Annotated in this window: 90 protein-coding genes and 2 tRNA genes (1 of these 92 running past the window's edge); 56 read left to right on the forward strand and 36 right to left on the reverse strand. The window is 39.0% G+C overall.

The genetic code is table 11. The features are described 5' to 3' along the window. Positions 1-204: hypothetical protein (locus tag NMU02_RS09075; RefSeq protein ID WP_255027520.1), on the forward strand; the 204-nt coding region annotated here is incomplete at its 5' end. 46 nt (positions 205-250) lie between these two features. Here NMU02_RS09075 and NMU02_RS09080 read toward each other — a convergent pair. Next, positions 251-805: a DJ-1/PfpI family protein gene (locus NMU02_RS09080; RefSeq protein WP_255027522.1), complete on the reverse strand. Its 555-nt coding sequence runs from the start codon at positions 803-805 to the stop codon at positions 251-253. Between the two features lie 238 nt (positions 806-1,043). Here NMU02_RS09080 and sppA point away from each other — a divergent pair, with 238 nt between their 5' ends. The 14 genes from sppA (at position 1,044) to NMU02_RS09150 (ending at position 14,633) form a co-directional block, all read left to right on the forward strand. Beyond that, positions 1,044-2,798 (forward strand): signal peptide peptidase SppA, encoded by a 1,755-nt coding sequence (sppA, locus tag NMU02_RS09085; RefSeq protein WP_255027523.1) that lies wholly within the window; start codon positions 1,044-1,046, stop codon positions 2,796-2,798. Positions 2,799-2,816: 18 nt separating this feature from the next. After that, positions 2,817-3,920 (forward strand): tetraacyldisaccharide 4'-kinase, encoded by a 1,104-nt coding sequence (lpxK, locus tag NMU02_RS09090; RefSeq protein ID WP_255027524.1) that lies wholly within the window; start codon positions 2,817-2,819, stop codon positions 3,918-3,920. A gap of 75 nt (positions 3,921-3,995) precedes the next feature. Further along, positions 3,996-4,808: a purine-nucleoside phosphorylase gene (locus NMU02_RS09095; RefSeq protein ID WP_255027525.1), complete on the forward strand. Its 813-nt coding sequence runs from the start codon at positions 3,996-3,998 to the stop codon at positions 4,806-4,808. 99 nt (positions 4,809-4,907) lie between these two features. Beyond that, the gene (gene thiL / locus NMU02_RS09100; RefSeq protein WP_255027526.1) at positions 4,908-5,945 is read left to right on the forward strand and encodes a thiamine-phosphate kinase; all 1,038 of its coding nucleotides are present in this window, start codon (positions 4,908-4,910) and stop codon (positions 5,943-5,945) included. A 73-nt stretch (positions 5,946-6,018) separates the two neighbouring features. Next, positions 6,019-6,091, forward strand: a tRNA-Phe gene (locus NMU02_RS09105). Positions 6,092-7,245: 1,154 nt separating this feature from the next. Further along, the gene (locus NMU02_RS09110) at positions 7,246-7,935 is read left to right on the forward strand and encodes a hypothetical protein (protein WP_255027527.1); all 690 of its coding nucleotides are present in this window, start codon (positions 7,246-7,248) and stop codon (positions 7,933-7,935) included. 15 nt (positions 7,936-7,950) lie between these two features. Beyond that, complete coding sequence (locus tag NMU02_RS09115) at positions 7,951-8,436, forward strand: hypothetical protein (protein ID WP_255027528.1); 486 nt, start codon at positions 7,951-7,953, stop codon at positions 8,434-8,436. Then, positions 8,423-10,012 carry an ankyrin repeat domain-containing protein gene (locus NMU02_RS09120; protein ID WP_255027529.1) on the forward strand — a complete coding sequence of 530 codons (1,590 nt, stop codon included), beginning with the start codon at positions 8,423-8,425 and terminating at the stop codon, positions 10,010-10,012. Before NMU02_RS09115 ends, NMU02_RS09120 begins: the two co-directional genes overlap by 14 nt. A 7-nt stretch (positions 10,013-10,019) precedes the next feature. Continuing rightward, positions 10,020-10,994 (forward strand): ankyrin repeat domain-containing protein, encoded by a 975-nt coding sequence (locus NMU02_RS09125; RefSeq protein ID WP_255027530.1) that lies wholly within the window; start codon positions 10,020-10,022, stop codon positions 10,992-10,994. Positions 10,995-11,030: 36 nt separating this feature from the next. Continuing rightward, complete coding sequence (locus tag NMU02_RS09130) at positions 11,031-12,014, forward strand: DUF1266 domain-containing protein (protein ID WP_255027531.1); 984 nt, start codon at positions 11,031-11,033, stop codon at positions 12,012-12,014. 24 nt (positions 12,015-12,038) lie between these two features. Further along, positions 12,039-12,773 carry a hypothetical protein gene (locus NMU02_RS09135; protein ID WP_255027532.1) on the forward strand — a complete coding sequence of 245 codons (735 nt, stop codon included), beginning with the start codon at positions 12,039-12,041 and terminating at the stop codon, positions 12,771-12,773. Positions 12,774-13,120: 347 nt separating this feature from the next. Then, entirely contained in the window at positions 13,121-13,675 is a 555-nt protein-coding gene (locus NMU02_RS09140; RefSeq protein WP_255027533.1) for a hypothetical protein, read from the forward strand. A 32-nt stretch (positions 13,676-13,707) separates the two neighbouring features. Next, positions 13,708-13,968, forward strand: coding sequence for an Imm17 family immunity protein (locus NMU02_RS09145; protein WP_255027534.1), 261 nt, complete (start codon positions 13,708-13,710; stop codon positions 13,966-13,968). Positions 13,969-13,994: 26 nt separating this feature from the next. Beyond that, positions 13,995-14,633, forward strand: coding sequence for a hypothetical protein (locus NMU02_RS09150; protein ID WP_255027535.1), 639 nt, complete (start codon positions 13,995-13,997; stop codon positions 14,631-14,633). Positions 14,634-15,047: 414 nt separating this feature from the next. Here the strand turns inward: NMU02_RS09150 and NMU02_RS09155 are convergent, their stop codons facing one another. Further along, complete coding sequence (locus NMU02_RS09155) at positions 15,048-15,965, reverse strand: AraC family transcriptional regulator (protein WP_255027536.1); 918 nt, start codon at positions 15,963-15,965, stop codon at positions 15,048-15,050. Positions 15,966-16,392: 427 nt separating this feature from the next. On the opposite strand from NMU02_RS09155, the gene NMU02_RS09160 reads away from it, so the two are divergent. The 4 genes from NMU02_RS09160 (at position 16,393) to rbp (ending at position 19,518) form a co-directional block, all read left to right on the forward strand. Further along, a complete protein-coding gene (locus NMU02_RS09160; protein WP_255027537.1) occupies positions 16,393-17,472 on the forward strand; it encodes an NAD(P)H-dependent flavin oxidoreductase in 1,080 nt (359 codons plus the stop codon). Positions 17,473-17,591: 119 nt separating this feature from the next. Continuing rightward, the gene (locus NMU02_RS09165; RefSeq protein WP_255027539.1) at positions 17,592-18,707 is read left to right on the forward strand and encodes a DEAD/DEAH box helicase; all 1,116 of its coding nucleotides are present in this window, start codon (positions 17,592-17,594) and stop codon (positions 18,705-18,707) included. A gap of 30 nt (positions 18,708-18,737) precedes the next feature. After that, the gene (locus NMU02_RS09170) at positions 18,738-19,175 is read left to right on the forward strand and encodes a cold-shock protein (RefSeq protein WP_255027542.1); all 438 of its coding nucleotides are present in this window, start codon (positions 18,738-18,740) and stop codon (positions 19,173-19,175) included. A 34-nt stretch (positions 19,176-19,209) separates the two neighbouring features. Beyond that, a complete protein-coding gene (rbp, locus tag NMU02_RS09175) occupies positions 19,210-19,518 on the forward strand; it encodes an RNA-binding regulator (protein WP_255027544.1) in 309 nt (102 codons plus the stop codon). Between the two features lie 324 nt (positions 19,519-19,842). Here the strand turns inward: rbp and NMU02_RS09180 are convergent, their stop codons facing one another. Then, positions 19,843-21,432, reverse strand: coding sequence for a C2 family cysteine protease (locus NMU02_RS09180; RefSeq protein WP_255027546.1), 1,590 nt, complete (start codon positions 21,430-21,432; stop codon positions 19,843-19,845). A 735-nt stretch (positions 21,433-22,167) separates the two neighbouring features. On the opposite strand from NMU02_RS09180, the gene NMU02_RS09185 reads away from it, so the two are divergent. From NMU02_RS09185 to NMU02_RS09195, 3 genes are all read left to right on the forward strand, one after another. Beyond that, positions 22,168-22,731, forward strand: coding sequence for a DUF3575 domain-containing protein (locus tag NMU02_RS09185; RefSeq protein ID WP_255027547.1), 564 nt, complete (start codon positions 22,168-22,170; stop codon positions 22,729-22,731). 12 nt (positions 22,732-22,743) lie between these two features. Further along, the gene (locus NMU02_RS09190; RefSeq protein ID WP_255027548.1) at positions 22,744-24,186 is read left to right on the forward strand and encodes a DUF3868 domain-containing protein; all 1,443 of its coding nucleotides are present in this window, start codon (positions 22,744-22,746) and stop codon (positions 24,184-24,186) included. Between the two features lie 126 nt (positions 24,187-24,312). Further along, complete coding sequence (locus NMU02_RS09195) at positions 24,313-25,725, forward strand: BatD family protein (protein ID WP_255027549.1); 1,413 nt, start codon at positions 24,313-24,315, stop codon at positions 25,723-25,725. 46 nt (positions 25,726-25,771) lie between these two features. Here NMU02_RS09195 and NMU02_RS09200 read toward each other — a convergent pair whose 3' ends face one another. The 3 genes from NMU02_RS09200 to NMU02_RS09210 all read right to left on the reverse strand — a co-directional run bounded on the left by NMU02_RS09200 (position 25,772) and on the right by NMU02_RS09210 (position 29,197). Further along, positions 25,772-26,968 carry a putative sugar nucleotidyl transferase gene (locus tag NMU02_RS09200; RefSeq protein ID WP_255027550.1) on the reverse strand — a complete coding sequence of 399 codons (1,197 nt, stop codon included), beginning with the start codon at positions 26,966-26,968 and terminating at the stop codon, positions 25,772-25,774. A 21-nt stretch (positions 26,969-26,989) separates the two neighbouring features. Next, a complete protein-coding gene (locus NMU02_RS09205) occupies positions 26,990-27,490 on the reverse strand; it encodes an FHA domain-containing protein (protein WP_255027551.1) in 501 nt (166 codons plus the stop codon). 87 nt (positions 27,491-27,577) lie between these two features. Beyond that, positions 27,578-29,197, reverse strand: coding sequence for a S8 family serine peptidase (locus NMU02_RS09210; RefSeq protein WP_255027552.1), 1,620 nt, complete (start codon positions 29,195-29,197; stop codon positions 27,578-27,580). Positions 29,198-29,407: 210 nt separating this feature from the next. Here NMU02_RS09210 and NMU02_RS09215 point away from each other — a divergent pair, with 210 nt between their 5' ends. From NMU02_RS09215 to NMU02_RS09235, 5 genes are all read left to right on the forward strand, one after another. Continuing rightward, positions 29,408-30,151, forward strand: a complete 744-nt coding sequence (locus NMU02_RS09215) for an inorganic diphosphatase (RefSeq protein WP_255027553.1) — start codon at positions 29,408-29,410, stop codon at positions 30,149-30,151. 18 nt (positions 30,152-30,169) lie between these two features. Further along, the gene (gene aroB / locus NMU02_RS09220; RefSeq protein ID WP_255027554.1) at positions 30,170-31,228 is read left to right on the forward strand and encodes a 3-dehydroquinate synthase; all 1,059 of its coding nucleotides are present in this window, start codon (positions 30,170-30,172) and stop codon (positions 31,226-31,228) included. Between the two features lie 110 nt (positions 31,229-31,338). After that, a tRNA-Pro gene (locus tag NMU02_RS09225) sits at positions 31,339-31,413 on the forward strand. Positions 31,414-31,628: 215 nt separating this feature from the next. Beyond that, complete coding sequence (locus NMU02_RS09230; protein ID WP_255027555.1) at positions 31,629-32,237, forward strand: master DNA invertase Mpi family serine-type recombinase; 609 nt, start codon at positions 31,629-31,631, stop codon at positions 32,235-32,237. After that, complete coding sequence (locus NMU02_RS09235; protein WP_290427133.1) at positions 32,237-33,130, forward strand: TaqI-like C-terminal specificity domain-containing protein; 894 nt, start codon at positions 32,237-32,239, stop codon at positions 33,128-33,130. Before NMU02_RS09230 ends, NMU02_RS09235 begins: the two co-directional genes overlap by 1 nt. Positions 33,131-33,179: 49 nt before the next feature. On the opposite strand, the gene NMU02_RS09240 is transcribed toward NMU02_RS09235, so the two are convergent. Beyond that, on the reverse strand, positions 33,180-36,923 hold the full coding sequence (locus NMU02_RS09240; protein WP_255027557.1) for a type IIG restriction enzyme/methyltransferase: 3,744 nt from the start codon (positions 36,921-36,923) through the stop codon (positions 33,180-33,182). A gap of 200 nt (positions 36,924-37,123) precedes the next feature. Continuing rightward, positions 37,124-39,781, reverse strand: coding sequence for an alpha-L-rhamnosidase (locus tag NMU02_RS09245; RefSeq protein WP_255027558.1), 2,658 nt, complete (start codon positions 39,779-39,781; stop codon positions 37,124-37,126). Positions 39,782-40,486: 705 nt separating this feature from the next. Between NMU02_RS09245 and NMU02_RS09250 the strand changes: the two genes are divergently transcribed. Further along, a complete protein-coding gene (locus NMU02_RS09250) occupies positions 40,487-41,122 on the forward strand; it encodes a flavodoxin (RefSeq protein WP_255027559.1) in 636 nt (211 codons plus the stop codon). A 542-nt stretch (positions 41,123-41,664) separates the two neighbouring features. Here NMU02_RS09250 and NMU02_RS09255 read toward each other — a convergent pair. The 4 genes from NMU02_RS09255 to NMU02_RS09270 all read right to left on the reverse strand — a co-directional run bounded on the left by NMU02_RS09255 (position 41,665) and on the right by NMU02_RS09270 (position 48,560). Then, the gene (locus tag NMU02_RS09255) at positions 41,665-42,987 is read right to left on the reverse strand and encodes an efflux transporter outer membrane subunit (RefSeq protein WP_435522033.1); all 1,323 of its coding nucleotides are present in this window, start codon (positions 42,985-42,987) and stop codon (positions 41,665-41,667) included. 32 nt (positions 42,988-43,019) lie between these two features. Further along, entirely contained in the window at positions 43,020-46,148 is a 3,129-nt protein-coding gene (locus tag NMU02_RS09260; protein WP_255027561.1) for an efflux RND transporter permease subunit, read from the reverse strand. Between the two features lie 22 nt (positions 46,149-46,170). Further along, the gene (locus NMU02_RS09265) at positions 46,171-47,340 is read right to left on the reverse strand and encodes an efflux RND transporter periplasmic adaptor subunit (protein ID WP_255027562.1); all 1,170 of its coding nucleotides are present in this window, start codon (positions 47,338-47,340) and stop codon (positions 46,171-46,173) included. Between the two features lie 341 nt (positions 47,341-47,681). Beyond that, positions 47,682-48,560 (reverse strand): DUF3078 domain-containing protein, encoded by an 879-nt coding sequence (locus NMU02_RS09270; RefSeq protein ID WP_255027563.1) that lies wholly within the window; start codon positions 48,558-48,560, stop codon positions 47,682-47,684. 226 nt (positions 48,561-48,786) lie between these two features. Between NMU02_RS09270 and NMU02_RS09275 the strand changes: the two genes are divergently transcribed. Both NMU02_RS09275 and trhA read left to right on the forward strand, forming a co-directional pair. Continuing rightward, positions 48,787-49,797, forward strand: coding sequence for an AI-2E family transporter (locus NMU02_RS09275; protein WP_255027564.1), 1,011 nt, complete (start codon positions 48,787-48,789; stop codon positions 49,795-49,797). Positions 49,798-49,886: 89 nt separating this feature from the next. Beyond that, on the forward strand, positions 49,887-50,531 hold the full coding sequence (gene trhA / locus NMU02_RS09280; protein WP_255027565.1) for a PAQR family membrane homeostasis protein TrhA: 645 nt from the start codon (positions 49,887-49,889) through the stop codon (positions 50,529-50,531). A gap of 12 nt (positions 50,532-50,543) precedes the next feature. On the opposite strand, the gene NMU02_RS09285 is transcribed toward trhA, so the two are convergent. Genes NMU02_RS09285 through NMU02_RS09300 form a run of 4 tightly spaced genes read right to left on the reverse strand, consistent with a single transcriptional unit; the run spans position 50,544 to position 53,976 of the window. Further along, a complete protein-coding gene (locus NMU02_RS09285; RefSeq protein WP_255027567.1) occupies positions 50,544-51,296 on the reverse strand; it encodes an ABC transporter ATP-binding protein in 753 nt (250 codons plus the stop codon). After that, on the reverse strand, positions 51,293-52,180 hold the full coding sequence (locus tag NMU02_RS09290; protein WP_255027568.1) for a glycine betaine ABC transporter substrate-binding protein: 888 nt from the start codon (positions 52,178-52,180) through the stop codon (positions 51,293-51,295). The genes NMU02_RS09285 and NMU02_RS09290 overlap by 4 nt, the downstream gene beginning before the upstream one ends. Before the next feature lie 11 nt (positions 52,181-52,191). Then, positions 52,192-52,833, reverse strand: a complete 642-nt coding sequence (locus tag NMU02_RS09295; RefSeq protein ID WP_255027569.1) for an ABC transporter permease — start codon at positions 52,831-52,833, stop codon at positions 52,192-52,194. A gap of 12 nt (positions 52,834-52,845) precedes the next feature. Beyond that, positions 52,846-53,976, reverse strand: coding sequence for a hypothetical protein (locus NMU02_RS09300; protein WP_255027570.1), 1,131 nt, complete (start codon positions 53,974-53,976; stop codon positions 52,846-52,848). A gap of 440 nt (positions 53,977-54,416) precedes the next feature. Between NMU02_RS09300 and NMU02_RS09305 the strand changes: the two genes are divergently transcribed. The 3 genes from NMU02_RS09305 (at position 54,417) to NMU02_RS09315 (ending at position 59,381) form a co-directional block, all read left to right on the forward strand. Next, entirely contained in the window at positions 54,417-55,475 is a 1,059-nt protein-coding gene (locus NMU02_RS09305) for an endonuclease/exonuclease/phosphatase family protein (RefSeq protein ID WP_255027571.1), read from the forward strand. Between the two features lie 195 nt (positions 55,476-55,670). Continuing rightward, a complete protein-coding gene (locus NMU02_RS09310; protein ID WP_255027572.1) occupies positions 55,671-57,620 on the forward strand; it encodes a DUF3857 domain-containing protein in 1,950 nt (649 codons plus the stop codon). Positions 57,621-57,641: 21 nt separating this feature from the next. Next, positions 57,642-59,381, forward strand: a complete 1,740-nt coding sequence (locus NMU02_RS09315; protein ID WP_255027573.1) for a DUF3857 domain-containing protein — start codon at positions 57,642-57,644, stop codon at positions 59,379-59,381. Positions 59,382-59,528: 147 nt separating this feature from the next. On the opposite strand, the gene NMU02_RS09320 is transcribed toward NMU02_RS09315, so the two are convergent. Then, positions 59,529-59,948, reverse strand: a complete 420-nt coding sequence (locus tag NMU02_RS09320) for a DUF6249 domain-containing protein (RefSeq protein WP_255027574.1) — start codon at positions 59,946-59,948, stop codon at positions 59,529-59,531. A gap of 143 nt (positions 59,949-60,091) precedes the next feature. Here NMU02_RS09320 and NMU02_RS09325 point away from each other — a divergent pair, with 143 nt between their 5' ends. The 5 genes from NMU02_RS09325 to NMU02_RS09345 all read left to right on the forward strand — a co-directional run bounded on the left by NMU02_RS09325 (position 60,092) and on the right by NMU02_RS09345 (position 63,959). Then, positions 60,092-60,643, forward strand: coding sequence for an RNA polymerase sigma factor (locus NMU02_RS09325; RefSeq protein ID WP_255027575.1), 552 nt, complete (start codon positions 60,092-60,094; stop codon positions 60,641-60,643). 12 nt (positions 60,644-60,655) lie between these two features. Further along, the gene (locus NMU02_RS09330) at positions 60,656-61,066 is read left to right on the forward strand and encodes a hypothetical protein (RefSeq protein ID WP_255027576.1); all 411 of its coding nucleotides are present in this window, start codon (positions 60,656-60,658) and stop codon (positions 61,064-61,066) included. A 156-nt stretch (positions 61,067-61,222) separates the two neighbouring features. Continuing rightward, positions 61,223-61,972 carry a (Fe-S)-binding protein gene (locus NMU02_RS09335; RefSeq protein ID WP_255027577.1) on the forward strand — a complete coding sequence of 250 codons (750 nt, stop codon included), beginning with the start codon at positions 61,223-61,225 and terminating at the stop codon, positions 61,970-61,972. A 5-nt stretch (positions 61,973-61,977) separates the two neighbouring features. Further along, positions 61,978-63,372, forward strand: coding sequence for a lactate utilization protein B (locus NMU02_RS09340; protein ID WP_255027578.1), 1,395 nt, complete (start codon positions 61,978-61,980; stop codon positions 63,370-63,372). Further along, positions 63,369-63,959: a LutC/YkgG family protein gene (locus tag NMU02_RS09345; RefSeq protein ID WP_255027580.1), complete on the forward strand. Its 591-nt coding sequence runs from the start codon at positions 63,369-63,371 to the stop codon at positions 63,957-63,959. Before NMU02_RS09340 ends, NMU02_RS09345 begins: the two co-directional genes overlap by 4 nt. 17 nt (positions 63,960-63,976) lie before the next feature. Here NMU02_RS09345 and NMU02_RS09350 read toward each other — a convergent pair whose 3' ends face one another. Together NMU02_RS09350 and NMU02_RS09355 are read right to left on the reverse strand one after the other, a co-directional pair. Further along, positions 63,977-65,686 carry a phosphoethanolamine transferase family protein gene (locus tag NMU02_RS09350; protein ID WP_255027582.1) on the reverse strand — a complete coding sequence of 570 codons (1,710 nt, stop codon included), beginning with the start codon at positions 65,684-65,686 and terminating at the stop codon, positions 63,977-63,979. Positions 65,687-65,880: 194 nt separating this feature from the next. Continuing rightward, positions 65,881-68,382, reverse strand: coding sequence for a calycin-like domain-containing protein (locus tag NMU02_RS09355; protein WP_255027583.1), 2,502 nt, complete (start codon positions 68,380-68,382; stop codon positions 65,881-65,883). A gap of 450 nt (positions 68,383-68,832) precedes the next feature. Between NMU02_RS09355 and NMU02_RS09360 the strand changes: the two genes are divergently transcribed. Further along, complete coding sequence (locus NMU02_RS09360) at positions 68,833-68,988, forward strand: hypothetical protein (RefSeq protein WP_255027584.1); 156 nt, start codon at positions 68,833-68,835, stop codon at positions 68,986-68,988. 49 nt (positions 68,989-69,037) lie between these two features. Here NMU02_RS09360 and lpdA read toward each other — a convergent pair whose 3' ends face one another. The 6 genes from lpdA to lplA form a co-directional block, all read right to left on the reverse strand. After that, positions 69,038-70,387, reverse strand: coding sequence for a dihydrolipoyl dehydrogenase (gene lpdA / locus NMU02_RS09365; protein WP_290427134.1), 1,350 nt, complete (start codon positions 70,385-70,387; stop codon positions 69,038-69,040). Positions 70,388-70,477: 90 nt separating this feature from the next. Next, entirely contained in the window at positions 70,478-71,935 is a 1,458-nt protein-coding gene (gene gcvPB, locus NMU02_RS09370) for an aminomethyl-transferring glycine dehydrogenase subunit GcvPB (protein ID WP_290427135.1), read from the reverse strand. Further along, on the reverse strand, positions 71,932-73,272 hold the full coding sequence (gene gcvPA, locus NMU02_RS09375; RefSeq protein ID WP_255027588.1) for an aminomethyl-transferring glycine dehydrogenase subunit GcvPA: 1,341 nt from the start codon (positions 73,270-73,272) through the stop codon (positions 71,932-71,934). Before gcvPA ends, gcvPB begins: the two co-directional genes overlap by 4 nt. A 22-nt stretch (positions 73,273-73,294) precedes the next feature. After that, the gene (gcvH, locus tag NMU02_RS09380; RefSeq protein WP_255027589.1) at positions 73,295-73,672 is read right to left on the reverse strand and encodes a glycine cleavage system protein GcvH; all 378 of its coding nucleotides are present in this window, start codon (positions 73,670-73,672) and stop codon (positions 73,295-73,297) included. A gap of 39 nt (positions 73,673-73,711) precedes the next feature. Next, positions 73,712-74,806 carry a glycine cleavage system aminomethyltransferase GcvT gene (gene gcvT, locus NMU02_RS09385; RefSeq protein ID WP_255027590.1) on the reverse strand — a complete coding sequence of 365 codons (1,095 nt, stop codon included), beginning with the start codon at positions 74,804-74,806 and terminating at the stop codon, positions 73,712-73,714. A 58-nt stretch (positions 74,807-74,864) separates the two neighbouring features. Further along, positions 74,865-75,836, reverse strand: coding sequence for a lipoate--protein ligase (gene lplA, locus NMU02_RS09390; protein ID WP_255027591.1), 972 nt, complete (start codon positions 75,834-75,836; stop codon positions 74,865-74,867). A gap of 365 nt (positions 75,837-76,201) precedes the next feature. Here lplA and NMU02_RS09395 point away from each other — a divergent pair, with 365 nt between their 5' ends. The 5 genes from NMU02_RS09395 to NMU02_RS09415 all read left to right on the forward strand — a co-directional run bounded on the left by NMU02_RS09395 (position 76,202) and on the right by NMU02_RS09415 (position 85,940). Next, positions 76,202-77,380, forward strand: a complete 1,179-nt coding sequence (locus NMU02_RS09395) for a glycosyltransferase WbsX family protein (RefSeq protein WP_255027592.1) — start codon at positions 76,202-76,204, stop codon at positions 77,378-77,380. A 365-nt stretch (positions 77,381-77,745) separates the two neighbouring features. Beyond that, positions 77,746-80,490 (forward strand): calcium-translocating P-type ATPase, PMCA-type, encoded by a 2,745-nt coding sequence (locus NMU02_RS09400; protein WP_255027593.1) that lies wholly within the window; start codon positions 77,746-77,748, stop codon positions 80,488-80,490. 223 nt (positions 80,491-80,713) lie between these two features. Then, complete coding sequence (locus tag NMU02_RS09405; protein ID WP_255027594.1) at positions 80,714-81,229, forward strand: flavodoxin domain-containing protein; 516 nt, start codon at positions 80,714-80,716, stop codon at positions 81,227-81,229. Between the two features lie 345 nt (positions 81,230-81,574). Further along, on the forward strand, positions 81,575-84,736 hold the full coding sequence (locus tag NMU02_RS09410; protein WP_255027595.1) for an alpha-mannosidase: 3,162 nt from the start codon (positions 81,575-81,577) through the stop codon (positions 84,734-84,736). A 202-nt stretch (positions 84,737-84,938) separates the two neighbouring features. After that, positions 84,939-85,940, forward strand: a complete 1,002-nt coding sequence (locus tag NMU02_RS09415; protein ID WP_255027596.1) for a malate dehydrogenase — start codon at positions 84,939-84,941, stop codon at positions 85,938-85,940. 109 nt (positions 85,941-86,049) lie between these two features. Here the strand turns inward: NMU02_RS09415 and NMU02_RS09420 are convergent, their stop codons facing one another. Beyond that, positions 86,050-87,150, reverse strand: coding sequence for a Gfo/Idh/MocA family protein (locus tag NMU02_RS09420; RefSeq protein ID WP_435522032.1), 1,101 nt, complete (start codon positions 87,148-87,150; stop codon positions 86,050-86,052). Between the two features lie 102 nt (positions 87,151-87,252). Then, positions 87,253-88,242 (reverse strand): glycoside hydrolase family 43 protein, encoded by a 990-nt coding sequence (locus NMU02_RS09425; RefSeq protein WP_255027598.1) that lies wholly within the window; start codon positions 88,240-88,242, stop codon positions 87,253-87,255. Positions 88,243-88,364: 122 nt separating this feature from the next. Here NMU02_RS09425 and NMU02_RS09430 point away from each other — a divergent pair, with 122 nt between their 5' ends. After that, positions 88,365-89,048 carry a hypothetical protein gene (locus NMU02_RS09430; RefSeq protein ID WP_255027599.1) on the forward strand — a complete coding sequence of 228 codons (684 nt, stop codon included), beginning with the start codon at positions 88,365-88,367 and terminating at the stop codon, positions 89,046-89,048. Between the two features lie 15 nt (positions 89,049-89,063). Here the strand turns inward: NMU02_RS09430 and NMU02_RS09435 are convergent, their stop codons facing one another. Next, entirely contained in the window at positions 89,064-91,325 is a 2,262-nt protein-coding gene (locus NMU02_RS09435; RefSeq protein ID WP_255027600.1) for a GH92 family glycosyl hydrolase, read from the reverse strand. A 650-nt stretch (positions 91,326-91,975) separates the two neighbouring features. On the opposite strand from NMU02_RS09435, the gene NMU02_RS09440 reads away from it, so the two are divergent. From NMU02_RS09440 to NMU02_RS09460, 5 genes are all read left to right on the forward strand, one after another. After that, positions 91,976-93,937, forward strand: a complete 1,962-nt coding sequence (locus tag NMU02_RS09440; RefSeq protein WP_255027601.1) for an LptF/LptG family permease — start codon at positions 91,976-91,978, stop codon at positions 93,935-93,937. Between the two features lie 41 nt (positions 93,938-93,978). After that, positions 93,979-95,196, forward strand: a complete 1,218-nt coding sequence (locus NMU02_RS09445) for a bifunctional 3,4-dihydroxy-2-butanone-4-phosphate synthase/GTP cyclohydrolase II (protein WP_255027602.1) — start codon at positions 93,979-93,981, stop codon at positions 95,194-95,196. 175 nt (positions 95,197-95,371) lie between these two features. Beyond that, positions 95,372-96,685 carry a histidine kinase gene (locus NMU02_RS09450; protein WP_255027603.1) on the forward strand — a complete coding sequence of 438 codons (1,314 nt, stop codon included), beginning with the start codon at positions 95,372-95,374 and terminating at the stop codon, positions 96,683-96,685. After that, positions 96,580-98,019: a sensor histidine kinase gene (locus NMU02_RS09455; protein WP_255027604.1), complete on the forward strand. Its 1,440-nt coding sequence runs from the start codon at positions 96,580-96,582 to the stop codon at positions 98,017-98,019. The genes NMU02_RS09450 and NMU02_RS09455 overlap by 106 nt, the downstream gene beginning before the upstream one ends. Continuing rightward, positions 98,016-98,705 (forward strand): response regulator, encoded by a 690-nt coding sequence (locus NMU02_RS09460; RefSeq protein ID WP_255027605.1) that lies wholly within the window; start codon positions 98,016-98,018, stop codon positions 98,703-98,705. The genes NMU02_RS09455 and NMU02_RS09460 overlap by 4 nt, the downstream gene beginning before the upstream one ends. 130 nt (positions 98,706-98,835) lie before the next feature. On the opposite strand, the gene NMU02_RS09465 is transcribed toward NMU02_RS09460, so the two are convergent. Beyond that, complete coding sequence (locus NMU02_RS09465) at positions 98,836-99,345, reverse strand: RNA polymerase sigma factor (RefSeq protein ID WP_255027606.1); 510 nt, start codon at positions 99,343-99,345, stop codon at positions 98,836-98,838. A 213-nt stretch (positions 99,346-99,558) separates the two neighbouring features. On the opposite strand from NMU02_RS09465, the gene NMU02_RS09470 reads away from it, so the two are divergent. Next, a complete protein-coding gene (locus NMU02_RS09470) occupies positions 99,559-99,942 on the forward strand; it encodes a diacylglycerol kinase (protein WP_255027608.1) in 384 nt (127 codons plus the stop codon). A 10-nt stretch (positions 99,943-99,952) separates the two neighbouring features. After that, positions 99,953-100,597 carry a pentapeptide repeat-containing protein gene (locus NMU02_RS09475; RefSeq protein ID WP_255027610.1) on the forward strand — a complete coding sequence of 215 codons (645 nt, stop codon included), beginning with the start codon at positions 99,953-99,955 and terminating at the stop codon, positions 100,595-100,597. A gap of 65 nt (positions 100,598-100,662) precedes the next feature. Here the strand turns inward: NMU02_RS09475 and NMU02_RS09480 are convergent, their stop codons facing one another. The 3 genes from NMU02_RS09480 to NMU02_RS09490 all read right to left on the reverse strand — a co-directional run bounded on the left by NMU02_RS09480 (position 100,663) and on the right by NMU02_RS09490 (position 105,297). Further along, positions 100,663-101,856 carry a pyridoxal phosphate-dependent aminotransferase gene (locus tag NMU02_RS09480; protein ID WP_255027611.1) on the reverse strand — a complete coding sequence of 398 codons (1,194 nt, stop codon included), beginning with the start codon at positions 101,854-101,856 and terminating at the stop codon, positions 100,663-100,665. A gap of 174 nt (positions 101,857-102,030) precedes the next feature. After that, on the reverse strand, positions 102,031-103,995 hold the full coding sequence (porE, locus tag NMU02_RS09485) for a PorE family type IX secretion system protein (RefSeq protein WP_255027612.1): 1,965 nt from the start codon (positions 103,993-103,995) through the stop codon (positions 102,031-102,033). Between the two features lie 84 nt (positions 103,996-104,079). Beyond that, positions 104,080-105,297: an S-adenosylmethionine:tRNA ribosyltransferase-isomerase gene (locus NMU02_RS09490; RefSeq protein ID WP_255027613.1), complete on the reverse strand. Its 1,218-nt coding sequence runs from the start codon at positions 105,295-105,297 to the stop codon at positions 104,080-104,082. A gap of 57 nt (positions 105,298-105,354) precedes the next feature. Here NMU02_RS09490 and NMU02_RS09495 point away from each other — a divergent pair, with 57 nt between their 5' ends. Further along, positions 105,355-106,431: a DUF2027 domain-containing protein gene (locus NMU02_RS09495; RefSeq protein ID WP_255027614.1), complete on the forward strand. Its 1,077-nt coding sequence runs from the start codon at positions 105,355-105,357 to the stop codon at positions 106,429-106,431. A 65-nt stretch (positions 106,432-106,496) separates the two neighbouring features. Here NMU02_RS09495 and NMU02_RS09500 read toward each other — a convergent pair whose 3' ends face one another. The 4 genes from NMU02_RS09500 to NMU02_RS09515 all read right to left on the reverse strand — a co-directional run bounded on the left by NMU02_RS09500 (position 106,497) and on the right by NMU02_RS09515 (position 112,342). Further along, a complete protein-coding gene (locus NMU02_RS09500; protein ID WP_255027615.1) occupies positions 106,497-107,447 on the reverse strand; it encodes an FAD:protein FMN transferase in 951 nt (316 codons plus the stop codon). A gap of 120 nt (positions 107,448-107,567) precedes the next feature. Further along, positions 107,568-108,134, reverse strand: coding sequence for a manganese efflux pump MntP (locus NMU02_RS09505; protein ID WP_255027616.1), 567 nt, complete (start codon positions 108,132-108,134; stop codon positions 107,568-107,570). A gap of 59 nt (positions 108,135-108,193) precedes the next feature. Continuing rightward, complete coding sequence (locus NMU02_RS09510) at positions 108,194-109,438, reverse strand: anaerobic sulfatase-maturation protein (protein WP_255027617.1); 1,245 nt, start codon at positions 109,436-109,438, stop codon at positions 108,194-108,196. 72 nt (positions 109,439-109,510) lie between these two features. Beyond that, positions 109,511-112,342: a TonB-dependent receptor gene (locus NMU02_RS09515; protein WP_255027618.1), complete on the reverse strand. Its 2,832-nt coding sequence runs from the start codon at positions 112,340-112,342 to the stop codon at positions 109,511-109,513. Positions 112,343-112,585: 243 nt separating this feature from the next. Between NMU02_RS09515 and NMU02_RS09520 the strand changes: the two genes are divergently transcribed. From NMU02_RS09520 to NMU02_RS09530, 3 genes are all read left to right on the forward strand, one after another. Next, on the forward strand, positions 112,586-114,412 hold the full coding sequence (locus NMU02_RS09520) for an ABC transporter ATP-binding protein (RefSeq protein WP_255027619.1): 1,827 nt from the start codon (positions 112,586-112,588) through the stop codon (positions 114,410-114,412). A 127-nt stretch (positions 114,413-114,539) separates the two neighbouring features. Beyond that, positions 114,540-114,947, forward strand: coding sequence for a hypothetical protein (locus tag NMU02_RS09525; protein WP_255027620.1), 408 nt, complete (start codon positions 114,540-114,542; stop codon positions 114,945-114,947). A gap of 175 nt (positions 114,948-115,122) precedes the next feature. After that, positions 115,123-115,343 carry the beginning of a hypothetical protein gene (locus tag NMU02_RS09530; RefSeq protein WP_255027621.1) on the forward strand. Its footprint extends 271 nt past the window's final position, so 221 of the gene's 492 nt are visible here — the first part of the coding sequence; the start codon lies at positions 115,123-115,125; its stop codon lies beyond the right edge, outside the window.

The following is a 115,343-nucleotide window of genomic DNA, read 5'->3' on the forward strand; positions in this document are numbered from 1 at the left end:
AATACTTTTTTAATTCCACCTCCAAATTTTTTCAGACTTTTTTTCAAACTTTTTTTCAATCTGTACCTGTTCTCAATTATTGAGCCTGATATCGCTTTGGATGTGCAAAAATATAACTTTTCTCTGATTAGTCATATTGATTTTGAAGTATTTTTTACAAATAAATTTCATTTACCTAATAATCAAAGCAATAAAAAACGGTGATAAATTATATTATCACCGTTTAAATAAAATAAAACTATTTATCAAATCAGCCCATAATTAAAAGTAGTTCTTTCGATACTTTATCGGCTGTATTCTTATCCGTCAACATAGAAACGATTCCTATTCCGAATTTAAACGAATCTCCAGCTCCGCGTCCTGTAATTACATTATCTTGTATCTCGATAGGTAATCCGGTATAAGTAGCACCTTGTAAAAAATGCATATAGGCCGGTAATGCCGTAGCATTTTTTTCATTTAAAATATCCAATTCTCCCAAAATGGAAGGAGCCTCCCCTATCGCTCCCACATAATGTCCCTGATTATAATGGTTGAGCAGATTCATTTTAAAATCGTCATTCATGAAAAGATTTTTAGTACCTTCCACTCCTCCCGGGATAATATAAAAATCAACATCATCGAACTTAGCTTTTTCATACAACTCATCAGCTATTACCGTTATACCATGTTCTCCGGTCACCTCTTTTTCTCCGCTCATCGAAATTAGTTTAAACGGAATTCCGGCACGACGTAATATATCAGCAACCGAAATAGCCTCTATCTCCTCGAACCCTTTAGCTAAAAATAAAAATGAAGTTTTCATAATCGGACCATATTAATGTTTTAATTACATCTACAACACTACGGCCTAAAAGATTGTTTTTATAGAACATCTTCTTTAAACTCAGAAAAAAGGAAGTTTAACATCGCCAACCATCGTATTTTGCATGTATAAAACGGATAATTAAGTAAAAAGGACAATCATGTCGAAAATAAAATATATATTTGCTATAGTTTGTACAATATTTTGTTTATATTAAATTATCGCAATATTTTCTGTTATGAAAGATTTTTTTAAAAGCATGTTTGCCTGTATACTCGGAGTATTCGTCTCGGGATTTTTAATCATTTTCATAGGAATCAGTTTACTTATCGGGGCTATTTCGTTTACCTCTACACCTACCTATACCGATCGGCCTAATACTGTACTTTATCTGAAACTCGAAGGCACATTGCAAGAACGTACCAAAGAAGATCCTTTAGCTTTCTTCGATGAAAACACTTATATAACTCCCGGGCTCGACGATATATTAAAAGCTATAAAAATCGCACAAGTAAATCCCAATATATCAGGAATATACATCGAAGCAAACGGATTCTCGGGAGGATATGCCTCGATCGACGAAATAAGACAAGCATTAAAACGATTTAAAACAAGCGGAAAATTTATCATTGCTTACGGGGATAATTACACTCAACCCGAATATTACCTGGCAGCTGCAGCCGACAGCATATTTCTGAATCCTGTTGGTATGCTCGACTTCAAAGGGTTAGCTTCTGAACGCATATTTTTTAAAAATACATTAGATAAAGTCGGTGTAAAAATACAAGTTTTTAAAGTCGGAACTTTTAAGTCGGCGGTAGAACCCTATATCTCTACCCAAATGAGCGATGCCAATAAACAACAAACGAATATTTATTTAAGATCGATTTGGTCACATGTAGTAAAGGGAATATCAGCCGACAGAAAATTGGCAGTATATACATTGAACAATTACGCCGATTCGCTAATCCTAATGCAAGACGGAAAACAGCTATTACAAGAAGGTCTGATCGACGGCCTATCTTACAGAACCGATATAGAGCAGAAACTTGCCGACTTAGCCGGTGTAAATTCGATAGATGACCTAAATATAGCAACTGTACCCGATATCGTTACTCTAAAAAAATACGAAAACAACAGCAAAAATAAAATTGCCGTTCTATATGCGACAGGTGAAATCGACGGTATAAATTCGACTGAAGAAGGGATCGACTCACAAAAACTGGTGTCGGAAATGAAAAAAATACAAGACGACGCTTCGATAGTGGGAGTTGTCTTACGAGTAAATTCCCCGGGAGGTAGCGCTTTCGGATCAGAGCAACTTTGGGCCGCAGTAAACCGATTAAGAAAAGTAAAACCAGTAGCTGTTTCTATGGGTGATTATGCAGCTTCAGGCGGATATTATATATCATGCGATGCCGATCGTATCTTTGCCGACCCCGCTACACTTACAGGATCGATCGGCATTTTCGGATTGGTTCCCGATGCATCTGAGTTACTTACCGACAAATTAGGTTTGACATTCGACGGAGTACAAACCAATCGATACGGAAATTTTCCGGTAATAAACCGTCCTATGAATAATATAGAAAAAAAACGTATGCAAGAGTACGTAGAGCGTGGGTACAACCTTTTTATAAAACGCTGTGCCGAGGGGCGTAAAAAACAAGAAACCGCAATACGAAATATCGCAGAAGGACGAGTATGGGCCGGAGCCGATGCATTACATATTGGTCTGGTAGATCAGTTAGGCAGTCTATCAGACGCTGTTAAATGGATTGCTAAAAAAGCCTCGGTCACCGATTATAAACGAGTTGATTTTCCGGCAAAAAAGAATATCTATGAAGAATTCATCAAACAACTTACAACAACAGTTTCGACCAGAGTGACTCGGTCTGTTCTCGGCGAAAACTACCGTTATTACATGGCATTAAAAAAAATACAGCATATCGACCCGATACAAACAAGATGTGAAGATATTACAATAGAATAACAATAATCACAAACCGCTATGAATGAGGAAAATACGGTAAAAATACACAAATGGCTCTTACCCTTTGCCGCTCTTTACGGAACCGGAGTTAGATTAAGAAATCGGCTTTTCGACTGGGAAATACTTTCCAGCGAGAATTTTCCGGTACCGGTTATTTCTGTCGGTAATATCACCGTAGGAGGTACCGGCAAAACCCCACATACCGAATATCTCATTCATTTACTCTCACCTAAATATAAAATTGCAATACTCAGTAGAGGATATAAACGCAAAACAAAAGGATTCAGAATTGCCGATGACCGATCCACGTCTATAGAGATAGGTGACGAACCCTTTCAAATGAAACGAAAATTCCCAAATGTAGTCGTTGCAGTCGACGCTAATCGCAGAAGAGGTATAAACAAACTGCTCGAGTTATATCCCGATATAGAAGTAATATTACTCGACGATGCTTTCCAACACCGGTATGTAACCCCATCGACATCGATATTACTCACCGACTTCAATCGGCTGATATACGAAGATAAACTATTACCAGCCGGCCGTTTGCGTGAACCCATATCCGGAAAAAACCGGGCAAGTATCGTTATCGTTACCAAATGTCCCAAAGGAATAAAACCGATAGATTTCAGAATTATTACCAAGCACTTGCAACTTTTTCCTTATCAGCGATTATATTTTTCCACCTTTGCTTATGGAGAAATCATACCCTTGTTCAACGGGCCCGAACGTACATTAGACTCCCTGTCTTGTCATCATAATGTACTTATTGTTTCGGGAATAGCCTCACCCGAAACTTTCGAACAAAAAATAAAAGCTACCTGTACGCATGCCCGATCGATTGCATTTGGCGACCACCATAATTTTACGGCAAAAGACATCGCATATATCAAGACGATTTCTGAAAAAGAAAATGAAGCCCCCGTCATCATCGTGACCGAAAAAGATGCAGCAAGGCTTATACATCAAAAAGATATAGACGAACGACTCCGTAAATCGATATATTATCTTCCCTTAAAAGTACAATTTCTGCAAGGACAGGGAATAGAGTTCGACCATCATATATTCGATACCGTTATGAAAAATAGCCGTAATTACATTCCCCGCACCACCGAAAAATAGAACTGTACCATTATTAGTTTTTCCTATAAATTTTTTTTATATTTGTAGTAAAAGGAATTCCTAAAAAACTCGATTATGTTAGAAAAAATCAGACAAACAGCTGCCTTTCTGAAAGATCAGCTTCCCAAAATGCCCGAAACCGCAATCATTCTCGGTACAGGATTGGGAGAATTGGTAAACCACATTGCCATAGAAAAAGAAATACCCTACAAAGACATTCCCAATTTTCCCGTTTCGACTGTAGAAGGACACAGCGGTAAATTGATATTCGGGAAACTGGGATCGAAAGACATCATGGCTATGCAGGGAAGATTCCATTTTTATGAAGGTTATGACATGAAACAAGTGACCTTCCCGGTACGAGTAATGAAAGAAATAGGCATAAAAACGTTGTTCCTTTCGAATGCAGCCGGTGGAATGAATCCCGATTTCGCGATCGGTGATCTGATGATCATACGTGATCATATAAATCTGTTCCCGGAACATCCTTTACGAGGAAAAAATTTCGAAGAACTAGGAGTACGTTTTCCCGATATGAGCGAAGCATACTCTAAAGAATTGATAAAAAAAGCCTTGAAAATCGCAGATGAAAACAACATTAAGGTACAACAAGGTGTTTATGTAGGTACACAAGGCCCTACATTCGAGACTCCGGCAGAATACCGGTATTTTCATATAATAGGCGGTGATGCGGTAGGGATGTCGACCGTACCCGAAGTTATCGTAGCTCGCCATAGTGGAATAAATGTTTTCGCTATTTCTGTAATTACCGATTTGGGAGTAGAAGGTATAGTCGAAAAAGTATCTCATGAAGAAGTACAAAAAGCTGCCGCCTCCGCACAACCCAAAATGACACTAATTATGAAGAAACTGGTAGAAACATTCTGATAAATGCATTGTTTCACCACCCGATAAAATAAAAAGTAACGCATATTTTCTCTAAAACAAGACTATGCGTTACTTTTGTTGTAAAATAATAAGCATATTATGGAAGAGAAGAAGAGAACAGAAATAGCAACTTTAGGAGAATTCGGATTGATAAAGCACCTTACCGAAAACTTAGAATCGAAGAACGAATCTACCTTGAAAGGAGTGGGTGATGACGCCGCCGTACTTGAGTACAAAGACAAAAAAACACTCGTCACTACTGACCTTCTGCTTGAAGGCGTACATTTCGATCTTACTTACGTACCTCTGAAACACCTCGGATATAAATCGGCCGTCGTAAATTTTTCTGACATATATGCTATGAACGGACAACCGAAACAAATCACCGTATCTTTGGGTATTTCAAAACGATTTTCGATAGAAGACCTTGAAGAATTCTATGCCGGTCTGCGACTTGCCTGTGAAGTTTACGGAGTAGATATTGTAGGAGGCGACACCTCGGCATCTATGACAGGACTTACCATAAGCATAACTTGCATTGGCGAAGCCGATACCGATAAAATCGTTTACCGGAACGGTGCACGTGAAAATGACTTGATCTGTGTCAGCGGCGATTTCGGAGCAGCATATATGGGACTTCAATTACTCGAGCGAGAGAAAAAAGTTTTCGCGGGAGAGTCAGACTTCCAACCGGCATTCGAAGGAAAAGAATACCTGCTCGAACGCCAACTTAAACCAGAAGCAAGGAAAGATATTATTAAAGAACTCTCAGATAGAAATATCGTACCTACTGCCATGATGGACGTCTCTGACGGGCTTTCTTCGGAATTATTGCATATTTGCAATCAAAGCCATACCGGCTGCCGCATATACGAAGAAAGAATACCTATCGATTACCAAACAGCCTCAATGGCCGAAGAATTCAATATAAATCTCGTTACAGTAGCACTGAATGGCGGAGAAGATTACGAACTTCTTTTTACCGTCCCCCTCACCTTACACGACGAAGTAATTACAATTCCGGGAGTACGTGTGATCGGACATATAACCAACCCCTCTTTGGGAGCCGGTATGATCACCCGAGACGGTACTGAAATTGCTCTGAAAGCGCAAGGATGGAACTCCCTGAATGACTAAAAGGATTATTTTATAAGCAAAAATTTTGCAAATTAAAAAATATAACTACCTTTGCAGTCGCAAAACGCACGATGGTGCCATAGCTCAGTTGGTAGAGCAAAGGACTGAAAATCCTTGTGTCCCCGGTTCGATTCCTGGTGGCACCACATCAAAAGAAAGAAAATCAATGTAAATCCCTGATAATCAATGATTGTCAGGGATTTCTTTTTTTATCTTACCTGCCATTTTAAAGCGTTTCAAAGCATCTTTCACGTGCTTATTCGTGGGAGTAAAACGAGAAGCGAAAAAGCCCCACGAATAAGACATTATATCACTATTATTCAACATTTTGCATCTTTGCTTTCTGTGTCTGATTTTGTATGTTTAACGCCTTTTTAAATCGGACAGTATGAAAAGAAAAACATTCAACATTTTATTTTTTATTAAAAGAACTCGTTTGCTGAAAAACGGAGAAGTATCTATATTGTATGAGGATTACAATCGACGGACAGATTATAGAATTGCAGATTAAATGAAGTGTGAAGCCTAATTTGTGGTCGCAGGCTGGTGGTGGTTGTATCGGAAAAGATAGAATATCATTAGAAATAAACCGTTATTTGGAGGAGTGTGTTATTATAGATGATTAATTCCAAAACTCGTAATAAACGATATACGACTATCATTATACACAACAAATCTGCTCTTAAAAAATCCATCAATTAATTTAGCCAATCTCTTATTATCTTTTTCCTCAATTTTACATATTATAATCTATCAATTATTTAAGCTGCCTGTTTTTTGCGATAAAACAGATTTAGAGCTTGCGAAGAAAAAAAAGTTCCATTTAGTTGCCTAAATAGTGAGAAAAGACTATTTTTATACCGAATTATATAGTTTATAATATCATATTTATATATAATTATTTGATTATTAGCATTATATATTCATATATATAATATATTTATATTCTATAAAATAGAATAAAGAGAGGATAATACTTGCTTTTTCAATACAACGGAGGAAAAAGTACGTAGGGGTAATATTCTACTACTAAAGGTATGAGCCAAAACGCAGCTACTATAAAGCGCACCGGATTAAAAGAGAAGCAAGAAAGATAAATACACACTGCTATAGAAACCGCAAACTGGCAATTTGTTAAAGACAATTACCATAAGACTATAGAAGTTACTCTATATTCAACACGACAACTCTGATAAATAGATCATTTTTGAAATTAATTATTTTGACTCATAAAACCAGGTTTGACGGATTTAGGACTTTATTTAACTAAAAACAATTTATAAATTAACAATCTTATCGTATGAAAATGAATTTATTAAAAAATCTATTTGTAATTACTTTTACGACAGTTACAATCACCTCTTGTTCATTGGGTGGAAAGGACCTTGCAATGGCTTCTGACGAAGGAATGGAAAAAATTAAGGAACTTGTAAAAACCAATATAAATACTGAAGAATGCAAAATCTACAGCCTTGAATGGTCTGAAGATTCCAAAGATCACAAACTAGAGAATATCTTAAGCGAAATCAATGTGAGATACATAGACAAAGATAATAATGATTATGACTTGACTATTAATTACACGGATGGTAAATTTATGCCAGAAGAGCCCCAAAAGAGAAAATCAATCAATTATTCTTACCAATACACAACACCTCTCGACCTAAACTTATTGAATGCCGAAGAAATCATCAAAAAAACCTCAGCAGGTGTAGAACTGGTAGCAGCCCAGGAAGATGGAGGGCAATATGAGTTTAAATCGATAGAAAAATATAGATTTTATATCACTCCTGTACTCAAAAAATACGAACAACATTGGAAAAACTGGAGTGATGAAAGAAAGAGAGATTACCATATAGTGCAACAGTCATTCGAATTAAACTTTGTCAGAAAAGACGAACACCCTGAAGTCAAAGGCCGAAAGGTATGGACTAATTACTATACAGTTCCGTTTGCCATGAACGAAAAAGGAAATGTAGAAATAAAATAATAATAAGACTCTCTGATGGGACTGTTAGACGACAAAAAAGAGATGACAAACGAGGACATGGGGCACCTGTTTAATGCCGGGATGACTTATCTGACTCATAAAGCATTTTCCCTTGCCTATTTATGTTTTGACAAAATAGTAAGAAAAGACTCCGCACTATTGTTTAACAAAGCACTCTGTTGGTTTGAAATCGGACAATACGAGAAATGCTATGAACAGTTGAGAGAAGCTGAACTGTCGTTACCCAAAGAACCGATAGACAAGACAGAAAAACTTCCGCCACCTTTTGAGCAATGGGAATATAAAGAAAGTTCTCCATTTTGTCCGATGCCACAAGAAGCTCTGCCCACTCAAGCGATCACACAACTCATGCGGCTAAAGGCAGAGAGTGCATTTCGGCTGCGCCTGTATAGTGAGGTGAGAAGAATATCATCTATTCTCGGCGGTAAATACAATCATCTTAATGAACTCGTAAAACAGATAGATAATGGTAACTTGTGATAGAATATTGGAACTGTATCGGTATCGCGAACCGGAAAGCAAAATAATTGACGCTTTCAGAGAGATTGCAGTTGATAACAGAGATAAAACTTATGGAAATCGCACTCCACTTCATCTCGCCTGTGAATTTGCTGATGATAGAGCTGTCCGCATACTCCTCGAACGTGGCGCAGATTTCAATGCCAAGAACAATGAAGGAAACACTCCGCTGTGCATTCTCGGAATGTGCCGGTATGAATTTGCTGATGAGGAAAAGATAGGCGAGGCTGCCAAACTACTGCTTGCAGCCGGAGCCAGTGTTCCCCGTTCGGCAGAAAAAACAACGGCTCTGATAGAGGCTGTCAGAAACAGACACTTCAGCATGGCTGAAGTGATCGTGGATTCCGGTTCGAAGATTGACTCTACAGATATGAATGGAGAAAATGTTCTGCATTTGACCGGAAGGATAGCGGGAGACATATCCTCTGAAATATGCAGAACCGAAGAATATATAGCCTACGTGACAGATGGTAAGTATCCTCAAAAAAAGATAGATGAGACTCAAAAAAAACTCATCATATTACAAAAACAGGAAGAATCTATTTTTAAACTGGCAAAGAAACTGCTGGAAAGCGCATCAATAGATCCGGAGGATAAATCCGATACCGGAAAAACCGCTCTTGATCTTGCCATAGAAGGAGGCTATGCAACGAAAGTCGGCTCCCTACTTTCCGGAAATGATCCTGAAAAAAATGAACTGTACGCCCAAGCAGGTGGTATGGATATCTTTCAGGCACTGTTCTATAAAAACAGAACAGCACTGGACGCACTACTACGTTTGGGAGTAGAATTACAGACCTCCTGCGAACATGAGAATATGTCCCACTTATTCGGAAGAATATCTCCGTTATCCTGCGCCCTTGCAAGCTCCAATTTCGAAGCAGCAGAGATGATTCTCAATGCCGGAGCTGATCCTGACTATCGTATGCCCGATGAGCGAACAGCTTTTGCTGTATGGGTAGGAAATAATAAGTCGTCAGGAAATGAAGAGCAGTATCTACGTATCCTGGAACTAATGACGCAATGTGGCTGGAATCATGAACTTTCCGTTGATAAGGCAGGAAATACCGCACTTTCATTTGCGTGCAGTTACGTCAGTGGCGGACCGGGAAAAGCTGCCATTCAATATCTTCTAAAAAACGGAGCGGAAACAAATATTGTTAATTTATGCGGACAGACACCTCTGATGATTTTGTACGGTGGACGCTATTGGGATGGCTATATTCCGATCCTGCCGACCCTGCCACGCTCTTATCCATACGGGCTGAAACATTGCGGTAGTGACGAGGCAGAGATCCTTGAAATACTGCTTGAAGCTGGAGCTGATTCGTCCGGGAAAGACAACTGGGGCAACACCCTGCTGCATTACATAGCGGCAGGATGTAATGAAACAGAATCAAAAAAAGCAACAGAGATTCTGCTTGACTTCGTTCTTCCTGATGTCGATGCCGTGAACAATGAAGGCCTTACAGCCATAGATATAGCGACGGCTAAAAACAATGAAGCATTAGTGAAATTCCTATTGAAAAACTTATAAAAAGCATATGGACAACAATCTGACATTTCTCAATGCCTGCCGTAACGGACAGAAAAGCATTATCGGAATATTTCTGAAAAAAGGAGGGATTGACGTGAACAAGCGTGATGCAGAAGGTAATACTCCGTTGCATTATGCCTGCCTCAAAGGTTTTAGAGATATCGTTAATCTCCTCCTTGACAGCAATGCCGACATTTCGGTTATAAACAACGTTTCAGAAACCCCGTTACATGCAGCCGCCAAGAATGGCAACAAGGAGATTATCGGAAAACTCGTTCAATATGGAGCAGACCCGAATGCTACAGATAATGAAGGGCGTTCACCGCTAATCCGCCTCCTCGACAACAGGCGAACCGATGCGGCTTTATTTCTGATAGACCAAGGCGCAGACACGGAACTTACAGACAGTTCTGGGCACAAAGCGATAGACTACGCCACCGCACATGGATTGAGAGAGGTTGTCACTCGTCTTTCTGTGGAAGGCATTAGTGACTCACAGGGCAATACGCCTCTCCACCAGGCTGTATATAACGGACAGGGTGAAATTATCCGCACCTTGCTTGCCACTACAGCCGGCATGCTGGATACAACGAATGATGACGGAGAAACCCCTCTGATTATAGCCTGTATGAAAGGAAATCTCATGGTTGCTAAACTACTGATAGATGCAGGTGCAGATGTGGATAAAGCCCTTTTAAACGGAACCAGACCACTACACTTTGCCGCATGGTCGGGCAATAAGTTCATCGGTCAGGCTCTGATGAAAGCCGGAGCACAAATCGATGCTCAAAATGAAAAAGGAGAGACTCCTCTCATTCTTGCTGCAAAAGAAGGTAATAATGAATTTGTCGGGGTACTTGTAGAACATCTTACTAACGTGAATCTGGCGGATAACTTCCAGCATACGGCTTTATATTATGCCAGTGAACGCGGCTATAACGAAATTGTAGAAATCCTGTTAATGGCAGGAGCCGAAGGATAGCTTATAAACATTTAATATTATTAATACTTCAATTATATGTCAAAACAAAAAGAAACACCTCAAAATCTCGAGGAAATGGTAAAAACCGCACAAGAAGCTGCAGTAAAAGAAGCAATAGAACAAGCACAGGCAATATACGGAAGCATTCCGGGACTACAAATGCCGGATATGGGAAATATGCAGGAACAAATTATGGCTCAAATGAAAACCGATGTTTCCAATATCGATGAAATACAGGCACAACAAGCGGCAATTATGAAAGCCGCAGGAATTGACATAGAGACTATAGCAAGCCAGTCAATGGAATATGCCCATCAGGTGGCACAGGATCTTAATAATATGAATGAATTTGATGAAGAGTGGACAATCAACAGATCCAACGAGGGAAAACTGAACAAAGAACAACTCCGTTTGCTGGCTTTTGGAGCACCTCTGTTAGTATATAATGATGAAAAAATAGACACCATCGACTGCGAAAGCGACAGTGACACTATTAAATACATACTCAAAGAATGGTGGGATGTGACAGACCATAAAAGTACGGCGGAAATTGTAAAATGGTTGCTCGAGGAAGGAGTTCATGCCGAAGCAGACAACGTATTAGCGGACATTCATAAACGGGGAGTGGAAAATATACCTGCAGAGGAACGCTATGATGAAGAAAACAAAATGGGAGATGCGTGCCTGATCGTAGAAAGCATATTAAAGAACGGCTGGTGTCCTGTCGGGAAATTACCTCAGAGCACCGTTGCATGGGATCTGGTACGTGCCGTGAATTTAGGCCGTTGGGCATACCTTTGTGATTATATCAATGAAGATGAAATGTGGCAGGTGATGCAGATAACAGCAGATACCGCTCAAAAATATTTTTCGTCATGGGAAGAATACGGTCGGAGTTTCGTGATAGGACGAGGCATATGGCACGGTGAACCACAAGACTGTGAATCAGCTCATGAAATAGTTACACTATTGCTGGAGAATGAAGAATCACCCTGGAAACTGGTGAATTGGGAAAAATAATATCAACATTAAAAAATTGAAAGTATGAAGCTATTTACAAATCCAGTATCTGACTGGGAAAACCAAATGACAGAAGAAGAGATCAAGCAACTGGAAACACAAGGTTGCGATGTAACTGAACTGCGGGCTAAGCGGGCTGAACAACAAAAGATAGAAGAAAAAGCCAAACAAGAATGGGAAGAAACACGGGCTGCGTTCCAGAATCCCATAGCTCTCGATAAACTGGATTCTTACACCCGGATCCCCAGAAGTATGGATACTCCGTTTTTCAAAGCGACAGCCGGCAGTCCCCCTTGGTTATTCAAAGATCGTTGGCAAAAGAAATATACGGAAGCACCACTCATATATGCTGCCGTGGTACAAGCTAACACAGCCTTATGGCTCCCCGGCAACAACGAGCATTATCCGGCGGTATTTGTTTTCGCTCTTGATGAAAAGCATATACGTAACAGCGAATGGCTGAAAAAAACCGCAGAAACAATCTATGAACTGCAAGACGCAGACCGTTTACCCGATGATTGTCGTAAGCTGATAGAAACATTGCGTGATGAATCCAGTGCTTTCTGTTTTCGTATCGGAAGTAGCGTTTGTGGTGATGCCGATGCATGGTGTGCCACTTATGAATTCGATAAACAAAGCGATCTACCCCGCAAGGCGTTGCCTTCCGACAGGATAGTGCCTTTCTTGCTTAAATCGGCTCCAGTAGAAAACCAGTTTGTAGACTTCAAACTGATTCCTTCTGAATTTTATATCGGATAATCCAAGACGTGTCACATAATGTAAGAAAAAGGCGAAAGAATCGTTTATGAGCGCAACATCCAAATAGTCCTCAAATAGATATTTATAAACAGAGAAAGATTTTTATCAACTCTCCTCTTTTGCCTTATGTACATAAGATAGGTTGTGACAAATATCGCCTACGTTAAGGAGCCCCACACTGAATTTGGCCCCCATAGCCACCGCCTTGCCGTTGTGTTCTACCGGCGAGGCGGTGCAAAAATTTAAAACAACCAGCTTCCTCAAAAAGCGGCCGGTAATGAAAGTTATAAATAATAATTAATCACCTTCACATAAATATAATTTCGTGAGGATAAATATTAAAAAAAATGGAAACTAACAAAAATCAATTTCCATCTTATCTGGGAGAATTTTATGCAGCAAACCCTGCTAAGTTTAAACATGTAGACGAGAAACTAAAGTCGAAATTGTTCTATGCGATAGCCATCACTTCAATAGCCGTCATAGTGTTTCCCGATTTAATTCCTATATCTGATTTTTGGGTACGTACAGGGGGGATTATAGTAATGATAGTCTTTGCTTTCAAAGGATATATGTGTAGTTCTGACATGGTAAATATTAACAGTGGCGGCAAAATAGAAAAACTGGGATTGAAAAAATTTATGTGCAGTAAAGACGAAGCAGAACCTATTGTCGATGCTTTTATCAATAAGGACTTCGCATATTTGGCAGATCTGCAGAGTGCAGACAGTGCTCCTATACAAATACATTTTGAGGAAGATGTAAAAGGGCAAGAGATTTATTGCCTGCTTACCACATTCGACTCCAATTCCCAATTTGTGGGTCTGGCAGATGTGATTACCCTATCGGGAAGCGAATTTAATAAATTTGAGAACATAATCAGAACGATGTGCAAAAAGTAATATAAAACAGCTATTAAAATATATTTAGTATAATGGAAAAAGAACCGGATTTTTTCACTGATATTACCTCCACAAATGGAGGTTTAATAATTATCGCACTGGGCGTTTTACTTCTTATCGGGGCCATTCGCCGATGGGAGTGGGTTTTCGATATGACAGGACAACGCAACAAGGGATTTAATTTTCTACTTTTTCTATACGACCTGTTTGGCGATAAAGGATTGAGAATAGGAATGATAATTACATCGATCATTTTTATTCTTGGCGGGATTGGAATGATGGTATTTATGTAAGCAATAGTAATCAAATTTAAGAAAAGATGAAACGAATAAAACAAAAGAAAAATATGAATATTCTCCCTCTACCACTACTCACTCTGTTATTATTCTTACTGGCCGGTTGCGGAAGCACATCCGGAACAATGGATACAGAAGAGTCACTGAACATTATTTCCAACTATATCGCTCGTATAGACACCTCGCAATACAAACCCTATGAGTTGCATTGGTATGATGACGATGGTAGTAATCATCTTTCTATGGTCAGTCTAAGTTTAATAGGGAGAAACGATACATGCTATGAATATACGGTACACCGCAGTTACGGTTCGCCCGAACCACAAATCAAGCCGAATTCGCCTCGTACCATTCACAAATTTACATTCGACAATGCCCGGCGAATCAATTTCAACACCGAGCGACCCTTTATACTCTCTAACATCGAGAAAATGAAGAAACAGATCCCCGAAGGAAACGAGTTCCAATCCGTCAGTTATTATGCCATCATCTGTCGTCCTGGTGCCAAGCTTTATCACTCTATTATTCTTAATCTCGACGGCAAAGGTGTCCGTACCCGCCGCATTTCCCGCCGTTCACCTTTGAAAGTGGACTACCGGAAAATGCACGGCATCATGAAAGAGGGAAAAGAACTGGATATAAAGATTGATAAAGTTAAATAAGATAACCATAATTGAAAATAAGAAAAATATAGAAAACAACAAAAGAAGCAGAATCAGCCAGATAAATGATCTAAAAAAAACGATATAGACAATATAATCAGCGAAGAATGCGATACCCATGCAAACTTGCTATTTAGCATTCGAACTAGTGTAAAGAAGGTAAAATCGAGTGTGCAATTGCAGCAATACACCACATCAAAAGACTGAAAATAAAATAATCCCGATAATCACTAATTATCGGGATTATTTTTATTTCACCTATCTTTTAAAACGTTTCAGAACATCTCTTCCAAACTTATTCATGGGAATAAAACGAATGGCGAAAAAGTCTCACCAATATCGCAAATAATAAATAAGCCTAAACAAAGAATACAACCATTATTTATGGGAATATCCTCTGTTTATTCTTATTTTTCACTTAGCAACAACAGGGATACATATATCTATTATCCATTTCTTTTCGGGATGTTCTTCGCTATTGTTCTGATACACCTCAAAAGGCAATCCACAACATTGGCAACCATGTTTTTCAACCAACATATACATACATTGCCAAGCCGTCTGAAATTCATCCCAAGATATTTCAAACCGTCCTACCGCATACTTCCCGCTTTGCAAGGTATAAGCACTAATTTCACCATTTGTTTTTATAGGTTCTTTTACAATCAGGCAAGCATCAGAAATCAGTTTTTCTTCTTCGGTTACATGAGGATTATCATGATAAATGGCTGCCATTTTAAAATCCGGAGAAGCAACCAAACCTCTGGGATATGCCCATTTCATTAGTTTTTCAAATGCCTGTTGCATATTGGTATAGGCTCCATAATGGCGGCAATACACTACATGTGTAGCTTCTAAATGTTTAATTTCGAAATTACAATTCATACTTTTATCTCCTATTTTTAGTATTTTACGCTGACAAAAATAGTGAGAGTATGTACGCTGAGAAGGATTGATTTTGTGTTCTAATTGACGATTCTTGCTGTATTCCTGTCTTATTTTGCGTCGATAATCTTCGGCTGTCACTCCAAAATGTCTCCTAAAATTGCGACAAAATACATTCACCGAATTAAATCCGACTTCAAAAGCTATATTCATAATGGGTTTCAACGGATCACATCCCAAATCGATCGCAGCAAGCTCAAGTCTTCTTCGCATCACGTATTTGGCTAACGATTCGCCCATCATCGAAGAAAATATTCTATGAAAATGATACGAAGATAAACTGGTTAACCGTGCCAATGTCTGTACATCTAATTTTTTGTCTATATTGGCATCAATATAGTCGATAACAATATTAACTTGTTTGGTATATCTATCAAAATCTTGCATCACGCATCAATAATTTTTTCAAAGTTAATTATTCTTCAGAATCTACCATTATCTTACATATACTCATACAAAATACTTATACAAATAATAAAAAATCATACATTAATTTTAAGTATATCTTTTTCTCGACACAACGCAAATAACTATATATCAGCATACTAAATATTAATCTGGCACCTTTTTATTCAAAATCTAAAAGTTTTTAACCGGATAAAATGGGCCGATTATGAAAAACTTCCGAATTAATTGCTTACCTTTGTCACCTGAACAATTAAATTTGTATTGAATCCTTCTTAGCAATGTTTTGCTCCGCTTTTGTTTTGCGGACCTTCCCATCGTCAAAATCGACATCAAAATCAATTTCTTTGTTTGCTAAACCCGTCGCGAAATGTGTATCACAATTTTCGTGACACATTTTAAAATTATAATGAAATCATTTTTTATCGGAAACAAAGAAATCAAATTACCTATTATCCAAGGAGGTATGGGTGTAGGTATTTCTCTTTCGGGATTAGCTTCGGCTGTCGCCAACGAAGGAGGTATAGGTGTAATATCGTGTGCCGGACTGGGATTGCTCTATAAACAATCTTCCGGAAATTATCTCCAAAACTGCATCTGGGGATTAAAAGAAGAAATGCGCAAGGCAAGAGAAAAAAGCAAAGGAGTAATCGGGGTTAATATTATGGTAGCCTTATCGAACTTCGCAGACATGGTTAAAACCGCAATTGCCGAAAAAACCGATATAATTTTTGCCGGAGCCGGACTCCCTCTCGACCTTCCGTCTTACCTTACTCCCAATAGCAAAACCCTATTGGCCCCCATTGTTTCCTCTGCACGAGCAGCCAAAGTTATTTGCGAAAAATGGAAATCCACTTATAATTATCTGCCGGATATGATCGTCGTAGAAGGACCTAAAGCAGGAGGCCATTTGGGATTTAAAAAAGACCAGATTGAAGACGATAGTCACTCACTCGAGCATCTGATTCCTGAAATAGTCGCCATTGTATCAGAATACAGTGATAAAAAAGAAATTCCAGTAGTTGCCGCCGGAGGTATTGCCACCGGAAAAGACATGCTTCGATTTATGGAACTGGGCGCCACAGCCGTTCAGATGGGAAGTATTTTTGTACCGACTTATGAATGCGATGCCGCACAAGCCTTCAAGCAAGTGTATATCGATTCAAACAAAAATGATACAATGATTATAGAAAGCCCTGTGGGTATGCCTGGCCGAGCATTTAACGGTGAGTTTATACTTCGAGTAAACGAAGGGAATGAAATACCGAGAAACTGTTCGTTTCATTGCATTAAAACCTGTGATTACACTAAAAGCCCTTATTGTATTATAAAAGCCTTGTACAATGCCGCCCGAGGAAACATGAAAAAGGGATACGCTTTTGCCGGAGCCAACGCTTATCTGGCTCAGAAAATAAGCAGCGTAAAAGAGGTAATGGAGACTTTAATGAATGAATTTATAATTGCAAAGTCAAAACTAAACAGATTATAATAAATACTACCATTCTATTTTATATCGCAGATCATACCTTCCAACCTCTCACAAGGTATTTCTTTATACCTATTATTAATTATCAAATACAAAACTGCCTTTAAGGCAGGAACCATTTTATGACATTTAAAGAATTAAACATATCAGAGCCGATATTAAAAGCTCTAACCAGTAAAAATTACGAAAGGCCTACTCCCATTCAGGAAAAGGCAATTCCTATCGCTCTTAAAGGACATGACTTGCTGGGCATCGCACAAACAGGAACAGGCAAAACAGCCGCTTTCGCCATACCGATTATACAACAACTCGAACAACAGTCTCCCAGTAAAAGAAGGGAAATAAAAGCATTGATTATCACTCCTACTCGGGAACTGGCGATACAAATCGACGAGTGTTTCAAAGATTATACCCGATATACGACATTACGCCATACGGTAATCTTCGGAGGAGTGAATCAAAGACAGCAAGTAGAAAGTTTAAAACGGGGTATCGACATCCTCATCGCCACACCCGGACGTTTACTCGACTTGATTAATCAGAAGTATATTACTTTAAATCATATCCGGCATTTTGTTCTCGACGAAGCTGATCGTATGCTCGATATGGGTTTCATACACGATATAAAACGGTTATTACCGCTTTTACCTAATCAAAGACAGACGTTGTTTTTTTCGGCAACAATGCCGCAAGCCATAGCCAAACTGTCTAATTCTATCCTAAAAGATCCCGTAAAAGTAGAAGTCGCTCCCGTATCTTCAGTCGTTGATACGATCGAACAACGTTTATTTTTTGTAGAAAAGCCCCAGAAAAGTAAATTACTATTGAATATCCTCGAAAAAGAGGAAGAAAAAACAGTGTTGGTTTTTTCACGTACCAAACACGGAGCAGACAAAATTGCCCGTACATTAAACAAACAAGGCATCGGCTGTGAAGCTATTCACGGTAATAAAACACAAGTAGCACGCCAACGGGCATTATCTAACTTCAAAACAGGAAAAACACGCGTCATTATAGCAACAGATATTGCAGCAAGAGGAATCGACATCGCCAATCTCGAAATTGTCATCAATTACGATTTACCCGATATAGCAGAAACATACGTACACCGTATCGGTCGTACGGGACGTGCAGGAAACAGCGGAGTAGCCATGTCTTTTTGTTCACAGGAAGAAAATACGATGCTGAAAAGCATACAAAAACTAACTGGAAAAAAATTAAATACAATATCGGTTTAACCGAAAAAACTTAAAAAATAAATTACGCCTATGGCTGTATCATTCAACAAAAGAGAATTACAAAAAAAGAAACAAAGTAAAAGATTAGAAAAGCAAAAACGCAAAGAAGAACGTAAAGCGACGGCCGGAAGCGGATCATTAGAAGATATGATAGCTTACGTAGATGAAAACGGCGTCATTACCGATACCCCTCCCGAAATACAAAACAGCCGGGAAATAAATGTTGAAGACATTGCTATTTCGACTCCTAAAAAAGGAGAAGTCGAAGAAGTTATACAAAAGGGGAAAATAGATTTTTTTAATCCGGAAAAAGGTTACGGATTTATCCGGGACAGTCATACAAATGAAAAATATTTTTTTCATATCAGTAATGCTCCCGATTCAATTACAGAAGGAAACAAGGTCAGTTTTGAACTGGAAGCCGGTCCGAAAGGCATTAATGCCGTCAGGATCGTACTTATAGATTAAAATGATCAATATTAACCATTTTATAATTATAAAAATGAACATTTATGTGTCAAATTTAAGCTTCAACACAACAGATGAAAGCTTAGGAGGATTATTTTCAGAATACGGAGAAGTAACCTCTTCAAAAATTATTACCGATAGAGACACCGGAAAATCCCGTGGATTCGGATTTATAGAAATGAGCAGCGAAGAAGAAGGTCAAAACGCTATTTCGAAACTGAACGAATCTGAATTCGAAGGCAAAACGATTAATGTAAACGTAGCCCGCCCTAAAACCGAACGAAACAGTAGTGGATACAATAGCCGTAACGGATATAACGGCGGCACAAACCGCAGATGGTAATATTCCGTCAAAATTTTTGAAGGGAAGGTCATAATGTCTTCCCTTTTTTTTATTTCAAATCGCTTCTGAAAATCTATTACCAATAAAGTGAATCTGAAAAAATAAAAAAAATACCTGACACAATCAACTCAAATAATTCTTCAGGTATTAAAAACGGGGTAGTAATAACCCATTAAAACTATTTAAACAGAAATATACTATAACAACATTACATTTATTCTCCTTCCATACAAAAACAAATAATATGAATCGTATTCAATAAAAAAGACCGCAAAGATATGCTTAATCCTTACGGTCTTTTAGAACAACGGTAAATATTATTTTTTATAATCCTACCTGTCTCAAAATATAACTTGCTACACGCCTATAATCAGGAGCTACACTATACGAGGGTGGCGTATAAGGTACCGTTACAAGATTACCCGATTGTGCTGCGATACCCGGGTCCATTATGCGGAAATCGATTGTACCAGGAACGACACCATCGTCGGGAATATTTCCGACACCATCCAGTTTATAGCCATTATCATTCGGACTCCATCCCCATGGATTGCGCATTGCAAACAAAGCTGTGGGATCGGAAGGATGCATTACGGTAAATGCATGAGCTGTTACTGTCTCGAAATTCTCTATCTTTATACCTCCCCGGTTAAATCCACCGACAACAAGTTTTCCTTGTTTAAGCGATATAACCGCAGCACGGGCTAACTGATCCGAGGTTAATTTTCCTGGATAGAATGCAAAACTATCACCGTTACCCGTAAAAAGCGGAGCAACGATTTCACTACCGATACCACCGATATCCTCTTGAACTTTATATATGGCATTATATTTCATAATTGCTTTCTCAAGAACTGTCGCCCAAGTCGCTTTATTATTTTTACCCGATACAGCCTTAATCGTACCGTTATCTTCGGCGATAAATTTAGAGGTTACCGTAACTTCTACCCGTTTTCCCTGTGGGTCAAACATAGATACCGTATACGTTTTATCCCCATTATCTCTGATTAAAGTTTCAATAAAATCGGGATAGAGATACGTCATAGATGCAAAAACGGCAAGAGCGGAACAGTCTCCGATACCATGTTGGTTAACATCAGCAGGTATCGGTTTACCAAAGGGATAAAGAGTTACATCAAATTCTTTCATCCGGCCACCGCCTACCGATGAGGGAATGACAGGCTCATTCGAAGCAGTCTTCAACCATACACGATCTTCATCGGTTGTAACATGCCGGTTTTCATAATGAATACCCATTGGCGTTATATTACTATGAGAACTACCAGAGGCATATTGCATCAGATCGTCGATATCGATCTGTGTACCGGCCATCGTCCATTCTGCGATTTGTGTCGCCGAACCACCATTATTACTCTTTACATCAAGCCTGTAATAATAATAAGCTTCATTATTATTAAACTGATATTCATTCTTTTGACCTCTTTTCGAGAAAGTCTGATTTTCACGGGTATCGATAACCGTCCAGGTAGAATTATCTTTCGACCCCGAAAGCGTCCATGATTTGGGGTCTCTATCAGGAGCATCTGCAGCAGAAGTCAGCGTATAATAATTAATCGCCATTTTTTTACTACCGGCCCATTTTATATAAAAGCTACTGTGATAAGTCACAAACTTAGTACTCACATCATTGTCGACAATCTTACTGATGTCAGATCCTGAAGGAGAATCTGAGAATTCAGAAGTTATCATACCGCCCGAAGGCATATTCTGATTCTTATCACTCACTCCTACCGAATAAGGATAAGAAGTCGGTGCGTCATTCTTTTTATCATCGTCAGAACAACTTACAATTAGGCTCAACGGTAACAACAATGCCGAACAAATTACGATTTTTCGGATACGTTGCGCCAAAAATTCTCCGAGTGGATTTTTTTTTGCGTCAAATAATTTCATGGGTTTCATTTAATCAAATAGGTCTAAATTCTTATATTAAATTATATAGTCAATCCAGCATAATACGATCTTTCTCAAAACACGAAACTCAAAACTGTATGAGAAGAAGATGTGAACTTTCGATTATAGTAAAAATAAATACTCTTTTTTCGCTATACATATATATATCCTATAAACGAAAACAAAAATAATGAAATACTTGCAATATAAGATATATATTTCTCTAAAAAAACGTCTGAAAAGCGATATTATTATGTCTTTTTAGACGAAATAATTTAAATCTTTCTGAAAAAATTAGATTTTCGATCGTTCACAACAGTTTCACTCCTATTCTCCTGGTTACTCTTGCTCAAAAAACAACATAAGATTTCAAGTTCACAACATTTCAACAATATAAATTCAGAGTAAACATAATTATATTGTTTCTGTTTATATTATTATACCCAATCTTGGTTTCTTTATGTTATGAACTATACACTAAAAGATGCAAATATCGAAAAAACGTGTGTCGAAGCGACCTTAATAAACATTATAGGAAACGAAACGAACAGATCATCCGTATTTACTCCATCAGAAATCGAAATAATCATAAAACAAAATAAAATAACAGCCACTACCGTCAATTACAATAAAAAAGGAATTCCACTACCATAAAGACATAAAATAGCAACAACTACAACCTCTTTTATTAAATACCTCACCGACTGAATCGATAATTTAAAATAAAATCATTTTATGAACAAATACCTGATCATATTCATGCTGACACTGTTGCCTGCCATAACTTACAGCCAAACTGTTGGCATAAAAAGTAATATTTTTTATGATGCTACGACGACGCTCAACCTTGGTGTAGAAATCGCATTCGACCCCAAAACCACTCTTGATATTTCGGGCAATTATAACCCCTGGAAGTTTGCAAACCGTAAACAATTTAAACACTGGCTTATACAACCTGAATTCCGTTGGTGGTTTTGCGAAACATTCAACGGTTCGTTTATCGGGCTCCATGCTATTGCCGGAGGTTATAATATAGGAGGAATTAAAATACCGTTCAAACTTTATAAAGGACTGGGAGAACATCGGTATCAAGGGAATATGTACGGTGGCGGCATCGCCTACGGATACCAGTGGATACTTAGCAGCCACTGGGGAATTGAAGCAAGTATCGGAGTAGGATATATGTATATAAAATATGACCGTTATCCCCGTGGTAATTGCGGAAATAAACTCGGAAATGGACACAAAAATTATTTCGGCCCCACAAAACTGGCTTTATCTTTTATATACATCATCTAATAAATTACAGCTATGAAAATAACAACTCTATATATTATCTCCCTGTTATTCGGCATATTCAGCACACAAAGTAATGCACAAACATACAGCAATTATGGGATAAAAATTACTGAAACAAAAGCCGAATGTACCGGGAACTCACTGTATATAACACTCGATATAGACCTTTCCGGAATCGATATAAAATCACGTGACGGACTTATACTCACTCCAATCGTTCACTCAAAGGGACAAGAACTCGAACTACCACTTGTTTTTCTGTCCGGTAAAAATAAATACAAAGCCATACAAAGAAGCGAAACTTTCGGTAATCAAATACCCAAACCGTTTTTTATGATCCGTATCGGAAAGGATACGCCCCGGAACATACATTATTCCTATACACTTCCTTATCAGCCTTGGATGGAAAATTCCGGGATTTTCCTCAAAGAAGAACTTTCAGGTTGTGCCGATTGTAAAAAAGCAGAATTTATTATTCAACTATTATCCCAAATACGGCTACCGCTCGAACCTCCGCTAGTCGCTTACATCACCCCTCCCGTTGAAACTGTAAAATCGAGGAAATTCGAAGGAAAAGCTTATCTCGATTTTCCTACCGGAAAATCGGTCGTATTACCGTCATTCAGCAAAAATCCGGAAGAATTGCAAAAAATACGGAACATGATCAATGAAATAAAAGATAACCGGTATGCTGCTATTACTTCTATCGACCTTACTGGCTTTGCTTCTCCCGAAGGCCCTTCCATTCTGAACGAGCGCTTATCGAAAGACCGGTCTTTTGCTCTACAGAAATACTTACAAACAAACTATAACCTAAATTCCGGCATATTCAACGTAAGCTGGAAAGGAGAAGACTGGGAAGGACTGAAAAAAGAAATTATAGCCTCGAATTCGAGATACAAGGAAGCCTTACTCGATATTATCGACTCCTCGGTTACAGGAAGTACAAAAAATGCTCAAATAAAAAACTTATTTAAAGGTTCTGACTATCGGATGCTACTCGATAAATATTATACGAGACTCAGACGTGTAGAATATACACTTAATTATACGATAAAAGCATTCTCTGTAACCGAAGGGATAGAGATATTGAAAACGGCTCCCTCCCAAATGAGCCTCAATGAAATGTTCCTTGTGGCCAATACTTATCCGACAGGAAGTAAAGAATTTAATGATGTATTCGATATCGCTGTACATAATTATCCACTCGACCCAATTGCCAATATAAATGCAGGTGCCGTAGAAATCTTAAAAAACAATTTGTCGCAGGCACATCGTTATCTCGATAAATATACCGAAAATCCACAAGCATGGAACAATCTCGGAGTATTGTATATGATGGAAGGGAATTATGAGAAAGCCGAACGGTTTTTCCGCAAAGCATATCCTGTTAATAAAAAAGAAGCGGCCCATAACCTGAAACAACTCCGTTACCACAAACTCATGAAAAAATAACACTACATGACCAACCTATACATACCCTGCCCAAACAATACAGGCAGGGTATTTTTATGAATATATAGGATCAACATAACGGTTTATTCGTATATTTACATTATTATTAAATATATTCAATCAATTATGAAGCCTTACGATCCCGTACTTAAAAGGAACAAATTAAAAATTATTCTTTTATTATTCTTATTTTCGCTTCCTCAATTTTCTACTGGGCAGGAATGCCCCGATCCCGGCAACCCCTCTTTACAGATCATGACGATATGCGACCGGTCGGTCAGGGTTAACGAACAATTTATATTCGGATACGTATCGACCGAAAAAGCAGAATCTATTTCTATACCCCATAGCAGAAAACCTTTCTCTTTCAATAAAAAAGGCTATGCAATTACGCAGGATCACGCCACCACAATAAACGGTGTGCTCACCTCGGCTACCTTTACAGGAACTTACTATATTGCAACCATCGATAAACCGGGAACTTACTCAATACCAGAAGTCACCTTAAGAATAAACGGAAAAAATTATAAAAGCGAATCGAAAGAAATCATCGTCCTTCCCCCCAGGCCAAAAACAAATATTTCTCAGGTGCAGCATAAAATCTCTGCCAAACCGATTGACCAAAGCGATCAAAAACTTATAGCGGGTAAAGATTTTATGTTGTCGATCCGTTTCAACGCACGGCCCGATTACGATCCGGAAATCGATTTGGGAGACTTATATGGAGACGCTTCTAATCCCGTAAAGCTTACATCAGGGGTAGATGATTCGAAAGATTACGGTTATATGTTTTTTGTGAGTGCCGACACAGCCGGTACTTATAAGATGCCTTCCATTACGGCGATGTTCGACGGGAAAGCATATTCAACCGGAATATACGAAATCACTATCGATGAAAATCCCGCAAATATAAACAACAGTTACGATACTTATTCAGAAGAAAATTATCCATCTGTAACAATAGATAGTGAAGATAATCGCGAAACCTCAAATTTAGCTCACTTTTTTATCGCCTTACTTATAGCGGGATTATTTCTTCTGGTAGTATATGCAAGTATGAAAAAGAAAAAAAAGAGAAAAACCATTTTTCAGCCTCAGCCCAAAATGAATTTCCCCATCATACAATTTTCTACAAATCGTAATTTTTTAAAAATTACCAGAGAATCGGATCTTTATAACGGTATGATTATGGACGAATGTACTTTCGAAGAATTTAAAGAAGAAGACTATAAAGGAATTAAAATCATCGATTCTGAAGGACAAGTCTTTACCGTTGAAACCGCCGAAAAAGCACAATTTGCCCCTTCTGCAGATATCCGTCCGGAAGAGATAATAAGGTTCTATTATATTTTTAACGACGAAACAGAGCTTATTTCCCTTGATTATTTCAAACAATTCATGATAAACTTAACCGAATCTTTACAAAATGAAATAAAAAATAATTCGGACATAAGTGACATAAACGAATTAATTGAAAAAATAAAAAATGCCGTATCCTTTAAAGAAATAATAACTATCTTTTACAACGGAAAAATATAAACGAAATCAGGTATAGATTCCGCCTATATTCTCCCTTCATTTTATATTACTTCAAATTTTCGGCTTGCGTATATATCGCCTCATAAATCGCCTTGTCCTCATCGGTAAGCACTTTCCCGCGACGAGCCATCATACGTTCGGCAATACTGTAAAATTTGGGTAATTGCACATCGGCAAATCCAGATGTTCCTCCTTCACTAAAAGAGGCAACAAAATTACGTGGATAACCGGCTCCGTGTACGTTTACCCCTACCCCCAATACGGTAGCGGTATTGAACATACAGTTAATACCAGCTTTGGAATGATCTCCCATAATGAGGCCGCAAAACTGTAAACCGGTGCGAAGGAAACGACGGGAAGGATAATTCCAAAGTTTAATCTCACTATAATCATTTTTAAGATTCGAAGCATTTGTACCGGCACCCAAATTACACCATTCACCGATAACGGCATTTCCCAAAAATCCGTCATGCCCCTTATTCGAATAAGCCAGCATAACGACATTACTCAATTCTCCTCCGACCTTACAATACGGTCCTAAAGTAGTAGCTCCATAAATCTTAGTGCCCATTTTTACCACAGCATGCTCACAGGCTGCAAATGGAGCCCGGATACACGATCCTTCCATAACCTCGGCATCTTTCCCGATATATACAGGACCTTCAGAAACATTCAGTACGGCACATTCTACAGTTGCACCTTTCTCTATAAATATCTTGGGTGTACCGTCAGGATAATACAAATCTCCGACAATACGGTTAGTAGGACTAATTACAGCGGGCTTTTCATTACGGGCTATCATCAAATAATCGGCTTCGAGAGCTTCTCCGTTTTTCAGAAAAATATCGAACAAATGGTTAATCATACAAGGCTCGGCATCTGCATCTCTCATATTCCCATAATCTCCGTTACGAAACGCCTCGGGGGTTCCTCTAAATGCGATAAAAGTACCTTGATATCCTAACGATTCTCCGTGACCGAGAGCCTCTATCTCTTCCACCAATCTCTGGGAGGGACATACATTTCCCGCAATATAAAACGTCTCATCAACTTCCTTTGCTGGAAATTTCGATGCCAGATAATCTTCGGTAAGATAAGAATAATCACCGGGAAACAAGCGTTCCCATTTTTCCCGTATAGTAAATATTCCCAGTCGTATATCGGCTACCGGACGGGTAAAAGTAATAGGCAATAACTCGGCATGTGCCGTTTCCCCATCGAAAAGTACAATATTCTTACTCATATTTCTATAATATAAACAAATTCAATTCTCATTTTCCGAATCGGAAAAATATACGATAAACGTAGTCGCTCCGATTGTAACGATATCTCCGTTTGCGAGCACTACCCGTTCCTTTTTACCCAAACATTCATGGCGCAAAAAAGTTCCGCTTACACTGGGAAAATCCCGAAGCGTGTAAATCGGGATTTCGGATTTTCCGCATTTTACGTTGATTACACAATGCTGCCGGGCCATACTTACATCACTGCTTTCAATCGGCACTTGTATTTCCGTACCTTTAGAACGACGACCGATAATATTATCTCCCAGAAAAAGAGGTAATTCCTGGCGGTAACCATACGCATTTTCCAGCACCGTAATATGTCCGTAATCAGAACCGGGAACCTCCTCGATATCTCCTACCTTTATGCTGAATTTCTTACCGCAATGAGGACATACAAAAAATAAAGAACTCTTCTTTTCGTATCTTTCCTCATTAAAAGTTACGTAATTATCACACTTCGGACAAATGATTTTTTTCATCTTTATTAATTATTCTCTGTGTCAAAAATAAAATATATTCCCGATAACGACAACAAAATACGATACGAGAGATTTGCAAAAAAGAGATCAACGTCCCTTTTTATACATTCCATTTGCCAATTTTACCGCTTTCATCGCGTTTACAATACCCCCCGACACACAAAGTTCATTATAACGGGTTATTTCTCCCGTACCCGGACTCACAACCTCCCGATCGATCTTTATGACACTCTCCATAAGTATATCTCGAACCTGTACAGCAGTAAGTTTCGGGAAATAATGACGTATCATAGCCGCTATACCGGCAACTACCGGAGATGCTACACTCGTTCCCGAAGAAGAAACATAGCTGTTATCCGGTGCAATCGACCATATACCGGCTCCCGGAGCAAATACATCGACTGTTTTTTTACCGTAGTTCGAAAAAATACAAGGATTACCTTCTACATCCGAAGCACCCACACAAAGCATATTCCCCAAACGTGCACCATTAATATCGGTCCCGTACGGATAGAACAGAATTTCATCCCTGTCGATTCCATTATTTCCGGAAGCTTGTATAAGCAAAACATCATGATCAGCAGCATATCTTAACGCCTCATCGACCATCTCTTTATGAGGAGATATCATTTTACCGAAACTCATATTAACTACTTTAGCACCATTATCCACCGCATAATAGATTGCCGATGCCACATCCTTGTCATATTCATCGCCACGCGGGATAGCCCTTATAGCCATTATTCGCGCTTCGGGATATACTCCTACCATACCGTTCCCTTCATTTTCTTGCGCAGCAATAACTCCTCCCACAAATGTCCCATGGTCGAAAAAGCCAGCCATAAGATCGGTATTCCCGTAAAAACGGTCTTCCGAATTATTTATATCATCTCCTACCTGATGCCTTAAATCAGTTCCGCTATCGAGATTTTTCTTAAACTCTTGCGCTTCCTTCAAGCTCGAATTCATCTGCTTCATTAAATCGTTCCAGTTTCCACTATACTGCATTTCAGCAATATCTCCCGACACGGTTTTCATTGCTTCTGAAAAATCATTACCGGATACTTTCAACTTCAAAACATCTGCGACGGTTAAAGATTTACTATCGGGATACTCCACACGAGCTACACTGTCGATATATACATAAGAAGGCAAGACCCCAGTTGCATGTTCTAATATTTTAAAAAACACATCCGACTGTGAGTCTTCCATCATTTTCAAATAGTATTCGTATTCGGCAGAAGCATTAGCCAACGACGCCGAATCGGTCGGATAATCTTTATACTTGGGATATAATCTTCTGAATTCCCTAAACTCCTGAGCCCCGGCTTCAACAACATTGAAAGTATCGTTTTTAGCCCCGAGAAAATTCCATCCATGTATGTCGTCTATATATCCGTTGCCATCATTATCTTTTCCGTCGGGTATTTCCTTTATATTTACCCAAAACGAGGGTTTGAGATAAGTATGTGTAGTATCGGTTCCCGAATCGATTACCCCGACAATAATCGGTTGTCGAGATGGTTTACGATGTTTCTTCAACCACTCGAGAGCACGTGTCGCATCGGTACCAACAACCGTATCGTTATACATTAATTGCCAATTGACAAGACTTGCTTTATCCTGTGCCGATAAAAAACAGATCATCGGTAAATAAACGACGAAAAAGATAACTGTTCTTTTCCAAAAACGTTTTATCATAGCCATATATATCTATGAAATTATAAATGTAAGATTCGCAATTGAAAAAACAAAAGTAGTATAATTTATGGGTTCGATACTTCGAAAAAAGCGTAAATCTCGAAAATGAAGGCCATAATCAACAGACAATACATAAATATCACGGCTTTTTAATGAAAAATAAAACTGTATATCCCGATTACTTTGTAATTTTGTAATTGAAATTTCTGTAGAATAATGATAAAAGAAGCTATTAAAAAGTATAACATCAGCCATTCTCAGTCTATAAAATCATTAAAAGCTGTACTTATTGATATGGATGGTGTCTTATACGATTCGATGAAAAATCATGCCAAATCATGGTATGTAACGATGCAATCGCAAGGGATAAACAGTACCGAAGATGAATTTTATATGTATGAAGGACGTACTGGAGCCTCTACGATCAACCTGCTTTTCGAAAGGGAAAAAGGCCGGAAAGCGACCGAACAAGAAAAAAAAGACATTTACCGGTTAAAGACAGAGAATTTCTGCCGCTTTCCCCCGGCTCCCCCGATGCCCGGAGCATTGGATTTTCTTGAAAACGTAAAGTCAAAGGGAATTACTCCGGTCCTGGTAACAGGTTCGGGACAAGTTTCGTTACTCGAAAAACTCAACCATGATTATCATGGAATTTTCACCCCCAACCATATGGTTACCGCATTCGATGTAAAACACGGAAAACCGAACCCCGAACCCTATCTTATGGGATTAAAAAAAGCAGGTGTAACAGCATCTGAAGCAATTGTAGTTGAAAACGCGCCACTAGGGGTAGAAGCCGGAGTCGCAGCCGGCATATTTACGGTTGCCGTAAATACCGGACCTCTATCCGACCAGATTTTGCTCGATGCAGGAGCCGATTTATTATTGCCTTCGATGCAAAAACTGGCCGATTATTTCGATGAACTATTCAACGCGATAAAAGACTCTGAAAATCATTAATTACTTAAAAGAAAACGAATGTCACAAGCAATCTTATTTACCCGGCATGTAAACAAAACGGTCGATGAAGCATTATCGCAATACAATTACGACAAACTCTTCGTACTTACCGACACCAATACCCGGCAATACGCATTACCTTTACTCGGGGACAGTAAGGCGATAAAAGACGCAACGGTCATAACAATAGAGGCTGACGATACACATAAAAATATCGATACTTTATGCGCCGTGTGGCTCGAGCTTAGTACACGACATGCCACCCGTAAATCTTTCCTAATCAATCTCGGGGGAGGTATGGTTACCGATTTGGGAGGATTTGCCGCATCTACTTTCAAACGGGGAATACGCTACATAAATATACCTACGACTTTATTAGGAGCCATAGATGCAGCAGTAGGAGGAAAAACAGGAATCAATTTCAACGGTTTGAAAAATGAAATAGGAGCATTCAATCCGGCTCTTGCCGTGATTATTTCAACCCGTTTCTTTGCTACTCTGTCCCGTGAAAACTTACTATCGGGATATGCCGAAATGCTGAAACACGGGCTTATCAGTAATCCGGCTATATACAACAAACTGCTCGATGGAGATTTGTCTACGCCTGATCTCGACCAAATGCTTCAACTAATCAAAGAATCGGTTAATGTAAAAGAAGAAATCGTAAAAAACGATCCTTTCGAGAAAAATATCAGAAAATCGCTTAATCTGGGACATACCGTCGGACACGCATTCGAGAGTCTTTCCCACGAACGCAAGAAACCTGTCGCTCACGGCTATGCTGTTGCTTGGGGACTGATTTGCGAATTACTAATCTCTCACTTTCAAGTACAATTTCCAATCGATACCATACGTCAATTGGCCCGGTTTGTTTATGAAAATTACGGAGCCTTTCCCATAACCTGTGATGATTACGACCACTTATACGAACTCATGACTCACGATAAAAAAAATGACTCCGAAGCGGTAAATTTCACTTTACTGGCCGACATCGGCGATGTAAAAATAAACCAAACAGCCAACAGAAGTGAAATCGGAATTGCATTCGATCTCTATCGAGAATTATTTCACATGTAACCTATTCATTTACAATTAAGATAAAACAGAGCACCTAATTTCACTCAAAAAAATACATTATAAAATTTTGAAGGAATTACAAAAAGTATTACTTTTGCAACACAATTAATCGGGGCGTAGCTCAGTCCGGTTAGAGTACACGTCTGGGGGGCGTGTGGTCGCTGGTTCGAATCCAGTCACCCCGACTGGTAAATAAAAGGAGTTAAGTTTTTCTTAACTCCTTTTTTATTTGCAATACCTTACAGATCTACAACATTTTCATTGCTACAACGATTCTATAACAGATAAAAATGAAAAATAGAATCAATCATCCTTCCTTTGTTTATATACTGTTTCACCCATTTACCTTTATATAATAAAGGATTCCGCTTATCTCTCATTGAACAAACATAAATTTTATATGATATACGGATATATTAGAGTAAGCAGCGATAAACAGACAGTAGAAAACCAACGTTTCGAAATCGGTAATTTCTGTGAACGTGAAAAAATGAAAATCGATGGCTGGATTGAAGAAACCATTAGTGGAACTAAATCCTACAATAAAAGGGAATTGGGAAAACTCTTGAAAAAAGTGCAAAAGAACGACCTTATCATCTGTGCTGAACTATCACGTCTTGGAAGAAACCTTTTTATGATAATGGAAATCCTTAATCTTTGCATGAATAAGGAATGTAAGGTTTGGACTATTAAAGACAATTATCGTTTAGGGGAAGATATTCAAAGTAAAGTCTTGGCTTTTGCTTTTGGCTTATCTGCTGAAATTGAACGTAACTTAATTAGCCAACGCACCAAAGAAGCATTATCAAGAAAAAAAGCCGAAGGAATAATATTAGGAAGACCGAAAGGTAAAAAGAGTTCTCCTGAAAAATATAAGCTACATAATAAAAAAACTCTTATACAAGAATTATTAAAAGCAAAAGTATCACAACGCAAAATAGCCAAAATTTGCCATGTTGATAGAAATACATTAGCTCGTTACATTAAAAATTTTTTAGTAGAATATTAATGAGCGTTTTCGTGCAGCAAAGTGGGTCGTTTTGTAATTTTTCTAACAGCGATTGTTGGGTAATCTTATCGCCAATAGAACAAAGCATAAAGCGCAAGATCGAAGCTGTGGGTACGCCACTCAAAGATTGGGATATACAAATTAACTACGGAATAAAAACTGGCTACAATGATGCCTTTATCATTGATACAGTCAAAAGAGAAGAAATCCTTACCAATTGTCAGACAGAAGATGAATATAAAAGAACAGCTGAAATTATACGACCTATTCTGCGAGGCAGGGACATAAAACGTTACGGATATAATTGGGCAAATCTTTGGTTAATATACATTCCTTGGCATTTTCCATATCAATTTGAGGAATCTATAACAGGTGCTTCTGAAAAAGCAGAAAAAGCTTTCAAAGAACAATATCCAGCTGTATATAATCACATGCTGCAATATAAAGACCCACTTTCGAAACGTAACAAAGCTGAAACTGAAATACGTTATGAGTGGTATGCTATGCAACGTTGGGGGGCCAAGTATTGGGAGGATTTTTTCAAGCCAAAAATATGTTGGAAAGCAGTTGGTCGAAATCTGGCATTTGCATTAGTTGATTCAGGCATATTCCTAACAGCACCTGCAAGCTTTATTTCAGCAGGAAAGTACAATGAAATTATTTTATCTTATCTCTGCAGCAAAGTTGGGACTTATTATATATACAAAAATAGTGATACAACGGGATCCGGAGACATTATGCTTAATATACAATCTCTTACTAAATTTCCAATACCCCAAAATATAACTATTCCTCTTAATCTGTCTAAAGAAGAAACAGATGATTTTATATTTATTTCTTACGGTTTTTCTAAAGAAGAAATTTTATATATAGAAAGTAATATTAAAAAATGAAACTATGTAAGATATAATGCTTCCCATGTCTGACACATTCTTATTTATTTTAGCATTGACATTCAGTAATTACTAAATCACATTCTTCAGAAGTTAGGCCATACTTTTTCAAAATAATAAGATCTAATTTTTGGTATTTAGAATGGTCATATTTTTGTAACAAATCTTCTATAAGGCTCTCTATTTCATTATTAGGGCTTATACAAGAAAAGTATTGAAAGAAAGTGTGTTTCATCCTAACACCATTTTCACCCAATATGCCACCACCATAAAAATGCTTTACTGCATAAAAAAACAAAGAACTATTTAAAATAGCAATAAGAAACTTTAAATGTTTACCAACAATGATTCGCCCTGTATCATTACATAAGAAATTTTCCTTTTCATCAAAAAAGAATTGTCCACTTTGTACAATTTCTTGGAATATTATTTTTGGCTTGAAAAAATCCTCCATATAAGCGCAGTTACGCAAATTATAGGGTGTTTCTCCTTTATCAACTCTTTTTGAAATTTTATCTAAATATTGGTCCAAATGAACCTTTATAGAAGGATACTTTTCGATATGAATGCGTTCAAGCTTACCCTTTATACCATTGTGTACATTAATCAGCCATAGTCCAGCCCAATTATATCCGTAACGTTTTATGTCCCTGCCTCGCAGAATAGGTCGTATAATTTCAGCCGTTTTTTTGTATTCATCTTCTGTTTGACAGTTCGCGAGAATTTCATTCCGTTTTTCAGTAGATATAATGAAAGCTTCATTATATCCAGTAAGAACACCTCGATATATTTGTATATCCCAATCTTTGAGTGGCGTACCCACAGCTTCGATCTTGCGCTTTATGCTTTGTTCTATTGGCGATAAGATTACCCAACAATCGCTGTTAGAAAAATTACAAAACGACCCACTTTGCTGCACGAAAACGCTCAAATTATTTAAGTCATTCCTATCTTGCAATGTACAAACAAACGTCCTTTGTAAATTCGTTGTTTTCTGAAGCATAAGAACATTTGTATCTACGGTTGCCGAACCAAAAATCTTTATTCCAGCAAAATCAATCAACATCGTAGGATTAGTTTCTTGGGCAAAATATTTTCGTAAAGCATTGCCATACGCAGCCCTCATCCATTTATTGGAAGTTATATAGCATAAATAACCATTTGTTTTAAGAAGAGTCATGCCTAATTCATAAAACAAACAGTAGATATCCCCTGTACGGGTGTATGTTTTATATTCCATACGCTCTAACACATCTGCACTCTCAGACATAGACTGTAGCTGAATATAAGGCGGGTTCCCAATAATTAAATCAAATCCTATAAAATTCCCCTCATTATCCAATACCTCAGGAAATTCTATTCTCCATTCAAATGCACTCATATATACTTTGTTGGAACGGATTTCCTCCAGCCGATCTTCTGCTGTTTTGATTTCTTTTTTCAATGTAGTTATCCTCTTGTCACGTTCCTTTAACTCATTCTTAGTAAATTCAAACAATTCCAATTGTTTTAGTAAATCCATTAATTCCCCCTTCCGTTTTTTTAGACGTAATATTAATGGGTCTCTTTGTGATATTTCAGTTTTCAATTTTGACTTAATAGCCGTGATAAGCGTTTCCAAATCTCTTTTCTCCCCCTTGTTTTGAGCATTCTTATATTTAGCTACCGCATTTTTGTATTGCTCTATAGTTGTACCCGATTCTTTCAATACCTGTTTTATACTTTCATCCAAATTAAAACGATGCAAAAGAGAATTGCCACATTTGATGTTAATATCAATATTGGGCAAAGTTTCTAAATAAAAGTAGCTACTTTCCGCTGTATAATAAGCATTTTTCAGTAATTCTATCCAAAGGCGAAGGCGGCATATTTTTACAGAGTTAGGATTAATATCTACTCCAAAAAGACAATTTTCGATAATCCGTTTTTTCTCATTGAACAACGTTTCCTGCATCCTTCGGCTTTCCTCGTTATGTGGATTATACACAAATAGGTTATTATCGGCATCAGTAACAATCAGTTCATCATTTTCAATAGATAAAGTATATTCTGATTTCTTTATCCGTTTACCATATGCATCAACCAAAATACCTAACTCATATTTTATCCATATCATCTCATTCAATGCAGATACGAGGAAATGTCCCGATCCAACAGCAGGATCACATATCTTAACGCTATTAATTAATTTGTTTGCCTCTGCAATGTCTTCAATCCTATTGTATAAATCTGTTATTGAAACGCAATTCCAATTATAATGTACGTTAAACTTTTGCAGCAGTGTATGGGTAATAGCTTCACGACACATAAACATAGTTATAAATCCAGGAGTAAACACCGAACCATCTTTATGTCCGTTAATTTTCTCAAAGATAAGCCCCAACACCGATGCATTAATCAAAGTCTTAGCTTCATCCTGTACTTCTTCACTTCCTTCACTCGAAAAATTATAAGCATCCAAAAAAGCAAACAGATACTCTAATGTTGATAATTTATTTACTTGTAAATTTCGTTTTTTACCTTTCAACACACTATTTTCCCATATCGGAAGTTCTGCACGTTGCGACAAACTATTTATTTTTATAGTATCACTTTCAAGTTCAGTTACTTCAAAAAGGGAACTATTCAAATAAGGCACATACCCAAAATCCTTTGACACAGATTCAATCCGATGAGGTATATCACAAGCTAAGACTTTAAAGAAAAGCGTATTCAAATCATCGTAATCACGTATTTTGGTTGAGATAAGGAATTTATATGCCAAGTTACCATTATGATATTTCAGCATTTGTGCTTCCAGCAGTTTCAAAAAAAGAATACGGTTTATCCAAGTGATGCAAAGTTCCATAGCCACATTGAATAAGCGTTCTTCATGTGTGCTACCATACAAAACCCCATTTACCTTACGCAAACAATCTTCTGCATCTAGTTGGTTGATAGCATTTTCCAACAAAGAAGCCTCGTCTCGTCTACCTACAGCCTTGCGAACAATCACTATTTTATTATTTTCTTTCTTTTCTTCAATGCCGATTATATGTAAAAGCTCATTATAAAAGCTTTTGTTCAGAGAGTTACTATCATTTTGAAATGGAAGCTTTAATAAATGAATGTCACTGAATATTTTATAAAGCTCAATAAGTTTCCGTGACACTGTATTTTTTTCGTGTATATACTTTTGATAGTCAAGTAAATTAAAATAGGTATATTCAAGGTCATCTTTTACTTTTTCTATATAGACTGATGCTATCTCTGTATAGAAGAAGTCCGTTTTTGTACTTGTCTTCCTTCTATCTTGAAAATCTTGAAACTCTCGGCGCAATTCCTTATTTTGATAAAATTTCCTCTCAAACTCATGCGCATCAAAAATGAAAAATTCATGTATATTAGTAGCTATCAAATATTTGATATCTGTATTTTTCTTTGTTATCCGCTCTCTTAAATAATAAAGTAAAAGTTCCTGTAAAGCTTTTCTGTTTAAGTTATCAACAGAAACCATCTCGTTCTTGTTTGTCGTACTTTTAACTTCTATGAGTAATCCAATATTTGACTTTACTGTTTTATCCAACCGGACTGCCAAGTCAATATCTCCTTCGGGTGCTATATAATAAGTTTTATAAAAAGTTTCGCTCAAAAAATTCCTTAAATGTTCTTTTTGAGTTTCTTCTCTTTGGCCATCCGAAATGTTTTCAAACAGTGATTGTAAGGTATTTTTAAAATGTTCAAAATCCAAAGTTTCTATAGAAACTTTTCTATATGCCTGATTTAAAGCTTGTTTTGGATTCAATTTTCCCATATACCTAACATTTTATTAAATTCAACTTACAAAAATACGAAATTAGATTTTACCCCAAAAGAGGTATCATTTTTATTATAAACATTATATAAAAAATATATATCAACTTTTTTTATTACTTAAAAAATAATTTATACGTTCAATTAAAAATAACCTGTTTCCGTTTTCTCTAAAAAGATAATTGGGAAATATCTCTTTATTTACAAAACGCACTTAATATGGTAATGCCCTGATTGTAAATGCAGTTGTTGCGAAGGATGTGATTTCTCGCCATTTATAGAAATACTTTTAGCCTTAACAGGCAACACGACAGTTGCTTCGCAACCGACAGGAATACTCAGATTCAGCATAAAAGAAGAATTGGTTTTTTCCCATTTCACTTTTAATTTCCCGAAAGGAATTTCTTTCGAAACATTTACCCATGAAATGCCTTTTACCAGTTGAGGCTGAATAAATACATGCCTGTATCCAGGATTTTTTTCATCCGTAATAATCCCACCCAAAGCCTGATAAAACCAAGATCCGATACCATTATAGCAATTATGAATATGGCTACGTTCTCCATTCCAATGCTCCCAAGTTGTAGTCGCTCCATTATTCAGCATATACAAATAACCCGGATAATCTTTTTTCTTCAGCATACCATAAATAAAATCGGCCTGATTATTTTTAATGGCCCATTCCGTTATCACAGGTATCCCTACCAACCCGGTAGACAAATGTCCGTTAAAACGCTCTTCCGTTACTCGAAATAAAGTATTTCTAACATCAGACAGCTTTTCTTCGGGCGTAGCGCCAACCAGCATCGGATAAGTCAAATCAATCTGCGTGCCTGTAGCATAACTCTTCTGGGGGTCATTAAAAAACGTTTTATGAATAAGGGTATTCAGATTTTTATACTTTACGGTATAAGTATGTTTATCTTGTTCTTTACCCAAAACGTCTGCAATCTTGCACATGGTTTGGTAACAATTAGATATAAAACAATTATTTACGACATCTACCGATAAAGAATTTGTCTGGTCGATTCCTGAGGGAGTAGCCCAATCCCCTAAATACCAATTTCGATAATCTGTGTTCGGCCAGGGTTTAAGCAAACCCTTCACGGAGTATTTATCCACATAATCCAACCATCGTTGCATATAAGGATAATAACGTTCGATTAAACGGCTATCTCCATAATTCACATATGTTGCCCAAGATGCTGTAATTATAAACCCGCACCAATACGGTCCTCCACCTGCCATATAAGGATTCGGAGCAGTATGAGGCATCCCACCGTCATCTCTCATACAGTCTGCCCATGCCTGCATCCAATTCATGTATAACGGCGTTAGATTGAACATCGTCTGTACGGTTTGCGTCGAAGCGTTCCCGTCACCACCATATCCCAATCTTTCGATCTGAGGACAATCCACCATGTAACCGCCCAATGTCAAACATCGAAATGTATATTCGATCATGTCGTGAATTGCATTTAAATCTTCATCTGAGCAACTAAAAGAAGCTTTTCCACTATAATCGGTATGAATCAGGCAACCCGTTATATCGGACAAGGCCGGAGCCTGACCGAGGTTTGTAAGTTTCAGATAACGAAATGCATGATAATTGAATTTATTAACGAAACACTCCCCCTCTTTACCGGAAGCGATATAATAATCTTCATAAAGCCCGTCTCTAAACTGTCCTTTTTCATCTAAAAAATCGCAATAACTAATTCTAATCTTTTGCCCCGGTGACAATGTCGGGAATTTTATTTTCGTCCACCCCGTAAAATTTTTTCCCATATCATATATCCAAGATGAATCTTGAGCAGCTCTACAAGATACCGGGTGAAATTTATTTTGAATCCGGTTCAATTCTACCATTTGGGGAGTAGCCTTGTGAGTAGGCATATATACAACTTTAACTTTTTCCCATTTCCTGCTATTTAACGAAGATACGGTTAAGTCCGATGGTAATTCGGATGCCGTTATAACTTCTCCTCCAAACTGATGAGGTCTCCAATTTCCGGTAGATACATAGCCACTTTCGCTCGCCAACCAGGTATCGTCTGTCATCAAAACCGTAGTCCATTTCCCGTGATCCTTACATTCTAACTGAGCCCGCACAAAGGGTCCGCCTTTTACAACCCCCGGCAGGCCATCTCGATACCACCCCTTGCCTAACCAGATAACAATTTCATTACTCCCCTTTTTAAGAAATCGGGTTATGTCATAAGTAACAATTAAAGAACGTTTATCAAACTGAGAAACAGCCGGAGACAGTACAGCATCACTAATAGGACTTCCGTTTACATATACTTCATGATATCCTAATGAATTTACATGAAATATCATTTTTTCCCCTATAGTATTACAGTAGAAAGTTTTTCGAAGTAATGGCGATTCCATTCTCTCTTCAGTCTGTGTCATCCCTATAAATTGGGCACTCCAATCATCAGGGAACAATAAGCCTACGCCAAAACAAGCTGGTTTACTCCATGCAGATACCTTTCCTTCTTCATCCCAAACACGAACTTTCCAATAAGAAAAACTTTTTGAAGTCAATGGATGTCCCTGATATAAAATTCCGTTGGAAGTACCCGATTCCACCTTTCCGGAATTCCACAAATCAGCCTTTTTTTCCGATAAATATTCTTTGTCCGATGCTACCAAAATTTGATACGCAATTTGTTTAGTTCCCTGTTTATTCGAGCTTAAAACCCAGTCGAACCGAGGAGAAACATTGTCTATACTCAACGGTTCGCTTAATTTTTCACATTGTAAACCACCTATTTTCAGTGATGTACAAGAACAACAAAAAATTGCTACCGAAAACAACAAAACAATTAATACGTTCGAATATATGCTTTTCATACTATAATTTAAATTTAATCCCAAACCAACATTCCACTACTCTCAAATATATTTTTATATACTCTTTTTATAACCTTTACCAATTCAGCCTCTTCCCAAAACCTATTTCATATTATCTGCACACGATACTCATTAAGGGTAAATCCGGTAACATTCTTAAATAAGCGGCTGAAATGTCGCGGATATTGAACTCCCTATTCGTAAGCGCTTAGACTGAACGTTTTATCGGAGTCGGCAACCAAATCTTTAGCAACTCCGATTAATTTTATCTGGATATATTCTTGTGCCGACTTACCGGTTTCTGTCTTAATCATCCCCCCACAATAGGAAGACATAAATTATTTATCAGCATAATAATTAACCGAAGACAACCCGAACTACAGAGATTTTCCGGTAAGGAAATATTCATCGAGCAAGTTTTCGTACTTCGCTCAAACATCTTTATTTACATTAGCCCGGGTAATAAATTGTTATAGTCGCTTACCGACTTCATATTCACAATCTTTTCTTCCATCACACTCTCTGAATTTTCACATTACACAAAAATAGTTTTTTTTCCGATACATGATTCATGGCCTTCTCAGAATCAGTAATATTGGTACAAACTTCTGTAATTTATATAATGGGTCTACCGGAAAATCGACATACTTTTGTCATTATAAAATTGAGAAATAGCCACACAATAAAATACAAATCAATTTAGATATGAAAAAGAAACTGACATTATTATTAGGATTTATCACAGGTCTTTCCTGCTTATCCTGTAACGGTAATAACCCCCATAATAACACCATCCCCCATGAAACTGTAAAATCTTCATCACAAGAGTCTAATATCCTGATCGCATATTTTTCACGTACCGGTTATAATTACCCCGACACATTTCTTACTACCGGCAATACCGCCGTTATCGCAGGTTATATCCAAAAATATACACAGGGAACTTTATTTGAAATCGTGCCCGTTACCCCCTACCCCGCAAGTTATACGGAAACGACCGATATAGCACAAGACGAAATAAAAAATAACGCTCGTCCGGCAATAAAGAATAAACTCGAAAACCCAGACCAATATTCTACTGTATTCATCGGTTACCCTATTTGGTACGGCACAATGCCTATGATCGTACGCAATTTTATAGAGACCTATGATTTATCGGGTAAAACCATTATTCCTTTCTGTACACACGAAGGCAGTAATTTCGGCAGCAGCCTCTCAGTTTTTAAAAGCATATATCCCGCTATTTCCCTAAAAGAAGGCTTGGCTGTACAGGGATCGACAGTGAGCGATGCCCGCGATAAAGTAGAAGCCTGGCTGAAAAACATAGGAATAGAAAAATAATAATCTCATCCTAAAATCGAATCATAATTTTTCGATATGGTTTTCATATCGAAAAATGCATTCTCTCTCTCTTTACCGGGAATTAATAGGCTCTCTCTGAAACCCTGTTTTTTCCCGGTTAAATATTTATCGGAGAACCGGTTTGAAAATGGCTTTTTAAAATACGTTCAAGTTTTCCATGAATCATTTGTTTGCACATCGGAGTAACACAAAAATATATCGAATTTATTCGATTCTCAAAAAAGATATAAATCTACAGAATAATACTATCTTTACATAAAGATCAATTAACGACGTATGAAACGCCAACTCTGTAAATAGTTTTCAACGAATCAAATAACAGCAACCGTTTTCTGCGGTAGTACCTTCTGAGATTATCCTCCATTTACAGAGTTCAATCCTTATATTTTAAATTTTACTGTAATAATCTTTTGTCTGGAAAAAACCAAAATTTACAGCTATCAATACGTCATATTATGAACTTTATATAATAAAAAATAAATGTCTCTCATTAAAAATGGTAAAACGGGAATTATCCCGTTTTACCATCCACCACCCAGGGCTTTATATAAGTATACGATCGCGATGCGTTCATCCCGTATGGCATTACTCAATCCTATTTGAGCATCGAAATACAAACGTTGAGCATCCAACACATCGAGATAACGCGTAACTCCGTTGATATATTGCAACTGAGCCAGATCAACATAACTTTTCGCCGCTTCCTCGAGCTTCTTACGCGATACATATACTTCTTTTATTTTATTAAAATTCACAATGGCATTGTTCACTTCCCTGAATGCCGATAAAACACTTTTCTCATACCGGTAACACTCCTGTTCATAAGCATACCTTTGAGCTTTATACCGGGCGATATTTTTTCCGGCTTCAAAAATAGGATTGAGCAAAGTACCGCTCATAAATCCATATGGAGATTTCAAAAAATCAGATAATGATGGGCTCTCCAAGCCATATTTACCTGTAAGTGTAATACGCGGAAACATATCGGTAAAAGAAATACCTACCTGAGCATTTGCAGCAATCAATTGTTGCTCGGCCTGACGAATATCGGGACGTCTTTTCAACAACTCCGAAGAAAGACCTACCGGTAAATAATCGGGAAGCTGTATTTCACGATGCACTATATTTTTGACAATTGTATGCGGATATTCCCCTACTAAAAAAGCGATATCGTTTTCTTTCAGCGCAATACTCTGCTCGAGTTCGGGTACCAGCGTAGCGGTACGGGCCAATTCTACTTGAGCCTGCTGATAAGAAGTTTCGGAAGTAAGCCCGCCATCGAAACGAAGTTTAGCCAAGCGTACGCCTTCCTGCCGATTAGCTAATGTCTGCCGTACGATAGTAAGCTCATTATCGAGCGCCACCAATTCGAAATAAGCCTGTGCCACCTCGGCAATCAAAGTCATTTTCAGAGCACGTTGAGCCTCTATCGACTGCATATATTCAGCGATACTTTTTTCCCGGGCCCATCTCAGATTGCCCCAAAGGTCGATTTCCCATGAGAACAACAACTTACCTTCAAAACTATTAGCATTATCAGGATTATTGCCCCCGTAATTTTCCATTTCCCTTTCGGCATATATCGTACCGTCGATCTGCGGTAAAAGATTAGCCAGACTGATACGTTTCATTGCAGCCATCTCCTTTATCCTGGCCGAGGCAATGAGCATATCCTTATTATACTCCAACGCTTTTCGTATGAGCGATTGCAAAGTAGTATCGGTATACACTTCCCACCACTTCATATCGGCATACGTTACCGTATCTTTTCCACCCTCAACGAGTGCTGCCGGCAAATTCAATTCGGGACGGGTATATTTTTTCCCTACTTTACATGAAAACATACCGACACAAACAAATACGATCACAATCCCGATTATATATTTTTTAATACTTTTTTCCATGACCAATTTGCTTTAAGAATTGCTTTCAATTTATAAATCGCTACGAAAAAGAACGGAACCAAGACAATACCGATCGTAATAGAAAAGAGCATGCCAAAGAAAACTCCCGTACCTATTGCATGACGGCTTGCAGACCCGGGGCCACTGGATAATACCAATGGTAACATTCCTAAAATAAAAGCCAGAGACGTCATCAGAATAGGACGAAAACGTAAACGAGCTGCATTAATAGCCGACTGAATGATATCGTGACCGTTATCTACCTCCACTTTCGCAAATTCAACGATCAAAATAGCATTTTTGGCTGCCAGCCCCACCAGCATTACCATACCTATTTGAAAATAAACATCGTTTTCAAGTCCGCACACCCAAATCCCCAAATAGGCTCCCAAAACCGCAACCGGTAACGAAAGCAATACGGCAATAGGTATCATCCAACTTTCGTACTGGGCCGCAAGAAACAAGAATACGAATAAGAATACCAATGCCAGTATAATCCCGGTTTTTCCATCAGCCTGTTTTTCCTGATAGGAAAGGCCGCTCCATTCGACTCCGATATTAGAGGGTAAATGCTCTGCAGCTATCTCTTCCAGTATTTTCATAGCCTGCCCCGTACTATAACCTTGCGAAGCCACCCCCCGTATTACCGAAGTATTAAACATATTAAACCGTTTTATAACTCCGGGTCCGGTCGTATAATTCGCCGTTCCTAATGCGGTAAGCGGTACCATAGAACCATTAGCAGCTTTCACAAAGAAGAGATTGATATTATCTTTATGAGCCCGATAGGGAGCTTCGGCCTGTATATAAACTTTATAAATACGATTAAACATATTAAAGTCGTTTACATAAACCGAACCTGTATATGCCTTCATCGTAGAAAATACATCTGCCAAAGGAACTCCCAGTAATTTTGTTTTATCCCGGTCTACATCAAAATACAACTGGGGTATTTCCGATTGCATAGAAGTAGACAATCCCGACAATTCTTTTCGTTTCGAAGCATAATACATTAACGTATCCGTGGCATGCATCAAATCTTGTAAAGTAGCCTCACCACGAGCTTCGAGTTCCATCTCGAAACCACCCGAGGTTCCCAATCCAGGAATTACCGGAGGTGTACTCAGGAACACTTTACTTTCAGGATATACCGAAAGATCCTTTTCCACTTTTTTCATAATCTTGTTTATATCTGTTTTTTTTCGGTCCCCCCAAGGTTTAAGAATGACTGTAAGCTCGCTTCTTGCCTGATTACTTCCTACTCTAGGACTACTCCCGGTCACATTCTGCACATACGCCACATTCGGATCTTGCATTAAATATTTAATCGCTCTGTCGGTTACCTCTCGGGTACGTTCAAGTGTAGAGCCTTCGGGCAATTCCAGTTCCACCTTAAAATATCCCTGATCCTCCTGTGGAAGGAAACTGGTGGGAATAAGAGAATTAAGCGCCACAATAGCGACAAGTGCCATTCCGAAGCCGGCATATACTCTACGCGGAAATCTAAGACTCTTTCTTATCCAACCGGTATATTTCCGGTTTCCTTTCGTAAGCCAGTAATTAATATTCCGGAAAACAATATTTTTAGTCTTCGGATTTCTAGGACGCAAAATCAACGAACACATCACCGGACTCAATGTAAGCGCCACTACTAAAGAAATTAAAACCGAAACTACGATCGTTACCGTAAACTGTCGATATAACTGGCCGACTATACCCTCAAGAAAACTTACGGGAACAAATACGGCACACAATACCAAAGATGTAGCAATAAGAGCACTACTCAATCCCCTCATCGCCTTTTTAGTAGCCTGATAAGCATCTATACGTTCTTCGGCCATTATGCGTTCCACATTTTCAACAACAACAATCGCATCATCGACAACAATACCGATTGCCAACACCAGCCCCAACAACGTAAGCATATTCAACGAAAAACCGAATATCAACATAAAGCCGAAAGTTCCGATAAGAGAAATGGGTACTGCAACTACCGGTATAAGAGTCGCCCGCCAGCTTTGTAACGAAAGAAACACGACCAATATGACTAAAAACAATGCTTCAAACAAAGTTTTATACACTTCATGTATCGACTGCGATATATATGTCGTCATATCGAAAGGAATCTCATAAGTAATACCTTCAGGAAAATTCTGACTGATTTCCTTCATGGTCTCCTTCACACGATCGGCTACTTCCATAGCATTCGCTCCCGGTAACATATTTATATTCAGTACGGCCGCATTTTCTCCATTAATACCGCTTTCGGTACTGTAAGAAGAGGCCTCGAGAGAAACCCGGGCAACATCCCGTAAACGAATAATAGAACCGTCGGGGTTCGCCCGCAATACAATATCCTCGAATTGCGATACCGAAGAAAGACGACCTTGCGTCGTAATCGGAATCGTTACATCCAAACCTGTAACAGGCTGTTGGCCCAATACACCCGCAGCCGATTCTCGATTCTGATCTTTCAACGCATTCTGCAGATCCTGTACCGTCAATCCGAAATTGGCCAGACGATCGGGTTGAGCCCATATCTGCATAGCATAATAACGACTACCCACATTCGATACTCGTCCCACACCGGGGATACGGCGCAACATATCCAACACATTTATGGTAGCGAAATTGCTTAGATATATCTCGTCGAATTTCGGATCACTCGACAGTAGTGTTATCGTCATTAACTGACTGGCAGCCTGTTTCTCAACGGAGATTCCGTTTTGTATCACTTCTGCCGGCAAACGAGGCTCGGCAAGTTTTATACGATTCTGTATTTCTACAGCGGCCAAATCCGGATCGGTATCAATTCCAAAGGTTACCGTTGCAGAAAAACCTCCCGAATTGGAACTGCTCGATTCCATATAGAGCATACCCGGAGTACCGTTAAGTTCCTGTTCGATCGGAGTAGCTACCGCCTGAGAAACCGTCTGAGCACTTGCTCCCGGATAAGACGCACTCACTTTCACCACAGGTGGCGTAATCTGAGGATACTGATCGACCGGTAACAAAGAAAGCCCGATAATGCCTGTAATGACAATGACAATCGAAATCACTGCCGAGAATACCGGCCTGTCTATAAAGAAATTTACATTCATCGTTATACTATTTTTCAAAAATTCAAGCCTTCGGCTTAACTACTACTTTTACTTTCATTCCGGGATTCAGTTTATGGTAACCTTCCACAACAATATTCTCACCGGCTACGAGACCTCGCTCAACCACTACTTTATTATCAACTTCAGGTCCCAATTCAAGAAAACGCTTTTCGACCGTTCCATCCTTACGTACGACAAAAATGTAAGCACCGCCTTTTTCGATAACGACTGCCTTTGTAGGAACGACAACGACATCTTCCCTTACATCGAGTAAAAGTTTTACTTTAGTAAACTGTCCCGGTAACAAAACCTGATTGGGGTTAGGCATCTTGGCACGTACCGAAAAAGTACCGGTCTGAGGATCGACTTGCGGTTCCGCAAAATCGACCAGCCCTTTTAGCGGATATACCGAATTATCGGGCAAAGTAATAGTAATATAAGGATTCCAAGTACGACTCGTATCTCGTTGACCCAGATTAACATTACGTTCTTTACTTCTCAAATAATCGAGAGCCGTCATACTGAAATCCACCGCAACCGTATCGCTTTTAACGATCGTAGCCAATAACGATTGACCACCCGGACCCACCAAGGTACCTATATCGACATGACGTTCGCTGATACGCCCCGCTAAAGGCGAACGTACCATGGTATATCCCAATTCCAGCTTTGCCTGAGAAACATCCGCCTCGCTCATCGATACCGAAGCCGTCGCACTCTCATAAGTAGCGATAGCATTATCGAGATCGAGCTGACTGGCAGCATTTTGCTTGTACAACGGTTCGATACGATCGAGATCGCGCTTAGCTTTCAATGCCATCGCCTTATCTTTATTTAACTGAGCTTGGGCTTTATTCAGTTTTGCCTTATACAATTCCTGATTAATAATAAATAATACTTGATCTTTTTTCACAAAAGAACCTTCTTCAAAAAGCATTTTTTCGAGATAACCTTCTACGCGTGCCCGAACTTCGACAAACTGCTGAGCTTTTATACGCCCGACATACTCCCCGTATATTTCTACATTGTCTTTAGCCGCAGGAATTACTTCTACCGTTGGTAATTCCTCTGAATCAGGTTTCGGAGACAATACGATATACAGAATACCGGCTACTACGATAATTGCGGCAAGTATCCAAATTATTTTTTTTCCGCTGATACTCACAGCCGCACCCCAATTTTTTAGTTTCATAATTACGACGTGTAAAATTTTAATTGATTTACTTCTATTTATTATTTAATATCAAACGATATTCCATTTTTCAAGAAAACTATTTAAATAAATAATTATCAGCCATTTAATTAAATAACATACAAATTCAGAGTGTGGAAAACAAATTTTTATTGTAGAAAAATTCCACAATAAAAATACTCTATTCCAGCAAAAAACCGGAAAAGAGGCCATATATATCAGGTCGCTTTTCCGGTTTTTTCACATATATCTCGAGGCTACCGTATAATCTTCTACATGATAATTGCAAAAATTAACAAACGGCATACCTCCTATGTAACTATATATTTTCTCATTTCTCATCAGAAATTATATTGCAAACCTACACCCAACAGTTCTTTAAACTGCAACCTGGCACCTCTCGTCCCATTTTTTTGTAATATCTTCACATCATCATCATACACCATATTGGTAGTGATATTTGCCGAAAACCATTTATTGATCACCATATTTATTTGTACTTCCCAGTTTACGTCGACATTCTGCGGTTTGCGTAAATAGTCGGAATAAAGATCGAGACGCGAATATACAGTCATATTCTTCATAAATTCGTATTTAGCTTCGAGCTTAAGATTCGCTCCAAACTCCGATAACAATTTTTTCCCGTCTTTTACCCCGAAAGCCCCCTGGTCTCTCAACGTTTTATCCAACACGAAAGTTCCCCGCCAAGTAGCCGGGGTAAAAGTTGCTGTAAAATATTTAACAGGAGTCCATGTAATACCTAACCCTGTCATCAGATAACCGGGAGCCATAAACCGAGATATAGCCGTATGGCGATCGACCGCATAATCATAACCTGGCGAAAACTGCGATTGATAATTAAGTAATGCACTCACATACAAATTTTTATATACTTCATATCCATAATTCGAATTCAGATATATTTTATCACTCGTTTTCTTAGTTCCTTCGCCTTTATTCTTATTTAATCCATATGCCAATTCAAGACGATTTCTCCATAAATGCTTCCCTTTTTTATAATCCGCTTCATAAGCCCCCTGAAGATCGAATGCAACAGCATTTTCACCACCGGTCGCCCAGTTCGAGAAACTTACCTGAGTGAGTTTCAGTCCTGCATTTCCACCCAATGTCCAGACCGAATCTTTCACAGTTTCCTGAGCTGTCGCGACCCATGATGTTCCGGCTCCTAAAATAAACATAAATAAAATCCTGCGTAACATATCTTTATTTTTTGGTTAATTATTAAGAATTACAATTTCATAACCCTTTTTGTTCACTAAAAAATTCTCTTAAATAATTTATATATACCAAAGAAAAAACAGTAAAATCATTTCCAGTAATAAATTATATGCCTGTACTTTACCTCAATCCGATACAATAAAATAAACATTTACATAAAAATTATTGTTCTTTGGTTTAAAAACATATCGTTTTAATGCCAAAACTATGTCGATAAAAGAACAATATTGGAAATATTCACTGATTACTCTCATACTGGGACTCGGTACCGTTATATTTATCTACCTTACACCATTTATGAGCGGATTATTGGGCGCTTTTACTATATATTTACTTCTCAGAAATCAGATGCGCCAACTCACGACTCGCCGTAAAATAAAACGAGGCCTTGCCGCTATTTTAATACTGATGGAAGCCATTCTATGTTTTCTTATTCCCCTTTCACTCATCGTCTGGCTTATGGTAAATAAAATACAGGATATCAATCTCGATCCTCAATCGATCATATCACCGATTCAGCATTTTGCATCGGTTATAAAAGAAAAAACCGGGTATAACCTTTTAGCAAATGATAATATATCTTCGATAGCAGCAATGATACCCCGTATCGGACAAGCTCTTATGAGCGGAATAAGTAGTTTTGCTATCAACATATTTACATTGATATTTGTTCTTTATTTTATGCTGATAGGTGGTAAGAAAATGGAAAATTATATCAATGAAATTCTGCCTTTCAACAAAACCGACAAAAGACATATCCTCAACGAGGTAAACATGATTGTAAAATCAAATGCCATCGGCATACCTTTACTTGCGATCATACAAGGTGGTGTAGCTCTCATCGGATATCTTATATTTAACGCACCAAACCCTTATATTTGGGGGCTGCTTACCTGCTTCGCCACCATTATACCTGTTATAGGAACGGCAATAGTATGGTTACCCCTCGTTATTTATATGGCAACAACGGGAGATATATGGAATGCTGTCGGCATCGCCATATACGCCATCGTAATCATTACACACGTAGATAATTTGATACGTTTTGTACTACAAAAGAAAATGGCCGATACCCATCCGCTTATCACTATTTTCGGAGTAGTTATCGGATTGCCGATATTCGGTTTTATGGGAGTCATTTTCGGTCCTCTGCTTTTGGCTATTTTTATTCTGTGTATTTCGATTTTTAAAAAAGAATACCTCGATACCTCTCCTTAAAAGTATTTTTGAATATTTAATTTTAAGACCAATCTCCAGCAAGAGTAATTATTCTCTTATCTTTGCAACGATAAAAATAGGGAGAGGTAATGAAAAAATATACTCGAGGAGAAGAAATCGCTAACTCTGTTTCGCATGGATTCGGGATTCTATTCGGAATCGCGGCAGGAGTTATTTTGATAAAAGCATCCATCGCGAGTAAAAATGCTTGGGCTGTCGCAGGTGTTACCTTTTATCTCATAGGTATGCTGGCCTCTTATTCAACCTCTACGCTTTATCATTCCACTAATAATGTAAAACGCAAATCATTACTTCGTAAACTCGATCATAGCGCTATATATTTACACATAGCCGGAACCTATGCTCCTTTTACATTAGTAGTACTACGGGACGCCGGCGCATGGGGATGGTCTCTTTTCACTTTTGTATGGTTATCTGCCATCGTGGGAATAATCCTAAGTTTTACCAATCTGAAAGAACATAGCAACCTCGAAACTATTTGTTATATAGTTATGGGATGCAGTATCCTTATTGCCTTTAAACCGCTGACCGATGTCCTCTCACCCGAAGGTCTTATGAGCACGGTTTACTGGTTAATTGCGGGAGGAGTCTCCTACGTTGTAGGCGCATTATTTTATTCCCTTACAAAATTAAAATACATGCACTTTGTATTTCACCTTTTTGTTTTATTCGGAAGCGTATGTCATGTCATCGCAATCTATAGCATATTATAATTCAAGATCGACTCAACAATTGTAACTTGCCTGTACCAGCTCTTTCACAAACGGAGTAGCAGGATGATGTAAAATTGCATCCGGAGTATCGATCTGCTCTGTTTTCCCGTTGTTCATCACCAAAACACGCGTTCCGAGAGTCAATGCCTCTTTTATATCATGAGTAATAAAAACGACCGTTACCCCCAATTCGTTATGAATACGGGAAATTTCATGTTGAAGAGATTTTCTTGTTATTTCATCCACTGCGCCGAACGGCTCATCCATCAGCAAAATATCGGGATTTGCTGCCAGTGCACGGGCGATGCCCACCCGCTGTCTTTGCCCTCCCGATAATTCTGCAGGATAACGAGTAAGCATTTCTTTGTTTAAACCTACAACTTCTATTAATCGATCTACCGCCTTATGAGTACGTATTTTATCTCTATGATTCAGTAATTGGGGTACATAAGCTATATTTTTCCAGACCGTCATATGTGGAAATAATCCGATTCCCTGTATGACATATCCGATATTTCTACGCAATAAAGTCTGGTTTTCCTTCGAAATATCTTTCCCATCTACATAAATCGTCCCCGAAGTAGGTGTCAACAAACCGTTAATCATTTTCAGCATAGTCGTTTTTCCGCTACCCGAGCTACCTATGACCGTCAAAAATTCACCTTTCTTTACCTCGAGACCAAAATCTTTCAGTATTTCATGATCTCCATACGATTTGAATACATGTTCGAACCGTATGACCGTACCGTTTTCCGCCGTCATCATTCTTTCCTCAACAATCTTTTATATACCAAAAATTCCCTTGCTACATCCCGTTCAGAACGTCCGGCAATATCAACCTGATAATTAAGTTCAGCCATTTCCCGGTCGGTAAGTAAATTCTCCATTTTCCTCAACGTTTCTTCAAGTCCCGGATGGCTTTTCAAACAGTCTTCTCGTACGACCGTTGCGCAATAATATGAAGGGAAAAAATGTTTGTCATCTTCAAGAGTAATTAATCCCGATCCGCACAACTGTCCGTCAGTCGTAAAAATATTCATAATATCTATCTTACCCGACCTAATCGCTTCATATTTCAGTCCTATATCCATATCCATCGTCTTCTTAAACTTAAAACCATAACATTCGCACAACTCGTCATAACCTTTGTTTATTTCAAAAAAATCATATTCTGCCCCTAACGTAAATACATTCGGATAACGGGCTATATCCGAAAAAGTACGAAGATTAAATTTCCGAGCATTCTTTTCGCTTACAGCCAAACTATAGGCATTATTAAAACCATACGGAGCAATCCAGGCCAACCCGTATTTTTCATGATATTCTTTTTTCAATTCATCATACAATTCTTCTTTATCAGGAAAAGTATCTTTTTTAAGGACTACGAGCCAGCCCGTACCCGTATATTCCGGATATAAATCGAATTCTCCTTTTACTAAAGCCGGATGAATATTACTCGTACCCCCTCCAATTCCCTTTGTAACAACCACAGGATAATCGGTATTATCTTCGATAAGCAACGCCAGTATTTCTCCCAGTATAAACTGTTCGGTCATAGGTTTGGTTGCGATATGTATCGTTTTATTATGATCGGTACATGCCGAAATAAGGATAAACAATGTGACTAAAACCGTTAATTTTGTTTTCATATGATTTTCGATCATTTTAATTTTCTTTTTTTCAAAATATGTCTTTCATAACACCCCACTCCATAATCGGCCAGTAATGCCAATAATGCAATAAGCAAACTACCAGCGACCGTCATAGAGCCATTATTGGTAGTAATACCTCGATATATCGCGACTCCGAGCCCTCCCGCCCCGATAAAAGCAGCAATGCCAGCCAAAGCAATTGTCATTACCATCATCGTACGTATCCCGGACAAAATTACCGGGAAAGCCAAAGGCAATTTTATTTTATTTAAAATCTGAAATGGAGTGCTTCCCATTCCCCTGGCCGCCTCGATAATTTCATTATCGATTCCTGTTATTCCGGTATATGTATTCCGTACCATAGGTAAAAGTGCATATACCGACAATGCGACAACAGCAGTGGTATTTCCAATACCCGATACAGGTATTAGAAAACCAAAAAGAGCAATAGAAGGAATCGTATATATAAAGTTAGTCAATCCCAATACCCAACTTGAAGCACGTCTATACTGACTTATAAATACACCCAAAACCAATCCGACAACAATCGCAATCGCAATTGCGATCGCAGATATTATGATATGCTGGAGTGTAAGTTCCAGAAAAAAATCATGTCGTTTTATATACAATTCAAATATATCTTTTATCATATACCATTGATCTTAAAAGTAATAACCGATATTCACATTAAAACGGGCATGCCATGAATTGCTGCCATACCCTGGTCCAAAGCCCTCCCAGTCGGGGCCGAGCCACGCCTGATGCTTACCCAAAGCATAATCTATGTAAGTATAAACAGGCCCGGCTGCAATCATACATCCCGTCACATTCTGAAAACTATCATTAAAATCTTTTTTCCACTTCTGCATCCAGCCGAAATCGTTATAAACCTGTATGCTATTTATAGGGCCCCATTTTACCGGGAAAGTATAACCGATTCCTATCGTATATATATTTGCTTTCGAAGCGACTTTATACGGTGCGCCGTATGCGGTCATCGTTACCGTATCGCGACTAACCCCCGAAACATTACAAGGGTACATGGCATAAGTCGCAATTTGTGTTTTCAGACTTAATCCCTTCCAGTACAATTCATGATGCACGGCAAAAGCAAAGTGCGTTCCTTTGCGTTCGGTATCGAGATTATACAATTGCCCGAATTCTGCCGATACCCCTACTTTTTGCCTAAAGTCATCGCCCCATTTATAAAACGCCTGAGCGTTCCCCTGATTTATTTCTTTATTTCGCCCGGCTACATCATAAGCATACCGGTCGTCGCTTGTTTCTGTTTTAGAACCAAACAACAACTCCTCGGCATTCTTAAAAAAGGCCAATGTATATTCCCAGTGCTCCCCGGTATAAAGATATTTTATACCCATGTCCGAATCATCCTCTAAACCGATATAATACGAGATCTGAAAAAAGAAATTATGCGCGCTATACGGTTGTATTCCAAAAGGAACCCCTGTAAGACCTAACTGCAACTGATGTTCGGGATTAAACCGGTATCCGATCCAGCCATATTTAAGCATAGGACCACCATAGTCTTTACTGTAAAAACGAAAATCAGCATCGAGCATAAACTTTTTATAAGACCCCGTAAGTCTGAACCGCAAGACATCGTACCCGAAATCTCCACCTCTTTTTCGGTGCCCCTGATTCCAGTCGGAAAAGTTATAATTGAATCGCAAAGCACCCCCTAATTTAAAACGAGGAAGTTCTTTACTTTCGGTAGCACCCGCCCAAAAAGAATTTAATAACAAGACTATAAGGATTAGTTTTAGGTATTTCAACGATTCTGATATTTTAGTATTAAACTTCAGGAAAAATTGTTTATACACTTATTATAACCCTTTTTATTAAATTTGGTTTGCTCATTTTACCTGTAAAAACTATCTGCAAAAGAAAATTGTTCTCTTGTGTAAAATAAAAGGGCCGCTATATGAATTAATGCATCCTTTACAATATCCAGACGAATAAATATATTAAGTTCCATTTTTATACATCGATCTTAGCCATAAATAGTGCTGGTTAAGAGCGATTTTATATTTTTTCATGTAAGTCGTACTATATCTGATACATAAATAACATTTTTATTTTCGAAAATAAAAAAACATCATACCTTTGCTAAAGAATCGTCACCAGCATGAAAAAGAAAATATTTCGAAATTATAATCGTGAAAACAACCTTTTTAAAAAAAATGTACATTCTGAGTTATTAAACAAAATAACCATGAAAAAAATAATACCATTACTAATATTACTATCTATATATTCTTTTTTATACAATTTAAATGCCCGAAATACACAATCGGATACGATCTCTGTATTCCAGATGAATTTATGGCATGGCGGAACAAAAGTTCCCAACGGTTATGAATGCATTCTGAATGTTTTAGATGAAGTAAACGCAGATATTGTTCTTCTCTGCGAAATAAGACACCCGTTTATGCATAAAATCATCGGTGATCTGGCCGAACGAGGGAAATATTATCACGGAGAAACATTAGGATTATCGGTAGGTTTACTGACCAAAATCATTCCCGATAGCATTGTAAAGCGCTGCATCGTTCCGGGAGACGAATCTCGTGCTATGTTAAAAACTACCGTAACCATAAAAGGACAACCCATATCGATATATTCATGTCATCTCGACTATAGAAATTACGAATGCTATCTGCCCCGCGGATACAGCGGAACCACCTGGAAAAAAATAGACCATCCTGTTACCGATGAAAATACCGTTTTAAAAGCAAACAGGTTATCATTCAGAGACGAAAGTATTTCCGCTTTTTTAAAAGATGCACAGAAAGAAATCAAAAAAGGGCGAGCTGTAATTATCGGAGGCGATTTTAACGAACCCTCTCTTCTGGACTGGCAAGAAAATACAAAAAACCTGTGGGATCACAACGGCGCTGTAATCCGTTGGGATTGCTCAGCTATGCTTCTCGACGCCGGGTTCAAAGACTCTTACCGGGAAAAATATCCCGATGCGGTAACCTATCCGGGATTTACTTTCCCGGCAGGAAATCGAGAGGCCGAAAAAGCTGATCTCGAAAATCTGGCATGGGCACCCGAAGCCGACGAACGGGACCGGATCGATTTTATCTACTATTACTCTCCCGATTCGGTTTTATCATTGTTAAAAAGCACTCTTGTAGGCCCATCGGGCACTGTTTTACGAGGTAAAATTATACCTGCCGATACAAAAGACAATATTTACATACCTAAAAGTGTCTGGCCTTCTGATCACAAAGGGAATTTAACAACCTTCAAAGTTTCTTCCCGATAAGGTCAACAACTATCCTATATATATTTCTTTCCCGGCAAAAAAAATTACTTTATATCATATTTTTACACTTTTCAATTACGAGAAAGTGATTTTTAGAATTTGTTATCAGAAAAACAAGAAGAAGAAAAATATAGTTGCGATATAATATGTATCTTTAGGCTTCGAATCTTAAAGAAACACATAAACATCACATCTATGAAGTATTTAGCGACCTTTACCCTATCGCTGGTTCTTTCTGTTGTGCAAGCGCAAAACTGGAAACCACAACAGACTGCAACAGAAAAGGGTATATACACAGCCTATGATCAGGTAACACTGCTCGACAGCACTTCTGTTACCGTACAACCCAATGGTTCCGGATCGTTTTCGATTTGTAAAGCCGTTAAAGTACAATCTCCTAAAGGAGCTATTGCCAATCGCATTATAAAATACGATTATGATCCATTGACGGCATACGCTCGGTTTAAAAAAGCGACAATATACCGTACGACAGGTGAAAAAGAAAATATCGATCTTACGACAGCATGCGATTATGCGGCTCCGGCACGCGCTATTTATTGGGGTGCCCGACAAATCATGCTCGAAGTAGGTCAATTGCAACCGGGTGATATTATCGAATACGAAATCGAAAAAAAAGGATTTACTTACGCATTGCTCGGTGGAAACGACGTCGACGAGTCTCGTTTTATTCCTCCCATGAGAGGGCAATTTTACGATATAGTTCCTTTCTGGAGTACGGGAAATGCACCGACCTTACGTAAAGTATATAAAGTTTCGGTCCCGATGGATAAGGAAATGCAATTTCAATTTTATCAGGGAGAATGTGCTTCATCAATGCGATATGAAGGCGGCCGCAAGTCATATACTTTCACGATGACCGATATAATGCCTTTCAGAAGCGAGCCCAATATGGTAGACCTTTTTGACGCAGCCCCTAAATTAATGATGTCATCTACTCCCCAATGGAAAGACAAATCATTATGGTTTAATAAAGTAAATGAAGACTACGGTAGTTTCGAAGCCTTACCCGAAGCACAAAAAAAAGTTGACGAACTGATTAAAGGTAAAAAAACCGAAATGGAAAAAATCGCCGTCCTCACACATTGGGTTGCCGATAACATAAGATATGCCGGCATATCGATGGGAAAAGGCGAAGGATACACATTACACAATACCCGAATGAATTATACCGACCGTTGCGGAGTTTGTAAAGATATTGCCGGTACATTGATTTCGTTCCTTCGAATGGCAGGCTTTGAAGCTTATCCGGCAATGACAATGGCCGGAAGCCGTGTGGAAAGTATTCCTGCCGACCATTTCAATCACTGTGTCGCCGTAGTAAAACTCAGTAATGGCACATATATGCCTCTCGATCCTACATGGGTACCTTTCTGCCGCGAATTATGGAGTAGCGCCGAACAACAACAAAACTATCTCCCCGGCATCCCGGAAGGCTCAGATCTCTGCCTGACTCCTGTTTCGGCTCCCGAAAATCACTTCGTACGCATTTTCGCAGACAACAAACTGAATGAAAACGGTACTCTCACCGGTAAATTCACTATTACAGCCGAGGGACAGAGCGACAGTAACATACGTCGTATTTTCACACTTGGATGGCAATCGGAATGGAAAAATTCACTCGAATCACAATTATTAAATGTTTCACCCAAAGCCCGTCTCATCAGTGTCGATTACGGCAAAGACCCTAAAAATTACCAAGCATCGAACATCAGTATTACTTTCCGTTACCAAATACCCGACTATGCTGTAAAAGGTAAAAACGAATTACTTGTAAAACCAATGGTCATGAACAATCTGTATTCTCAGGTTATGACTTTTCTCAGAATCAACACCGATATTCCCGAAAGAAAATACGGATTTAAAGACGGATGTTCGAGATTAGTAGAACTAAACGAAAACTTACAGATACCCAAAGGCTATAGATTAACCGAAGAAAAAGCAGACAACATAAAATCTCCGGCAGCAGATTTTAAGGGTTCAATCGTACAAAATAAAGATAAGATCGTTATTTCCGAAACCCTTGCTCTTAAAAAGAGAGTTTACGAACCCAATGACTGGGATGGATTCCGCAGTGCGATAAATGCCTATAAAGAACAAGGAGATTATCTTATCCTTAAAAAATAATTTTTTAAAAATACGACGACAATGATACAACCACATAATAAATACATACTGATCCTTTGCCTGCTCGTTTCGTCTTTAGCGATAAATGCAGCCTCGGAGGCCGAATACGTAAAACTGTCAAAAACTTATATCCTTCGTCCCGACGGTAGTCAGGAAACCCGTATTTATAAAGAACTGACTTTATTTACACATACGGCTATGAACCAAACTTACGGAGAGAGTTTTATCGTGTATAATCCTTTGCAACAAGAAGTTAAAATACACAGTTCTTATACTCGACAAAAAGACGGTAACATCGTAAAAACACCGGAAAACGCTTTCGTAGAAGTACTCCCGGCGAACGCCGCAAATGCCCCGGCTTACAACTACTTGAAGGAGCTCGTTATCGTACATACAGGTCTCGAATTAGGAGCGACCATTGTGCTCGATTATTCCATTATTTCCAAGCCCGGATACCTACCCGAACTGGATATTTTCGAACCGATAGCACAAACCTCTCCTGTAAAAGAATATGACATTACGCTAAACGTTCCCGAAGGCAAGTCTTTACAATACGAGATTTCTTCGATGAAAGTAAAACCGGTAATAACGTCATCAAACGGGATCAAACAAGTTAAATGGTCGTTACGTAATATCGCCGCTTCGAGCCGGGCTCCCTGGATAACACCTGCAGAAGGGGATATTCCTCTATTTTCAGCCTCTACTTACAGTACAGCAGCAAAAGCATTAGAGACTTTAAACAATCGTTTTTCTGAGGGAAATAAACAACAAATAGAAACATTTGTAACCGATCTTCTCAAAGGACAAAATACCGATACCGAAAAACTGAACGCTATCGTAAGTTATGTTACCGAACAACTCGATAACAGCCGCCTTTCCCTGTCGGAAACGGGATTTCGCATAAGGCCTGCTGATGAAATTATCCGTTCAGCTTATGCAACAACAACAGAAAAAACCGCCCTATTATCTATTCTGCTGAAAAAAGCCGGTTTATCTGCCGAAACTGCCGCTTATTACCAGGCTGAACTGCCTACCGAGGTACTGGGATTAAGTGCTATTGCAGGTTTTACGATACGCACGGTAGCCGACGGTAAAGAATATCTGTTATCGCCAACCTCAAAAACAATTTCTCCCATTGTTTGGAAACACACCTTTGTTCCTATTCTGTCTCTTGATAATTCCGGAAAAAAAATAATGATTCCTACTCCATCCGATAAAATAGATTACAAGGTTACAATAAGTTTTTCTACCGATGAAAACAAAATCGCTGCCGACTCTAAAATTTCATCACAAGAAAGTGTGGCATTCTTCCCTTATTTTCAGACTGACATGAATCTAAAAAACGGATTGGCGACAAATTTGTTTTCACGTGTTCAATCATTGAAAGACAATACTGGTTATTCATTGGTTAAATTACCTGATTCACGGTTTGGATATGCACATATGCCCTATACACGGCTAAACAGCAGCCGTAATGTAAACCTATTGTTACCTCGACTATGTGATGAACAATATACTTATACCATAACGTTACCCGATACCCTTATCAACTGCTCTCCTAATATGGAGAAAAAATTAAATAACCGCATCGGCGACCTTTTTATCTCGATAAAGCAAAACGGACAAACCATAAATATAACCCGTTCGCTTAAACTGAAAAAGCAACTTATTACACCTCAGGAATATTCCGACTTCCGTCAGTTAATGATGGAATGGAACGATACGAATACAAATAATTTACTTATAAAAACAAATAAATAAATTTCTGAACCAGATTAATCTTCAAACAAAAAACAGTTACCGTCGGTAGTATCTACAACGGTAACTGTTTTTATATAAAAAAAGCTGTTTCAAAAAAACAGCTTTTTTATTAAAACAACCACTTTTCTCTCTTTCAAACCAGAAACATTACTTTTCTTTTTTTTCTCTTTTGAGAGTCAACTCTATAAAAAATGCGATAAGCAAACCGATACCTCCGGAAATCAGGATACATGAACCGTATATAATACTTGCTACCTGCCTCTTTTCCCATGTCCAGTCACCATCGATATAAGACGTGATAGTACCTGCACATAATAAATATCCCACGAGGATACCGATACCTATACAGGTAAGAAAAGTACCGATCTTCAAAGAAGTGAAAGAAAAATTTACATTACGGAATGTCGGTAATTTCAATTTTCCCTCGAGCATAGATTTATCGAGTTTATCACCCAGTTTATCGATTATGGCCATTCGTTCTTTTCTACGAACGAGCAAATCGAATAGTGCATAAATACCTAATGTAAGTATACCAACTACAAGAGGTGCTGTAAGAAAATCAAACATAAGATTTCAAATTTTAGAGTTAAACATTTTCGTTTCTGTTATTTTTGACGTGAGGTTAAGAAAAAGGTTACAAATAACCCGAAAAAAAATATTTAACGATAGCACGTGTAACCTTTTTATATATCTTACGTCGAAATTATAGAATGGAATCACTGGATGATAAATACCTGATAAAACGTATTACCGGAGGAGAAACAGACCTTTTCGGCTGTTTAGTCGACAGGTATGGTCAACGGGTATTCAGCCTGATCGTACGTGTAGTTAAAAATAGAGAAGATGCTGAAGAACTGGCTCAGGATACTTTTTTAAAAGCTTTCAGAGCATTAAGTAAATTCAAAGGAGATTGCAGCTTTTCGACATGGATATATCAGATTGCATACAATACGGCAATCTCATATACTCGCAAAAAGAAATATGAATTTCTAACGATCGATAATCTTGTAATCGATGATGTAACCGAAGAAAAGATAAACGAGGTCTTCAGCAATGAGGATACCTCCCAATTGCTCGAGGAACTCGATAAGGCGTTAAAATGTCTGTTACCGGAAGAACGCGCTTTAGTCTCGTTTTTTTACAACGAAAAAATACCGATAGAACAAATTGCGTCAATCAGCGGTTTATCTGTATCGAACGTAAAAACCCGACTTTATCGCATACGTAAAAAATTAGCTGTAATCATGCAACAATTTGTTTAGAAAGGGAATAAAATGAATACAAATAAATTTTCCGATGATAAACTAAAAGAAATCTTCGAGAAGATGCCTGAAGATATTCTTCCAAACGACTTTCGAGCCCGGGTTATGAAAAGCGTAATGGCCGAAAACACCCGCAGAAAGAAACAGGGCGACTTCTATTATTGGGTCGGATTATTTGCCGTATGCGCCGGCATGCTGTCGGTTATCGTATTAGCCATTATAATACAACTGGGATCGAGAGAATTAGAAATGAACTGGAATATTTTAATTTCTTCTTTCAAAAATATTTTCTCTTCTCTTAAAGGAATTTCTGAATACGGATTTTACATATTTGTTGCTATATTATCCCTTATCCTATTAGGATTAGACTATGTTTTAAGGAAACATTTTCTGCGAAAAGAAGATGCCCAAAAGCATATTTAAATTCTATTATTTTAAATATTTTAATCTCATCGTAAATCCGATATCGGGAAAGCTGTACTATCTTTGTTGAAGTCCTTAAAAGACTTTTCGGACTTTATATTGTTATTATCATACCGCTATTATGTTAATACCGGTTTTTAAAATACATTATTATTTATGAAAGTCGGCTTATTCATTCCCTGTTATATCGACGCCGTCTATCCAGAGGTAGGCATAGCAACTCTCGAACTACTCGAAAAGGCAGGAATAGACGTAGAAGTTCCCTTACGGCAAACATGCTGCGGACAACCCATGACAAACGAAGGAGATCACAAAAGCGCAAGATGCGCAGAAGAACTTTTCGTCGAAAATTTCAAAGAATACGACTATATCGTAGCTCCTGCCGGAAGCTGTGTAAAACAAGTACGTATACATTACGATAAACTGGAACAGACTCCCGAAGTACAACACGTACGAAAAAACACCTATGAACTGGTAGAATTTCTGCACGACATTCTTAAAATAGAATCGTTTCCCGGTATCAGTTTTCCACATAAAGTAGCACTGCACAACAGTTGTAGTTCGATCAGGGGACTCGGTATCGCAAAACCTTCTGAAATTATGGGAAAACCTTATAACAAATCGGCCGATTTGCTACATACAATTCCAGACATAGAATTAGTAAAACTCGATCGTCCGGACGAATGTTGCGGTTTCGGCGGAACATTTTGTGTAACCGACGAAGAAGTAAGTGCACGCATGGGTCTCGACAAAGTTTCGGACTACATAGCCCATGGTGCGGAATTTGTCGTTTCACCCGACATGTCATGCTTAATGCATCAAGAAGGTATTGCCCGTAGAAACGGTATAACCATCCCATTTATACATATCGCTCAGATACTCAACGGCGGTCCATTTAAAAAATAATATATATGGAAAAAGTTATAAATGTCGCTAAAAATGCCGGAGAATTTATCAACCGGGACAATATACACGAAAGACTACATGATAAAAATCTTTGGAATGCCCGAGTAAAACGTGATCATATCGCTTCTACCATTCCTGAATGGGAAGATCTCAGAGAACTGGCTTCACAAATAAAAATGCATACCCTTTCGCATCTCGACCAATATGTTGCACAATTTGCCGAAAATGCCGAAAAAAACGGGGCAATCGTACATTGGGCTAAAGATGCAACAGAACATAATGAAATTGTACTGAGCATACTCCGCGACAAGCATGTCGGTGAAATAATAAAAAGTAAATCGATGCTTCAGGAAGAATGCGGCATGGTACCTTTTCTCGAAAAAAACGGAATCACTGTAACCGAAAGCGATCTGGGCGAACGCATACAACAACTTTCCCAAGAACTTCCGAGCCATATCGTCATGCCTGCTATCGAAAAAACGACAGAAGACGTAGCCCGCATTTTTGCGGAAAATATAGGTACAGATCCTAACGATAACGATCCTCATTCGTTAAACGAAGCCATGCGTAATAATGCGCGTCCTAAATTTTTGAAAGCCGGAGCCGGCATGACAGGAGCGAACTTTGCTGTAGCCGAAACCGGGACATTCGTTGTTTGTACCAATGAAGGAAACGCCGATATCGGAGCCTCTGTACCTCCTTTACACATTGCCAGTATCGGAATCGAAAAAATTATTCCCCGTACCCGAGACCTGAGTGTATTCATCGGGTTATTATCACGTAGTGCTTTGGGAACACCGGCAACACAATATACTTCACATTTTACCGGTCCGAGATACGGTGGCGAATTGCATATAATCCTAACCGATAACGGCCGCAGCAAAAGATTAGGGAATTCCGATTTCAGGACCTCTCTGAAATGTATCCGATGCGGAGCCTGCATGAATACATGCCCGGTTTACCGAAGAAGCGGAGGTCTTTCCTATAAAGCCGTTTACTCAGGACCGATCGGTATTATCCTCGATCCTACCTTCGACGGACATAAATACAGCGAACTTCCCTTTCATTCAACACTATGCGGATCATGTAGCGAAGTTTGCCCGGTAAAAATAGATATCAGTACCCAGATTTACAAATGGCGCGAAGTCATGGTACAGAAAAATTATTTGCCTGCTATCCGTAAATATTCATTCAAAGCTGCCGGATTTGTTTTTGCACATCCATTCGTTTTCAGAACAGCCGAAGCGGCAGCCTCCCGATTACTCCCTCTCGCACCCCGTTTTCTGCTATATAACAAAACATTAAATCCTTGGGGGCGTCACCGCGAATTACCCGATTTCTCGAAACGAAAATTCAGAAACTGGTATCTGAAAAACAGAAAAAATCCCGAAGAATTATGAAAAGTACGAAAGACGAAATATTACTGGCTATAAAAAAAAATCTACCTGAAGAAAAAACTGAAATTCCTGAAATTCCCGATTTCGGTAGAAATATACCTGATCTTCTCGATGCATTCAAAGAAAACCTCACTTTGGCAGCCGGCACTTTTCATGAGGTAAATGACGAGATCGAAGCTAATAAATTACTGCATACGTTATTTCCCGATGCAAAAGTCATCTGTTCGGCAACACCCCGTATTCACGGAAACAAAAATATTCATACCGTAAAAGATCCACACGAACTGGCCGATGTCGATGTTGGTGTAGTACAAGCCCATTTCGGCATTGCAGAAAACGGAATGGTCTGGATAACACAAGAAGATCTGAAAATCAATGCCTTGGGATTTCTCTCACAACATTTGGTGATTTTACTCGATAAAAATAACTTAGTAAAAGACCTTTACGAGGCTTACCGAAAAATCGACTTGTCTTCCACCCACTACGGATGTTTTATGTTGGGACCGTCTGCAACTGCCGATATCGGAGCCGTAATGATACGCGGCGCACAAGGCGCTCGGTCGCTTACCGTTTTCTTCCTACCAGACTAAACGAAACATTTTATCGTTTACTGAGTCACGATATGCATACGCTGGAACATATCGAAATCTTCTTTTTTAAGACCGATATCGTCGAGTGTACATGGCTTGTTATGATCGTTGAGATACAGGCGTTTTCTTTCGTGATATAATGGGCTTGCAAGAGAAAGAGAATCGTTTCTGTAACGAGTATCTATACCCCCGATAGTCAACATCGTATGAAAGAATGATACACTTGTTTCTACGCCTTTGTTTTTATTCCGGTCAAGAGTTTCTTTTATCGTCGGGAAATCATAACGATAAGAATCGGATAACCAAATAAGCATCGGCACATGCATTTGATAATAAGACGGAACTGGTGAAGCATGCAAAAAAAGTTTTCTCCGGTCATCGAAAATATCTTCTCCATGGTCGGAAGTGTACAATACGGCAGACGTTTTTCCCGATCGGCGAAGTCGGTCGATCAAACTTGTAAGAAAATAATCGGTATACCGTATCGTATTATCATACGCGTTTATCAGATTATTCCTGAAGCAAGGCTTGGCTCCCGTTATGTCATCTGGTTTATACACCGAAAATATCGCAGGATAACGCTCTCGATAATCGAAATGCGAGCCATAGGTATGTAATACTACAAAAAGTTTATGGTGCTCCTCCTTTAAAACGTTATCGAAATACTTCAACAATTCTTCATCAGGTGCATTTACATCCTTTCTCGGGCTATCTTTAATAAAATTCCATTCATCGGCCTCTTTTCCCAAAAAATCAATAAAAGAATGATTCGGTTGTTGATTAGACAAAAACAGCGTATAAAAGCCCGCTTCCTTAAATGCAGTAATAATCCCTTTCTGTTGATAAAGAGAATTAAAATTTTCCGCCGAAGCTGCAGAAAGTAGCATAGGCACACTTTTATGCGTTGTATTCGACTGCGTAAGTGCATAAGGAAAAACAATAAGCTCGTTTTCACGGGATAAAAGCGGGTTCGTATTACGGGTATAACCATATAATTCCCAATCGATAGCCCGTGATGTTTCGCCGATAACCATAACATATATTTCAGGAATATCCTCATCATGTTCTGCCTGTGAACCGAATGAGAAATCACGGGAAGTCTCGTAATAATGATCGGAACGCATTTCCCTATCAAATGCCTGAAAAATATTATAACAGACGTTTACTGGATAAAGATCGGTTTTTACCGAATACCGGTCGTCGGTTACATACGACGCGGCAAGTAGCACGAAACCCGCTACCCCTGTAAGAGACCATATTAAACGGCAACGATATCTGAAACTTTTCGATAGCCGATTACCTTTATGCCAAGTAAAAGCAGCCAAGACCAACGCAGGAATATAAAGAACGATAACACCAACAACGGCAGGCATAAGCTTATCCAGTAATTCGAGCGCTTCCACCGAATTTGTTGTAAAAAGATTCAGAAACATATCGACGGCAATAATCGATTCCCCGAAAAGATAAAGCAATACCAATTGAAATGCACCGAGAAACAACACCGGAAAAAGAAACCAAAATACTTTACCCGGACGAGGAGAAAGAGTCATGACCCAACCATATACGGATAATGGTAAAAAGATATTACAAAAACGGGCCACCAAAGGAGTCGTCGTTTCGGTAAAAAATAAAAAAAGATTAGGTAAAAATAATATAGCCAGAAAAATAGAGTATAAAAACCACTGACTGAAAAAGAGCCTATCCAAATTTTTCTTCCGATTTTTCATTAGTAAATCCCTCTCCACATATCTCAAATACAACAATTGGCGGCCATTTACTGGTCGGTCAGATTATAATAAAGTTAACAAATACACTGCACATTATGTTTTTTAAAATGTACTTTATTCATTAAAAAAATAAAATCCCCCGTAAAACGATAAAAATCGTTTTACGGGGGATTTTCCACTCAATCTGTTCCGTATTATCTAACTACTACGATGGTAGCGGTCTTGCCGGTATGTATCACATATGTTCCGCTTGCGATACCGAATACGGTATCTCCCGAAATTTTCATATCACTCACCTTAGATCCGTTCAATCGATAAATACCGATTGTTCCTTCGTAGTTTTTCACATATATCTGTCCGCCAAAGCTATAAACCTCAAAAGAATCCGATACATGACTTTCCAAGCTGTCGTAATCAGACGGTACCGCAATTGTCTCTACCGGCTCACTACCCTTGTATGCAATAAACATAGCAGCAGGAAGTACTTTTGAAGCTTCTGTCGCTTTCACAAATACCTGATTTTCAAGATCGAAAACATAATAAGTATCAGCAGAAACGAGATCAGACGGCTTAACAGAAATCAGACCGGTATTAGCAATAACCGTATATCCCTCACCGGCCGTCTGGGCAGCCCCTGCAATCGATGAATTCTCAGAAGATACCAATTCGAGACTTACAGCATCCAACGCCGTATTCAATCTCATAATACCTTTATCGCTTATAGATTGTAATTCGACGGGTTTGTAAGCGCCACCCTGTGTCGTATAAGAATACCATTGCGCATCAGCGGCAGTTTTCGTTCCATCAGCCAAAACTGTATTCACTTCAGCCGGGATAAATGGCAATCCGATTACATTCCATACACCGTCTACCGCTTTTGTATAAGAAATTTTTCCGGCCACTTTTGTATTTCCGGCAACTTCTACACCTCCGGAGATTGTCAGATTTCCATCGATTACAGATTGTCCTAATTTAATGGCTTTTATCCCCGGTATATTCAAATCGGGATTTACCAAATGATAAACATTCTGTTGATCTCCTTCGGTTACAGTCACTGTTACCCAGTTTCCATCCATCACAACATCTACTTTCGCATCAGTATTTGCTTTCGTAAAAGAAATTTCCTTATCGATACCCGGCGTTATATTATAATTGAATTTATCTGCCACGAAAATAGAGGTTCCGTTATATAAAATATCACTTAACCTTGCTCCTTGTGAAACAATATTTCCATTAAAAGATACCGGGATAGGGGTAACACCCTCATCGGTTTTCCACTGTACATCGATATCGGCTGTTAAAACACCGTTTTCAACCGAGCCGATTCCCTTTACGTCGGCATTTATCGTCATAAATCCACCTACATTCCATGTCATCGGCACAACTGTACTTTCGAACTTCATAATATTACCTTCAACAGTAACCGGAATATCTTCTAAATTAATATCACCTAATTCCATTCCCATAAACGAGAAATTCTTCAGCAATAAATTTACCGTATTAGTTACTGCACCTTTGGATAAACTTATCTGATCGGGAGTCGTTACAATAAATTCTTCACCGGAAGAACTCATCGCAGTCATATCCACATCGAGTAAGCCGTTATAAATACCTACAATATCTTCGACGGGAACGACCTCCGGAACCGATTCGAATTTAAGATAATACACATGTTTGTTCTCATTGGTGCCTTCAGCATAGTCATTTCCTTTAACTGTCACCGCCACCAATCCGTTTTCCTCACCCAAGGAAACAGTTGCAGCCTGCCCGTCGGAAATAGCTTCTATCGATGCATTCAAGTCGGCAGGCTTCTCTCCTGTAATTACAATAGGATCGGAAGGATCATCACACCGGTCCGAAGTAAATCCGTCTACCGGAATCCCGTCTATCGACAAAGAAACCAGATGAGAGTTATATATCATTTCGATATCATCGATACATAAAACATCTCCACCATCGCCTTTTCCGGCTTCTTTGTTCGTTGTAAACGAAGCCAACATATACCGGTTACCCGTAATATTCATCTTTTCGGTATTATATACGAACGGTTCAGAGATTCTTACCCAAATACCATTGGTTTCGGCAATTTCGGTACGTGCATAACCGATACGATGAGCAGCCACATTTTCTTCGGTTTCGTTTGGCTCTTTATATTCGAACTCATCGTGTATAATTAAATGAGCTTGTCCGAAGTTAGTTTTCGTAACCGGCGTAAATTTTACCCAAAATACCATAGAATCGGGATATCCGATAAAACTATGATTACAGGTTTCATCGTTTAAATCGGTAAAATTATAATTCGAGACAGCGCTCGGATTCGTATCCCCCATATTGATACGGCCCGTCGTAAGATTACCATTAGAAATAGATTTCATCATATTTTTTACAGAAGTAATTTTAGCGGCAAAACCGGCATGTGCATCGTCACCGCTCGCCTTAGCCAATGTTCCCGCCTGAGCACCTGTTAAAATTGTTCCGAATGCCATTTCAGTGGTCGAATTCGTTTTCGCCGTAAAGAAAGAATTCCAGTTATCAGGAGTCGATTCTTTATATTTATTACGCGTATTATCGGTCCAAGTACCTTCGAAATTACCATTCGCCAACTGATAACCTCCCTTTTGCGCATTCGCTATCATCGTAACGGTAAACACACAAACGATAATAGATACAAATTTTTTAGTAGAAATTTTTTTCATAAGCATTTTATTACATTAAAATTCTATCTTATTTATATATAATTTTCTTCATAAACTTAGTCATAGCCGATTAGACAATATGACCTTAAAAAAAGGATTAGGGAAATAGCTGTCTTACTTTATAAAATGTTGCTGAAAATACAATACTTAAATATAAAACGTCACAAATATAGCCTGTATTTTTTCCTCAATTTTATTATTTACAATAATTAAATATTTGAAATTCAATATATAATCTTAAATACCGATAAAATTTAATTAAAGACTAATTCAGTATCGACAGATAAAAAAGAATATTTTACGATTCGTATTTAATAAATATCTTAAAAATAGACCACAAAATAAAGGGATATTTGCTCATGTCCCGGGGTATATCATAATTTACAACTAATAACAATTATATAGTTAAAGTATATGTAAAGAGAATCGATATATAGAATATTTAATCTCATGGTTGCGATAAAGCGTATCGTACACTACGCTTTATCGCATTTAAGTATTGAAATAACCGACCGTCGCATACATTGTCCTTTTATCGAGTTCTATCATTTTTCAGATCTTCAAACAGAGATAGCCGAACAGAATATCGGGAATATTTTCAGATAAAGGAATTTTCGAAAATATCCCCTATAATGGCAGGCATTTCTTCTATCAATCAGAATTCACGCGCGCATTCTTGTACGATTTCAGAAAGAGTAGGATGCGCATGTATCATCGAACTAAGTTCGTCAACGGTCGTACGACGATTTATTAAAGCGCTTATTTCCTGTATAATATCGGCAGTATGTGGACCTAACATATGACAACCGATAATAACACCGTCTTCGTCGGCAATAATTTTACAAATACCTTCTGGCTCTCCCATGCTCAAGGCCTTACCATTCGCCCTGAACATTGCTTTTTTAGAACGGTAAACTCTACCTTGTTGTTTACATTCATCCTCAGTACAACCGACCATAGCCGCTTCGGGACGAGTAAATACTGCCGAAGGAATGATATCGAGACGTATCGTGTTTTCTTTTCCTAAAATATGATCGATTACTTTGCGGCCCTGAAATGTAGCTGCATGCGCAAGCATACATTTCCCATTTACGTCACCGATTGCATAAACGCGTGAAATATTGGTCTCCATATTATCATCGGTAACAATTCCTTTAGAAGAATAAACAATACCTGCAACATCGAGATTAAGAGATTCTACATTTGCAGCACGTCCTACCGCCATCAACACCGTATCAGCTACAACTTCCCGATTTTCCCCTTTATATCCGTATTTTACACTTAGCCGATCGGCATTTTCCCGAATTTCCTCTACAGCAGCCGAGTTTACGATCTCTATCCCTTTTTTCCCCAATGCCTGTTTTAATCGTTTGGATATATCGGCATCGAAATTAGGCAATATTTCCTTAGCATATTCAAGAACAGTCACCTTACTGCCGAAACTGTTAAACACCGAAGCAAACTCCAAGCCGATTACACCAGCACCGATAACGCATAAATTCTCCGGTACTTTTTCGATATCGAGAATTTCTTTCGAAGTAAGTACTCCCGGCAAATTATTGCCCGGAATAGGCAGATTCTTACTCACCGATCCGGTCGCAATAATCAAATGGTCACAGGAATATATTTCTCCTGACACACTCCGAACAGAGTGTGCATCGATCAGCGAGGCAGCTTCTTTTACAAAAGTAATCAGTTTATTTTTCAATAAAAACTCAACCCCTTCTATCAATCCTGCGACAATACGGTTTTTTCTTTCGATAACTTGTCCGAAGTCAAACGTATAAGCCATATCATTCACACCATATTCCGCACTGTCTTTTATACCATCCAGGATTTCAGCGTTACGACAAAAACATTTCGTAGGAATACATCCTTCATTCAGACAAGTTCCCCCCGGTTTACGATTTTCGAAAATCGTTACCGAAAGTCCGTTGCGAGCCGCATATATAGCAGTTTCATACCCTCCGGGACCTGCTCCGATAATAATTATATCGCTTTTCATAATATTATGATTCTGACAAACAGACCCGGAATGAACGGAAAGAAGAAAATATTATCTTTCCATCACACCGGGTCTGTTTTTTAATTTACATTATAAATCTTTAAATCTCAATATGGGCTTTTTAGCCGCAGTCGTTTCATCGAGACGACGAACCGGAGTCGAGTGAGGAGCACTCTTTACAATGTCGGGATTTTCGCGAGCCTCACGAGCCACTGTCTTCATCACACCGATAAATTCATCGAGAGTTTCTTTCGATTCGGTTTCGGTAGGTTCGATCATAATCGATTGATGAAACAATAAGGGGAAATAAATCGTCGGGGCATGATACCCATAGTCGAGCAATCGCTTTGCCACATCGAGAGTCGTTACACCGGTAGATTTATCGGCTAATCCGTCGAACACGAATTCATGCTTACATACACCTTCGATCGGCAAATAATAATCCTGTTTTAGTGATTCCTTCACATAATTTGCATTTAATGTTGCCAAAGACCCTACATGACGTATATTCTCTTTTCCTAAAGACAAAATATAAGTATAAGCCCGCATCATAACAGCAAAATTACCGAAAAAACCCGAAACAGATCCGATCGCATCGTCCCCTGTTTCTACAACATAACGGTCTTCCACTTTTTTTACACGGGGATTGGGAAGGAACTCGGTAAGTGCGGCTGCTACCCCCACCGGACCACTACCCGGCCCTCCACCTCCGTGCGGAGTAGAGAATGTTTTGTGCAAATTGATATGCATAATATCGAATCCCATATCTCCCGGTCGACAAACTCCCAACAATGGATTCAGATTTGCGCCGTCATAATATAACAAACCGCCGCAAGCATGTACCAATGAAGCGATCTCGAGAATCTCTTTTTCAAAAATCCCCAACGTATTAGGATTAGTCATCATAATACCGGCAATCGTTTCATCCAGTAACGGTTTCAGTTTTTCGACATCGATCGTTCCTTCGGGAGTAGATTCAACCTCTACGATTTCGAGTCCGCATACCGCTGCACTTGCCGGATTGGTACCGTGTGCACTGTTCGGGACAATTACCCGGGTACGATTCATATCCCCACGTTTTATATGGTATTGACGCATCAGCATAAGACCGGTAAGTTCACCATGAGCACCCGCAAAAGGATTAAGGGTAAACTCAGCCAATCCAGATATTTCAGCCAACGAACGGGCCAGCTCATAATATACCTTTAAAGCTCCTTGAGCAGTTTCGGCCGGTTGCATCGGATGTAATGCCGAAAAGGCCGGTAATGCAGCTATTTCTTCGTTAATCTTAGGGTTGTACTTCATCGTACAAGAGCCCAACGGATAAAAACCGGTCTCTACACCGAAGTTCTTATTCGACACATTAGTATAGTGACGCACGACATCGAGTTCGCTTACTTCGGGAAGGTCAGGAGTGTCCTGACGCAAAAGGCCTTCGGGAAGATCATTTACCGAATATTTGCCAAAATCCGGTTTGGGCAAAGTATACCCAACACGGCCCTCTTTTGAAATCTCAAATATCAGTTTATCATAATATTTCATGTTCAGGCCTCCTCTTTTATTAAAGAAACAAGCCGGTCGATCTCAGCCCGTGTTCTTTTTTCGGTTACACAGAAAAGTAATGCATTATCCATACCCGGTTTCAGTTGCTTCATCGGGATACCGCCTAAAATACCGTTATCGAGCAATTTTTTATATAATTTATCTACATTCAAGGTAGTTTTTACGGCAAATTCCTTTAGGAAAGGATGATTGAAACACAACGAAAATTTACCGGTTTTAATCAACTCATCACACAAATAATGAGCCCCCGCATAAGAAGTTTCATTAACTTCACGGAGTCCTTTTTTCCCCATAAGTGCAAGATAAATAGTCACATATAAAGCCATTAGTGATTGATTGGAACAAATATTACTATTGGCTTTTTGCCGGCGTATGTGCTGTTCACGTGCTTGTAAGGTAAGAACAAACGCTCTTTTGCCGTCGACATCGGTAGTAGCCCCGACTATACGTCCCGGCAATTTACGCAAAAGTTCTTTTGTTGTTGCAAGATACCCAACATAAGGCCCTCCGAAATTCAGAGGCATCCCTAACGTCTGACCATCACCACAAGCTATATCAGCCCCCCATTCTTTCGGTGTTTTGAGAACTGATAATGTAGACGGATCGGCATTCATTATCAGTAAAGCTTTCGCATCGTGTACTGCCTCGGAAAAACCGGAATAATCCTCTACGATACCGTAACAATTAGGAGAACTTACGATTACCCCGGCAACATCACCGGCCGACAATAATTCTTTCATCGAAGCTAAGTCCGTTACCCCTTCTTTTTCCTCGATCTCTGCAATCTCTACCCCTTTAAAAAACGCATATGTTTTCACCACCCTCATCACATTCGGGTTAACCGTTTTCGAAACCAACACTTTATTTCTTTTTTTAGCATTGGACACGGCCATAAACATAGCCTCGGCTGTTGCCGTAGGGCCATCGTACATCGAAGCATTGCAACTTTCCATTCCAGTAAGTTCGGAAATCATACTCTGAAATTCGAAAATATACTGCAATGTTCCCTGTGATATTTCTGGCTGATAAGGAGTATAAGCCGTAAGAAACTCAGAACGGGAGATGAGTTGAGAAACTACCGACGGAGCATAATGATCATACGAACCGGCTCCTGCAAAAACAGTAAGAGACCGGTTTTCATTACCTAAGCGAGTGAAATACTCCCTTACTTCGCTTTCGGACATCGATACCGGAAGATTATACTCTTTATTAAAACGTACTTCCGCAGGAATCTCGGCATTCAAATCGTCGAGTGATCCTACTCCGATACGCCCGAGCATCTCTTTAATATCGGCCCCGGTGTGCGGAAAATATTTAAACATATTCTTTTTATCTAAGGGTTATTTATTCGCAAATAGCTTCGTAAGCAGCTGCATCCATCAAATTATCCATTTCAGAAGGATCACTCAACTTCACTTTAAAAATCCAATTCGCATAAGCATCTTCATTCAATGCTTCAGGTGCATCTTCCAGTTTTTCGTTTATTTCAACAACCGTACCGCTAACGGGAGAAATAAGATCACTCGCAGCCTTTACACTTTCTACAGCTCCGAATTCTTCACCCTGCGTTACCTCATCATCTACTTCGGGCATATCTACATACACGATATTACCCAACTGGTGCTGCGCATAATCAGTGATACCCACATAACCGAATTCCCCTTCAACTTTTACCCATTCGTGAGACTCTGCATAACGGAGTCCGTCTAATACTTTACTCATAATTTTTAATGTGTTTTATTTTTTAATATTCGATTTACGTTATTTCTTATAATTTTTTTCGTAAAAGCGTTTTTTTACAACCGTACCCTTAAAGAATTTTTTACGGATATGTATTTCCACTTCTGTTCCCAGTTTTGCATAAGCGGCATCGATAAGAGCCATACAGACACTTTTCCCGGTCGAAATAGAATTATATCCGGTAGTAACGGTACCAATCACCTTGCCGTCTGCAATTACTTCATAGCCGGCTCTGGGAATAGCTTTTTCTGTCAATTCTATTCCTACGACTTTTCGTTTCACCCCTTCTGCTTTCTGTAAAGCAATAGCCTCTTTACCTATGAATTCTTCTTTATCGAGCTTTACAAAAGAACCGAGACCGGCTTCAAGCGGAGTGATATCATCGGCAAGTTCATGTCCGTAAAGCGGAAGAGCTACTTCGAATCGCAGAGTATCACGGCAGCCCAAACCACAGGGCATCACTTCTTTCGACTCGACAAGAATATCCCATATTTTATTTATAAATTCATGGCTTCCATATAATTCGAAACCATCCTCACCCGTGTAGCCGGTACGCGATATTATTATCGTTTCTCCCTCATAAACAAGCTCTTTGCAGGTATAAAACTCGAGATCATTAACGGCAATTTTCAAGAGTTTTTCTATTTTTTCCCAAGCTTGGGGTCCCTGAACCGCTACTTCGCCATACCGATCGGATTGATTCTCGAGTTTTACATCTAAACCTGCAGCATTTTTTTTCATCCAGTCGTAATCTTTAGCGATATTCGACGCATTTATCACAAGAAAATAGCGCTGTTCACCCAGTTTATATACCAAAAGATCATCCACCGTACCTCCTTCAGGATACAACATCATGCCGTAAAATATTTTCCCCACCGGAGCTCCGGAAATATCGTTCGTAAAAATATGATTTACATATTTTTCACTTTCGACTCCGGTTACCAATACTTCACCCATATGCGAGACATCGAAAATTCCCGCTGCATGACGCACGGCATTGTGTTCTTCAACGATCGAAGTATATTCGATAGGCATGTCGAATCCACCAAAAGGTACCATCTTTGCACCTAAAGCGACATGCTTCGCATGTAAACAAGTTTTAAGAGTTTCTTCCATAAGTATTCTTTTTAAGCCATGTGATTTTTCACATTTTATTATTTCTCATTATTCAGGTTCAATTATCGAAAATAATCGCCAAAAACTTTTCCCGGCTAAGATTCAATATATAATCGTGCAAGTTTATTTTATCGAGTACTTTTTCTACTTCTTCTCGTCGAAAAGGAATACCGACAAAACTATTTAATAATTCACCCATTTCACCGATAAGGAAATAATCTCCTTTCAGGTCGATTCCTTTTATCTCCTTTTTTTTTATCTCGAGCCTTATTTCCACTTCACCAGCCTCTCCGTATCCTTTTTTCACGAGTGTATACCGAGGATTATTCCCCAGGATCCATTCATCGTTCAAATACTCTTTTTCAATTTCTTTTATTCGATCAACATCTCCATCATCAAGAATGATTTCTTTATCACACAGTTGAGAACGCATAAAAGTTTTGAATTCTTCGATATCGATATCGAGAAATTCTTTTAGATTAGCAACCCGTTTACGTACCGATTCGACTCCCTTACTAACCAATTTTTCGTTACAGGGGGTTATAGACCGAACCAAATCCCCGAGATCGGTGTCAAAAAGCATAGTACCATGCACAATACTTTTTCCGGCTATACGATAAAATGCGTTTCCGGACACTTTTCTACCATCAACCTCGATGTCATTCCTTCCCGATACCTGCGCTTTCACCCCAAGCTTATTTAAAGTATGAGCGACCAAACGAAGATAACGATCGAACGTAAAACCCACATTGAAATCTTTAGTGATATAAGAAAACATGATGTTACTGAAGTCGGCAAAAACGCACCCTCCACCAGATTTACGACGATAATATTCTATATGACGGGATTTTATATAATCGAAATTTATTTCGTTCTCCATCAACTGATTTCGCCCAAAAATAACAGTAGGATTCACTTGCCACATAAAAAAATGGTCCTCATCCGACTTATAACGTGCGATATATTCTTCCATAGCCAGATAAAACGATAGTTTTCGAACCGTATTATCCGGGAGAACTACATAATTCATAGGTTAACGGACATTTGTGTTTCTATCTTACAAATCTACACATTTTTTCAAATCCCGCTTATCCGCTATCCACATTTTTTTCATCTTTCGGCTAAGAGTTCGCATCCTCTATATCACAAGGCATTTTCATTGCGAAAATGTTACATTTTAAATACAAAAAATACGAGTTAAAAATATAGTTTCCGAATCTTATTTTTTATATCTGTAAAAATAAGCATAAAAACAATCTGTTATTAGACAGATTATTTTAACTTTGTTTTCATTATGCACCTCTATTCTATAGAGATAACTATTCAATTAAAATCACATCTTATTGCCTGTTATTAAAAAATGTTCAGCATTAATTATCGAAAAACAGATATATCGTGAAAAAATACATTCAGTCTTTATTGGTATTCCTTTGTTGTTCGTTACTTGCATTCGGACAAGGGAAAAAACAAAAATATGATATAGCAGCTTTCCTGTATCCGGCTTACGCATCAGATGATCCACGTTTACGACCATTCTGGCCCATGGGAATAGGAGAATGGGAAACAGTAATGACCATGCAAAAAAGAAATCCGGGGCATTATTGGGACCGGAAACCTTTATGGGGTTTTATAAATGAAGCAGACCCATCGATAATGTCGATGGAGATCGATCAGGCAGTAAAACACGGAATAAACGTATTCATATTCGACTGGTACTGGTTCGATGGACGCCCGTTTATGGAAACGACATTAAATAACGGTTTCCTGAAAGCCGACAATGTAAATAAGATGAAGTTCTATCTGATGTGGGCAAATCATGACGTTCTGAATTTATGGGATACGCGACTGGCAGGTATTAATGAAGAAAATGTAATTTGGACCGGAAAAGTTGATCGACAAGAATTTGAAAAAATATGCAAAAGAAATATCGAAAAATACTTTAAGCATCCCCAATATTATAAAATAGACGGAAAGCCCGTTTTCATGATCTATGACATCCCGCAACTAATCTCCGGACTCGGAGGTATAAAAGAAACGGCAGAGGCCTTAGAATGGTTTAAAAAAGAAACTAAAAAAGCCGGATTTCCAGGTCTGGAACTTCAGATCACAATATGGTCTATCAATATGAATTACAGCGGTTTCGATGCAGGTAAAAACACAAATCCCGAAAATGAATTTGTAAAAAAATTGGGGTTCACCAGCGGAACCCATTACCAATTCGCTCATTTCACAAATGTAAACGAAGACTATAACACAATTATGAAATCTGTCATAAAAGAATGGGCACGTATAGATACAACGTATGATTTTACCTATTATCCTCACGTTAGCGTCGGTTGGGATAATAGCCCTCGCACCCGAAAAAGCGCTGTTATGAAAAACAATACACCTGAAAATTTCGAGAAAGCGTTACGACAAGCAAAAGATTTTGTCGACTCCCATCCAGATCAAACTCCACTCATAACCATAAACAGTTGGAACGAATGGACGGAAACCAGCTATCTGATGCCTTGTAACATATACGGATATGGTTATCTTGAAGCGGTAAAACATGTTTTTATAAACGAAGAATAAGCCTTGTCAGGCTGTAATTTAAATCTAACATAATCAGATTCTCCCGGAAAAAATTTTAAATTTTTTATCGTAAAGTTGAATTCATTTTATAAAAACAAATCAACCGCTAAAATATCGCTTCGAATAAATGCAGATACTGATGATATTCCGGAATTCATTAAACTCTTAATAATCATTATAAAATACAAAATTATCAATCTGTCTAATTTCTTTAAATTTCGTTTACTTAAATCGGATACAAAACCAACCGAAAAGTTGAAAAATACAATTACCTTTGTACGCGAATCGGAATTCGTTATAGCGGTTTTTCACGATGAAAACGATCGGGAATCATCCGGGATATTACTAATCACTTAAAATCCAGAATGGAACAAAAACAACATCTCACAGGACTTTCAGATCAGGAAGTCGTTACCAGCAGACTAAAATACGGAGAAAACATACTGACTCCTCCGAAAAAAGAATCTCTCTGGTCTCAATTTATCAAGAAATTCGAAGATCCTATCATCCGCATTTTACTCGTCGCATTGCTTCTCTCTTTCGGAGTATCGATTTACCAATATACTACCGGAATGGAAGATGCTGGCGTATTTCTCGAACCTGCCGGTATTTTCCTGGCAGTCATATTAGCTACAATGGTCGGATTTTTTTTCGAACTGAGCGCCAATAAAAAATTTGACGTACTCAATCAAGTAAACGACGACACGCTCGTAAAAGTAATAAGAAACAGTTCGATACGGGAAATCCCCAGAAAAGATGTCGTTGTAGGCGATATCGTCATTCTCGAAACGGGAGAAGAAGTCCCCGCAGACGGTATTCTCATCGAAGCCGTTTCATTACAAATCAACGAATCGACCCTCACCGGCGAACCGATGATCGGAAAAACAGTAGATGAAGCTGATTTTGAAAAAGACGCCACCTACCCCTCTAACGAAGTAATGAAAGGAACAACCGTTGTCGACGGGCACGGGATCATGCGTGTAATAAAAGTAGGTGACGCAACCGAATACGGGAAAGTATATGAGGGGTCTCAAATAGAGAATAAAACAAAAACTCCTCTCAATTCACAACTCGATACTTTAGGCCGCTTTATTACTAAAGCCAGTTATACTATTGCAGGCCTGATTATCATTGTCAGAATGTCTCTCTATTTTCTGCATATCGAAACATTAGACTGGATCGCCATGGGAAGTTATCTTCTTAATACGGCCATGATCGCAGTAACGGTTATCGTTGTAGCTGTTCCCGAAGGATTGCCCATGAGTGTAACGCTTAGCCTGGCATTAAGCATGAAACGAATGCTCTCGACGAACAATCTGGTACGAAAAATGCATGCTTGCGAAACCATGGGAGCGGCTTCGGTCATTTGTACCGATAAAACAGGAACTCTTACCCAAAATCAGATGCAAGTTTATCACGCCGATTTTGCAAACCTTAAAGGGCAGGAATTGAATGACGACAAACTTTGTTCCTTAATTAAAGAAGGTATTTCGGTAAATTCTACCGCATTTCTCGACGAATCTAATCCTGAAAAAACGACAGCATTAGGAAATCCTACCGAAGGAGCTCTGCTTCTCTGGTTGAAAAATAAAGGCGTAAATTATCTTACTTTACGCGAAGCTGCCCCTGTAATTGACCAGCTAACTTTTTCTACCGAGCGTAAATACATGGCAACTCTAGTAGATTCTCCGTCGATCGGGAAAAAAGTTTTATATGTAAAAGGAGCTCCCGAATATGTATTGGCTCATTGTAAGACGGTACTTACAGAAACCGGAGAATTACCGGTTGAAGATTGTAAAGACAAAATTGAAACCGAATTATTACGCTATCAGGAACAAGCTATGCGAACCCTTGGTTTCGCATATCAGATTATAGAAAACGACGATATTGTACTTTTCAAAGACGGACGATTATCAGACGAAGTATCCCTTACCTTTATGGGTATTACTGCGATATCAGATCCGGTAAGACCTGATGTACCCGATGCCATACACCAATGCCTCGACGCTGGAATCAACATCAAAATCGTTACGGGAGACACCCCGGGAACTGCCACCGAAATCGGCCGCCAGATCGGATTATGGAAACCCGAAGACACAGAATATAACCGGATTACCGGAACAGAATTTGCAGCAATGGATGATCAATCACTGCTTGATCGCATCATGGATCTGAAAATCATTTCTCGAGCAAGACCCATGGACAAAGAACGTCTGGTAAAACTATTACAACAAAAGGGGCAAGTGGTCGCCGTAACCGGAGACGGAACCAATGACGCACCGGCTTTAAATGCGGCACAGGTAGGATTATCAATGGGAGACGGGACGACAGTCGCGAAAGAAGCCAGCGCTATTACGATTCTCGACAATTCATTTAAAAGCATTACCCGTGCTGTAATGTGGGGACGCTCATTGTACCAAAACATACGGCGTTTTATACTGTTTCAGATGACGATAAACGTCGTAGCTTGCCTTATCGTATTAATAGGTGCTTTTTTAGGAACAGAATCACCATTGACCGTTACGCAAATGTTGTGGGTAAATCTTATTATGGATACTTTTGCAGCACTGGCTCTTGCCTCACTTCCGCCTAGTCCGAAAGTAATGAAAGATAAACCTCGTAAAATTACCGACTTTATCATCAACAAGCCGATGGCAATACGTATAATAGGGACCGGTTTTGCATTTGTAATTCTTTTATTCGGATTATTACAATATTTTAAGCATACAGATATAACGACTCTTGCTGATTTCAGCATTTTAGATTTCTTCGTTAATTTCTTTAACTTTACCGATGTACCACACGGCTTATCGGTTTACGAACTATCGTTATTCTTTACGATTTTCGTCATGCTACAGTTTTGGAATATGTTCAATGCCAAAGCATTCGGAGACACTAAAAGTGCGTTCAGCGGTCTGGGACACAGTAAACAATTCTTATCGGTAGCACTTGTTATCGTTATCGGTCAGGCCATTATCGTGACTTTCGGCGGCAAAATGTTTAATGTTACTCCCATACGCTTCGACGATTGGATATATATCATTTGCGGGACCTCGATAGTATTGTGGTGCGGTGAAATATATCGAATGATAAGACGATTGTTGAAATAATTTTTTTTAAACAGAACTATTCTCATCCCGTTACATTACTCACCGGTTTGTAACGGGATTTTTATTTTCTTACGACATACTCCAATCTCCGGTTATATTCATCCTTTTACAACAATAACAAAGGCCTCGGCCAAGCTCTGAAAAGAATTCCATTTAAAGTTAACGGATAAACAAAACAACCTCCCGAAACGTTCTTGAGCTATAAAATACTAATAACGTAATTATGAAAAAAATTGGAATATTCTGTGACTCGGTCAATGGAAAAACCGTAGCATTATCTAAAAAAATAGCATCAGCTTTTGGAATCGGAAACGAAGATATGCACAATGTATCTGAAATCACTCCCGAAAACATCGAATCTTATGGTATTCTTCTTCTGGGAACATCTACCGGCTGTGAGGGAAACTGGCATGACGACTGGGAAAAGGCAGTTGAAATACTGAAAAACATGAATCTTACCGGTAAAACAATCGCTTTATTCGGTTGCGGGAAGTCTCAGCCCGACGGAAGTATTTCCTGCACCGGAATAGACAAACTATATAATGAGCTGAAACAAACAGGAGCCACTTTAATCGGCGAATTGTCTCCAGACAAAGGATCGGCAGGTACTTTGTCGGAAGAAAAGAAAGAACGCCTTCCGGGACTGGCTATCGATGAAGCAGATGATGACGAAACCAACGAAATGCTGGTTGACCAATGGACCCGAACTCTCAACTACAATTTCAATTCACATTTATAAAATACAGTATAAGCAGGACTTGTAATTTATTTGTTTTTACAACCCTGCTTATTTTAATGTAAAAATTCCGCATCGGAGCGACTCTTATCTACTATATATTCAATCCCCTTTTATTCCCAGTAAATCAGATACAAATTCGTTCAAATAATGGATTTACTTTCATCGAAAAATCATCCGTAATTTTATACGAAAAAATACGGTGTTCTATTCCTATCCATAAAGAAAGTTAACACCGCAAATCTATAAAAATTATAATTGGCATAAAAAATCCTTTTTACGTATCTTTGTATAAGATCATCACACGCTGATAAACACACAAACTATATCATTTTTAAATTCTCCATTATGAAAAAAAACCTTATTCTGTCATTAGCTTTGGCTGTTTCAGGCACATTATGCGCACAAAAGGAGTATAAAGCCTATGTGGTTTCCAATGCTCACTTCGATTCGCAATGGAACTGGGACGTTCAAACATCTATCGATGACTACGTGCAAAAAACGTTAATCCAGAACCTGTGGTTACTGGATAATTACCCCGATTACCTGATCAATTTCGAAGGGGGAGTAAAATACCAGTGGATGAAAGAATATTATCCTGCTGAGTACGAACGAGTGAAAGAATACATAAAAAAAGGACGCTGGCATGTAACCGGAAGTACGTGGGATGCTACTGATGCCAATATGCCTTCTCCCGAATCTTTCTTTCGGAATATTTTATATGGACAAAACTTTTATAAAAAAGAATTCGGCGTAACCTCAAAAGACATTTTCCTCCCCGACTGCTTCGGATTTGGATATACGCTGCCGACTATTGCCGCCCACGCAGGTCTGATCGGGTTCTCTACTCAAAAATTGCAGTGGAGACACAAACCGTTCCACGGAGATTCGAAAGTTCCTTTCAATATCGGCCTTTGGCAAGGAATAGACGGTTCTCAAATCATGGCAGCTTTGAATGCTCAAGGTTACGGACACCGCTGGAACGGGGAAGAAGATATCAGCTATAATAAAGAACTTATCGATCTTGCTAAAAACAGTGTAAACAATACTGCTTACCGTTATTATGGCACTGGTGATACAGGGGGTTCTCCTACGATCGAATCGGTTGTTTCACTCGAAAAAGGAATTAAAGGGGACGGCCCGGTTGAAATTATACCTGCCGGATCAGATCAAATCTTCGAAGATTATTATCCTTTCGACAAACATCCCGAACTACCGGTATATAACGGAGAACTACTGATGGACGTACACGCTACCGGATGTTACACGTCGCAAGCCGCAATGAAACGTTTTAACCGTCGTAACGAACAATTAGGAGACGCTGCCGAAAAAGCTTCGGTAATCGCCGATTATCTGGGAGGAACCGCTTACCCAACCGAATTACTCGAAGATAGCTGGAAACGCTTTATATGGCATCAATTCCACGACGATCTTACCGGGACTTCAATCCCAAAGGCTTATGAATATTCTTGGAATGACGAACTCCTGTCACAAACCCGTTTTGCCGATATCATCGAATCGGCGACCGGCTCGGTAGCACAAGCCCTCGACACCCGTGTAAAAGGTACTGCCGTTATTGTATATAACCCGATAGCCTCAGCCCGCAAAAGCATAGCCGAGGCCAACATTACGGTAACTTCTGCTCCCAAAGGAGTAAAGGTATATAATGCAGCGGGAAAAGAAGTTCCTGCACAATTACTGGGATATGCCAACGGTCAGGCTCAAATCGCCTTTGCCGCAGAGACTGCCCCTGTAAGTTATTCGGTTTACGATGTTCGGTTTACAAAAAACTCTGCAAAAAGCCCATTTAAAATAGAAGGCAAACATATTGAAAACAGCGTTTACGCTATCGACCTGAATGAAAACGGAGATATCGCATCGATTATAGACAAACGCTTTAACCGCCAGCTTATAAAAGACGGGAAAGCAATGCGCCTCGCTTATTTTACCAACAACGAGTCATTCGCATGGCCGGCATGGGAAATTATAAAGAAAGTTATGGATGCCGAACCTCAGGAAATTGCAGGAAACGTGAAAATAACGGTAGAAGAAAACGGACCATTGCGTGCCACATTGAAGATAGAACGAACACACGATAAATCGACGTTTGTTCAACGTATACGCCTTACAAACGGCGCAAGCGACGACCGTATCGATATTGTAAACGACATCGACTGGGATTCTTCCGATGCTCTGCTCAAGGCCGAATTCCCTATGAATTTTGCAAATCCTAAAGCAACTTACGATTTAGGAATCGGATCGATACAGCGCGGGAACAATACCGATATAGCATATGAAGTATACGCACAACAGTGGGCCGACCTTTCGACAACCGACGGCAGTTATGGCGTAACGATTATGAATGACTGCAAATACGGCTGGGACAAACCCGATGATAATACTTTACGACTGACTTTACTGCATACCCCGAAAACAGACCGAGGATATAAATATCAGGACAAACAAGATCTCGGACATCACACTTTTACCTACTCTATCGCAGGCCATAACGGAACACCGCTTCAGGCCGAGGTATTCGAAGATGCCGACATCATGAATAATCCTTTGATTACATTCGTATCTCCGAAACATAAAGGGGCTTTAGGCAAAGAATTTTCTTTCGTAAAAACCAATACTCCGCAAATTGCACTGAAAGCACTGAAAAAAGCAGAAGATAATGATACTTATATCGTAAGGTTATACGAAACTCAAGGGAAAAATATCAGCAATGCCGAAGTAATCTTCCCGTCAGAAATCATTTCTGCCTCTGAAATGAACGGTGCAGAAGAAAAAATCGGAAACGCACGTTTCGAAGGCAACAAACTGGTTTTCTCAACCACATCTTTTAAGCCGAAAACATTTAGCGTTACCTTGAAAAAAGCGAACGTAAATTTACCGGCCGAAAACACGACAGCCGTAAAAATCCCGTACACCGCCAGCGCATTTACTCCCGACGCATTCTATCGTGCTGGCCGTTTCGACAAAAAAGGTAATTCTTATGCAGCCGAGCTTATCGGAAATTCTGTGGTTTACGACGGTATTTCATTCGACATCGCTCCTGTCGATCAGAAAAACGTTATAAAATGTAAGAAACAGGTTATCGACCTGCCGCAGGACAAACCTTATACCAAACTGTATATCCTGGCTTCTGCGGTAAATAACGATACCACGGCAACCTTTAAGGTAGACGGTAAAGAGTTCAGTTTTGCAGTTCCTTATTACTCGGGATTTTTCGGACAATGGGGACATACCGGATATACCGAAGGATACGTTAAGGAAGCAAAACCGGCATACATCGGATCTCATCGCCATACCCGCAAAGGAAATGAAGCCTATATCTTTACTTATATGTATAAACTCGACATCGACATTCCGGCCGGGGCTAAAACCCTCGAATTACCCGATGACGAAAATATCGCCGTTTTCGCAGTTACAGTTTCGGATAATACCCGTGACAATGTAAAATCAGCTAACGAAATGAGAGCTTTACCAGCTTTCACTCAAAAATAAGTCGAAGTAATTACAATCTCAAAGAAAAAGGTCTGAGAATATCCTCAGACCTTTTTCTTTGAGATAAAATATACCCGAAATACCAACCTTTATAACTTTTAATTATAGTTGAAAAATATTTATAATAAACAATTTGCCGAATAATGGTTTATATTTGTCAGATCAGATACGAAAATAAATTTATCATTTAAAAAATAGAATTATGAAATTCCTGACAGACAAAAAACTTACGATCGTAGGAGCCGCCGGTATGATAGGCTCTAACATGGCCCAAACGGCTATTATGATGAAACTCACTCCAAATATCTGCCTTTACGATCCGTATGCACCGGCTCTCGAAGGTGTCGCAGAAGAATTACTGCAATGCGGCTTCGAAGGTATGAATATAACGTACACCTCAGACATTAAAGAGGCGCTTACTGGGGCAAAATACATCGTTTCATCGGGAGGTGCCGCACGCAAAGCAGGAATGACTCGTGAAGACTTACTGAAAGGGAACTCAGAAATAGCCGCACAGTTCGGAAAAGACATCCGTAGTTATTGTCCCGATGTTGAGCACGTAGTGGTTGTTTTCAATCCGGCTGATATCACCGGACTTATCACTCTCCTCTATTCGGGATTAAAACCCAACCAGGTATCTACACTTGCCGCACTCGACAGCACCCGTCTGTTGAACGAATTGGTTAAATATCTAAAAATACCGGCTGCCGATATAGAAAACTGCCGTACTTACGGTGGCCACGGTGAACAGATGGCTGTATTTGCTTCTACAACCCGCATAAACGACCGCTCTTTATCTGATTTAATTAAAGGCGGTCTTATCCCGCAAGCCGAATGGGAAGAAATTAAACAAAAAGTGATACAAGGAGGCAAACATATTATCGAACTTAGAGGACGTTCTTCTTTCCAGAGCCCGGCCTATCTTTCGATCGAAATGATCGCAGCGGCAATGGGTGGCACACCTTTCCGTTGGCCGGCCGGCGTATATGTTTATTCAGGAGGATTCGACCACATTATGATGGCAATGGAAACAACGATCACTAAAGAAGGCATCAGTTACAAAATTGTAAAGGGCTCTTCTGAAGAAGAAGCCGAACTGAAAAAAAGCTACGAACATTTATGCACACTCAGAGACGAAGTCATCGACATGGGAATTATTCCACCTATTAAAGAGTGGAATACATTAAATCCCCATATTAAATAAGAGATAAATATTCATTATAAGAAAAAACTCCGGAATAACGTATCACAAAATCTTTATTTGATTTCGAGCACTGTTATTAATTCCGGAGTTTTTTCTATATCGGAATACTTTATTTCATTTTTACCGGTTTCCCCTGACGGGCACTTTTAATCGCCGCATCGAGTATTTCTACAACAATAAGATTATTTTCGAGAGAAGAAAGATCGGTAGGTTTCACAGTGATTTGCTTACGAACAGCAGCCTTTAAATAATAAAAAGAATCATTATAAGGCGCTTTCAAACGGGGAGCCGTCAGTTGCTGAAGTTTTTTTCCGCTATAAACACGCATATTACGGGGAGTATCTTGGTATATATACCCTTTTGTACCATAAACATGCATGTCTTTCCGACTCATAGGCCAATTCCAAGAAGCCATAATCTGTACGGTTAACTGCGGATATTCCAAAATAATCGTAGCATCATCATCAACTTCAGGATAAAGATCAGGCTTCTGCCGGTTTAATACTCCATATACCCTCAAGGGTTTTTCTCCTCCAAGCAACCAAGTCACCAAATTAGCTCCATAACATCCGAAATCGATAACCGCACCGCCACCATTTAATTTAGGATGAGTAAGCCAATCGGTAAATTTTTTTCCACATCCTATTTCAACAGGGCCCTGATGCCCATCATAGACCTCTATACGTGTAATATTTCCTATTTCATTGTTTTCCTTAACACGTCGAAACAATTCCCGGTTTGTATCATACCAAGTCGTTTCATAATTCGTCAGTACCAAAATATTATATTTTCTAGCCAAATCGGCTATCTTTCGAGCATGATTCATATTTACAGCCAACGGTTTCTCCACCATCACGTGAATCCCTCTCGGAGCACAGGCTTCAACAACTCTCAAATGATCGAATATCGGCTCATATACGATCACCGCTTCCGGTTTAGCTTTATCAAGCATCTCATCCAGATCTTCGAAAAATACCGAATCATCGAGATATTTCCGCATCCGGTTATTCTGCAATAAATCTTTATCTCGTTCGGCAACTCCAACAATCACAAAATCTCCGCGTCCGATACGAGAAATTACTTCATTCAGATGCGCATGGGAAATACCGGCAACGCCCAATCTCAATGGTTTATCATCCTGAGCTTTCAAACCCACAGGAAGCATAACGAGCGACAAAAGAAAAACAGTAAAAAAATAGTGTGTTTTCATTCCAATTATTATTTTTCGGTGTATATATTTAAAATCGAACGCCCGATTAACGGTCGAAAATTCCGTAAATCAGGCGATCGTTTTTCGGGTTATCCCCGAATGTTATTTTTTCTTTTTAATAGGGTTGGCTTTTACACCTTCAAAAGTCATCTTTACCGGTAATATACGTCCGTTATTATCGAAATGCATCTCGTCGATGCAGGTAACACGATTATTTCCATCGTGAGATCCCCACGGACGACGGTGGTACACAATATAATATTTATCCTGATCGGGACGAATGATAACCGAATGATGTCCGGCACCGGTCGCAATCTCGTTTTCCTGTTCCAGAATGGTACCGATCCTTTCGAAAGGACCGAAAGGAGAATCGGAGATCGCGTATGCTACCCGATAATCAGGACCTGTCCAGCCACCTTCCGACCACATGAAATAATATTTCCCGTCACGTTTAAACATAAACGGTCCTTCTACATAACCTTTGGGAGTAACTTCCTTAAATACTTCTCCATCCTCGAAAGGAATAAATCCGGTAAAATCCTTATTTAATTTAGCTACATTACAATGACGCCAACCTCCGTAATAAATATAAAAATCATCACCGTCACGATATACAAACTGATCGATAGGCTGTGCTCCGTGATAAAATTTATCGATTAGCGGCTTACCCAAAAGGTCCTTAAAAGGTCCCTGCGGTTTATCAGCAACCGCTACACCGATACCCCCGACCTGATCGTTATTTTGAATATCATTCGCTCCAAAAAATAAATAATACTTTTTATCTTTTTCGATAATAGCCGGAGCCCACATCGCTCTTTTCGCCCATTTTACAGCAGCAGTATCTATAATATGTTCGTGTTTGGTCCAGTTAACCAGATCATCAGATGAGAAACAATCCATAAATACCTGCTTTTCGTATACATCTGAATATGTTGGATATATCCAGTATTTTCCATCGAAGATAATAGCCTCGGGGTCAGCATAATTACCGATAAACAAAGGATTGCCCGATGTTTCGGATTTTGATTTTTTCTGTGCTCCGCAAGCTGCAATCAACAGCAATGACAGAGAAAGGGTCAAAAGTTTTTTCATTCCAGCACTTAATTTTTATGTGATTTTACGCAAAAATACATAAAGGAAAGATACGAATCAAGTAAGCAAACTTTTTTTAACCTACTATGTTATTCATATAATAAACAATAAATCATTTGAATATGAAACAGATCGTATATCTTCCGTTCTTCGTTCTTTTAGCTCTATTATCTTCATGCAGCAGTGAAGAATCTTCTGTTTTACCTTCTTCGGTACCTTTTTACCAGGATTTAAGCATCACATACGACATGACGCATAATAAAACGCATGCAGGGGCTAATTTCAATAAAAATAAATCTACCGGGGAAAACATCAAGCTTACCGCAGACGCCTCGATACGATTCAATAACGAAATCCCGAATTATGCAAATATATTACCGTACTTTTATACTTATACGTTTAACGGTACCGACAAAGTAACCTTCACGTTCACCCGCTCTAAAGGAAATGTGTATGTAAACTCCGGCTCTCTCGAAGATGTAAACGAAGCTGAAATCCTAAATACATATACCACTTTTTACCTCAACCGAAAAAACGACTTTTTCTGGTTCGGCAAAGCGCTCGAAGCAAACGAACAGATACAAGTCAGCCTCGAACAGAACGGGGGAATAAGCTACTGGTACAATTATGAAGCCGGAAGCATTTCGGTAGAAATAGATCTTACCGAAAACACGATTCTACAACCAGGAGAAGCCACATTTACAGTAACCAGAACTGCGACTTTACCATTAAAAGAAAACAATGGTACAGCCGGCGGACAAATGCAAGTATCTTATCAAAGATCGAAAACCGTTACGATACAATAAAAACATTTTATCCTTTCATTCGGCCATTTCGAATGAGGGCGGTACGGCATCGGGGCCTGCCGCCCATTTTTTATTTGCCTGTTTCCCCATCGTAAACTCAAGTGTACCTCCCTGTTCGAGATCTTTATGAGAGAACCACGATTTATTCCATTCTTTTCCATTAAGTTTAGCCGATTGTATGTATTTGTTTTCGGGAGCATAATTGCGGCAAACAATGGTAAACTTCTTGCCGTTACCCAAATTTACAACAGCTTTTTCAAAACGCGGACTACCGATAACATACATAGGTAATCCCGGTGTTACCGGATAAAATCCTAAAGAAGAAAAAACAACGAATGCCGACATACCACCTCCATCTTCATCACCGGGAACTCCCATCAGATCGTTCCGAAACCACTGATCCATCAATGTACGTATTCTTTTTTGAGTACGCCACGGCTCACCAGCATAATTATACAGATAAGGGATATGTAAAGAAGGCTCATTAGCCATAGAAAATTGTCCCACATTTCCGGTATGATCGGGTAACTGTGCATAAAACGAATATTTACCCTGTCCCAGTGGCGTATCGTACATACGTTCGAGTTCGGCAATAAACCTTTCATTACCCCCCATCAATTTGATCAAATCAGCAATATTATGAGGCACATCCCAACGATATACCCATCCGTTATTTTCGCCATAGGCCTCACGTGCGCCAAGACCACCCGACCAGGAATAATCGAAAGGCTCTATAAAATTACCCTCTTTATCTTTGGGATGGAAAAACTTTGTCTCGGGATTAAATATCGTCCGATAATTAAGAGAATGTTTTGCAAAATATTTATAATCATCGGTTTTCCCCAAACGTTTAGCAATTTGCGACAAGCACCACTCATCATATACCGTCCCTAAAGTAACAGCTACCGGTTGTCGTTTTTCAAAAGAATGAACTTCAGGAGCAGTCTCCTTTTCTCCCGGAGCCAATGCCGGAAAATACCCGTGCTGTTTAAAAAAACGATCGATTTCCCCGGCTTTTTTTGCTGACCAAGGAGCCAAGGTTTTATCCATAATCGCATTACGACAAGCCATATATGCTTTTTCCCAATCGATACCCGAAAGACCTTTTGCATACGAATCGAGCACGGTAGCAACTCCATGATTAGAATTCATACGTCTACTGTCACCAGTAACTTCCGGGAAAGTAGGCATCCAGAATTCAGGCATCTGCTCAGCCATCCTTATAAATGAATTAACCATATCGGTTTCCATCTGAGGCTCTATAATCACTCTCAAAGGATGAGTAGCACGATAAGTATCCCATATCCAATCATCTGTATAGAAAGGGGTACCGTTATCTTCGTGTATTTTACCGTCGAAAGCGCTATAATATCTTCCATCTTCCGACAAATTGATCATGCGTTCGTAAGTACGGTACAACGACGTATAGAAAACCACTTTATCGTTAAAAACATCTCCGGTAACAGCGATTTTCCCCAATTTCTCATTCCACACATCACGCCCCTCGGCTGCAACTTGCTTCAGATTATAACCTTTTATTTCCCTAAGCAAATTCTTTTTCGCCTGTTCGGTACTTATAAACGAAATACCATATCTTAGGCCAAGATCTTTCGTTCCCGAAGGATATTGCAATACGACACAGGCATTTTTCCCCGATGCTTTTTTTTCCGAAGCATCGATACGTCCGTCGGAATAGATACCTTCTGAGACCGGAGTAATATCGGTTTCGAGATAAATATAAATATGCGTCGAATAACCGTCTATTTTCTGGTATCCCCAAACCGCATTCCCTTTAGCGGTAAGTTCTCCGTTCCTCGAATTCAATATCATATATACCGGCTTTTCGGGTAAAAGAGAAAATTCATATATAGCCGACTGATGCGAAGGAGCAAATTCTACCCCAATATTTTGTTCGTCGAGATATACACTATAATAATAAGGCTTTATCACTTCATCGTCATAACTGTATTTTACTACAGGCTTTACCTCAACGGCATTTTGTACGACACTTAAATTAAAAGCCGAACTGCCTCGATGACTGGTTACCACAACAGGCAAACCATTTACTTTATTCCCGGTGTAATCTCCCCGTTCGGGATATACCCGCAACATACTGTTCGGTAAATGTACAGTAGGATAAGTAGGAACCAGCAAATGACTTATATTCCCCATATAAGGATTTACATAATCAACCGGGCTGAGCACTTTACCCGACATGGCATATCCTGTGCTTAAAAAGACCAGTAAAGAAATAATAAAAGCAGATTTTAAATTCATATTGGGTTATTTATTTTGATTTTCAGAATATACAAATAGATTATTCTTGAAGCGACCGGATAAGCAAGCGGTCCGATTCGGAAGTAAAAATACACAAAATTTCCAGCACCGAAAAATTATCTTTTATTCTTCACTCAGGAACCCAACAACGAAAGTATAGAAAGAAAAAGTCCGGCTGGACCTCACGCGCAACCGGACTTCTGCCTAAACTTAACCTAAAACATAAACTTTTTGCGTTTTAAACAAACAAGAACAAAGGCCTGATGCTTGCCATTCGATCCGGAAATGCGACAAGATCGGCCTCTCTCTTTACCAAACAGTCTATATTCCGGTTGCTCTTATTGTTTATCTCTCTCATATTAATTATTTCTTTGTGAACATTATTTCTTTTTTGTTTAACCGTTACCAAAAAAACGATTTTGTTATTATGACGTGCAAGATAATAAAAGGTTTAATTAACAAGACAGATTTAACTTAATTAAATATCATATTTAACATTAATACCACTAAAATAAGGAAACTCAAGCATTCATTTTAACATATTGCCGTGCAGTCTCATAAAAACTACCTTAAAACAGACAGGATTTATAGACCGACCTCTGCTAAATGTCATTTTTTTACGTTACTTTTGCATGATAAAATATCGATGTATGTTCCGTATAAAACGACTATATACTTTTATTTTACAAACTTTTCTACCTTTATTCCTGATGACCTTTTTCATCTGTCTTTTCATTGTGCTCATGCAATTCCTATGGAAATACATAGATGAAATGGTTGGAAAAGGAATAGAATTACCGGTGCTGCTCGAATTGTTTTTTTACGCTGCTGTGACATTTATTCCTATGTCATTGCCTCTGGCACTACTTCTGGCATCACTGATGACATTCGGGAACCTGGGAGAACGTTTCGAATTGTTAGCGATAAAAGCCGCAGGTGTTTCCCTTATTCATATAATGAGGCCACTTATCGTAATTATTTCGATTATTGCCGTCGGTGCCTTTTTTTTCCAAAATGACGTATTACCGAAAGCACAAGTTAAAATGTGGACACTGTTGTATTCGGTCAGACAAAAATCTCCTGAACTCGAAATTCCCGAAGGTGTTTTTTATGATGGCGTAGAGGGATATAATCTGTTTGTAAAAAAGAAGAATCCCAAAACCGGAATGCTTTATAATGTGCTTATCTACGATGTATCTAAAGGATATGAAAACATGATGATCATCGCTTCGGATTCTGGTATATTGAAACCGACTCCCGATAAAAAATATCTTTTTCTCACCTTGTACAGCGGCGAATCTTTCGACAATCTGAGCTCTAACGAGACTCCTGCCCGCACCGATCATGTACCGTACCGGCGGGAAACTTTCTCAAAAAAGGAAATACTGATACCTTTCGACGCCAACTTTGCACGTATGGATGAAAACGTAATGCAAAACCAATACATCGGGAAAGATATGAAAGAATTGCGTTCTTCCATAGATTCAATGAATACACGCATCGACAGTATCGGTAGCGGATTCGGAAAAAATCTGCAGAATACAGGATATTTTACACTATATAAATCGACGACAAAACCAGATGATAACGGTACACTGCCCGATTCTTTAAAAAACGTAGCCTCTAAAATAAACATCGATCGTATATACAGCAACTCTCCCCTTCTCATAAAACAATCGATGCTCGATCGGGCCATTTCAAGAGCCGAAAACGTCAAACAGGATTACGAATACCGTAGCCTCGTTACTCAAGATGAAAAACGTATATTGAGAAGACACCAGATAGAGATGCATCGTAAATTTACGTTGTCATTCGCCTGTCTCGTATTCTTCTTTATCGGTGCGCCTCTCGGAGCCATAATCCGCAAAGGAGGATTGGGAATGCCGGTAGTAGTATCCGTAATGCTTTTCATTTTCTATTACATCATCGACAATACGGGATATAAAATGGCTCGTGACGGTCGTTGGGAAGTATGGGAAGGAATCTGGCTCAGCTCAGCGGTATTGCTTCCATTAGGTATCTTCCTTACCTATAAGGCGGTAAAAGATTCGGCTGTTTTCAACCGAGATGCCTATATGAATTTCTTCCGACGATTAATCGGGAAAAAAGAAAAACGGGATATTACGATGAAAGAATACGTTATTGAAGAAATATTACCTGAAAAAGCATTGAATAAGATTGAGGAGCTCGACCGCTTGTGCAACACGTTTTTATCTGAAAACGGTTCTTCACGACAATCATATATAAAATTCTGGACAAAAGGATATGATAAAGAAATGATATATGAAATTAGCGGACATCTCGAACATCTGGTCGAATATGCCCAAAACACCCGATCTCAAGAGATCATTAAAATTCTTAATACTTATCCGGTAATCAGACACTTACTTTTATATCGAGCGGCTCCGACAAAATTCGCAGGAGTAATTTTCTCATTGGTTTTACCTTTATCGATTCCAGCTTATTTTGCTGGTATACGTCAGCAAAAACAGCTCCGGAAAGAACTGAAACATATATTGGCTGCCGATCACTCCTTATATGAACTGATCGTAAACAATGAAAACGACAAAAAGAACGAAATTAAAAAAAATAACTCCTCTCCGGTCTTGTAAAATACCCTACGGCCGAAGATAATTTATAAATAATATTAGGTATGAGCGAAATTAAACTGAACACAATAGAAGAGGCTATTGAAGATTTCCGACAAGGGAAATTCATAATTGTAGTTGATGATGAAGACCGGGAAAACGAAGGCGATTTCATCATCGCGGCAGAAAAAATTACCCCAGAAAAAGTCAATTTCATGATGACTAACGGACGTGGCGTACTCTGTGCTCCCATCACCGAAGAACGCTGTGCCGAACTCGATTTACCAATGCAGGTTGCCAGTAATACATCGATACATGAAACACCTTTTACCGTAACCGTCGATAAGCTCGGAGGTGGATGTACCACAGGAGTATCGATGTACGACCGAGCAGAAACGATAAAAGCTCTGGCCGACCCACATACCAAACCGTCTGACTTAGGGCGTCCCGGACATGTAAGCCCTTTACGAGCACGCAGCCGGGGGGTATTAAGACGCTCGGGACATACCGAAGCCGCTGTCGATCTGGCACGCCTTGCAGGTCTTTTTCCAGCCGGAGCACTGATCGAAATTATTAATGAAGACGGTACCATGGCTCGACTTCCCCAGCTTATGGAAGTATCTAAAAAATTCGGAATCAAGATTATCGCCATAAAAGATCTCATCGCTTACCGGCTAAAACAAGAATCGATCATCGAAAGAGGAGTAGAGGTTGATATGCCTACCGAAAGAGGACATTTCAGACTCATTCCTTACCGGCAGGTATCGAACGGCCTCGAGCACGTGGCATTGATAAAGGGTACATGGGAGCCTGACGAACCGATTCTCGTGAGAGTACATTCCTCCTGTGTAACGGGAGATATATTCGGATCGAAGCGGTGCGAATGCGGAGACCAACTACATAAAGCCATGGAAGAAATCGAAAAAGAAGGCAAAGGGGTAATCGTATATATGAATCAGGAAGGCCGAGGTATAGGACTTATGAATAAAATGAAAGCCTACAAATTACAGGAAGAAGGATACGATACGGTAGACGCAAACTTACACCTCGGTTTTAAAGCCGACGAAAGGGATTACGGGGTTGGAGCAAGTATCCTTCGCGACTTAGGCGTACACAAAATGCGACTGATGACTAATAACCCCGTTAAACGAATAGGACTGGAAGGTTACGGTCTTGAAATCGTAGAAAATATACCGATCGAAATTACGCCTAATCCTTATAATCTTTTTTATATGAAAACGAAGAAAAAACGGATGGGCCATACGTTACATAACGTAAAATAAAATACGAAATTATCCGGGAAACCGGACAGATAATAATAAAACGGACAGAAATTACATCCTTTACCAAGTAATTTCTGTCCGTTTTCAAACAAAGCCGATTTGTCGCATTAAAAACTTTGCTTATTTCGTTAAAACAAACTATCTTAGAGTTTTTCGGGTATAAAAGAAAAGGTATATGACAAAACATAGTATAAACCGGGAGAATAACCCTCAAGACCTGTCATTTTCCGAATATCAGAAAGAAAAAGGGAAACTGGTGCTTTTCTTCGGGATGTGTATGGGTACCGGAAAGACCCATGCCATGATCGAAAAAGCCTGCGCTATGAAAAAGAAAGGACTCGATGTGGTTATCGGCTGCCTTCATACAAAAGATAAAACCATCCTGAAAAAAGCCTCCGAAATAGAGCAAATTCCATTAAAACCCAATGGAGAACTCGATATAAATGCTATCCTCAATCGAAATCCGGCCCTTGTCATTATCGATGAAATGGCCCATTACAACAGTTCTGCCAGCCGACATCGCAACCGGCATCAGGATATTGAAGAACTTATCGATAAAGGAATTGGCGTATTTTCAACATTAAGCGCCATACAACTCGAAAGCTATTCTTACCTGATCACCGATGCTGTAGGCAATCGTTCCCTTTATACTGTCCCCGATATCGTATTCGAGCAATGCGATCTGGTTATACCCGTAGAATGCCCCATCAACGAAATCATACAGAAATATAAAGAAGGAAATATAAGTTACGATTTTCTTTCACCTAAACAACGGGAACTGTTCTTTTCGGAAGATAGCTTGTTGAATCTACAAAAAAATTACAAATCACTGCTTACCTTCCGCAAAAACGAGATTCAAAGAAAAAACTTAGCGGAAAATAAAATAGAAGACGCCAGCAAATCGGGAATTCGGTTATTGGTACCCATCACCGAGAACCGACATACCGAACGTTTATTACAACGGGCCAAAAACCTTTCGTACATGATGGATGCACCTCTGTTTGCCGTATATATCGATCACTCAGAGAAATTGACAAACCGGCAACAGGAACAACTCAATAATAATATAAGACTTGCTTACAGACTCGGAACTTATGTTATACGAACCTCCGGAGACAGTTGGGTAAATACAATGCTGAATGTCATCGAAAACGAGAAAATAACTCATATCGTTACCGAAAAATTTAAACGACATAAATGGAATCCTTGGCGCAAAACCCCAATGGAACGCCTTTTATCGAAATGTGATGCTGTAGACATTTATGTCCTTTCGAATGAAATGGCCTTTATAAAAGAGAAAAAAGAAAAAAAGAAAAAAGGGAAAAGAAAAAGACCCCTTTACGCCAATATTTATTCTCGTTTCTTATTACCATCATTTTTTCTTTGGCATTTTATCCGATATCAAACATATTTTCTTCCCAGGCGATTATTTACTTATTTCTTCTGGTACTTTCCGTACAATCTCTGTTATTTCCTTCAGGGCCGATAATCATGTCTACTCTCATCAGCGCTATTATTCTCGACTTGATATACACTTCACCATATTGGGAATTCAGCCTGTTTACCCCCAATAATTTCTTATTGATATTGCTTTTTATTTCAATTCCTTTCATCAATACAATCTTTACGTCTCGATTCAGACGGCAGGAAGAGCAAAGCAGACGACGCGAACATGTTACTAATACAATGTTGAAACTATCGAAAAATCTCTCATTCGTATCGGGAAACATAGAAGTACAAAAAGTTGCTGTACAAACCATTAAAGAAGGTTTCGGATTTAATTGCGCCTTTATGCTTAAAAACAAAAACGGTGTATTGTCTAAGGAAGAGAGCGAATATTCGACCCTATCACTCACTCCGGAAGAAAGAGAAATCGCCGAATGGGTATTCGCGACACGAAGAGCTGCAGGACGGTCAACCGACACATTCATGGCTGAGGAAAAATCTTTTTATCCCCTCAATAGCTTGCGAATGAGTCTCGGCGTCATTATTATAAAAATGGGCCATCCGTTCAATGCCGACGAAGAATTACTTTGGATCACACTAAAACGACAAATATCGAATGCCCTCGAAAGAGAATACCTGAACGAAATTGCCAACCAATCATTGCTATTACAAGAATCGGAAAAATTATATAAAACATTGTTTAATTCGATCTCACACGAATTACGTATTCCCGTAACATCTATTATTTCAGCCGCAGAAACCATGCGCACACTGGAAACAGGATTAAAACAAGAATTAAGCGAAGAGATTTACATGGCAGCCCAAAGACTATCGAAACTCATCGAAGACCTGCTGAATATGTCGAGAGTAGATTCAGGACGCATTTCTCCCCGTCTCGACTGGTATGACGTTCACGATCTTATAAGTTCGGTAGTAAAACAATTAAAAGAGCCTCTGACGGAATATCATCTCGCTATTTATATCGACGAAGATATGCCTTTAGTCCGCATCGACATCGTCCTGCTCGAACAAATCTTATACAATCTTTTATACAATGTAATCGTATATGTACCCAAAGGGCGCAACGTAGAAGTCTCCGCCCGGCACGACGGACATAATTTCGTACTTTCGGTTACCGATAATGGAAATGGATTCAGCGAAAAAGACCTTCCCCATATTTTCGATAAATTTTATCGGGGTAATTCCTCCATTACAGGCGGATCCGGCCTCGGACTATCGATTGTAAAAGGCTATACCGATGTATTGAAAGGCCGTGTTACGGCAAAAAATATGCCTGAAGGGGGTGCACGTATCACAATCTCGCTCCCGAGCGAAATACCAACTATCGAAAACCTAAACAATAACGACGTAATATGAACGAGACCACTATACTGATCATAGACGATGAAGTGCAAATAAGGCGATTACTTACGATAACTCTCGAAATGAAAGGTTATAAAGTATATGTCGCTTCAAACGCTCGCGAAGGAATGGCTGCGACTGCCATGTATTCACCTACATTAATAATTCTGGATCTAGGGTTACCCGATGAAGACGGGCACAACGTGTTATCGAAACTGAGAGAATGGTACTATAACCCGATCATTATTCTATCGGCTCGTACCAACGAAGAAGAAATTATAAAAGCTCTCGATCACGGAGCCAACGATTACCTGACAAAACCCTTCCATAACGGGGAATTGTTAGCCCGCATAAGATCGGCTATGCGTATGATTAAAAACAATAACGAGCCTTCGCCTGTCATGGATTTCGGCGATTTGCACATAAACATCCATACCCGTACGGTTAAAAAAGGAGAAGAAATTTTAAAACTGACTACAACAGAATACTCTATCTTAACCCTCATGGCTCAGAATGCAGGAAAAGTACTTACCCATCAATACATACTTAAACAAGTTTGGGGTGTCGCCTATCAGGACCAACCACAGTATTTAAGAGTATTTATCGCCCAGTTACGGAAAAAGATAGAAGATGACCCCTCTTTCCCCGAATATATCACAACCGAATCGGGAATCGGATATCGTTTTTGTGATGAAAAATAATATCAATTTATATTTATATAAAAAAGAGAAGTCTTAAGCTAAGACTTCTCACTTTATCCAAATAGTCAAGATTGCATAGCGATAATCACATCGCATATAAATATTACCTTCACAGGCATTAATATGATTATTAATCGTATCTATACTCTTTCAACTGATCCTGCAACTGACGCCTAGAGCTGAATATGCGGCTTTTTACCGTTCCGATAGGTAATTCCATACGATCGGCTATCTCCTGATATTTATATCCTGCTACATAAAGACTAAAAGGCACCCGGTACTCGTCAGACAATCCTTTGATCGCCTTGTTTATTTCTTTCATTGCAAAGGTAGATTCGGGTGTATCGTCCGCTGGATTCGTTGCGAACCGTCTCATTACCGTACCTTCTTCATTATCGAAAACAGTATATTTATTGGCACTACTGTGATAATCGTTTATAAATATATTGCGCATTATTGTAAATATCCAGCCACTAAAATTTTCGTTATTCACGAATTTTTCACTATTATTCAATACTTTCAGCGACGTAGTTTGCAACAGATCCTGAGCATCATCTTTATTCATCGTGAGACTATAAGCAAAACTAAATAGACGTTTTTGCATTCCCACTAACATTTCAGTTAAATTCTTTACTTCCATACCTCGTCGATATTTATTATTTTTGTACTCGTCGTACTTTCTTTAAGATTTCCGACATTGCAAATATATATAGCTTCTTATAAGTAAATTATAAGTTTTGCATATAGGGGTATAAAGATTTTATAAAGATATTCATAAGGAAGAATATAAATACAGAAAAACCTGAAATAACTAATTAATATGCAATTAATATAGAACTTATCCATAAATGCCATGGAAAATGCACCTTTTTCTTTAAAAAAAAGAATATATAGCTTTCGTTATGCTATCAGCGGCATAAAACAACTTATCATTACCGAACATAATGCCCGTATACATCTATCAGCGGCAATTATAGCTATCGGCTGCGGTATTTGGCTCGGAATATCTCCGGTCGAATGGATGATCATCATAATGTGTATCGGTCTCGTTTTTGGAACAGAGTGTTTCAATTCAGCCATCGAAGCCATTTCCGATTTTGTTTCCCCCGAATATCATAATACGATAAAACGAATCAAAGACCTTGCCGCTGCAGGAGTTTTATGTGTTGCTTTAGCTTCTGCAACAACCGGTTGTATTATTTTTATACCTAAGATCATCGTGTATTTCACATCTTAAAATACCCCCTATGACGAAGAAAATATCATCACCCGATATATATGAAAATATCGAAGAAAGTACTTCTGCATTCGATATACTCACCTTCGAAGAAAATGAAATAGAAAATCTTTTTTTTCATAACGAAACAATAAAAGAAACAGGAAAAAGATGCGACTCGATCATCCATTGTATCTTTTCCCATTGCTTATTCGGCAAAAATAAATTACGAAGGGTAAATTTTACCGACATCTCATTTAGGAACTGCGATCTTTCGAATACCGATTTCGGAGAATGTAATTTTTACCGCGTAGAATTCATTAATTGCAAATTATTAGGATGTGATTTGGGAGGATCTGTTTTCAACCACGTACTTATCGAATCGAGTAACGGAATATATAGTAATTTTACCAATGCAAAAATAAGAAATACCTTAATACAGAACAGTGATTTCAGAAACGGAGCCTTCAATAATTGCAAAATTGAATCTTTTTCTTTTGAAAACTGCAATCTCTCTGAATCGGAATTTTCCCATACTCCGCTAAAAGGAATGGACCTGAGGAACTCGAGAATTGAAAATCTACATTGTAATATTCCCGACTTGCGGGGCGCTGTCGTTTCATCATACCAAGCCGTAGAATTGGCTAAACAAATCGGTATAATTATAAAAGACTGAATCTATATAGCAAACGAGTCTCCCATATACAACAGGAGACTCGTTTAAAATTTTAAATTCAATTCTTATTTCAATTTCGCCAATGTTTCTTTAATACGATGCATAGCTTCTTTCAGATTCTCATCCGAGGTGGCATAAGAGAAACGAATATAACCCGGTGCGCAGAATGCATCACCATCTACTGTAGCCACATGGCCTTCTTCTAACAAAAACATTGCTAAATCGCCCGAAGTATTGATCTTACGATCACCATAAGATTTTCCAAGATAATAACTCACTTCGGGGAAGAGATAAAATGCCCCTTGCGGGTTATTTACCTTAAATCCGGGAATCTCTTTTGCCAGTTTTACCACCAAATCGCGACGGCGTTCAAATGCCTGACGCATTTCCTCAACACACGCTTGATCGCCTGCAAAAGCAGCCGTAGAAGCCTTCTGGGCAATAGAACTTGCTCCCGATGTATATTGTCCCTGCAATTTATTGCAAGCTTTAGCAATCCATACCGGGGCTGCCATAAAACCAATACGCCAACCCGTCATCGCATAGGCTTTGGATACTCCGTTAATAATAATTACCCGGTCACGAACATTTTCAAATTGAGCGATACTCTGATGACCACCTATATAATTAATATGCTCATAAATTTCATCTGAAATCACAAATATTCCCGAATGTTTAGCCAGCACATCAGCAAGTCCCTTCAACTCTTCTTTAGAATAAATACTTCCGGTAGGATTAGAAGGAGAACAAAGAATTATCAACTTCGTTTTGGGAGTAATAGCCGATTCGAGCTGTTCGGGGGTAATTTTAAAATCCTGTTCTATACCCGCATTCACAACAACATTCTTACCTTCGGCCAACTTCACCATTTCTACATAACTCACCCAAGCTGGTGCAGGAATAATCACTTCGTCACCGGGATTTACCAAACTAAGCACAGCATTACATATCGATTGTTTGGCACCTCCCGAAACAACGATCTGCTCGGGTGTATAATCGAGCCCATTTTCCTTTTTCAGTTTTTCACAAATGGCTTTTCGTAAATCCATAAAGCCAGGAACAGGCGAATAAAACGAAAAGTTATCGTCGATCGCTTTTTTCGCAGCGTCTTTAATATGCGACGGCGTGAAAAAATCAGGTTCACCTACACTCAGATTAATCACATCTACCCCCTGAGCCTTCAACTCATTGCTTTTTTGCGACATAGCTAATGTCTGGGAAGGAGAAAGACTTGCCAGACGCTCCGATACTTGATTCATTTTGATACGATTGTTTTTAGTTGTTTATTCGTTTGGCAAATATACTAAATTTAAAAGAGATGCAACATTTAAATACGGAAATTTTTCATTATTTCGAACAAAAATCTTTTATACCTTTAAATATTATGGCATTTTGGAGGAAAACCGGCCTTATTACTATAAAAAAGAATAACATCAAAATAAATCATAAGTAATTGTCAGAACCTGGAATTCGGTGCGCCGATTGATTTGATTCGCTATTTCCTGCTGTTCGGGAGGCAATGCCAAAATAAATTCTTCGGTAAGTATATCCCCTTCTTTCAGAAAAGGATGTTCCCGTGCGATTTTTTTGGTAACTGTTTTCGGCCGGCTTTCACCATATCCTTTCGGAGTTAGGCGATCGGCAGCGATTCCACCCTTAATAAGATAATCGACAACTGATTTAGCCCGACGCTCCGATAATTTGAGATTGTATTCGTCCGAACCCTTCAAGTCGGTATGAGCTGCCAGCTCGATCGTTACATTAGGATTATCATTCAGCAATTTTATAAGTTCATCGAGGGCTTTAGCCGACTCCGGGCGTAAAGTCGCTTTATCGAAATCATAAAATATATTCTCGATAAGCACCGGCTTTGTAATATCGGCTAAAATAAAATCGGCCTCGTATTCCGCATCTTTTTCTTCAGGAGAAGTACTGAATTCGTAACTGGTATTTAAAAAACCTCGACATCCGGCTTTCATTACATACTCTACTCCCGGAGTAAGCCTGAACTTATAAGTTCCATCCTTTCTGGAAATTTCTTTCTGATTCGTCCCGTCTTTTCCCACGATCCGTATAATGGCATCGGGTACGGGCTCTTCATCGAAATCAAGTGTATGCCCCTTTATCCACACTTCGATCTGAGGTAATTCGAAACTATATATGTGATCATATCCCCGGGCATCATTCCGGTTAGAAGAAAAAAAGCCCGATTCCCCATCAGCAAAAGTTATTCCGAAATCGTCTCCCGAGGAATTGACCGGAGCCTTAAGATTTTCTATCTTCCATACTCCAAGCTCACTTTTCTCCGCTTTAAAAAGATCGAGCCCCCCCATACCCGGGTGACCGTCGGAAGCAAAATAAAAAGTACCGTCGTTTCTTATGTAAGGAAATACTTCATCTCCAGGCGTATTTATTTGCGGTCCCATATTTTCGAGGGTTCCTCCTCCTTTCTCAGTAAGTGAAATTCTCCAGATGTCTTTTCCTCCCTGTCCGCCGGGCATATCTGAAACAAAATATAGAAACTCTCCATCGGGAGAAACCGCCGGATGAGCAAACACCGATATAGTATCGCCGGTAACTTCATATTTTTGTCCGGCGCCCCATTTAGCCCCTGAGCGAGCAGACGTATAAATCTCGACAGATGTATCGGAATTCGGTTCACGCCTGGCTTTGGTATAATACATCGTATTTCCATCGGGAGAAAAACTGACAACCCCCTCATCGAACTCGGTATTCAAATCTCCTTCTATTATAAGCGGCCTTCCCCATACACCGTTTTCGTCTTTTTTTGCAAAAAAGATGTCGTTGTTTTTTATTCCGGTAATATCACTTTTTTTATCTCCCGTTGCTTTTTCTGTACTCGACGTGAAATATAACTGATCATAATTACTACCGGGAAACATAGGAGCGAAATCGGCTCGCCGAGAATTAAAAAGATCGGCTCGCTTTACTTTATACCGAGTCGGAAGCTTTTTCCATTCTGATGCGGCTTCACAGCCTCTGATGCCATTTAAAGCCAAGCGGTCCTCCGGCTTTTTTTCAAGAAAAAGTTGGTAATTTTTAATCGCATCTTTATACTTTCCCTGCATTTGTTGGCTTCTGGCCAAGTAAAACAAAGCCATACTGTCGGGATAACGATAACGTATTGCATTCTGATAAGCCCCCGTAGCTCGTGCAGATGCATTTATACGGCGGTAACATTCGGCCATCCTAAAAGCGATCTTTCCCCGTAATGACCGTTCTTTACGAGGAGAAGTCTTGGCATATACCTTGCGATAAGTAGCAGCCGCAGCAAAATACTCGCCACGCTGGTACTGCGCGTCGGCAGTACTCAACTTCGCATTTCCACAAGAAGTGAGTAACAACACCGAAACCAACAAGGATAACAGAATTCTCATTTATCGACCATTATATGCATTACATCTTTAATAATACGCATTTCCGGCCTTTTTATTGTCCCGGCAAAATTATTTAACCCTATTTTAAGGCATTAGCAACGAACTGTCGCCATAGCTAAGAAATCGGAACTCATGGGAAAGTGCATAATCGTAAATTTCTCTCCAACGCCCATCGACAAATGCGGAAACCAATAACAACAACGTACTTTGAGGCTGATGAAAATTGGTAATCATACCTTTTACCAGCTTAAAAGTATATCCCGGAGCTATAATAATTTGAGTAGAAGTTACGAGCCGGTCAGACTGGATCCGGTCGAGATAACAAAGTATATTCCGCAACGACTTATCGGGCGAAATTTCGGGGCTTCCGTCATAAGGCTGCCATTGTTTTACCGGAAGATCTACAGCCGTTGCATCGGGCTTGGATTCAAGTGTACGCCCTATATAATACAAACTTTCGAGTGTACGTACCGAAGTCGTACCAACAGCTATTATTTTGCGCCCCGACTCTAATAAAGTCTCGATGAAAGCTCTAGATACCGAGATAAATTCGGTATGCATCTCATGTTCTTTTATCGTTTCGCTTTTTACCGGACGAAAAGTACCGGCACCTACATGCAAAGTAAGTTCGAGACATGGAATTCCTATTTCATGAAGGCGGGAAAGAACTTCCGTAGTAAAATGCAATCCTGCAGTCGGAGCAGCAACCGATCCCTCTATTTTAGAATAAACCGTCTGATACGTTTCTTTATCACTCTCTTCGGTCTCTCTATTAAGATAAGGAGGAATCGGCAATTCTCCTATTCTTTCGAGTAACATATCGAACGTAACATGATCGTTATCCCAACTGAATTCTACTTCAAAGGCATTTCCGTGAGTACTTTTTCGCTCAGCAGACAGTGTTATATGCGAATCTCCGATACGGACCGTTCGTTTCAAAGCGCCGGTTTTCCATTTTTTAAGATTTCCGATCATACATATCCAAGAACACCGAGATGTCGCCTGAAAAGAAAGTACGTAATCATGCGGATCAGATGGTTCGAGACAAAATATTTCGATAAGCGCACCAGTTTCTTTTCTAAAATGCAAGCGAGCTTGTATAACACGGGTATTATTAAAAACCAACAAACTATCGGTAGGCACCCTATCGGGAAGGCTTTTAAAAATCGTTTCTGAAATATTACCTTTACAATAAATTAATAATTTAGATTCGTCTCTCCGCGAAAGGGGAAATTTTGCAATTTTCTCATCAGGCAACGGATAATTAAAATCTTCGATACGTATATCTTGTGTTTTTTGCATATCTGTTTGAATATATGTGCAAATTTAAGCATCTTTGTGAATATAAATGTACAAGCTATGGTAAAAGTAGGAGATAAGGTCCGTTTCCTGAATTCTGTCGGAGGCGGCATCGTAGTAAAAATAACAAAAGATATTGCTTTAGTCGAAGAAGAAGACGGTTTCGAGACTCCGGTTCTCGTACGCGAATGTGTCGTAATAGAATCGGCTTCCACTCTTAAAAACGATACAAAAAAGCATACCGAAACTTTCGCATATAAAACTCCAGCATCGGAAATGACCGACGAAAGTATAACGACAGAAGAAGAGCCGGAGAAATTAGAAATTATAGAAACTGTAGAAGGAGACCGCTTGAATATCGTTCTGGCATTTCTCCCCGAAAATCAAAAAAGCTTGCAAAACACTCGTTTCGACACATATCTGATAAACGACAGCAACTATTATGTCTTCTTCTCTTACCTGATCAATAACGGATACCAATGGAAAACCATCTATTCGGGATCGGTCGAACCGAATATACAAATCCAAGTAGAAAATTTCGGTAAAGAAGATTTAAACGAACACGAACGTATCTGCATTCAGTATATCGCGTTTAAACAAGACAAGCCTTTCGATCTAAAAAATCCCGCATCGGTTGAACATCGCATCGACCCTGTGAAATTTTATAAATTACACAGTTTTCGTGAAAATGAATATTTCGATGAAGATGCAATCGTTCTAAATATCGTAAAAAACGATATTCCCGAAAAACAATTCATACCCGATGCCTCAAAAATCGAAAAAGCGATACGATCGAAAAAAGCGATCGATACTGGTGAAAAAAAACCTGTAACGAAAAAGAAACATGCTACCGAAGGACCGTTAGAAATAGACCTGCATATAAATGAGTTATTAGACTCTACAGCCGGAATGACAAACAAAGAAATACTCGAATACCAACTTTCTAAATTCAGGGAAACCCTCGAATCTTATAAAGGGGAAAAAGGAAAAAAAATCGTATTTATACATGGAAAAGGAGACGGTATATTAAGAAAAGCGATACTTACCGAGTTACGTACCAAATACAAACATTACGACTATCAAGATGCCTCTTTTCGTGAATACGGTTTCGGAGCGACCCAGATAACAATCCGATAACCATATTTCTTAAAGTGTCTATCCGTCTGATAATTCGGTAAACGATCGAAAATATTTTTTGTAATTTATTTTACAATATATTTTGCCATCCCGGGAGTCGATTCAACGGCTAATGCTGTTGAATCGACTCCCGTCGCATAAATAAAGAAGGCTTCTATATCCTTATTTTGCTCGGCGAGAAGCATACTTTTTTCGAGTCCGAGTACCATAAATGCGGTAGCATAAGCATCGGCAGTCATACAATCGGGGGCAAATACCGTTGCACTTAACAAAGAATGCTGTACCGGATAACCGCTCACCGGATCGATCGTATGGGCAATACGTTTCCCGTTCACAATTTTATAGTTACGATAATTACCCGATGTGGCCATCGCACCATCACTCATTGCGACAACTTGTTGTACCTCACCGTAACCACCATCATCCTCCGGCTTATTGATACCTACTTTCCAGCATTCACCATGCGGATTTATTCCTTTGGCAACAATCTCTCCTCCTATCTCGACCAAATAATTACGAATTCCTTTTTTCGAAAGCATTTCTGCAATCACATCACAGGCATATCCCTTTGCTATTGCCGAAAAATTAAGTGTCATACGAGGATCGCTTTTTATTACTCTGTCGCCCTGCAACGAAATCTTTTTCATTCCTACAAACTGCCTGAGACTATCGATAATAACAGGAGTTACCGAGTCTTTTTTATCATAACCGAATCCCCATGCATTAATCAAAGGAGACAAAGTAGGATCAAAGGCGCCTCCGGTATCTTCATAAATCTCTTTAGACCGGTTAAAAACGACCGTAAACCATTTATCGGCAACGACACCGGTATCGTTGCGATTTATACGGGAAATGATAGAAGTCGGATCGAAAGGAGACAATGATGCATTAAAACGATGCAGTTCATCCTCGATTTCTTCTTGCAAATCATTACTATACTGATAAGTAATATGATATACGGTACCGAATATCAAGCCTTCGTTAAACCGGTATTCAGCCGACCGTCCGTTTCTCATCCAAAATATGATTGCAAATACAATCAAGAATAAGACACACGCAATATATCCTCTTTTATTAAACTTCATCCGATATAAATAATTACATAAAAATAAATCGAAACTTTCACTTCGACTTTTCTATTGGAAATACAAATGTTCGATCAAAATTTTTACACCGATAAGTATAAGTATAATACCCCCAATAACCTCAGCTCCGGTTTTAAGCCGGCGACCAAAACATTTACCAATATATTGCCCAATAAGTGAAATTATAATAGTAGTAAACGTTATAATGAGTGTCGGTATACACATATTCATATTCAGAAAAGCAAATGAAATGCCCACAGCAAGAGCATCAATACTGGTCGCCACAGACAACCCGATCAGCGTACGAGTACAAGTCGGATCAAAACAAACAGGACGATCTTCTTCCCTCTTACTTCCCTCATAAATCATTTTCCCTCCTAAAAATAGTAACAAAGTAAAAGCGATCCAATGATCATAAGATTCTATATATCGTCTGAAACCGTGTCCCAACCACCAGCCGATAAGGGGCATTCCTCCCTGAAATATCCCGAAAAATGCCGAAACCTTCAGCACTTTTTTCCAGCGAAGCGGGTGCATAACAGTACCCATAGTAAGAGATACGGCAAAACAATCCATAGATAGGCCTATTGCCAACAGCAATATCTCAAATATTCCCATTTGTGTTTCATTTTCGCCAGCAAAAGTAGCAAATCTTAACGGAAAAACAGGATCGGGAATTATTTATTTGTCTTTTTTTGCGCACGGGCATATTCCATCACGTTAGAAGGGGGGCGCTCATTATCAAGTTCGCAAGCCATAAACTCCATATAAGTCAATACGTGCGCAAAATATTTTTTAAGTCCTTTACATAAATAATTCAACCCGGGTTCACCGGTTGAAGATTTCAATATCCGATTTTTAGGACATTCTCCGTTACAAAGCCTGAGAAAAGTACACTCCCGACACTGACGGGGTAATTTATCCCACTTATCGTTTCCGAAAGAAGTTTGTTTTGCAGATAACATCATAGAAATGATACTTTCTGTACGTATGTTTCCCAAACGATATTCGGGATAAACGAAGTGATCGCAGGCATACAAATCTCCATTATGTTCAAGTGCGGCCGCATGTCCGCACGTTTTACCAAATACACATACTCCGGGAGGCTGGCCGACCATACCTGCTAAAGTAGCATCGAACATTTGTACAAAATAACTTCCGACGTCCTCTTTTATCCACTCATCGAACATATCACAATAAAACTGTCCGAAATCTTCACTCTTAACACACCAAGGAGGCATTTCCGTATGGTAAAATTCACCCGGAGGCAATAATTCGAGTCCATCGTCACGATCTCCCCATCTTTCTACTATCGGAGAAAATTGCATATAACGACTTCCTATTTCTTTAAAAAAACGATACGTTTCTACTGGATAATGTACATTATAATCATTGATAACCGAAAGCGTATTAAACTCTACACCATGCTTTTGCAATAACTCTATCCCCCTCATTACACGCGAAAAAGTACCTCTCCCACCTTTATCGAGCCGATACCGGTCATGTATGTGTTCCGGCCCGTCGATCGAGATACCAACCAGAAAATTATTGTCTTTGAAAAAACGACACCATTCGTCATTCAACAGCAAACCATTAGTTTGTATCGAATTTACTATCGTACGTCCACCGCCATACTGTTTCTGAAATATGACTGCCTTACGGTAAAAATCGATACCCCGTAATAAAGTCTCTCCACCATGCCAGGTAAAAGAGACCTCGGGAAGCGTTTGAGAATTAATATATTCTTCGGTAAATTTTTCGAGCAATTCATCCGTCATACGGTTTATTTTCCGATCACGGTACAAAGAGTCTTTTTCAAGGTAATAACAATAACTACAATCGAGGTTGCATAAAGCCCCGACCGGTTTTACCATTACATACAACGGATAGTTAAGCGGATTATAAACGATTGTTTTTCCCATATAGCCATTCATTCAAACGGCTCAAAGATAAAACAATCGTTCTGCGCATACAAATAATATGATTTTAATTTATCAGAATACACGCATAGGCACACCCGGGCGTCCTCTGAAATCGCCTCCACGTTGAGGCCTAAAATCACCTTCCCGACCTCGTCCCGGACCACCATCAGGGCCGCTACCGCCTTTTTTACCGAAAGTATTAAAACGATAGGTAAACGAAAGCATACAATAACTGGTAAGCACATTAGACTGAGTGTCTTGCATATAGTTACCCGTCACAGTACGTGAAATACTGTTACGCTGTTTCAGTATATCATATATTTTGAACAATAGCGTAGCGCTTTTCCCTTTCAAAAATTGATAAGATACTTCGGCATTCCACATATATACATTCTTCTGGATACCGGTACCATATCCTTCCCGACCCGTATAATTAAAATCGGAACCCAGAATAATACTCCAAGGTAAATAAACGCTTACATTCGCCGAACCGCCGTAATTCATCTGGTTACGGTCTTGTTGCCCCTGCAAACTATTACGGGTAAGTCGATACGAATAATTTCCTCCGAGTTCGAAATCGAACCAATCCGAACGGTAAGCAAAACGCGGACGTTCGTTTATACTGAAGTCTCCGGTACGATTTCGTAAGCTCTCTCCCTTTCCCTGATTTACATAACCTATATTATTAGAATAGGAAAATCCCAAATCGTTGGAAATAGAAAATTTTTTATTGCGGAACGGCGTACTGAACATAGAACCCACACTCGCATTCCATACTCCGTTGACATTTATAGGCATCGTCGTCTGAATACCTGTTTCAGAATCATAAAAGGTCTTGTTTACAATACTGTTGCGTACTACACTGGCACGGCCGTATACACCGTAAGCCCGTTGCGTTTCACGCTGAAAAGAGCCGAAATTAAAATTAAGGCTGTTATTAAAATAAGAATTCAAATCGGGATTCCCCTTACTGATGCGTAAAGGATCGGTAATGTTCTTGACCGGTTGTAACTGGTCGATCGAAGGCTGCCCCGAACTTCCCCAATAATTTATACGCAAATAAGTCTGTTTATCGAACCGGTACATGAAATTAAAGAAAGGCGAATAATTCACATCCACTCTTGCAGGCACACTTCTGTCTCCATCGATAAGGTTCTTCGATTCCATGCGTACAGCTTCGACATTCATTCCCACATTATAATTGAATTTTTCCCGTATTCCCCGCAAACCGATACTTCCCTGATGTGTATTGAATTTATTACGGGAACGGTTACTGTAGAGCGAATCGATAGGTTCTCCCGGTTTGGAAAGATCATAGTTAAAACGGTCGGCATTATTATAATTATATCGGTAAGAATAAGCAAACGAGAGAAAATGATTTTTCAATACCGGCTCTACATAAGAGAGGCGAGCTTGCATACTTCCATTCCAGTTATGATTATCGGTACGCTGACGTACGATACTCGTACTATCTACCAAATAAAAATGATTTTCACTGTAACTCAAGCCATCCTGTTCGGTATCGTTCAAACGGTAATTCATCGAAAGACTTATCTGGCGTCCTTTTTTATTTTTAAATTTACGGTTCAACATCAATCGCCCATTAAAATTAAATCCGTTTCCATCGTTCGAGGAACTACTAACTCCACTATTTACACTATCCCGAGCGGCATTTCCTGCCAACAATGCCGAAGTGCCGTTACTTTCGTTCCATGATTTATTATAACCGATTTGGGGCATAAAATCGATAGTCGTTAACGTGTCCGGCTGCCATCTCAACCGCATATTCATGTTAAAATTCCGGCTGTTGCTATGACTGTTACTGTTGCTGTTCTCATAAGAAGTACTATCGGGAAGAAAGTTTTGACGTTCCGAATTTTGCCATGCTTTCCGATTAGCGCTCACAAAACGGGCATCTGCACCTATTACCAGTTTATCCTTATCGGGAGTACCCCTGTTAAATATCAAAGCTCCTAATCCTGAAGTATTGATACCGCTATTGCCGCCGAAACCTCGTCCGGAATACATTCCAGCACCCAAATCGTCAGCACCTTCATTATTTGTATTATTTGCTTTACCTATTCCCATAAATTGCGTCTGATCGATAAAATGGCCGACCATACCCCCTGCAACAAAACGGTCCTGAGTACCGTAACCAGCTTGAACGTTACCGAACCATCCCCGATTCATCCCTTTTTTTATGGTTAGATTTATCACCGTCTCATCGTTCCCGTCATCGACACCGGTAAGCCGTGCTTCATCCGATTTACGATCTACAACTTGTAATTTATCTACCATATCCACCGGTAGATTCTTTGTTGCCATTTTAGGATCATCGGGGAAAAATTCTTTTCCGTCGACCAAAATTTTCTTAATTTCTTTTCCTCCGGATTTTATTTTTCCGTCAGAATCGACTTCAACTCCTGGAAGTTTCTTCAATAAATCTTCGACCACCGCATTAGGCTGGGTTTTATAAGAATCGGCATTAAACTCGAGAGTATCCTGCTTCACCACAACATCGGGTACCTTCCCTACAACAACAGCCTCTTTCAGCATAATTCCATTGGGTTGCATTCCTACGATACCCATACTCAACCGAGGCTGTGAAGAGGAAGCCTGAATATCTTTATTCACCGGTGTATATCCCAGATAAGTAAACGCAACCACATATTTTCCCGGATTAACCCTGAATGTATATCTACCCAATGTATCGGTAGTAGCAGAGGTCACAAAAGAACTATCTTTAGCCTTCAGTACACGTACTGTAACTAATTCCATAGCGATTTTTTCCACTTCATCCTGCACGATACCCGAAACACGTATTTTCTGAGTTTGAGCTTTCACTTCAGAAATTGTACCGAATGCCATTAAACAGGCAATCATCACCAAATAAAAACGGGACATATTTTTGTAAATAATATTTTTAATACTCCTCAATAAACTTTTACATTGCAGCTTCGACAATCAAATTTAGAAATGGTTTAAAAGTGTTTCGCGATTTTGCATATTTTTAATAAAGCAGGTCTCGTTCTCATATATAAATACATTTTTTGGCATTTTTATCTTACATAAATACAAAACAATCGCAAGATGTGGCTATATTTGCAATTCTCGACACAAAGATAAAAATAAGTATATCCCCGAACAATGAAAGATTTTATAAAGATTTTACTCCGGTTTGTGCCCCCCTATAAAAAATACTTGTTCCTGAATATTTTTTTCAACATTCTATCAACAGTATTGAGTTTATTTTCATTCGCGTTACTGATTCCCATACTTCAGATACTATTTAAAATAAATGAAGCGCACTATGAATATATGCAACTGGGAAGTGCATCTTTTAAAGACGTATTTATCAATAATTTTTATTATTACATTACACTCTTTATCGAGAATCATGGAGGAGCCCTTACCCTAATGCTTCTGGGAGCACTATTAGTAGTGATGACTTTTTTCAAAACATTTACCAGTTATCTGAGTTCTTATTTTATGATCCCCATTCGTTCGGGAGTCGTTCGAGATATACGTAACTACGTATTCAGCAAGGTCGTAAGTTTACCTATCGGATTTTTCACAACCGAACGAAAAGGAGATGTAATGGCCCGTATGACCGGAGATGTTTCCGAAATAGAAAATTCTATCATGTCGTCTCTCGACATGATGTTTAAAAACCCGATCATGATCATCGTATACCTTACAACGATGTTCTTAGTAAGTTGGCAATTAACCCTGTTTGTCATGGTACTCTTACCTATCAGCGGTTATATAATGGGAAAAGTCGGGAAAAAACTGAAAAGAAACTCGGTAGAAGCACAACAACAATGGGGTACCCTTATGGCGCAAATAGAAGAAACGTTAGGAGGTTTACGTATTATAAAAGCGTTTAACGCCGAAAGAAAAATTAAAGATCGCTTTATCACGGCCAACAATAAATTTTTTAAACTGACCAATCGTATTAGCCGACGCCAGGCTCTCGCCCACCCGATGAGCGAATTTTTAGGGACATTTACCATCGCTATTGTCTTATGGTACGGAGGATCTCTTATCCTGGGAGGGAAAAGCAGTATCGACGCAGCTTCGTTTATTTACTACCTCGTTATTTTTTACAGTATTATAAATCCGGCAAAAGATTTTTCAAAAGCGGCTTATGCCGTACAAAGAGGTCTTGCTTCTATGGAACGTGTCGATAAAATATTATCGGCTGAAAACCCGATAAAAAGCCCCGAACATCCGGTAAATAAGTCTTCTTTAGATAAAAAAATCGAGTATCGAAACGTATCTTTCAAATATAAAACCGACTGGGTTATAAAAGATGTTTCTATCGAAATACCCAAAGGTCAAACCATCGCCCTGGTAGGACAATCAGGTTCAGGGAAATCTACTATGGCCGATTTGCTTCCTCGCTTTTACGACGTAGATAAGGGTGGAGTATTTATCGACGGGGTAAACATAAAAGATATGACACCTCTGCAATTACGTTCTATGATGGGAAATGTCAATCAGGAAGCGATCCTTTTTAATGATACATTTTTCAACAATATCGCTTTCGGCGTAGAAGGAGCAACAATGGAACGAGTTATCGAAGCCGCTAAAATAGCAAATGCCCATGACTTTATTATTGCTACCGAAAACGGTTACGATACCAATATCGGCGATCGGGGATGCCGTTTGTCGGGAGGTCAGCGACAACGAATCAGTATAGCTCGGGCCATACTAAAAAATCCAGCCATCCTGATCCTCGACGAGGCGACATCAGCCCTCGATACCGAGTCGGAACGTCTGGTTCAAGAAGCGCTTGAAAACCTGATGAAAAACCGAACTACAATCGTTATCGCACACCGCTTATCTACCATAAAAGACGCTAATAAAATATATGTTATGCACGAAGGCGAAATTGTAGAAGAAGGGACACATGACGAACTTATCGCACTCAATCGTTATTACAAGAGGCTTGTCGACATGCAGAAATTTTAATATCCCGGTAAAATAATATAAACATTTTCTCTAACCGGAAATTGTTTTTGCATAGCTAAACGAGTTTTTTTATTTCTTTTCATTGTATTTGTAAAAAAGAGAATACCTTTGTAAGATCATGTCGACTATGGGAAAGACTCTTAAATATATTCTGATGGCATTTTTCGTTACGATAGCCGTAAGTACGGCTATCGTACGAAATACCATTTCCCAAAAACTGACCAACTACGAAGGCATTACTTCCGGCCTTTTTTATGGAGAACAATCGACGAATAACGGGAAAAATATTGCGTTTTTAAACGCAATACAGAACGATACACCTTTCCTGATTACCACACAAGATAATCCTGTGCCTTCATTTTTGAGAGCAGGTCAAAAAAACAATCATCATTTACAATTCAAACAAGATCTTATCGGTACAGAGTCTTATTTATATATCGCATATAAATCGACTCTTCGAAGCCATACTCAACATTATTCCTTATTAAGAAGTAAAGGGCACTACCTTTATTCTCTATGTAAACTCCTGATTTAGCGGTTATTATTTTGTAACATTTTACTTTTCGGACTGCGGATTTGGAAAGAAGAAAACGTATACCCATAAACATTCTTATGGGTAAGCAGCAAACATATATATCTTCCTTCAACAACAGGGAAGATATATCCCGCACATTTTAATCACAAATTATATAACGCTAAAAACTAAAAAAATGAATTCTGAGATCATATATAAAAAAGGAATATCTTTAATCGGGTGCATACTATTAATAGCAGGTATAATAATCGTTTATGCACAAACTTTACTCGATGTTACGGCAACGTCGGCCAAGCTGGCCCTAATGCTGGTAGGAGCGGTTTGTATTTTAGTGGGTCTCGTTAAATTATTAATGGGGAAAAAATATATTATTTATCAGGGAAGCGGTAGTAAAGT

This window comes from Coprobacter tertius (genome assembly GCF_024330105.1).
Lineage (GTDB): Bacteria > Bacteroidota > Bacteroidia > Bacteroidales > Coprobacteraceae > Coprobacter > Coprobacter tertius.

Bases quoted from the DNA above. Each gene is read 5' to 3' on its own strand.
- NMU02_RS09080 (WP_255027522.1), bottom strand. From the start codon at position 805: ATGAAAACTTCATTTTTATTTTTAGCTAAAGGGTTCGAGGAGATAGAG.
- sppA (WP_255027523.1), top strand. From the start codon at position 1,044: ATGAAAGATTTTTTTAAAAGCATGTTTGCCTGTATACTCGGAGTATTC.
- lpxK (WP_255027524.1), top strand. From the start codon at position 2,817: ATGAATGAGGAAAATACGGTAAAAATACACAAATGGCTCTTACCCTTT.
- NMU02_RS09095 (WP_255027525.1), top strand. From the start codon at position 3,996: ATGTTAGAAAAAATCAGACAAACAGCTGCCTTTCTGAAAGATCAGCTT.
- thiL (WP_255027526.1), top strand. From the start codon at position 4,908: ATGGAAGAGAAGAAGAGAACAGAAATAGCAACTTTAGGAGAATTCGGA.
- NMU02_RS09110 (WP_255027527.1), top strand. From the start codon at position 7,246: ATGAAAATGAATTTATTAAAAAATCTATTTGTAATTACTTTTACGACA.
- NMU02_RS09115 (WP_255027528.1), top strand. From the start codon at position 7,951: ATGGGACTGTTAGACGACAAAAAAGAGATGACAAACGAGGACATGGGG.
- NMU02_RS09120 (WP_255027529.1), top strand. From the start codon at position 8,423: ATGGTAACTTGTGATAGAATATTGGAACTGTATCGGTATCGCGAACCG.
- NMU02_RS09125 (WP_255027530.1), top strand. From the start codon at position 10,020: ATGGACAACAATCTGACATTTCTCAATGCCTGCCGTAACGGACAGAAA.
- NMU02_RS09130 (WP_255027531.1), top strand. From the start codon at position 11,031: ATGTCAAAACAAAAAGAAACACCTCAAAATCTCGAGGAAATGGTAAAA.
- NMU02_RS09135 (WP_255027532.1), top strand. From the start codon at position 12,039: ATGAAGCTATTTACAAATCCAGTATCTGACTGGGAAAACCAAATGACA.
- NMU02_RS09140 (WP_255027533.1), top strand. From the start codon at position 13,121: ATGGAAACTAACAAAAATCAATTTCCATCTTATCTGGGAGAATTTTAT.
- NMU02_RS09145 (WP_255027534.1), top strand. From the start codon at position 13,708: ATGGAAAAAGAACCGGATTTTTTCACTGATATTACCTCCACAAATGGA.
- NMU02_RS09150 (WP_255027535.1), top strand. From the start codon at position 13,995: ATGAAACGAATAAAACAAAAGAAAAATATGAATATTCTCCCTCTACCA.
- NMU02_RS09155 (WP_255027536.1), bottom strand. From the start codon at position 15,965: ATGCAAGATTTTGATAGATATACCAAACAAGTTAATATTGTTATCGAC.
- NMU02_RS09160 (WP_255027537.1), top strand. From the start codon at position 16,393: ATGAAATCATTTTTTATCGGAAACAAAGAAATCAAATTACCTATTATC.
- NMU02_RS09165 (WP_255027539.1), top strand. From the start codon at position 17,592: ATGACATTTAAAGAATTAAACATATCAGAGCCGATATTAAAAGCTCTA.
- NMU02_RS09170 (WP_255027542.1), top strand. From the start codon at position 18,738: ATGGCTGTATCATTCAACAAAAGAGAATTACAAAAAAAGAAACAAAGT.
- rbp (WP_255027544.1), top strand. From the start codon at position 19,210: ATGAACATTTATGTGTCAAATTTAAGCTTCAACACAACAGATGAAAGC.
- NMU02_RS09180 (WP_255027546.1), bottom strand. From the start codon at position 21,432: ATGAAATTATTTGACGCAAAAAAAAATCCACTCGGAGAATTTTTGGCG.
- NMU02_RS09185 (WP_255027547.1), top strand. From the start codon at position 22,168: ATGAACAAATACCTGATCATATTCATGCTGACACTGTTGCCTGCCATA.
- NMU02_RS09190 (WP_255027548.1), top strand. From the start codon at position 22,744: ATGAAAATAACAACTCTATATATTATCTCCCTGTTATTCGGCATATTC.
- NMU02_RS09195 (WP_255027549.1), top strand. From the start codon at position 24,313: ATGAAGCCTTACGATCCCGTACTTAAAAGGAACAAATTAAAAATTATT.
- NMU02_RS09200 (WP_255027550.1), bottom strand. From the start codon at position 26,968: ATGAGTAAGAATATTGTACTTTTCGATGGGGAAACGGCACATGCCGAG.
- NMU02_RS09205 (WP_255027551.1), bottom strand. From the start codon at position 27,490: ATGAAAAAAATCATTTGTCCGAAGTGTGATAATTACGTAACTTTTAAT.
- NMU02_RS09210 (WP_255027552.1), bottom strand. From the start codon at position 29,197: ATGGCTATGATAAAACGTTTTTGGAAAAGAACAGTTATCTTTTTCGTC.
- NMU02_RS09215 (WP_255027553.1), top strand. From the start codon at position 29,408: ATGATAAAAGAAGCTATTAAAAAGTATAACATCAGCCATTCTCAGTCT.
- aroB (WP_255027554.1), top strand. From the start codon at position 30,170: ATGTCACAAGCAATCTTATTTACCCGGCATGTAAACAAAACGGTCGAT.
- NMU02_RS09230 (WP_255027555.1), top strand. From the start codon at position 31,629: ATGATATACGGATATATTAGAGTAAGCAGCGATAAACAGACAGTAGAA.
- NMU02_RS09235 (WP_290427133.1), top strand. From the start codon at position 32,237: ATGAGCGTTTTCGTGCAGCAAAGTGGGTCGTTTTGTAATTTTTCTAAC.
- NMU02_RS09240 (WP_255027557.1), bottom strand. From the start codon at position 36,923: ATGGGAAAATTGAATCCAAAACAAGCTTTAAATCAGGCATATAGAAAA.
- NMU02_RS09245 (WP_255027558.1), bottom strand. From the start codon at position 39,781: ATGAAAAGCATATATTCGAACGTATTAATTGTTTTGTTGTTTTCGGTA.
- NMU02_RS09250 (WP_255027559.1), top strand. From the start codon at position 40,487: ATGAAAAAGAAACTGACATTATTATTAGGATTTATCACAGGTCTTTCC.
- NMU02_RS09255 (WP_435522033.1), bottom strand. From the start codon at position 42,987: ATGTTTTCATGTAAAGTAGGGAAAAAATATACCCGTCCCGAATTGAAT.
- NMU02_RS09260 (WP_255027561.1), bottom strand. From the start codon at position 46,148: ATGAATGTAAATTTCTTTATAGACAGGCCGGTATTCTCGGCAGTGATT.
- NMU02_RS09265 (WP_255027562.1), bottom strand. From the start codon at position 47,340: ATGAAACTAAAAAATTGGGGTGCGGCTGTGAGTATCAGCGGAAAAAAA.
- NMU02_RS09270 (WP_255027563.1), bottom strand. From the start codon at position 48,560: ATGTTACGCAGGATTTTATTTATGTTTATTTTAGGAGCCGGAACATCA.
- NMU02_RS09275 (WP_255027564.1), top strand. From the start codon at position 48,787: ATGTCGATAAAAGAACAATATTGGAAATATTCACTGATTACTCTCATA.
- trhA (WP_255027565.1), top strand. From the start codon at position 49,887: ATGAAAAAATATACTCGAGGAGAAGAAATCGCTAACTCTGTTTCGCAT.
- NMU02_RS09285 (WP_255027567.1), bottom strand. From the start codon at position 51,296: ATGATGACGGCGGAAAACGGTACGGTCATACGGTTCGAACATGTATTC.
- NMU02_RS09290 (WP_255027568.1), bottom strand. From the start codon at position 52,180: ATGAAAACAAAATTAACGGTTTTAGTCACATTGTTTATCCTTATTTCG.
- NMU02_RS09295 (WP_255027569.1), bottom strand. From the start codon at position 52,833: ATGATAAAAGATATATTTGAATTGTATATAAAACGACATGATTTTTTT.
- NMU02_RS09305 (WP_255027571.1), top strand. From the start codon at position 54,417: ATGAAAAAAATAATACCATTACTAATATTACTATCTATATATTCTTTT.
- NMU02_RS09310 (WP_255027572.1), top strand. From the start codon at position 55,671: ATGAAGTATTTAGCGACCTTTACCCTATCGCTGGTTCTTTCTGTTGTG.
- NMU02_RS09315 (WP_255027573.1), top strand. From the start codon at position 57,642: ATGATACAACCACATAATAAATACATACTGATCCTTTGCCTGCTCGTT.
- NMU02_RS09320 (WP_255027574.1), bottom strand. From the start codon at position 59,948: ATGTTTGATTTTCTTACAGCACCTCTTGTAGTTGGTATACTTACATTA.
- NMU02_RS09325 (WP_255027575.1), top strand. From the start codon at position 60,092: ATGGAATCACTGGATGATAAATACCTGATAAAACGTATTACCGGAGGA.
- NMU02_RS09330 (WP_255027576.1), top strand. From the start codon at position 60,656: ATGAATACAAATAAATTTTCCGATGATAAACTAAAAGAAATCTTCGAG.
- NMU02_RS09335 (WP_255027577.1), top strand. From the start codon at position 61,223: ATGAAAGTCGGCTTATTCATTCCCTGTTATATCGACGCCGTCTATCCA.
- NMU02_RS09340 (WP_255027578.1), top strand. From the start codon at position 61,978: ATGGAAAAAGTTATAAATGTCGCTAAAAATGCCGGAGAATTTATCAAC.
- NMU02_RS09345 (WP_255027580.1), top strand. From the start codon at position 63,369: ATGAAAAGTACGAAAGACGAAATATTACTGGCTATAAAAAAAAATCTA.
- NMU02_RS09350 (WP_255027582.1), bottom strand. From the start codon at position 65,686: ATGAAAAATCGGAAGAAAAATTTGGATAGGCTCTTTTTCAGTCAGTGG.
- NMU02_RS09355 (WP_255027583.1), bottom strand. From the start codon at position 68,382: ATGAAAAAAATTTCTACTAAAAAATTTGTATCTATTATCGTTTGTGTG.
- NMU02_RS09360 (WP_255027584.1), top strand. From the start codon at position 68,833: ATGGTTGCGATAAAGCGTATCGTACACTACGCTTTATCGCATTTAAGT.
- lpdA (WP_290427134.1), bottom strand. From the start codon at position 70,387: ATGAAAAGCGATATAATTATTATCGGAGCAGGTCCCGGAGGGTATGAA.
- gcvPA (WP_255027588.1), bottom strand. From the start codon at position 73,272: ATGTTTAAATATTTTCCGCACACCGGGGCCGATATTAAAGAGATGCTC.
- gcvH (WP_255027589.1), bottom strand. From the start codon at position 73,672: ATGAGTAAAGTATTAGACGGACTCCGTTATGCAGAGTCTCACGAATGG.
- gcvT (WP_255027590.1), bottom strand. From the start codon at position 74,806: ATGGAAGAAACTCTTAAAACTTGTTTACATGCGAAGCATGTCGCTTTA.
- lplA (WP_255027591.1), bottom strand. From the start codon at position 75,836: ATGAATTATGTAGTTCTCCCGGATAATACGGTTCGAAAACTATCGTTT.
- NMU02_RS09400 (WP_255027593.1), top strand. From the start codon at position 77,746: ATGGAACAAAAACAACATCTCACAGGACTTTCAGATCAGGAAGTCGTT.
- NMU02_RS09405 (WP_255027594.1), top strand. From the start codon at position 80,714: ATGAAAAAAATTGGAATATTCTGTGACTCGGTCAATGGAAAAACCGTA.
- NMU02_RS09410 (WP_255027595.1), top strand. From the start codon at position 81,575: ATGAAAAAAAACCTTATTCTGTCATTAGCTTTGGCTGTTTCAGGCACA.
- NMU02_RS09415 (WP_255027596.1), top strand. From the start codon at position 84,939: ATGAAATTCCTGACAGACAAAAAACTTACGATCGTAGGAGCCGCCGGT.
- NMU02_RS09420 (WP_435522032.1), bottom strand. From the start codon at position 87,150: ATGAAAACACACTATTTTTTTACTGTTTTTCTTTTGTCGCTCGTTATG.
- NMU02_RS09425 (WP_255027598.1), bottom strand. From the start codon at position 88,242: ATGAAAAAACTTTTGACCCTTTCTCTGTCATTGCTGTTGATTGCAGCT.
- NMU02_RS09430 (WP_255027599.1), top strand. From the start codon at position 88,365: ATGAAACAGATCGTATATCTTCCGTTCTTCGTTCTTTTAGCTCTATTA.
- NMU02_RS09435 (WP_255027600.1), bottom strand. From the start codon at position 91,325: ATGAATTTAAAATCTGCTTTTATTATTTCTTTACTGGTCTTTTTAAGC.
- NMU02_RS09440 (WP_255027601.1), top strand. From the start codon at position 91,976: ATGTTCCGTATAAAACGACTATATACTTTTATTTTACAAACTTTTCTA.
- NMU02_RS09445 (WP_255027602.1), top strand. From the start codon at position 93,979: ATGAGCGAAATTAAACTGAACACAATAGAAGAGGCTATTGAAGATTTC.
- NMU02_RS09450 (WP_255027603.1), top strand. From the start codon at position 95,372: ATGACAAAACATAGTATAAACCGGGAGAATAACCCTCAAGACCTGTCA.
- NMU02_RS09460 (WP_255027605.1), top strand. From the start codon at position 98,016: ATGAACGAGACCACTATACTGATCATAGACGATGAAGTGCAAATAAGG.
- NMU02_RS09465 (WP_255027606.1), bottom strand. From the start codon at position 99,345: ATGGAAGTAAAGAATTTAACTGAAATGTTAGTGGGAATGCAAAAACGT.
- NMU02_RS09470 (WP_255027608.1), top strand. From the start codon at position 99,559: ATGGAAAATGCACCTTTTTCTTTAAAAAAAAGAATATATAGCTTTCGT.
- NMU02_RS09475 (WP_255027610.1), top strand. From the start codon at position 99,953: ATGACGAAGAAAATATCATCACCCGATATATATGAAAATATCGAAGAA.
- NMU02_RS09480 (WP_255027611.1), bottom strand. From the start codon at position 101,856: ATGAATCAAGTATCGGAGCGTCTGGCAAGTCTTTCTCCTTCCCAGACA.
- porE (WP_255027612.1), bottom strand. From the start codon at position 103,995: ATGAGAATTCTGTTATCCTTGTTGGTTTCGGTGTTGTTACTCACTTCT.
- NMU02_RS09490 (WP_255027613.1), bottom strand. From the start codon at position 105,297: ATGCAAAAAACACAAGATATACGTATCGAAGATTTTAATTATCCGTTG.
- NMU02_RS09495 (WP_255027614.1), top strand. From the start codon at position 105,355: ATGGTAAAAGTAGGAGATAAGGTCCGTTTCCTGAATTCTGTCGGAGGC.
- NMU02_RS09500 (WP_255027615.1), bottom strand. From the start codon at position 107,447: ATGAGAAACGGACGGTCGGCTGAATACCGGTTTAACGAAGGCTTGATA.
- NMU02_RS09505 (WP_255027616.1), bottom strand. From the start codon at position 108,134: ATGGGAATATTTGAGATATTGCTGTTGGCAATAGGCCTATCTATGGAT.
- NMU02_RS09510 (WP_255027617.1), bottom strand. From the start codon at position 109,438: ATGGGAAAAACAATCGTTTATAATCCGCTTAACTATCCGTTGTATGTA.
- NMU02_RS09515 (WP_255027618.1), bottom strand. From the start codon at position 112,342: ATGTCCCGTTTTTATTTGGTGATGATTGCCTGTTTAATGGCATTCGGT.
- NMU02_RS09520 (WP_255027619.1), top strand. From the start codon at position 112,586: ATGAAAGATTTTATAAAGATTTTACTCCGGTTTGTGCCCCCCTATAAA.
- NMU02_RS09525 (WP_255027620.1), top strand. From the start codon at position 114,540: ATGGGAAAGACTCTTAAATATATTCTGATGGCATTTTTCGTTACGATA.